Origin of the sequence: Burkholderia sp. 28_3 (assembly GCF_003253915.1) — a bacterium.
GTDB lineage: Bacteria > Pseudomonadota > Gammaproteobacteria > Burkholderiales > Burkholderiaceae > Burkholderia > Burkholderia cenocepacia.
In genome coordinates this window covers 224650-310790 of sequence record NZ_QKZF01000008.1, presented here as the reverse complement: position 1 = coordinate 310790, position 86141 = coordinate 224650, and the positions used below count along the sequence as shown (strand labels likewise).

Below are 86141 nucleotides of genomic sequence, written 5' to 3'. Positions count from 1 at the left end.
TCAAGCTGAAATTAAATGGGCTGAGTCCCGTGCAATACAGGACTCAGCCCTTGGCCGCTTAGCTTTTAACCGTCCAACTTCGTGGGGTCAGTTCAGCCCGCATCGAAGCGGACCGGGCCGTGGCGGGATGCGTGCTGTTTATTACAGCGCGCCGCCTTGCGCCGACGCCGAACCCTTCACGCCGACCGACGCGCCGCCCTGCACCGCGTTCGTCGCGCCTTCGAGCGCCTCGCCGGCCTTCGCCTTCGCGCCGCCCGCGACATCGCCCGCGGTCGACACCGCGCCTTGCGCATGGCTCTTCGTCGAACCTGCGACGTGCTTCACGTGCGACTTCGTCGCATGCACGGCCGATGCCGCCGCATCCTTCGTCGCGCCGGCCGCCGAACCGACCGCCTGCGTCGCGCCGCCCACTGCCGTGCCGGCTGCCGAGCCCACGCCGCCGACCGTCTTGCCGACGCCGTTCAGCGCGCCGCCGACGACGTTGCCCGCGCCCGAACCCGAGCCTGCCGCATTCGCGCCGGCGCCCGCCTGCACGCCCACGCCGCCGCCGAGCAGCGGCGTCTGGACCTGGGCGCCGACACCTGCGGAGCCCTGGGCGCCGGTCTGGGCGGTCTGTGCAAATGCAGCCGAAGTCGCCATCGCCGTCAGAGCGGCACCCAGCAGAATCGTACGAATCTTGTTCATGGTCATTCTCCCCAAAGACGTTGTTGCTGCGGGCCGCCTTCGTGCGGCTTGTCGCATGCCTCGCCGCGACATGCGGCAGGTGGAGCTAATGTAGCGGCGCCGACGCGCAAAACGATTGAATTGCGGGGACTGTTACTTCCGTTGCAAATGCTGACGATTGACTCACACTGTTTGACAATCGGGAGCTTGCGGCGGGTGAACGCCGTATTTGACGACGGGCGGGTGTGAACCGCGAGCCGGGACGACCGGCTGCGTCACGGCGACGACCTGCCCGATCGCCAGGTATCGGGAAAGCCGATCCACGCAACGGCCGGCTGACGAGCCGGCCGCTTTTATCTGCATCCCGAAGGACGAGTGACGCCCGGTCGTCGATGCAGCCTCGTCATGACGCACGGCCCCGGTCGCCGACAAGCGGACCGGGGCCGTGCGCATTCCACCCGGTTACGGCCGGAACGTATCGCCGAGCACGACGCCTTCGCGACGCGGATCGGTGCCGCCCTGCAACGCCGGCGACTGGCCGACCGTCACGCGCATCACGGTGTTGACGCCGCTCGCCTGCGCGGACGTCGACACCTTGTGCCCGAGCGCGAGCAGCCCCGTGATCAGCGGATCGTTCGCGCCGTTGTTCGCCGCGTTGACGTTCGGATGTTCGCCGCCGACCGTGGTCGTCGGGCTGTTGCTCGCGCCGAAGTCGACGAGGCCCGCCGACTGCTGCGCATCGAGCCCCCAGTCGAGCGCGCCGACCAGCGTCTTGACCACATATTGCGGAATCGTGCCGCCGCCCGGCGAACCGGTCGCCATCACGAAGTCGCCGCGCGAGCCGTCGGCGGCCTGCCCGAACACGATCGTCGGCGCCATCGAGCTGCGCGGCCGCTTGCCCGGCTGCAGGCGGTTGGCCACCGGATTGCCGGACGTGTCGAGCGGGTTCGCGGAGAAATCGGTCAACTGGTTGTTCAGCAGGAAGCCGTTGGTCATGTGGAACGAGCCCATGCTCGACTCGACCGTCGTCGTCGCGCTCAGCACGTTGCCGTCGCCGTCCACGATCGTGAACTGGTTCGTGCCGTGCTCGATCAGCGTCGTGTCGACGCCGAGCGGCACCGCACCGAGATTGCCGGGCTGCGCGGTGCCCATGCTCTTGGTCGTGTCGATCAGCGCCGCACGCGATTTCAGGTACGGCTTGTTCAGCAGCGTGTCCCACGTGCCGCCCGGCAGCGGCACGAAGTCGGTATCGGCCACGTACTTGTCGCGGTCCGCATAGGCGAGCCGTTCGGCCTCGGTGACGAGGTGGACGCCCGCGACGGTCGGCTTGCCGCCTTCGAGATCGATCGCCGTCGGCTTCAGCGACTTCAGGTCGAAGTTCTCGAGAATGCCGAGCGCCGACGCGACCGCGATGCCGCCCGACGACGGCGGCGGCATCCCGCACACCCAGTAGCTGCGATAGGTCGTGCACACCGGGTCGCGGCGCTTCGCCTGATAGGCGGCGAGATCCGCGACGGTCGTCTTGCCCGGCGTGAGCGTCGAGCCGTCCGCGCCCTTCGTCACCGCGATCTTCGCGACGATGTCCTGCGCGATCTGCCCCGTGTACAGCGCATTCGCGCCCGACTGCGCCATCAGCGACAGCGTGCGCGCATACGCGGGGTTCTTCAGTACGGTGCCGAGCGTCTTCGGCGACCCGTCGGCGTTCAGGAAATACGCGGCGGCTTCGGGATCGCGCTTCAGGTTCGCGGCGTTCGCCGCGATCGCGTCGGCCAGCCGGCCGCCGATCGGGAAACCGTTGGTCGCGAGCGTGATCGCGTCGCCGAACAGGCTCTGCCACGGCAGGCGGCCATGATCCTGTTGCAGCGCCTCGATGAGCCGCGGCACGCCGATCGTGCCGATCGAGCGGCCGCTCGCGCGCGCGTTCGGCAGCGGCGCCGAATGATCGGTGGCGTCGTCGACGTAGCGCAGGTAGTTCTCGGTCGCGGCGGCCGGCGCGGTTTCGCGGCCGTCGTACGCCTGCAGCGTCTTGCCGCGCGCATCGTAGTAGAGCAATACGCCGCCCGACCCGAGGCCCGTCGCCTCGGGCACCGTCAGGCCGAGCACGGCCTGCACGGCGACCGCCGCGTCGGCGGCCGTGCCGCCCTTCTTCAGCACCGCGCAACCGGCCGCGCTCGCGTACGCGTTCGACGTGGCGACCAGGTACGTTTTCGCATGGACGGGCTTCATCCCGGTGCGATAGCCCGACGACGCTTCCGGCAGCGACGGGTCGCCCGGCTGGTTCGAGCCCACCACGACCGTCGCGCCGCTGTTGTCGACCGCGAGGCAGCTCGCATCGGTGGAAGGTGCGGTCGTGCGGCCCGCCTCGTTCTCGACGTCGCCGCCGCAGGCGGTCAACAGGGCGGCCGCGAGCAACGCGGACGCATACGGAAAAATCGCTGTTCTGTTCATTGTCTGCCGATGTTCTCGTCGATCGTTGCGATGGACATCCTGTTGCCTGCAACCCCCTCGGTGCACGGGCAACGCGTTCGATGGTCCCATGAACAAAATTTTTTCCGCAATAAGGAAATGGCGTAGTGCAACCGGACGTTGTGTGCGCAACGTCACCGAACCGGCATGCGGGTTCACCTGTTGCACTGCATCGCGTTTCGATACGCCGATGCGGCTCGCCGCGCGACGTCGTTATCTTTTCGCCCGGCGACGCGTGCCGCTCGACGGGCCGCTGCGTGCGAAGCCGTGCTCCATCGCGTCGATCGCCTCGGAAAAGAACTCGAGAAACATCGTCATCGCGACGGTCGCGCTCATGTCCGCCCGCTGGTAGATGCAACTGAACGAGCGCGCGCCCGCATCGGCCAGCGGCGTCCAGGCGAGCCGGCCGGCGGCCACGTCGTCCGCGACGTTTTCCGCGATCAGGAAGCCGACGCCGGCGCCTTCGGCCGCGAGACGCCGCACCATCGACACCGACCCGGTTTCGACCAGCGGCCGTACGTTGCGCGGCTGCCGCGCATCGATCTGGTCGAACATCGCGCGCAGCTCCGTGTCGGGCGTCATCAGGATCAGCGGATGCGCGAAGCAGTCGCGCATGCGCACCTTGCCACCCGTCGACGCCAGTGGATGACCGGGCGCCGTGACGACACCCAGCGGCTGCGCAAACGCGCGCACCTCGACGACGCCCGGCGCGGTACGCCGGCGCAGCGCATAACCGATGTCGACCTCGCCCGTCTCGACCCAGCGCACGATGCTCTCGCCGTTTCCGGAGCGCACGCTGTACGTGACGCCCGGGTAACGCTGCATCGCGGCAAGGATCGCGTCGGGCACGAGCTTTTCCGCGGTCGACGCGGGCACCGCGAGATTCACGTGGCCGCGCCGCAACGCGCGCAGGTCCTCGACCTGCGTCAGCGCGTTGTCGAAATCGCGCTGGCCGCGCCGCACGGCCGCGATCACGATCTCGCCGGCGAGCGTCAGCTGCATGCCGCGCGGCAGCCGGTCGAACAGCGGCACGCCGACCTGCTCCTCGAGATTGCGGATCTGCTGGTGTACCGCCGCGGCGGTCAGGTGCAGCGCATCGGCTGCCTTGCGAAGCGAGCCGCGCCGCGCGACTTCGTCGAAACAGCGGAATGTCTGCGATATCGAACGCATGTGGAGTCCGTTAGATTTTTCCGAACAGGCCGTCAAGAATAATCCGATTTTACTGACCGGACGAATCGTCTAGATTCCGCTGCATCCCCGTATCCGATTCGAATGGAGACCGCAGTGACGACCGTCGACCAGATCACCCAGCGCCGCCGCGGCGTCGGCCTCATCGCCCACGATCCCGCGCTGTCCGCAGGCGGCTATACGCTCATCGCGCCGCAGACCGCCGACGGCAACGTCTATCTCGTCGGCATCGACGGCGAGGTCGTCCACCAGTGGAAGATGCCCGTGCGCCCCGGCCGCCATGCGGTCATCCTCCCGAACGGCAACCTCGGCTACAACGGCAATCATCCTCACTCCGAATCGCGCTACGCACCGTGGTCGATGTGGCACGGCGGCGACTTCTACGAGGTCACGCCGCAAGGCGAAACGGTGTGGCGCTACGAGGACCCCGCGCATCACCACGACGCGCAGTGGCTGCCGAACGGCAACCTGCTGTATGCGGCGTGCGAACCGGTCGACGCGGCCTTCGCGCGGCGCGTGCCGGGCGGCACCGCGCACGGCGACGACGAGGTGATGTTTGCGGACGTGATCCGGGAAGTGAACCGCGCCGGCCAGATCGTCTGGGAATGGCGCGCACGCGACCATCTGCGGCCGGAGGACTTTCCGATCGCGGCAGGCTTCGGCCGCTATCACTGGCCGCTCGTCAACGGTCTCGCGGTCGATGCGGACGGCCGCGTGCTGATGAGCCTGCGCACGACGTCGGGGATCATCGGCGTGAACCGCGCAACCGGTCGCGTCGACCTGCACATCGGTCCCGACGTCGTATCGCACCAGCATGCGCCGGTGCCGCTTCCGAACGGCAACATCCTCGCGTTCGACAACGGCAATTTCCGTCACGGTGCGCACGTCGTGTTCTCGCGCGTCGTGGAAATCGATCCGGCGACGCGGCGCGTCGTGTGGTCGTATGCGGACGACGTCGTGAACCTGTTCTACACGCCGTTCATGGGCAACGCGCAGCGCTTGCCGAACGGCAACACGCACGTCACCGAATCGTCCACGGGCCGGCTGTTCGAAGTGACGCCGGCCGGCGAGGTCGTCTGGGAATACGTGATCCCGTGGTTCGCCGAATACCCGGACGAAGCGGCGCGCAAGACCGGCCCCGGCCAGTTGAACAGCGTGTTCCAGACGTTCCGCTACAGCGCCGCGCAGTTGCCCTGGCTACGGACCTGAGCCTTCGTTCACCGCCGGTTTCCGGCGATCGTCGCCGTTCGTTTTCGAGGGGCCTGCCGTGTCGCACGATCCGATTTCCCCGCCCGTCGATGCCCGGCTGCCCGCGTGGCAGCTCGCGCTGTTCGGGCTGCAGCACGTGCTGTCGATGGCCGCATCGCCGATCACGGCCGTCTTCCTGATCGCGAAAGTACTCGCGCTGCCGGCCGACCTGACGGTCCAGCTGATCGGCGCGACGTTCTTCGCGTGCGGCATCGGCACGCTGCTGCAATCGCTCGGCGCCGGCCCGATCGGCGCGCGCATGCCGTTCGTGATGGTGCCCGGCGGCGCACCGACGATGCTGTTCGCGGGCATCGCCGCGCAATCGGGCCTGCCGACCGCGGCTGGCGCGGCGCTGCTCGCCAGCGCGTTCTACTGGGTGCTGTTGCCCGTCTTCACGCGCTGCCTGCGGCTCTTTCCGCGCATCGTCGTCGGCGCGATGCTGCTGCTCGTGTCGATCAACCTGATCCGGATCTACGCGACGATCGTCGTCGGGCAGCCCGGTTCGGCCGATTTCGCGCAGCCGCGCGCGCTCGGTCTCGCGCTCGCGACGATCGTTGCCACCGTCGTCGTCGCGGGCGCGTTCCGCGGCACGGCCGGGCGCCTCGCGGTGCTGATCGGGCTGATGGCCGGCGCGACGCTCGGCTGGGCGCTCGGCGCGATGCCCGCGCTCGCCGACGTGTGGCACGGGCCGCTCTTCACGCATCCGGTGTGGCTGCCGTTCGGCATGCCGCGTTTCGACGTGCTGGCCGCGCTGCCGCTGCTGATTTTCACCGCGATCTCGATGGCCGAGGCCACCGCGCAGACGGTCGCCGTCGGCGAAACGTGCGGCAAGCCGATTGCGCTCCGGCGCGACGTGCCGAAGACGATACGCGGCGATGCGCTCGCGTCGCTGGCCGGCGCGCTGTTCGGCACGCCGCTGATCGTGACCAGCGCCGAGAACATCGGCGTCGTGCAGACGACCGGCGTGCGCTCGCGCTACGTGACGGCCGCCGCCGGCGCGATGCTGATCGTCATCGCGCTGTTCGCGCCGCTCGCGCGGCTCGCGTATGCGATTCCGGCCGCCGTGGTCGGCGGCACCGCGCTGGTCGTATTCGCGATGATCGGCGTGATGGGCATCCGGCTGCTCGCGAGCGTCGACCTGCACGCGCGCGCAAACCAGTACACGCTCGCCGCCGCACTGGTGGTCGGCCTCGCACCGATCCTCGTGCCGAACCTGTATCGCCATTTCGGCGCACCCGTGCAGATCGTGCTCGGCAACGGCATGGCGGCCGGCACGCTCGCGGCGATCGCGACGCAACTGGCGTTCGCCGCGCTCGCGCGGCTGAACGGGCAGGCACACGCGGGTGCGGCTGCGGCGCCTTCGCACGACGCATAACGGCAGCGGCACGCACACGCGGCGCGCCGCTTGACGACGCCCGCGGATCGACCGACAATCGCCGCTCCCTCCTGGCGCGGGCACTCGATCCAGCCGGCGCGTGCGTCTCCTCGACGCCGCACCGGCTTCAGGTTTTCCAGTCCCGATCTCCGCGCCGCCGTGCACGCGCACGCTCTTCGACCGGCTTCGCCGGACACGCTTAACGCAGGTACCGCCCCTGAACGCCAGCACATAGCCGCGCGGTCACGCTCGTGCCTGCCCGTTCACTTCGGAGTCCATGATGATCATTCGTCTTTCCAAGGCAGCCATGGTGCTGGCCATGGCCTTTTTCGCGTCGCTCGTCGCATTCGGCAACATCACCGACTACGCGACGAATTTCGCGTTCGTGCACCACGTCTTCCTGATGGATACCACCTTCCCGGGCAACGGGATCATGTATCGCGCGATCGGCACGCCGTGGGTCCATCACGCCGGCTATATCGGCATCATTTCGATGGAAACGCTCACGGCCGTGCTGTGCTGGATCGGCGGCGCACGGCTGCTGCGCGCGCGACGCGCCGGCGATGCGGAATTCCGCGCGGCCAAGGGCCATGCGATCGCCGGCCTGACGCTCGGCTTCCTCACGTGGCAGGTCGCGTTCATGTCGGTCGGCGGCGAATGGTTCGGGATGTGGATGTCGAAGCAATGGAACGGCGTGCCGGACGCGTTCCGGTTCTTCATCACGCTGCTGCTCGTGCTCGTCTACCTGACGATGAACAACGACGGCATCGACGACACGCGTCACGCGCACTGACGCGCCCGTTGCGTCGCGTGCCGGCCGACCGGACATCGGGACGATTGCCGGCGTCACCGCGTCCGGCTATAAAGCGGAGATGGACACGAATCGCTGGATCCACGACCCCGTCGGCGCGTTTCGCGTCTGGCAGGAAACCGCCGCGACCGGCGCCGGCCGCCGGCCGTTCGCGCCGCGCTCGGTCGTGCAGCATGTCGCGATGTTCGAGCGATTCCTGCGCCACCTGAGTGCGCAGCGCGTGTCGCTCGCCACGTTCGGGCCCGACCACGTCGCGGCCTTCCTCGCGGAACTCGACCGTACCTGCGCGCCCGGCACGTCGACGCGCGTGCGCTATGCGAAGCTGATCGACCGGCTCGGCCGGCATCTGGTCGACACCGGCGTGCGGACGGTCCACCCGGCCGGCCGGTCGACGCGCGATCTCGCCTGGCCGGACGGCGAGCCCGAGCCGTGCTACCTGCCGCCCGATGCCGACGCGGCGCTGCAGCGCCATGTGCAGCCTCGAGCGGACGACACGCCGGCCGACTGCCGCAATCGCGCGATCGTCGCGCTGCTGCTAGCGAGCGGCATCACGTCGGCGGAAATTCGTGCGGCGACAGCCGACGCGCCCGAACTCGATGCGCAACCGCCGGTGTTGTCGGTGCCGCGCGATCGTGCGCGGCCGGCGCGCCGGATCGAACTCGCCGCGTTCGCGGTGGCGCCGCTCGCCGCATGGCGCGCGCGCTCGACCGACGCGCCGCCGTCGGTGCTGCTGTTTCCCGCGCCGCGCGGGGGGGCCATGAACGACATGTTCCTGCTGCTCGTCGTACGCGATGCGCTGAACGCGATCGCCTTTCGCGCAGCGGACATGAGCCCGCGCGTGCTGCGCAATACCTATGCGCGCCGCCAGTTGCTCGCCGGTCACGCACATGCCGACGTCACGGCGATGCTCGGCCTCGCCAGCATGCGAACGGTCACGCGTATCCGGCAGACGCTGCCGCCCGATGCGGCCGCGGATCGCGCTGCCCACGAACGCTGATCGCGCGCCGCCGGCGCGAACGTTGTTCCGCCGGCTCGCTATTCGCCCGGCTTCGACTGGACCAGCCGCAGAATTCGCGTGTCGTACGGTGATTGCATCACTTCCGCGATGCGGATGTCGGACGCGGCCGGATGCAGCGGATTCAACAGGAAGTTGTGGGCGTGCGGCACGACGACGCTCGGCACGCGCAGCAGCGCGCTCGGCTGCGTGTGCAGCCACTCAGTGCCGGCGCTACGCGTCCAGTCGACGTTCGTTCGCCAGTCGTCCGGCGCATCGCCTTCGGCGATTTCGGCGACGTCCACCGAATCGGGCACCTCGATACGCAGCAACTGGTACGCGCTCGGCAATTGCGCGACGGTGGCGATTTCGAAGTGAACGAGCGTCTCGAGCAACGCGAGCGCCGGATGCTCGGCGAGATACACGACGGGTTGCCCGGCGAAATGCCAGCGGCCGCCGGCCCGCAACCCGCCGATGCCTTTCAGATCGGCGTAATTGCTGATCCGCCACAGCGTCGTCAAGCGAAGTACCCCTCGTCGATCTGCGTGAGGGCCTCTTCGACGAGCCGCGCGCCATGCTCGGTGCTCGCCATGTCGAGCGACGTGCGGCCGCCGAAGCGCTGGAGCCCGTTGCGCAGCCACGCCATCGCCTTGTCCTGATCGCCGAACGTGGCCGTCGCCTGCGCGACGATGCGCGCGAGGCGGATCGCCTTGTCGGACTCTTCCGGCGACAGGCGTTCGTGCGCCTGGCGACGATGGCTCAGCGTGCGGCGCGGAATGATGAACGCCAGCTCGTCCGATTTCAGCCCGCGCTCGGACAGCCGGTCGATCACCGACACGTCGACGCGCGCGCTCGCCAGCTCGGCCAGATCGGCGCCCGAACGGACGCGGATCGCCAGCAGCTGCTCGAGAATCGTGAATTCGGCCTGCCGCGGATGAGCGACGCCCGAAGGATGAAAAGCGATGGTGCTCATGAGCTCTCTCCGGCAATTTGCCCAATCATTATAGGCGTTTTGCCGAATGCTTACGGATCGTCGAGTGGCGGAGCGGACGACTGCGCTGGCAGGCCGGTATTTCGGGGTATGCGAATCGAAGATTCGCCTCGGTGAGGCGGGGTTCATATTCAGTATATAAAGTCGTCGGTCCATGATGATCTGAAGTTGTCACGTAACAATTTCCCAACGGTGACCGAACGGAATGAAGGAAGCGCGCCGCTTCCCCGGCCGGTGCGTTGTCCTTCCTCGGTGTGACATAGCACTCGGCGAATTACACGTCGACCGCATGCTCCAGCAAGCCGACCGCGGCCCACCAGAGGTCGACGCGACCTAGCCAGATAGTGGCCAGCTATTGGCCGCCGCCGCGAAAGCGAATCACCCGCTGTATCGGTTCCTGTTCCCTCTCCCACCGATATCGATTCGACGCACTCGTGTCGCTGCGCTCTCTCGCCCGGTTCCGGGCAGACAGCACGACTCCCCCCAAACCACCGCCCATTACTTCGCATACCTGATCATAAAGACGGAAAGCAAACGGTAAGACAGCATCCACCACCGAAAGCCAGCTGTAACACACGCCCTCGCCCGAATCGATGCGCAAACCGCCTCATCGCCCCGCGTCGGGTCCCGTGCACTATCGGTGCATGATCGCTTCTCGTAGCGATCCCTGGACCGTTCGTCTCGCCCTCGTCGCACGCTACGAATCGCCCCCGTGCCTGCCCCAACCGCTTCCGTACACTCGAAATCGCGCCATGCGGCGCTGGCGGCGTGCACCCTGCGTACGGCCGCGCCTGACGGGAGCCTTGCATGTTGTCCATCGATGGAATGGGTTTGGGGTTGAACTGGCAGCGTTTCCTGTCGCAAACGCTGGATCCCGACCTCGCCCCGAAACCGCCGCGCAATACGGACGGTACGTCCAACGACGGCCCGAACAACGGCCCGGCCAACCCGGTGAACCCGACCACCGTGCCGCCGATTCCCGTGCAGGCCGACCTCGGCACCGATCCGTCCAAGCCGACCAATGCCGAAATCGCGTCGGCCACCGCGCTGCTCCGGAACATGGCCGACCAGTATCGCGTCGCGCCGCCCGAGATCACCGTCGACAACGACACGACGCAAGCCGTCCAGCGCGTGATCCAGGACGCGCAGACCAGGTACGACGACGCGCAACACACGCTGCAAGGCGCGCAGGGCGTGCTGCGGATGACGAACCGCGACCCCGAAGCGACACCCGACGAGCGCAAGGCCGCGCGCGACAACTACACGAAGGCGCACGACGCGGCCGCCACCGCGCAACGCGAACTCGACGTCACGACCGACGCCGGCTACCGGATCCTGTACGGCGAACAGGCGAAAGCCGACCAGTACAGCGCCGACCCGAGCAACGACAAAATCGAGGGGCCGGCGCAGCAGCAGGCCGATGCGAAGCTCGCCGCGCTGCAGAAACTGTTTCCCGACCAGACCAAGGCGAATCCGAACTTCATCCCGCAGCAGGGCGATTGCAAGACGCCCGCCCAGGTCCAGGCCTACGACGACTGGCAGTCGGCGACGTCGACCGCGGTCACGGCGCAGGCGAAGTACTGGGCGGACGTCAGCAACGCGAATCTCGCCTATACGCAATTCCAGTCGTACATGGCCGACCCTGCCTACAAGGATGCGATCGATACCGGCGTCGGCAAGCTGAACGATGCGCTCGAGCCGCTGCAATTGCAGGTCGACCTGCCCGATCCGCCGCCCGCCGACGCGAACGGCAACGTCGACATGAACGCGGTGCAGGCCAATATCGCGCAGGCCGCGAAGATCGCCAATTACTCGAACGCGGCCTATGCGGCATCGCTCGACGCGCAGCAGGTCACGACGTTGCAGCAGAAATACGACGCCGACAGCGCGTGCCTGATCGGCTCGACGCCCGGCGCGACGAAAGACGACAAGGCCGCGCTCGATCGCGCGACGACGCAGGCGAACACGAGCGGCAGCTACATGCAGATGCTCGGCGCGCAGTTGACCGTCGACGACTTGCAGACCAAGTACGACACCGCGAAATCGGCATCCGACGACTGGCATATCGCGAATCCGCGCTCGCTGGACCCGCATCCGACCGTCGACACCGACCTCGCCGCCGCGTCCGATGCGCTCGCACAGGCGAAGCAGAAGGCCAGCCTCGCGCACGACGGATTCGTCGTCGCGTACGGCCAGACGCTCGCGCAGCAGTATGACGACGCCGGCGCGCAGATCGATGCGCAGCTCAAGCCGAAGGTGCCGTTCGTGCTGCAGAACCCGACACCGACGCTGTCGACGAATCCACCGCCGTCCACGACGCCGCCGTCCCCGTCGGCGCAGCCGTCGCCGTCGCTCAGCACGTCGCTGCCGAGCCCATCGAGCACCGCGAGTTCCGCGGCGCCGTCGACGACCCAGACGCCGACACCGTCGTCGTCGTTGAGCACGTCGGCGCCGCCCGCCGCGCTATCGACGTCGCTCCCGCCCACGACGCTGTTCACGAATCCGTCGTTCGTGCTGCAGCCGCCCGGCTCGAACACGTCCGTGCCGACCACCGCGACCGGCCAGACCGCCCTCGACGCGAAAAAGCTCCATGTCGTCGCGGGCGCGCTGCGCGCGGCCGACGGCCGCCTGTCCAACACGTTCAACGACGCGGCCGCGAAATTCCAGCTGGCGAACGCGAAGACGCAGGAAGGCGTGCTGAAGGGCAAGCTCGCGGACATGCAGAAAACCTACGACGACTGGTACGCGAACCACCCGACGCCGGTGCGCGTGCGCGAGGTGAACGGCGACGAGATCCCGATGCCCACGCCGCGGCGGCCGAATCCGTACCAGGATCGGCTCGACGAGGCGCGCAACAACCTGCAGCAGGCCGACGCGACCATCAACAAGCTGCAGTTGCTGACCGAGATGTCGCGTCAGCAGGTGCTGCTCGACCAGTTCGATGCGAGCCTCGCCGAGAACCTGCGCAACCCGCAGAGCCAGGACGACAAGGATGCCTATTCGAAGGCGCTCGACGGCTTCTTCCGCGCGCACCAGGGCGAGCTGTCGCAATCGCTGCTCGACCAGGCGGGCGCGAGCACGAACAAGGCCGCGACGATCGATTTCGGCAAGCTGACCGACAACGAGCAGCGCAACCTGATCGGCACCGCGATCGGCCTCCCGCCCGACGTGCAGCCGTCGGCGGACACGGGCACGCCCACCGCGCCGGTCAACGACGACTCGGTGCGCTACACCGACAACGAAAAGCTCGACACGATCAACAAGGTGCGCGGCGAAATCCTCGAGCTCGGCGGCGGCAGCGGCACGCAGGTCAACATCCTGCCGCTGATCTACTCGGACAAGACGGCCGGGATGGTAACGAGCGCGCTCTTCAAGGTCACCGACAGCAAGGGCCACGTCCAGTACGTCGACGACACGTCGGCGAATTACGACAACATCGGCGACTACCTCGACAACAACCAGCTTGCGTCGAGCGGCACGCTCGATCTCGTGACCGGCTACGACGACAACGGGCACGCGCAGTTCCAGCAGAAGAGCGCGCATCACGATGACTGGTTCGACAGCGCGCTGAACACGCTGACCGGCGGCAAGGTGAACCTCGGGATGATGGGCCTCGGGCTGCTGATGGAAGGCGCCGGCGTGCTGCTCGACGCAACGGGCGTCGGCGTGTTCGCCGGCGGCGCGCTGAACTTCGCGGGCGGGCTGATGATGGATACGGCGATCGGCTCGAGCATGACGAAATCCGCGCTCGATATCGGCTCGCGCTGGGAACACAACCAGAGCATCAATCCGTTCACCGACGCCGGCGCGCGCGGCGACTGGCTCAACCTCGTACCGATGGGCGCGGCCGGCGCGGCGAAATTCGCGGGCTCGGAAGTCTTCGCCAGGACGGTCACCGCGCTGCGCTCGGCGAGGGCCGCGCGAATCAGCACCGCGATCGTGCGCGGCACCTCGCTCGCCACCGGCCTCGGCGCCGCCGGCGAAAGCTTCGTCGAAGCCGCTGTCGACTTCGCGCACGGGGACCGCGAGCACGGCTGGGACGCGCTCAAGTCCGGCTTCACGAACGTCGCGCTGATGGGCGCGGGCGGCGTGCGGGACCGCGTGGTCAACGCGACGGTGCGCGTCACCGGCCGGCCGGTGGTCGCCCGCTCGGCAGGCGGCGAGCGCATCTCGATCGACGGACAGCAACTGCAGAAGATCCTGAGCAGGAACGAGCCGTCGCAACTCGCGTTCGGCGCGACGCGCGCGTCGCTCGACGGCGTCGACATCAAGGTCGCGAAAGACGGCACGCTGATGGCGGGCGACAAGGTGCTCACCTACGACAACATGCCCGTGCGCGTGCTCGACTCGCTCAACAACAAGGACCTGAACCACCTGCCGCGCGGGACGTCGGTGATCCTCGGCGAGAACGGCGAACTGAGCATCGTCGAGCTGACCGGCAAGACCTGGACCGAAGGCACGAAGATCGATTCGGTCACGGAGACGGGCGACCGGCTGTCGTTCGGCAGCGACGGCGAAATCAACGCGCCGTCGAAGCTCGTCGCGAAAACGCCCGTCCCGTCGCGCAACGACCCGCGGCAACCGGCAAGCAACGACACGCCGCCGGCCGACAGCGCGCCGCGCACCACGCCCGCCAACGAAGCCGCGGCGCGCGCCACCGCAGCGAACGACACGGCCACCGCGACGACGGCCGCCAGCGCACGCAACGCGCAGCACACGAGCGAAGCGCAGGCCGCGCGCGACGAGAACCAGCAGGAAACGCGCGCGTCCGATTCGCATGTCGCCGCGCAGAATCGCCGCAGCAGCGACCTGCGCGCGGCGCACGATCCGGCCGTCGCGCGGACGCCCGGCGCACCCGGCGCGGGCGCGCTCGAGGAACCGGCCAGCGTCGCGCCGCGCACGCCGGTCCGCGTGATCGACCTGACCGACGCCGAACCGGCCTCCCGGCCCGCGACGCGCGACCCGGCCGGCGTGTCGGTACCGCGCGGCCCGTCGGTCGAGGCGCTCGACCATGGCGAGCACACGCTCTTGATCGTGCGCAACGGCGAGGACCCGGCGGCCGCCCGGCCCGACGCCGCGCGGCCGCGCGCGGCGGGCGAGCTGCCCGCCGACGTCGCGGAACCGATCGTCGTCATCGCCGATGCCGCGGACGCGCACGTCGCCCCCGAACTCGCGAACCGCTGGCAGCGGCCGGTATTCGCGGCCGCGCCGGATGCCCTGCACGCCGACGGCACGCTGCGCGCCGATGCGCCGCTGACGCGCTACCTGCCCGCCCCCGACGCCGCGGCGGCCGGCGGCCGCGTCGTCGGCACGAACGCGCAGGCGGCCCACGCCGACGCGGCGGGCGTCGTCGAAGCCGACGCGCCTGCGGCGGATCCGGACGCGCCCGCCGCGCGCCGCGCGCCACGCCCCGTGAACGACGACACCGTCGTCGTGCTCGCGTCGACCCGGCGCAACGTCGCCGACCCCGACACGCATGCCGCCGTGCCGCAGCCGCCCGCGCGCGCGGCGCGTGCGCTGGACGGCGCATTCAGCGCGCCCAACCGCATCCTCGTGCTCGTCAAGCCGGCCGAACGCGCCCCCACGCAAGCGGCGAACGATGCACGCGAGGCAGCCGCGCCCAAGCCGGCCCGGGACGCACGAACCCAGGACCACGCGCTCCCGGCCGCCGCCCACCCGGACACCACCGAAGCGCCGGCGGACCCGTCGCTTGCCGGCCCGGGCCTGTTCACGCGGCTGCAGATGCGCTTCGGCGGCGCGCCGCTGCCGGACGCGGTCCACGCGCTCGCGCAGCAATCGGGCACGCTCACGCAGCAGTTGCGGATGCTGAGCGACGCCGGCTGGCGCGTGAGCCTCGGCAAGCGCGGCGGCGGCAGCCGGATCGATCCGAAGCGGCGCCGCGTGACGATCGACGGCGCGCTGCACGATTCGGGCAGCATCACCTATACGCTCGCGCACGAGGCGAAGCATGCGGTCGAGGCGATCGACGGCACACTGGATTCGCTCGACTACAGCGGCCGCAGCCGCTTCACGCGCAAGGCGCTCGAAGCCGAAGCGCGCGCCCAGATCAACGCGTTCGAAGCGCGCTACGAGATCGATCTCGCGGGCGGCGGCGACATCGCGGCGAACACGACGCTGCCCGATGCGCTGCAGCACGAGGCCGACCGCTGGTCGCCATCGAGCGACTATGCGGGCACGGTCGAGCGGCTCGCCGACGCGTTCGCCGATGCGCCGGTGTCGGGCCGCCGCGGCGAGACGTACCAGGCGTTTTACGACGGCATCTGGGACAAGCAGAAGCGCCACGGCGGCGCCCCGCGCCGGATGCCGGCGCCGCACACGACCGAAGGGACCGGTGGCGCGCACCTGCCGCGCACGCTCGAGGAACAGGTGCGGTGGAGCGTCGCGCATGCGGAAACGATCTCGCCGTTCGCCGAACGCGGGCGTCACGAGCCGCGGCAGATGACACTGCGGATGCTGGACGAACGCACGTCGTCGGGAACCGAGGAACCGGTGACGATCATTCGCGGCCGAACCGACGCCACGGGCCAACTGCTCGACGCACACGGCCGCCCCGCGCAGCACGTGCCGTTTTCGATCGCGCACTTCCTCGCCGGCACGTCGACCAGCGCCGGCACCGGCCGCGCGCTGGTCCTCGCGGCCGACGACGGACACGCGGCCGCGGCATGGCTCACGAACACCTGGCAACGGCCGGTCTACGTGCCGGACGGCGGCACGATCCGCGCGTTCGACGCGGCCATGCGCAACCCGGGCAGCCAGCGGCCCGAGGCGCGATTCGACCACGCCCCCACGTGGACCCGCTATGCGCCGTCGCCGCGCGAGCGGATCGACTACGGCGAACTGGCCGTCGACGCGCACGGCCTCTACGTCGCGGGCGATCCGTCACGGCGACTGGACCCGCAAGCGCTGATCGGCCCGTTCCTCGGCGCCGGCATCGAAAAGAGCGTGTTCGAACTCGGCAAGCGCAACGCGATCGGCCTGTACGACGTCGATCCATCGAGGCCGCGCGACGGCCAGCTCGAGAATCATTACGACGCGCTCGACACCGAACGCACCGGGCTCGACCTGCTGCGCCGCTACGGCATGCGCACGCTGACCATCGACGGCCCGTTCTCGGTCGGCAACCGGATCGGGATCCTATACCATCCGCTCGCCGAACTCAGCAGCCGTGCCATCTCGCTCGGCGCGTTGCCGTCACGTATCACGCACGACTCGATGCAACAGCTTGCCGCGATGCGCGAAATCGTCGAGCGCGATGGCCTGGTGTTCGATTTTCAGGGGGTGGTCGACGCGCGCGGCGAGTTCTACTTCAGCGACCCGGCCACGATATTCCGCACCGATGACCGCGAGGAAATCGACGCCACGCTCGAGGAAATCGACACCGTGATCGCGCCGCTCGAACGCGGCATCCGCACCGGCAGCATCGCGCTCGCGCATCCGGCGATCAGCGAATCGCTGCCGGACGGCGCGTTCGTCCAGAAGCCGTCGCGCTTCACGCGGATCCGGATGTGGTTCGGCGGCGCGCCGCTGCCCGACGCCGCCTATGCGCTCGCCGGCCAATCGAGCCTGCTTGCCGACCAGTTGCGCCTGCTGAAATCGGATGGCTGGCAGGTCGTGTGGGGCCGCGCGGGACGCGGCAGCCGCACCGACGTCGAGCAGCGCCGGATCGTGGTCGACGGTGGCCTGCGCGGCACCGGCACGCTCGTCTACACGCTCGCGCACGAAGCCGGCCACGCGGCCGACGTGTCGAACGACCGGCTCGGCGTCGATACCAGCAGCCCGGAAGCGTACGTGCAAAGCACGCTGCTCGCCGAAGCGCGCGCGCAGGCCAACGCGTTCGCGGTGCGCAAGCAGATCCTCGAATCGACCGGCGTCGACATCGCCGAGCACGCGGTGCTGCCCGATGCGATCGCGCGCGAAGCCGATCACGTGATGCCGGGCGACGACGCCGGCCTCGCGCGCCTCGCCGACGCATTCGGCAATGCCCCCGTATCCGGCCGCGACGGCGAACACTACCGTGCGTTCTACGGCAGCACATGGGACCGCCAGCAGCAGCCGGGCAACGCAGCGCTGCGCATGCCCGCGCCGCACACGGCCGAATCGTCCGGCGGCAGCGGCGGCGCACGGCTGCCGCGCACGCTCGACGAACAGGCGCAGTGGAGCCACGCGCACGCGGACCGTGCATCGCCGTTTCCGCGCCGCTGGTTCGGCGGCGGCTCGCCGACACTGTCCTTCTCGCGCCACGGTCCGGTGTCCTATGCGAACGGCGAACCGCTGACGCTCGTCCATGCGCGAACCGACGCAGCCGGCGGCCTGCTGGACGCACGTGGCAACCCCGCCACGCCGGTCGACTATTCGATCGACCATCGCCATGCGTTCACGCCCGCCCGGGCCGGCGCCCCCATCGTGCTCGCGGGCGAAGGCGGGGCCGCACACGCCGCGTGGCTCGCGAACCTGTGGCAACGCACGATCTACGTGCCCGACAGCGGCACGGTCCGCACGCTCGGCGAACCGCGCGGCGAGGGGACGCAGCGCATGCGGTTCGGCGGCCCACGCGCATGGACGCGCTACACGCCGTCGCCGCGCGAACGGATCGACGCGGGCGCGCTCGCCGTCGACGAACACGGGCTGCACGTCGCCGGCGATCCGTCGCGGCGCGTCGATCCCGATGCGCTGCTCGGCCCGTTCCTCGGCGCGGGCACCGCGAAGGCGGTATTCGAACTCGGCAAGCGCAACGCGATCGGCGTGTTCGACGCCAGCGGCGACAAGGCCCGCACGATGCTCGCCCACGAAAAGCGCGGGCTCGAGCAGTTGACGCAGCTCGGCATGCGCACGGTCACGGTCGACGGGCCGTTCACGTACCACGGGCGCGTCGCGGTGCTGTACAGCCCGCTGGCCGAACTCGGCAGCCTCGACGTGATGCACGGCATCCTGCCGAAGCGCGTGACGCGCGAATCGATGCGCCAGCTCGTCGCGATGCGCGAGCTGGCCGCGCGGCACGGCCTGTCGTTCGATTTCGAGGGCCTGTTCGATGCGAACGGCGAGTTCCACTTCAGCGACCCGTCCGTCCTGATCCCGCATCCGGACCCGGCAACCAACCGCACGCCCGGGATGATCGACGCCGTCATCCAGCCGCTCGAACGCGGCATCGCCAGCGGCCACGTCGAACTCGCGCACCCGCTGATCAGCGAATCGCTGCCGGACGGCGCGTTCGTGCAGAAACCGTCGCGCTTCACGCGGATCCGGACGTGGTTCGGCGGCGCGCCGCTACCCGACGCCGCGTACGCGCTGGCCGACCAGTCGAGCCTGCTCGCCGCGCAACTGCGGCTGCTGAACCCCGGCCGCTGGCAGATCGTGCAGGGCCGCGCGGGCGCCGGCAGCAAGGTCGATGCCGAACAGCGCCGGATCGTGATCGACGGCGGCCTGCGCAACGCCGGCACGATCGTCTACGTGCTCGCCCACGAGCTCGGTCATGCGGTCGACGTGGCGACGAACCGGCTCGACCTCGACACCAGCAGCCCCGACGCATACGCGGAAAGCGCGCTGCGCGCCGAGGCGCGCGCGCAGGCCAACGCGTTCGCGGTGCGCAAGCAGATCCTCGAATCGACCGGCATCGACATCGCCGAGCACGCGGTACTGCCCGACGCGATCGCGCGCGAATCCGACCATGTGATGCCGGGCGACGCGGCCGGCCTCGCGCGCCTCGCCGACGCGTTCGGCAACGTGCAGACGTCGCTGCCCGGCAACCCCGTCTATCGGGCGCTGTACCGCACGCAGGCCGAGCAGGCGCTGCGCGACGGCGAGGCCGGGCGAGCCGGCGCCATGCCGCGGACGATGCCGTCGATGATGATGTGGCCGATGGACCCGTCGTCGTTCCTGCCGGCCGCCCCCGTGCTCGCGCCCGAGGCCCGCGCGGCCGACTGGCTCGACGCGCACGGCAAGCGCGATCTGAAGCGCATCGACGGCACGCAACTGGCCGACATCCGCGACCTCGCGCAATACGCGGGCCCCAACGCCCACGTGCTGATCGCGAAGCACGCCGACCGGCCGGCGGACGACGGCACGCATCCGCAACCCGAATTCGTCGCGAGCCTGACGACCGATGCGCATGGCCAGCCCGGTCAGGTCGAATCGACCGATCCGGGCGGCGCGCCGTCGCACGACTTGCGCGACGCGCTCTATCCGGGCACGCGTCCGCGCAAGCGCAGCGGCAGCGCGACGCCGCATGAAGCGCGTGCGCAATTCGACTTCTACCTGTCGCCGGTGTCGCTCGACGAGCTGCGGCAATTCGGCGGCGCGGCGAAGATCGAAGCCGTCGACTCGAAACGCGTATGGAATGCCGAGCCTTCCGGCGACGCGCCTGCGCAGGAGGTCGTCGAGCAGATCGGCAAACTCGCCGGCGCGCCGCAATTCAAGCGGCCCAAGGCGGCCGCGAAGGTCGCCGACGACAGCACGACGATCTTCGCGGTCGACCGGAAAACCGGCAAGGTGCTCGGCTACGCCGTGCCCAAGCAAGGCGGCAGCGGCTGGGCGTATCACGAGAAAACCTCGGTTGGCGATGCATCGATCGCCGAACAGGATCTTGGCGCCGCATTCCGCCGCCGCGCCCGCGGCCTGCCCGACGGACGGCGCGGCGTCGTGTTCGTCCCGTCGTCGCTGCCGGAATCGGCGGTGTCCCGCTATGGCGGCTTCGCTCCGGCCGAGCGGGCGTTGCCGATCGCCGAGCAAAAGCCGCCGTCGATGAAAACGAGCGACCGCGTGCAGCGCCGGCTCGGCAAGCTTCAGTCGAGAGGCAAGCCGCCGGCCGGCGCGACGTCGCTCGCCAACCCGTGGGTCGCGCCGAACCTGCTGCCGAAATCGGCTGACGACGTGCACGATTTCAACGGCGCGAACACGCTGCACCTGCGGCGCGTGATCGATCTCGGCCAGGTCGGCCCGGAATACTTCATCTACGTCTACGGCACGGAAGGCGCGCTGATCGACACGCTGCATCAGCCTGACGGCCTCCTCGCGACCCGCGACGGCACGTTGCAATGGTTCGACGATGCCGCGCATTTCGCCGACGAGCGCAAGCCCGGCATCGATCTCGACAGGACCAAGATCGGCGGCGGTCCGGACGGCTCGGACCGGCACTTTCTCGTGACGCGGCTCGACCCGGCGGAATTCGATGCACGCACGAAGCCAACGCAGGTCGCGGCCTATGCGCTGAAACAAGCGGAACTCGACAAGCAGTTGCAGAAGGCCGCCGCGGAATCGTCCGCGCCGTTCGGCGAACTGCGGCGCCGCATCGCGGCCGAACTGGCGGCCGCGAAGCACCAGCAGGCCACACTTGCCGGCGATCCCGCGTCCGGCACGGCGTCCGCCAATCCGCCAGCGAAACCGAACAAGGCTGCGCGCGGCAAGGGCAAGAAAGGCAGCCGGAACGCGCCGGCGGCGCCCGCACCGGCCGCGTCACCGGCGCCGCACGCCGCGCCGGCCGGCAAGCCGTTCAGCATCAAGACCTATCAGCCGGGCCTGACGAGCGCGACGGTCGCCGAATGGATCCTCCGCTTCGGCAAGGCGAAGCTCGACGACTGGTTCCCGGAGCACGAGCGCGTGAAGGCGTTCGCGGGCCGCACCGGCGAGCCGCTCGACCTCGGCGCGACACGCCAGGTCATGATGGCCGACAGCGTGATGATGAAGGCGCTCGGCATCCCGTTGCGGCTCGCGCGCGACGCGTCGAGCATGCCGTGGCGCGGCCCGCTGTCGCGACCCGACCATGCGGCGAACCTGGTGTCGCGCCATGCGAAGCGCGCGATCACCTATCTGTCGATCGCACGCGCCGCAGACCGGCACGCGTTGCAGGCCTATGCCCGCGCGAAGGCCGAGCTCCAGGATCGCCTCGCGCTGATGGCGCGCGGCTTCACGTTGCGCGACGACCCCGCCGAAATGCTCGCGCTCGTGAAGCGCTATGGCGGGGCGATGCCGGTCGTATCGGTCGCGGTCGATCCGTATTCGCTGGCCGCCGCGCTCGGCCGGAAACACGACCCCGCGTTCATCCGTCGCGTGCGCGAACTCGGCAAGCTCGACAACGCGCAGTTCGACGAAGCGAACGCGCGGATCGACATCGACGGCACAGGTCGCCATCTCGAACTCGACGACCTCGACCACCTGTTCAAATGGCTCGATGCGGCGTCCGAAGGCGGCTTCGTGCTGCGCCTCGAAACCGCGCCGTCGCGCGCGCTCGTGTCGGCCGAGGACCAGCGCACGCTGGCCGGCACCAACGATGCGTACCACGACTACGTGCGCACGTTCGACGCGCTCGAAACGTGGGCGCGGCAGCACACCGGCAAAACCGCGCCGCATGTGATGGTGACGTTCCACGGCTGGGACGCCGTGCTCGAACCGGCGCCCGGCGACGGCCACCTGAAGCTCGTCGAGGCCGTGCTCGACCGCAAGGAACTCGACTGGGTTCATCTCGGGCTGTCGTATGCGACGCATGGCTCGGACTTCGTCGCGAATCAGGATCTGACCGCCGCCCTCGCCCGCACGCTCGTCGACTACAAGCTGCATGCACCCGACAAACTCGCGCGCCTGCACGGCGCCGATGCGCTCACGCGCGTGTTCGAACGGGTCGGCGCGCAAACGCTCGCGAACCAGCATCAGGTGCTGTTCGCCGAAGTCGAACGCGTCGGCCTCGCGAACAAGATGACACCCGACGAGCTCGCGCAATTGCGCGCCGACCTGTACGAAGGCCATACGACCGCGCTGATGGACCGCGCACGGCAGGCGACGATCACTTATGCGCAGGAGAACTACTGGAACAGCACCGCACCCGCCAACCGGGCCGAGCTGCGCGCGCGCGATGCCGGCAAGCGCTGGCTGAACCAGTACGGCCGGCCCGCTACCGAACGCAAGATCGGTGCGCATGCGAACCCGAATGCATCGAGCACCGCGTTCTGGCGCGCGGTGGCCGCCGATCCGAAGCTCGCGATCGACGAGACCAAGCCCGTCCTCGTGAACCGCGACATCGCCGCACAGCCGAGCCACCAGCTCGGCAACCCGCAGGAAGCCGCGCTCGCGCAGCTCAATGCGCTGCGCGTCCACCGCCCGTCGTTCGGCAAGCGCGACTGGGCGTGGTCGCTGGGATTCGGCGGCACGGTGGCCGGCGCCAGCTCGCTCGTCGCGCTGAACGTGTTCAACGGCATGACCGTGATGAGTTCGGATGCGCTGACCCACGCGAACACCGCACTGTTCGTCGGCGCGCGTGCGGGCCGCGTGTTCGGCGCGATGCACCAGGGCGCGGTGCAGAGCCTGCAGAGCGGCGATCCGCGCGCGGTGCACGACGTGCTCGACCGCCTGCAGCGCTCGCTTGCGCAGCAGCTGACCGCGCCGGTACACGGCTACAACCCGGCGCGGCTCCAACAGCTCGACCTGCTGACGAACGAAACCCGCGTGAAGGCGACCCACCTGGTCGACATGCATCGCCAGGGGCTCATCGGCTTCGACGATGCGGCCGCGCAGATCAGGGAACTGTCGGTCGACCTGCTCGCGAACATGCAGGGCATGGTCGGCGGCACGTCGCTCGCGCAACTGCATCACGGCAATTCCCGCCGGCTGCTCGGCCTCGTCGGACGCGGCAGCGCGATCGTCGGCTATTCGGGGACGATCGCCGTCGGCGTGCACGGGCTGATGACCACGCCGACCGTCGCGGGCGCGCTGACGACCGCGAGCGCGGCGCTCGCCGCGACGTATTCAGGCCTCGTCTATGCGGTGAGCGCGCACCGCGTGAACGCGGACAAGCGCAGCCGCGTCGTGCGCCTGATCGACTCGACGTCGGATTTCGTCGGCGTCGCGAGCGGCGTCGCGGGCTCGATCGCGCAATACGACAAAGGTCACTACGGGCTCGCGGCAACGGCCGCGACGTCGACGTTGATGCTGCTCGGCGCGCGGCTGAACACGCATTTCCCGAACGCGACGCGCTGGGTCAGGAAATACCCGACCGCGCTGATCCTCGTGCCGATCGGAATCTGGGGCTTCACGCAATTGCAGAACCTGTTCTTCGGCCCGCCGTCGGGCGGCTCGGGCTCGTCGCCGCACAAGCCGCAGTCGACGCCGGCATCGCCGTCGCCATCACATCAGCCGCCGCAACCGACCGCCGGCGCGCCGACGGCCGGCCTCGCGCCGGGCACTACCGCAACGCAACCACCCGGGACCGGCACGACGGCGCCCGCTCAGCCCGCCGCGCCGCCGTCGTCGGCCGCGCAGCCGACCATCGTCGTGGCCGGCGATTCGCTGTGGGTGATCGCCGACGCGCATCGCCAGTCGCTGCTCGACGCCGCGCACGTGTCGCAGCACGACCGCAACGCGATGACGCGCGACCAGCAGGATGCGCGCGCGCTGAACGAGATCCTGCAGCTGAATCCGGGCCTGGCGTCGGCGCCGAACGTGCTGCATGTCGGGCAGTCGATCAACGTCGGCTGATGCGCAGTCGCCCGTGCGCGCTCAGCCGGCCCACGCGGACGAGCGGATCACGCTGCAGAAGTTGCCCGCACGGAAATGCGGATCCTTGTCCGCGAGCACGTCGGCCTTCACGTTGCCGAACGTCGTGCCGGGCTTGTGCTTGATGCCGTCGTAGAACGCCTGAATGATGTCCTCCTTGAAATGCGGCGTGCGCGGATGCGCGCGCACGACCTCCTCCCGCTCGGTATCGCTGTATTCCGGGTAAGTGAGGCCCAGTACGTCCATCTCGACGCCCGCCGTGACCAGCGCGACGACCGGATGCATGTGCTGCGGGATGCCGGGCGTGGTGTGCAGCGCGATTGAGGTCCACACGACATCGATGTCCTGTTGAGAAATCCCGTTGCCCTTCAGGAAATCGCGCGCGGCGTTCGCGCCGTCCACTTCGAAGCGCTCGCATGCACTGCTGTGCCGGTGCGTGAGTCCCATGTCATGAAACATGCAGCCGCAATAGAGCAGCTCGGGGTCGTACTCGAGCCCGCGCCGCCGGCCCGCCAGCGCCGCGAAATAGAACACGCGGCTCGAGTGGTGGAACAGCAGCTCGGATTCGGTATCGCGCACGAGCTCGGTGATCTCGCGCGTCAAACGCGTATCGGGAAGGGTGATGCCGGCGACGCTCACAGTCATGATCGACCTCCATGGAAGACACCTTCGATTTTCCGGAGTCCGACAGGTGTCTCCAATGGACGTATCACGCCGAATCCTGCCATTTCGCGCGACGAACGGACATGGTGCCTGCGCGGCGAAGAAAGCGCTCCTATACTGCTGCGCATCACGTTCGATACGACACGCAATCGATCATGCCGAAGGTCGTGGGTATTTTCGCCGTTCCGGGCGTTCAACTGCTCGACGTCTCCGCGCCGCTCGACGTGTTCGCGCAAGCGAACGCCGAGTGCGGCAAGCCGTTCTACACGTTGCGGATCATCGCGAGCGGGCCCGGGCCGATCCGCAGTGCGTCCGGCGCACGGCTGCTGCCCGACTGGATCGCGCCCGACATTCCGGAGCGCGTCGACACGCTGCTGGTCGCCGGCGCGCCGCGCGCCGGCCAGATCGTGCTGCGCACCGACGTCCTCGCGTGGCTGCGCTCGGCGGCCGTGCAAAGCAGGCGCTACGGCTCGATCTGCACCGGCGCGTTCATCCTCGCGGCCACCGGCCTGCTGAAAGGGCGCCACCTGACCACGCACTGGGCCGCCGCCGATGCATTCGCGCAGGCGTATCCGTCCGTCACCGTCGACGCCGACGCGCTGTACGTGCGCGACGGCAAGCTGCGCACCGGCGCCGGCGTCACGGCCGGGCTCGATCTCGCGCTCGCGCTGGTCGAGGAGGATCTGGGCCGCGAGATCGCGCGGCGCGTCGCCGCGCAGCTGGTGATGTTCTTCAAGCGCCCGGGCGGGCAGCTCCAGTTCAGCCGCACGGGCGAGGCGCGCCCCGCCGGGCGTTCGGTCCTGCAGGAAGTCCAGCGCTGGATCGCGGCCCATCCGGAACTCGAGCATTCGGTGGCCGGGATGGCGAAGCATGCGGGCATGAGCCCGCGCCATTTCGCGCGACTGTTCCGCGCGGAAGTCGGCATGACGCCGGCCGCATGGGTCGAGGCGACCCGCATCTCGGCCGCCCGTCGGCTACTCGAGAACGGCCACGACACGCCGAAGCAGGTCGCCGCGAAATGCGGCTTCGCAAACGTCGATACGCTGAGGCGAGCGTTCACCCGGCATGTCGGCATCACGCCGGCCGAATACCGAAAACGGCAGGCGACCCTCGCTGCGTGATGCGGAGCGCGCGACGCTGACGGCCTCGGCAAAATAATTCGGAATGCGATTCACCCGTTCATTCCGTTACTGCGCCCATCGACCCTATCGCGCTCCGCAGGCCAAGCCGCGCCTCGCCGACATGCCCTCAATCGTCAGACGAAATCGCATGCCGCGCGAATCGTTTACCCAGTTGCAATAATGATTCGCTGCAACACGTATTTCCGACCGGTAACGCGATCGTTACGATGCAATCAACCGCTGAACGCCACGAGCGAAGCGCGAAATCAACAGAACCGGAGGTCACCATGAAGTCGTTCATCACCGCTGTCGTCGCCGCAACTGCCCTGTCCGCATCGTACGGCGCATTCGCCCAATCGAACCCGTCGGGCCAGCTGACGCGGGCCCAGGTGCGTGCGGAACTCGTCCAGCTCGAACAGGCCGGCTACAAGCCCGAAGTGTCCGATCAGTATTACCCGCGGGCGCTGCAGACCGCCCAGGCTCGCGTGACGAACGCCGATGAAACCGGCTACGGCGCGCAAGCAGCCGCCGGTGCACGCGCCGGCCGCGCGATCGCGGTCAAGCAGGAAGGCCGCGACTCGATCTATTTCGGCCAGTAAGCCGTCTACGCGCCGGCGCATTCCGGTGTATTCCCGACGTATTTCGATACGCAGGTCGTACGCGCCACACCCCGCTCCCGTTCATCGGGGCGGGGTGTTCGCTTTTCGGTCTCCGCTCCCGCCGCCGGTCATGCGCCGCGCGGCGCCGTTCACGCAAGCGTCCGGTGTTTGCGCATAGAATGGCCGCGTGGTCGGCGTCGGCCAGAACGCATGCGAGCGGTGTCACGACGCCCGCTGGCCGGCCCGATGTCGCACTCGGCGCATTTTTCGAAAAGGAGCGGTTTCATGTCTCAAACATCCGGTTCCATGATCACGTTTCGCCGTCCGGACGGCCAGGAACTGCAGGGCTATCTCGCCACGCCGGCACAAACCGAAGGCGCGCCCGCGGTCGTCGTCATCCAGGAATGGTGGGGGCTGAACGACCAGATCCGCGGCGTCGCGGATCGCCTCGCGCGCTGCGGCTACTTCGCGCTCGTGCCCGACCTGTATCGCGGCAAGTCGACGGTCGAGGAAGAAGAAGCGCACCACCTGATGACCGGCCTCGATTTCGGCGACGCCGCGTCGCAGGACATTCCCGGCGCGGTCGCGCACCTGAAGACGCTGGCGCCGCGTGTCGCGGTGACGGGCTTCTGCATGGGCGGCGCCCTGACGCTGCTGTCGCTGCAGTACGCCGACGCGGACGCCGGCGTCATGTGGTACGGCCTTCCGCCGCTCGACTACATCGATCCGGCCAAGCTGAAGGTGCCGCTGATGGGGCACTGGGGGACGCAGGATGCGTTCTTTACGATCGACCAGGTCGACGCACTGGAAAAGAAGCTGACCGATGCGAAGGTCGGTTTCGAATTCCATCGCTATCTCGCGCACCATGCGTTCGCGAACGAAACGGCGGTCGGTCCCGGCCGCATCGCCGGCACGCAGTTCGATCCGGTGTGGTCGGAAATGGCGTGGGATCGCACGCTCACGTTCTTCGGCCGGACGCTGTGGACCAAGCAGGCGTAACGTAACGCTGCTCACCGCACGCACGACGGTATGAAGGAAAACGCCACGGACTTGCGTCCGTGGCGTTTTCGTTTTCACAACCGGTCGGGTCGGCGGACAGACTTGGCCTGGAAGCTCCCGCCGTGCCGTCGCGCCTATCCGTTCGTCGCTGGCTGGTAATCGACCGGGGCATCCGGCGCGCGCGGCGTCTCGCCGGCGCGCTGGATCCACCCGCCGCCCAGTGCGCGGTACAGGTCGACCAGATTCGTCCAGCGTGCCAGACGTGCGCTGATCAGCGACTGCTGCGCGGCGTACAGATCCGTCTGCGCGGTCAGCACCGACAGGTAGCTGTCGACACCGTTCTTGTAGCGCAGGTCCGACAGATCGAAGCGTCGCTGTTGCGCGTGCTCGTTGCGCTCGAGCGCCGCGATCTGCTGGTCGTACGTGCCGCGTGCGGCCAGACCATCCGACACTTCGCGGAACGCCGACTGGATCGCCTTCTCGTAGTTCGCGATCTCGATGCGCTTCTGCACGTTCGCGAGATCGAGGTTCGCGATGTTCTGCCCGCCTTCGAAGATCGGCAGCGCGATGCTCGGCGCGAACGACCACGCCGCCGTGCCGGCCTTGAACAGGCCGCCCAGCGTCGGGCTCGCGGTGCCGAACGCGCCCGTCAGCGAAATCTTCGGGAAGAACGCCGCGCGCGCCGCGCCGATATTGGCGTTCGCGGCCAGCAGCGTCTGCTCGGCCTGCATCACGTCAGGACGACGCGTCAGCAGGTCCGACGGCAACCCGGCCGGCACGTCCGTCAGCAGGTTCTGCGCATCGAGCGGCATGCCCGCCGGCAGATCGTCCGGCAGCGGCTCGCCGATCAGCAGCACCAGCGCATTCAGCGCCTGCGCGCGGGCTCGCGCCTGCGCCTGCTGGTTCGCGAGCGCCGTCTCGACCACCGTCTGCGCCTGACGCAGCTCGAGCTCGGAGCCCGTGCCGTTGTCGAACTGCAGCTTGGTCAGGTCGTACGATGCCTGCGCGGTCTTCAGCGTGTCCTCCGTGACCTTCAGCAGGTCATCGGTCGACAGCAGCGTCAGATATTGATCCGCGACCTGCGACACCAGCGAGATCTCGGACGCCTGCCGCGCGTACGACGTCGACAGATATTGCGCGAGCGCCTGGTTCTTCAGGCTCTGCACGCGGCCGAACAGGTCGAGTTCCCATGACGCGGACAGCCCGACGTTGTAGGTCGTCGTGATGTTCCGGCCCGGCACGGCCGTCAGCGAATTCGGCAAACGCTGACGGTTGCCCGTACCCGTACCGTCGAGCGTCGGGAACAGCCCCGCACGCGTGATCTGGTACTGCGCACGCGCGGCCTCGATATTGAGCACCGACACGCGCAGGTCGCGGTTGTTTTTCAGCGCGATCTCGATCAGCCGCTGCAGGCGCGGATCGACGAAGAACTCGCGCCAGCCGATGGCAGTCGCCGCCTGGCCATTCGCGCTGCGCGCGCCGGCCGCGCCCGGCTGCGTCGCGTAGACGCCGCCGGCCGGGTACGCCTGCGCGACGGGTGCGTCGGGCCGCTTGTAGTGCGGCGCCATCGTGCAGCCCGTGGCGAACAGCGCGGCAGCCAGTGCGACCGCGGCTGCAGTCAAAGCATGTTTTTGCATCGTTACTGCCCCTTCGAATCGTTTGCGTCGTCGTGACCGCGCTGCAGGTCGCCCTGCACGAGACGCCATGCGTCGTCGACGTTTTCCGTCTCGCCGCTGAAGATCGCGCGAACCCGCACGAAGAACATCGGGATCATGAAAATGGCGAGGAACGTCGCCGTGATCATCCCGCCGATCACGCCGGTGCCGATCGCGTGCTGGCTCGCCGACCCCGCGCCGTTGCTGATCGCGAGCGGCAGCACGCCCAGCATGAACGCGAGCGACGTCATCAGGATCGGACGCAGCCGCAGGCGCGCCGCCTCGATCGCCGCGCGCACCGGCCCCATGTTCCCGCCCGCCTGCAGCTCGCGCGCGAACTCGACGATCAGGATCGCGTTCTTCGCGGACAAGCCCACGGTGGTCAGCAGGCCGACCTGGAAGAACACGTCGTTCTCGAGGCCGCGCAGCATCGTCGCGAGCAGCGCGCCGACCACGCCGAGCGGCACGACCATGATCACCGAGAACGGGATCGACCAGCTTTCATACAGCGCCGCGAGACACAGGAACACGACGAGGATCGAGATCGCGTACAGGATCGGCGCCTGCGAGCCGGACTGGATTTCCTGGAACGACAGGCCCGTCCACGAGTAGCCGATGCCTTCCGGCAGCTTGCTCGCGAGCGCTTCCATCGCGGCCATCGCCTGGCCGGTCGATTTGCCTTCCGCGGCCTGCCCCTGGATTTCGATCGACGACACGCCGTTGTAACGCTCGAGCTTCGGCGAACCGTAGATCCAGTGGCCGGTCGAGAATGCGCTGAACGGCACCATCCCGCCCGCGCTGTTGCGCACGTACCAGATGTTCATGTCTTCCGGCGTCATCCGGAACGGCGCGTCCGACTGTACGTACACCTTCTTGATCCGGCCGTCGGTGTCGAGGAAGTTGTTCACGTACTGCGACGCCCATGCGATCGAGAACGTCTGGTCGATCGCCGCGGCCGTCACGCCGAGCGCATTCGCTTTCTCGCGGTCGATGTCGACCTTGTACTGCGGCGTATCGTTCAGGCCGTTCGGGCGCACCAGCGCGAGCGCCGGATCCTTCGCGGCCATCCCGAGCAACTGGCCGCGCGCGGCCATCAGCGCATCGTGGCCGAGACCGGCGTTGTCCGTCAGCTCGAAGTCGAAGCCGGCAGCCGTGCCGAGTTCCGGAATCGACGGCGGGTTGAACGGAATCACCATCGCGTCCTTGTACGTCGAATAGTGCGCGAAGGTCCGGCCGATCAGCGCCTGCACCTTCTGGTCCGAACGCTGGCGATGCTCGTACGGTTTCAGCTTCACGAACACGAGGCCCGCGTTCTGGCCGCGGCCCGCGAAGCTGAAGCCGTTGACCGTGAACACCGAGTCGACCACATCCTTCTCGGCGGTGGTCAGGTACGTGTTGATGTTGTCGAGCGTCTTGCCGGTCGTTTCCTGCGTGGAGCCGGACGGCGTCTGCACGATCATGAACATGTAGCCCTGATCCTCGTCGGGCAGGAACGACTTCGGCAGACGCGCGAACATCACGCCGACCGCGAGGAACACGGCGAGGTAGATCACGAGCCAGCGGCCCGAGCGCCGGATCACGTGATTCACGCCGCTCGTGTAGCGATCGCGGCTGCGATCGAAAGTCCGGTTGAACCAGCCGAAGAAACCCTTCTTCTCTTCGTGATGCCCCTGCGGGATCGGCTTGAGGATCGTCGCGCACAGCGCCGGCGTCAGGACCAATGCGACCAGCACGGACAGCACCATCGCCGACACGATCGTCAGCGAGAACTGCCGATAGATCGCGCCGACCGAGCCGCCTGAGAACGCCACCGGCACGAACACCGCCGACAGCACGAGCGCCACGCCGACGAGTGCGCCGGTGATCTGGCTCATCGCCTTGCGGGTCGCCTCCTTCGGTGACAGCCCTTCTTCCGCCATCACGCGCTCGACGTTCTCGACCACCACGATCGCATCGTCGACCAGCAGGCCGATCGCGAGCACGAGGCCGAACATCGACAGCGTGTTGATCGAGAAACCGGCGAGGCCCATGATCGCGAACGTACCGAGCAGCACGACCGGCACCGCGATCGTCGGGATGATCGTCGCGCGCAGGTTCTGCAGGAACAGGTACATCACGAGGAACACCAGCACGATGCCCTCGATCAGCGTCTTGACCACTTCCTCGATCGACAGGCGCACGAACGGCGTCGTGTCGTACGGGTAGTGCACGACGAGACCGTGCGGGAAGTACTTCGACAGCTCGTCGATCTTGGCCCGCAGCGCGTTCGCGGTCGCCAGCGCGTTCGCGCCGGTCGCGAGCTGGATGCCGAGGCCGGCCGTCGGCTGCCCCATGTACTTCGTGTCGAACGTGTAGTTCTCCGAACCCAGCGCCGCGCGGCCGACGTCCTTCAGGCGGACCTGCGAGCCATCCTGGTTGACCTTCAGCAGGATGTTGCCGAACTGCTCGGGCGTGCGCAGCAGCGTCGATTCGGTGATCGTCGCCTGCAGCACGGTGCCCGGCTTCGCCGGCGTGCCGCCGATCTGGCCGCCCGCGATCTGCACGTTCTGCTGCGTGATCGCGGCCGTCACGTCGGTCGGCGTGAGGCTGTAGTTGGTCAGCTTGACGGGGTCGAGCCAGATCCGCATCGAGAACTGCGAACCGAGCAGCAGCGTCTGGCCGACGCCGTTCACGCGGCTCAGCGGATCGAGCACGTGCGAAGCCACGTAGTTCGTCAGGTCCTCCTTCGACATCCGGCCGTCCTCGGAGTTGAACGCGAACCACATCAGCCAGTTGCTGCTCGACTTCGTGACCTGCATGCCGAGCTGCTGCACGACCTGCGGCAGGTTCGGCGTCGCGAGCGACAGCTTGTTCTGCACCTGCACCTGTGCGACGTCCGGATTCGTGCCCGGCGAGAACGTCAGCGTGATCGTCGCGTTGCCCGAATCGTCGCTCGTCGACGACATGTACAGGAAGTTGTCGAGCCCGCTCATCTGCTGCTCGATCACCTGCGTCACCGTGTCTTCCACCGTCTTCGCGGAAGCGCCCGGATAGTTCGCCTGGATCTGGATCGTCGGCGGTGCGATCGTCGGGTACTGCGCGATCGGCATCTTGAAGATCGATGCGACGCCGGCCAGCATCAGCACGATCGCGATCACCCACGCGAAGATCGGGCGATCGATAAAGAACTTGGCCATGAAACGGACTCCCTGTTATTGCGCGCTCGACGCGGCGGCCGAACCCGCTGCGGCGCTGGCCGCGGTAGTCGCCGGCGCGGCGCCGGCCGATGTGGCGGAGGCGGCGTCCGGCGCCGGGGCAAGCTGCGCGGGGACCGTCTTCACGGTCGCGCCCGGGCGCACCTTGTCGACGCCTTGCACGATCACGTGATCGCCCGCCTGCAGACCGCCTTCGACGATCCAGTTCTGGCCGTACGTGCCGGTCGTCGTCAACGGACGCATCTCGACCTTGTTGGCCGCGGTCACGACGAGTGCGATCGCCTGCCCCTTCTGGTCGTGCGTGACGCCGATCTGCGGCACGAGGAACGCGTTCTCGTTCACGCCTTCCTCGATCCGTGCACGCACGAACATGCCCGGCAGCAGCACGCGGCCCGGGTTCGGGAAGATCGCGCGGATCGTCACCGAGCCGGTGGTCGGGTCGACCGTCACGTCCGAGAACTGCAGCTTGCCCGGCTCCGAATAGGTCTTGCCGTCTTCGAGAATCAACGACACCTTCGCGGCGCCTGGGCCGGTCGTCTTCAGACGGCCGCTCTGCACGTCCTGACGCAGCTTCAGCCCTTCGAGGCTCGATTGCGTGAGGTCGACGTACACCGGATCGAGCTGCTGCACGGTCGACATCAGCGTCGCCTGGCTCGCCTGCACGTAGGCGCCCGGCGTCACTTGCGAGATGCCGACGCGGCCCGAAACGGGCGACACGACGTCCGTATAGCCGAGGTTGATCTGCGCGGTGTCGACCGCCGCCTTGCCGGCCGCGACGTCCGCCGCGGCCTGCCCTTGCGTGGCGACCGCGTTGTCGTAGTCCTGCTTGCTGACCGCGTTCGCGGCGACCAGCACCTTGTAGCGCGCGACCAGCGCGTTCTGCGTGACGAGGTTCGCCTGCGCCTTCGCGAGCGTCGCCTTCGCGCTGTTCAAGGCCGCGACGTACGGCGCCGGATCGATCTTGTAGAGACGCTGGCCGGCCTTGACGTCGGTGCCCTCGGTGAATTCACGACGCAGCACGATGCCGTCGACCCGCGCACGCACCTGCGCGACGAGGAACGCGCTGGTGCGGCCCGGCAGTTCGGTCACCGCCGGCACGGCTTGCGGCTGCACGGTGACGACGCCGACTTCCGGCGTTTGCGGCGGCGGCGCCGATTCTTTTTTCCCGCACGCGGCCAGGAAAACGGCAGCCGTTGCGGCAGTGATTAAGCGGTATGGAACCCGTTCGACGCGCATGGAGCGACCTCTCACAATTAGACGACCTTCAATGGGAATCACCAGATCTCCTCATGGCCCTGACACGCGGCGGACCTGCAGCTTCCGGCCCACCGCGGATGCGGACGCGTGTTGCGGGTGTGCGTTGCACCCTGCGGAGCGTTCGTGCGCCGAACTGCTTCCGAAAAAGAACGGCGAGCCCGCGGCCCCGGCGGGCTCGCGTTGCCGTGGGATCAGCCGGCCCGTTAGCGCGTGGGCCGGAATGCGGCGCCTGCGAATTCGATGAACGCGCGCGCGGCGGCCGGCAAACGCGCGGCACGCGCATGCGCGAGCTTCAGCGTGACGGGCGCGAGCGGGCGGACCGGGGCCACGCGCACGAGCGTGCCGGCCGCCAGATCCGCATCGACGAGATACGCGGGCAGCACCGCCGCGCCCATGCCGGCGACGGCCAGCCGCCGCGCCATCTCGAGATGGCCGACGCCCGTATTGCCGGACGCCGCACCGGATCGAATCGCGGCCGCCGGGTCGTCGTCGGCCGCGGGCAACTCCAGCCGCACGGCCGCGAGTTCCGGCCAGTCGCCCGACGCAGCGGCGCCGCCGTGCGCGGCGACGTAGCCCGGCGCCGCGACGCGCACGGTTTCGTATGCAGCCAGCGTATGCAACGCGTGCGCGCCGGACACCGGCATGCCATCCGTCAGAAACGCGACGTCGATGTCCTCGGCAGTCAGGTCGACGTGGGCATCGGTCAGCGTCACCGTCGGCCGCACGTCCGGAAACCGGTGCACGAAGCGATCGAGCAGCGCGCTCAACTGGCTGAGCCCGAACGCGACCGGCGCGGCCACGCGCAATACGCCTTCCGGCTTGCTGCCCATCGCGACGAAACGACCGTCGATCTCGTCGATCGCACCGAGAATCCGCTCGACGCGCGCAAGATACAGCTCGCCGATCTCCGTCAGCGACTGGTGGCTCGTGCTGCGTTGAAGCAGGCGCGCACCGAGGCGCGTCTCGAGCGCATCGACCAGCCGGCTCGCCATCGCCGTCGACACGCGCAGCCGCGTCGCGGCCCGGCGAAATCCGCCTTCCCTTGCCACCGTCACGAATGCCCGAATCGATTGAAGTTGGTCCATTTGTCCGGATTCCCCTGCGCGAACGACTGCCCGTCTGCCTGCACCCCGACGCCGCACCGCCACCCGCCCGCATCGGCCCGGCCAATGCGGCGGCGCCGACGCCGGCTCCGCCGGGTCGGTCGGCACGCTCGCGACGGGCGCAAACCAGCCTCGGCAAGCCCGATGCACGATCGTTCAGTAGCAGTCCTGAGTCTTTTCCCGCGATGCGCGGCGGCGACGCGCGCGGCAAGGCCGGCGGCGGCCGCGCATCACGCGGACGGTGTTGCCCGCATCATCCGGGCACGCTGAAACCGCATTTCCTTCAGCAGGTGCAATGGTAGGGAAACCGCCGGAAAATGGCTTGCCCGATCCTGCGATTGTTTTGCCTTAATTTCCGAATTTGTGCGCTGCACACGATGCCACGACGGGCGATGCGTCCGCCGCCATGCAGGTCCGGATGATCGGGCTAATTTCGGACAGGTTTAGGCAATCCGGCGCACGCAACTGGCCGTACGATGTGACCGCCGTGCGTGCAGCTCGACAGGGAATCGCCGCCGCGCGCATGACATCGCTCACTCCGCCAACCGCTCACGCAACATGGAAATCGACGCTCGAACGCCACCGCACCCGCGCACCCCGCCGGATCACGACGCACGATCGCGAGCCGGCGCACCCGCCGCGGCCCGGCTGGCGACGCTGATCGCCGCCTATGCACCGCACGACGGCATGTTCGACCTTCCGCTGCGCGGCATGCGCATCGCGCGCGCTTCCGTGCCGCCGCCGCAATGGAACCACGGCGTGCACCACGCGTGCCTGAGCATCGTCGGGCAAGGCGCGAAGTCGATGCGGGTCGGCGACGATACCTACACGATCGACGAATCGCGGATGCTGGTCGCAACGGCCGACCTGCCGGTGACCGGCCGCGTGACGCGTGCGCGCCCGGCCGAGCCGTTCCTGTACGCGCAACTCGAACTCGATCCTGCGCGCATCGCGGCGCTCACGCCGGTCGTCTTCCCGCGCGGACTGCCGAAAGCCGTCGACTGCCGCGCACTCGACACGCACGACGCGACGCCGGAAATCGTCGACGCCATCGCGCGACTGATGCAACTGATGGCGCAACCGGACGACCTCGACCTGATCGCGCCGCTGATCGTCGACGAAATCCTCATCCGGCTGCTGCGCGGCCCGTCGGGCGCGCGCGTCGCGCAGATCGGCGACGCCGGTTCGACGACCCAGCGCATCTCGCGCGCCGTCGCATGGATTCGCGATCACTACCTCGATCCGATGGTGGTCGACTCGCTCGCGCGGCAGGTGGAGATGAGCCCGTCGACGTTCCACCATCACTTCCGGGCGGTCACGTCGATGAGCCCGTTGCAATGCCAGAAGGTGCTGCGACTGCAGGAGGCGCGCCATCTGATGTGCCTGTCGGCGATGGATGCGCGGCAGGCGTGTCGCAGCGTCGGCTATGTGAGCGCGTCGCAGTTCAGCCGCGAATACGCACGGCTGTTCGGCGACGCGCCGGGCCGCGACGTCGCGAGGCTGCGCGGGGAAGCGGTGCCGCTGTCGCGCGTTGCACCATGAAGGAATATCGGGGGCGACAAAGCGACTCGTCACCCACCCGATCGCAGGGGCGGTTAGACCCTCACGCGAGCGACGGCGGCGCTGCCACGCTGACGTCGACGCGTTTCGGCAGGATGCCGGCCTGGTAGAACACATCCGCGATGCGCTGCTGGTACGCGAGCGTGTCGCGGGTGACGGGCTCGACACCGAAGCGTGCGCGGCGAAACGCGAGCGCCACGGCCGGCTCCGGAATCCCCCAGAGCTTCGAGAATTCGGCCGCGCCCTGCGCGCGGTTCGCATCGAGCCAGCGCTGGACCGTCGTCAGTTCCGACACGACCGCGTCGAGCACGTCGGCATTGCGCTGCGCGTACGTGCGCGACGCGAAGTAGTAGCTGCGGTTCTCGACGAGCCCCGTGCCATCCGCGACGATGCGCGCGCCGAATGCCTGCTGGACCACCGCGAGAAACGGATCCCAGATGATCCACGCATCGACCGAGCGGTTCTCGAATGCCGCCCGCGCATCGGACGGCGACAGCCACACCGGCGTGACGTCGGCATAGCCGAGCTTCGCGGCCTGCAGCAGCCGGACCAGCAGGAAGTGCGTATTCGATCCCTTCACCAGCGCGATGCGCTTGCCGCGCAGGTCGGCAAAGGTCTTGACCGGCGAGTCCTTCGCGACGACCACCGCTTCGGTTGTCGGACCGGCTGGCGTCTGCGCGTAGTAGACAAGCGGCGCACCGGCCGCGAGCGCGAAGATCGGCGGCGCTTCGCCGACATCGCCGAAATCGATCGATCCCGCGTTCAGCGCCTCGAGTTGCGGTGGCCCCGACGGGAACTCGGTCCACGTGACGTTCACGCCGAGTGTCGCGAGCTTGCCTTGCAGCGTGCCGCGTGCCTTCAGCAGGCTGAGCGGCCCTTTCTGATAACCGATGCGCAACGTACGCGTGCCGGCCGCGCCGGCCAGCGCAAGACCAGGGTGGGCGGCGGCACCTGCCGCGAGTGCCAGGCCGGCATGAAGCAGCCGGCGGCGGATACTGGAGTGTCGATCTGCCATGTCGTTTCGGGTTCGATGAAGGAGGCGCGGCCGGAGCGCGCGCATGCGATGAAGCAGGTCGCACCGATTCTAAAAGGGGGCCGCTGCGCGCCGAACCAACGATGTTCGATATCGAAAGCAAGCGTTTTCATAAGGGCAATGCCGATGGCACGGGCATCGTTGTCAGGAACGGTCCGCGCACGTGCGTTCGCCGCCCGCCTTTAATACAGGACTACCGATTATTTTCATCGAACAGAGAGACGGTGCGCGGTACTCACGTACCGACCATGCGTGAACCAGCTCAGGAATGACGGGCGGCGCAACAGGCGTTCAACGCGGCCTCGTCGGCGGCCAGCATCTCCGGCACGCATTCCCGCAGGAAATCGACGAACGTGCGGATCTTCGCATCGAGATACTGACGCGACGCATACAACGTATAGACCGTCAGCTTCTGCAACCGGTAATCGGGCAGCACGCGCACCAGCGCACCGCTCGCGAGCGCGGGCAGCGCAGCCGACATCGGCAGCGAGCCGATCCCGAGCCCCGCGCGCAGCGCGGCGCCGAGCGCATCGGCGATGTTGACCTGGAAATCCGGCAGCGGCAGCTCGAACGTTTCTCGACCGTTCGGACCGTCGAGATGCCAGCGGTCGCGCGGAAAGAGCGGCGTGACGATCTGCAGGCACGCGTGCCCGGCGAGGTCGCTCACCGTGCGCGGCGTGCCGCGCGCCTTCAGATACGCAGGCGACGCGCACAGCACGCTGCCCACGTCGCCGAGCCGCTGCGATACCAGCCCGGAATCGGGCAGCTCCGTCGTGCTCAATTGGAGCGATACGTCGTAGCCTTCGTCGATGATGTCGGGCACGTGCTGCGACAGCGTCAGCTCGACCGCGACCGACGGATAGCGTTCGCGGTAGCGCACGACCGCGGGCACCACGTAGGACTGGCCGAAACTCGTCGTCGCGTGCACGTGCAGCCGCCCGGACGGCTTTGCCTGTGCATCGGCCGCCTCGGCTTCCGCTTCGTCGATATAGCCGAGGATGCGCTGGCAGCGGTCGAGATAGCGCTGCCCGGCGTCGGTCAGCGCGATGCGGCGCGTGCTGCGGTTGAGCAGGCGCGTGCGTAGATGCGTTTCGAGTTGCGCGACCGAGCGCGATGCGTAGGCCGTCGTGATGTCCAGACGTTGGGCCGCGCTCGTGAAGCTGCCCTCCTCCGCGACCCGGACGAAAATGCGCATCATCTGTAACGTATCCATCGACCTGTCCCCGGGATTGTCACGTCGCACCGCCGTGCCGACAGGGTGCCGGCGGCGCCGGCACACGCCGGTCTGGCGCGAATTGTGCGGAACAGTACAGCAGCGTTGCAGACGTGTCCAGTTCGCCGTACGCGGCGTGATCCGGATGCCGAATCGTGCTGCCGAGCAGCCCGCCGCGCGGGATCCGGGCCGGGCGCACATACGTATCGAACGTACCGACAGGCCGACAGCATCGGCCGGCAAAAACTACCCGCGGACCGGCATGCCGCCGGCCCGTCGATCGACGCCCTTCGCGCCTCGCGCGTTACGCGGCGCCCGCCGCATCGAACGGATTGCGCAACACGATCGTGTCGTCGCGCTCCGCGCCGGTCGTGATCATCGAAACCGGCGCGCCCGCCACGGTTTCGATGCGCGCGATGAAATCTCGCGCCGCGCGCGGCAGCGCCGCACGCTCGCGTACGCCCTTCACGGAGCCTTGCCAGCCGTCGAATCGTTCATAGACCGGCTTCGCGCGCGACTGCGCGTCGAGGCTCGCGGGCAAATGGTCGACGCGCGCGCCGTCGAATTCGTATCCGACGCACAGCTCGATCGACTCGAAGCCGTCGAGCACGTCGAGCTTGGTGAGCGCGAACGAATCGATGCCCGAGATCCTGACGGCCTGGCGCAGTTGCGCGGCATCGAGCCATCCACAGCGCCGCGGCCGGCCGGTGTTGACGCCGAATTCCTGTCCACGCGCGCGCAGCGTTTCACCGGTGGCGTCGGTCAATTCGGTGAGGAACGGGCCACCGCCGACCCGCGTCGCATACGCCTTCGTGACACCCAGCACGTGGCCGAGCTTCGCCGCACCGAGCCCGGTGCCGGCCGCCGCGGCCGATGCCACGGTGCCAGACGACGTCACGAACGGGTACGTGCCCCAGTCGATGTCCAGCATCACGGCCTGCGAGCCTTCGAACAGAATGCGCTCGCCGCGATCGGTCGCGTCGTTGAGGTCGGCCCAGACCGGACGCACGAACGGCAGGATCTTCGGTGCGAGCGCAACCAGCGTCGCCAGCATCGCGTCGCGATCGTACGCGTCGAGCCCCAGGCCGCGGAACCATGCATTGTGATGGTCGACGAGCACGTCGAGCTTGGCCGCGAGCCCGCCCGGTTCCGCGAGATCGCCGACACGCAGCCCGCGACGGCCGACCTTGTCCTCGTAGGCCGGCCCGATGCCGCGCAGCGTGGTGCCGATGGGCTCGCGGCGCAACCGCTCCTGCGCCTCGTCGATCGCGCGGTGAATCGGCAGTACCAGCGTCGCGTTCTCCGCGATCGACAGGTTGGCCGGCGTCACCGACAACCCGAGCTCGGCCATCCGCCCGATTTCCGCGAGCAGCGCTTCGGGGTCGAGCGCCACGCCGTTGCCGATCACGCCGCGCTTGCCGCGCACGATGCCGCTCGGCAGCAGTGCGAGCTTGTACGTGTTGCCGCCGACGACCAGCGTGTGGCCCGCGTTGTGCCCGCCGTTGTAGCGTGCGACGAGATCGGCCTGTGCCGCCAGCCAGTCCACGACGCGCCCCTTGCCTTCGTCACCCCATTGGGCGCCCACGACCACCACGTTCGGCATGCTCCGTACTCCATGTGAGAAATTCAGACACTCGTTCGGCCGCATGGGCCGTTTGTATGCCATATTGACGGAGCCGGATCACCCGATCAAACGATTAAACCTGAACCATCGTGTGATGAAATCTCACACGAAACGATGCCATGGCCCGACGTCTCCCTCCGTTGAATTCGCTGCGCGCGTTCGAAGCCGCCGCGCGCCTCGGCAGCTTCACGCTGGCCGCCGACGAGCTGTGCGTGACGCACGGCGCGATCAGCCGGCACGTGCAGCAACTGGAAGCGTGGCTCGGGCGGTCGCTGTTCGAACGCCACAACCGGCGCGTGGAACTGACCGCGGCCGGGCGCGCGTACCTCGCCGAGGTCGGCGCCTCGTTCGACCGGATCGCGCTCGCCACCGCGCAGCACTTCGGCCACGCGCAGCAGCGCGTGTTGCGCGTCAGCGCGCCCGCGACGTTCTCGCTGCGCTGGCTCGTCCCGAAGCTGTCGTCGTTCCAGGTCGCGCATCCGGCCATCGAGGTGCGGCTGTCGACGTCGAACGAGCCGATCGAAAAGCTGCGCGACAAGGTCGACCTGATCGTGCGCGGCGGCCCGCAGGCCATCGACGGGTACGTCGCGGAGGAATTCCTGTCCGAAGTCCGGCTGCCGGTGTGTGCGCCGAAGTTGCTGGAGGGCCGGTCGTTGGATACGCCTGCCGATCTCGCCCGCTTCACGTTGCTGCACGCGGCAACCTATCCGGGCATGTGGCCGGAATGGCTCGCGGCGGCCGGGCATCCGAATCTCGTCCCGCGACACTCGCTCACGCTCGAGCATTTCTACCTGACGCTGCAAGGCGCGCTCGACGGGCTCGGCGTCGCGATGGGGCCGATCGCGCTCGTCGCCGACGACATCGCCGAAGGCCGGCTCGTGCAGCCGTTCAGCGAACCGGCGCTGCCGCCGTGGCGCTATTTCACGTATGTGGCATCCGCGCGGGCGGACGACGACGCCGTACGTGCGTTCAAGGACTGGTTGAAGGTGACGGGAAGCGCGACTGCGTCGGGCGGGCGGGATTGACGCTTCGGCATGCCGGCCACGCGCCTTCAAACCATGAAGGATTCCGAATCAAATGAGGTGAATGTCCGGAACGTGTTCGCCTGTGCGCATCGCTTGATCGCAATGCAAACGGCAAGCCGCGGATCGAACCGTGGCTTGCCGCCGGACCTCGCTTACTGGCTTGCTGCGGCGCCGGCCTTCTTCTCCGCGTTCTGCAGGTTCTGCGGATAGTTCGGATCATTGGCCGCCGGCTTGTAACCGGCGTCTTCGAGTTTCTTCAGCTCGGCGGTGTTCTTCGCACGCGCGGCCTTGCGTTCGGCTTTGCGTTTGGCCCGGGCCGCCTTGCGCGCTTCGCTCTTCGCGGCCTTTGCGTCCTGTGCAGCCGCCGCAGCCGGTGCGCTGGCGGCGTCGGTCTGCGCGAACGCCGGAACGGCCGAGCCGAACAGGAAAGCGGCTGCCGTAGCAGCCAGCGTGAGTTTTCTGATCTGGATTCGCATCGCTGAACTCTCTTTTTTGATGACCATCACGGTTTGAAAAACCATCGAGATACCGCCCCTGCCCTGACCGGTCGTCATGTCGCGATCAGGACCTGTGCATCATAACCGTGTCGCAAAAAATGTGGCGCCATCGTGCGACGGCATTGGGGATACACGTATGGGAGACGACGTGGCTCCTGCGTTCGATGACGGGCGCAGTCGTACCGGACACGACGCGAGGCGTCGATGGCTGTTTCATGGGTGGTGATATCGATACGCTCATGCGCGACGCGATGATCGTCGCGCTCGCACGATCACCGCAGCAACAGTCGGTCCGTGCGTTACGTCGTCGTTCGATGTAGCTCGAGCAACGGTTCCTCCCATAAACGACCACGATTCGGTTCTTCGGCGATCGAGACGGTTACGTTGCGCCGTTGCGGTGTTCGGTCATTGATTCGGCAGGTTTCGCGACACTGTGATGCCGAAGGTTACCCGTGGACGACCGGCAGGTCTGACGAAAAAGGTGAGTGCCGTGCGAGCGGTGAAAACGCCGGCCTGGTCGGTCTCACGGATGTGCTGAACCCGGCATGAACCCGGCATGAACCCGGCATGAGGGGCAACGCTCGTCTGATGGATGCGCACATCACCGTGAACACATGCTCGTCCCCGTGACGATACTTGCCGACGCACCAGGCATCACACATGGACGCCACCCGTTGTTGTTTGCTCCCATCGACGGTTCCCTATCTGAACGAAGCTGCTACCTGCACAGCTTGCTTATACCTGTGCTCCACCTGATCGGTGAGCTTTTACGGGATCCAGCGTTTTTGAAAAGGTGAGGATGTTCGGGAGCATCGGCAGAATCGGGTGCGGTGAGCGTCGGATCCGGCGACATCTTCACGTTGCCTCGCAGCGATGTCGATGAATGCCTGAATGCCGTCAAGATCGGCGCGGCGGTCCGGCCCTCTGTGCGGTGGCCTTTCGGCATGAGGTTGCTTTCGGGCCGTTGTACGAATTTCTCGTTGTCGGTGACGGGCACAGCATGACGACTCCCGATCGTGGCTACAAAGGTAGAAAAACGGACGGGACATGAGGATGGAAAACAGCCCGGCGCGGATACCTGCTTGCACAGTCCACAGGCTAAATTTGGCGAGCAGCGTCACCGGCGATCGGCAAAAACTTGTCCACAGACGAGGCAGCGCGAGTACAAAAAACCACTCGCCGGCAGCCCGGGATGATTTCGAACTGCTGTGGAGGAAACCGACGGGATCCGTTCCGCTGGTCAATCACAGGCATCGCAGGGGCCGCGAGCCACGTTTCTGCGTCCCATAAACGGGAACCTCTACGCCGAATCCGGGGATTTCCTCCCATAAGTTTCTACGTTTCGGTGTTTGTGAGTGGGCACTCACCTCTTCGGGATGCCTTGTCAGGTTTGGAGCCATCAGAAACCAGTGTGGGCAGACAGGGCGGAGTCGGCCTGAATCGAGAGATCCGGGGCTTCGTCTCCCACAGATGACTCCCATTGGTAGCGGTTTATGGGGTTCGTCTTTCTGTGCAAGCACACGTGTGTTTACATCTTTGGTAAACCACGTTTACTTCTTTAACTACTTTTAGACGGCTCACAGCCTTATCTGGCAAGGCTTTGAGCGGTGTTCGGTACCCATTTATGGGAGCACAGGTGGAAGGGCTTGGGGTTTCAGGTCTGTGGATTTGGGGTTTGGGGTACCGCGTTGTGGGGAATCAGGGTTGTGGATATGGGGCGAACGTATCCGGTTATGGGAAATCGGCCGGAAATTGCGTTAGGTAGTCGTCTATGGGAACGCATGAAGGTAGCCTTTTATGGGCGACTTTTCTCGATCGGAAGTTCGTTGCGTGCACAGTGATTTTCTTTGGGTAGCCGGTTATGGGGAATCAAGAAGGTAGCCGGTTATGGGAGCTGGACTGAATCGATTCGTTGTCCTTTCCCTCGCGCACCCCGTAGCGCTTTCCCATAGACAGGACCGGTGTCATCGACAGGTTACCTTTTATGGGGAAAGCGAATGGTTGCCGTTTATGGGAGCGATTTCTACGCTCGGGACGGCACGCAATACGTTTGACGGTGCTGACAGGTACCCTCCTATGGGAATCGACGAAGGTAGCAGGTTATGGGAGAAAACGGCGGTTGTGCTGCAAGGCACCACGAATCCTCCCGACCATCCCGATTCCGCGCGTTTGCCCCCATGGATGGGTACCTTCGTGGTGGCAAATCTTGTGCCGGGTTTGCGTGGTCGCCCAGGAAAGGTAGCGGCTTTTGGGAGGCCTTTTTGGCAAAAGGTAGACGGATATGGGGCCTCGCGCAAATCGATGAACTAGAATTTTTCCTTTCATATCTGATGGTTAGCTCAGATAGTGAAAGTGATGCTGGAGCACGGACGTTGCTCCGCCGCGCGAAAAGGTATAAAGTCCGCTCTCAATAAGGCAACCTTACCCGGACACCACGATGCCGCGCAAGCCCGCAAGCAAAGGCTCAGACAAACAGGTTTCGCTGTTTCAGACACCCGAGCCTCCCGACCTGTTGCGCAAGGCGGTCCAGGCGATTCATATCGCACCGAAGTCCGGAAAGATCGGTCTGCAGCAGCGCAAGATGTTCAGCTCGCTGATCAAGAACGCGCTTCGGCAGGAGGCGTTCGAACCCGGCCGGACGAGCTTCTCGATCTCGATCGCGTCGCTGTCGCACGAGAGCGGGTTGAACAGCAACAACACGAAGTACGTGAAGGACACGGTCAACTCGTTGATCAGTACCGTCGTCAACTGGGACTACCTGGCCGCGGACCGTTCGACGGTCTGGAAGGCGTCGGGCCTGCTCGCCGGCGCGGAGCTCGAACAATCGGTGCTGAAGTACAGCTTCTCCGACCAGATTCGCAGCGAACTGCTCAATCCCGAAATCTACGCGCTGATCGATATGCGGATCGCTCGCGAGTTCCGGCGATCGCATTCGCTCGCGCTGTGGGAAAACACGGTGCGCTACGAAGGAATCGGCATCACCGCGAAGATTCCGTTGCCGAAATTCCGTGACCTCATCCTCGGCCAGGACAAGGCGTCGCAGTCGTACAAGGAATACAAGCTGTTCAAGAGCAAGGTGCTGGTGCCGTGCATCCAGGAGGTGAACGAAGTATCGGACCACACGCTCGAGCTGATCGAACACAAATCCGGCCGCAGCGTGGAAGCCGTGCAGTTCAAGGTGACGCGCAAGCAGAGCACCGATACGGTCGAGGACGGCGACGTCAAGAACGAAGCGCTGGTCGAGGAAGTCGCGAAGTTCGGCATTCCGCGCTCGGAAGCGCGCCGGTTGATCACGCAATACGGCGTGCAGCGCATCAAGGCGGCGATTGCCTATACGCTCAATCGGACTACGAAGAAGAATGCGACGCCGGTCGACAACGTCGCCGCGTATTTCCGCAAGGCGCTGACGCACGGCTACACGCTGGCCGACGGTCAGGGCACCGAAACGGCCGCACCGGCGAAGGAATCCGCGCAGAGCAAGCAGGAGCAGATCCGCGACAAGTATCTGGCGGCGAAGGTCGAGGAAGCCGGCGCGTATTTCCGCGAGTTGGAGATCGACGACCAGACCAAGCTGATCGAGCGCTACAACGAGACGGTGGCGGGGTCGAAGGACCTGACGCTGTCGCCGAAGAAGAAGGCGAGCAAGCTGGCGCAGACGAGCTTCTTCCGATGGCTGGCGCTCGATACCTGGGGCGAGCCGACCTCGGACGACCTGCTGGAATTCCTACTGAAAAGCAGCCTCGCAGGCAACTGAACGCGGCCTCGCCGTCGTGCGCGCCGTGCGCCGAACCGTGTTGCGGTCCGGGTTGGCGGCGCAGTGCGAAGACGAGGCCTTTCGTCGGTGGCGCGTTACTTTGACGTGGCCGTCGCCAGATCCGCCACGTACGCGTCGATGACGGTCTTGAGCTTGTCGGCAAGCGCTTCCTGGTGGGATGCGTCGACGCCCTTGAGTTGCAGATCCAGACGCCCGTCCGGATACGTCTTCAACTGGCCGATCGCGCGCGATTCGAGCGCGAAGTCGTGACGAACGCTGTAGCGCGTGCGTCCGGCCTTCTTGGTGCCGTCGCTCTGCGCACGCAGGAAATTCTCGAGATCGCGGACGGATTTTTTCCGGTCGATCACGGCCGTCAGCAGCCGGTCGGCCGTCGGCTCGCCCAGGCGTTCATAGATCAGTTTGAGGAAGTACGCCGCCTGCAGACCGACGACGTCGTTCGCACTGGCCATCCGCTCCAGCAGCGTGTTCGGCAGCGCGTTGAGCGACAGCGTCTTGCTGATCGAGGCCTTGTCCTTGCCGATTTTTTCCGCCAGCGTGTTCTGGTCGGAAAAGACCTTCTCGTCGAGGAGACGTTTCCACGCAACCGCATCGTCGAAGATCGTCTGGCGTTCGTGGTCGTGGTTCGCGCGATACGCGATCGTATAGAGCTGCTCGGGCGTGTGATCCGTGCGGAACGTCGCATTGATCGTCTCGTCGCCGTTGATGCTCGTCGCACGCAGCCGGCGTTGCCCGTCGATCACGACGAGCTTGCCGGGAAACTCGGGGAGTCGCGTGACCTTGATCGGCTCGATCTGCCCTTCCCGTTTCAACGTCAGTGCGAGCTCGTGCAGGCTCGATTCCGAGTAAAACACGCGCGGATTGAACGGGTTCGGGATACAGTCCTTGACCAGCACCTTCTGCGGTGCGCCAAGATCGGCCGTACCGGCGGGCGTGGTGGCGGCGGGAGCACTGGCGGGCGTCGCTTCGACGACCGCAGCCGGTGCGGCCGTCGGCTCGGGCAGCCGCGTTTCGAGCGCCGCATTTTCCTGCGCGAGTCCGCGCAACAGGCCGGCCGCGAGATGCAGGTTGCCGGTCGGTTTCTTGTCTTTCGAGGTGTCCTTAGCCATGGGCGGCTCCGGTAGCGCGCGTCGACGCGATGTATTGGGCCATTTCCGTGACCAGCCTTTCGATTTCCGCGCGGGCTTCCTTCAGGCCCTTCAGGTATCGATTGTGGTGATGGATCGTGGTGCCGAGCGCGAACGTCTGACGATAGACCTCGCGTTGCGCGATCTGGCTGTCGAGCAGATGCTCCCCTATTTCTTCAGCCCTTAGAATTTTTAAAATTTCTTCACGCATTTTAGTTTTTCCATTGACGCTATTCAGCATCAATGCGGAAGAAAGTTGAGGATTTCGAACGGCGCGCATCGACTCGATCATGCGGATCATCGCGACGGTGCTGTACAAGTCGGCCGGCGAAGGCGAAAGCGGTACCAGGCAGAAGTCGGCCACTTCGAGGACGGATGCAATACGCGGATCTTCCAGGTTGCCGGGGCAGTCGACGACGATCACGTCGAAGTTCGCGTCCTGCTTCTTGATCTCACCGCCGATACCGCGGCCCGCGGGAGCCAGCGAAAGGACCGTCATCGGCAGCGTGTTCTCGCCGCTCGTGACCCAACGGACGGAAGTGCCTTGAGGGTCGGCATCGATCAACGCGACCTTGTTACCGCCGGCTTCGAAGGCAGCCGCGATGTTGACGGAGATGGTTGTCTTTCCAGTCCCACCTTTTTGATTACTGACGGCGATCTTGAAAGCCATTAAATTCCTCCACGGAGTTTTTCGTAATATATGCAGTTATTAACGGAATGTCCAGAAAAGCGTTCGAAGCAGAGGATATTTTGTTGATCGTTGTGGTTGTTACGTGACAAGTGGGCCGAATGGCTAAGGCGTTACTCGTACTTATTGATCCAAGAAAAACAAGTCAGTCGCTCATGTTTGTAAAATCGAACGACAAGCACGAGCCAGTTCGCCGTCTTCGGCAACGATCGCGAAACCTTTTCTCAGAGAGTTGATGTCTCGTCGTGCTTCAGTCTGAGACGAAATTCGATACAAATCCGGGGCGCTGAGACCCCGGTAACGAGGAAGAGCCGGTTGTCACGTGACAAGTCGCCGGACATCGATTCCTCCGAGTGCTACGTCGCGCGAAAGTTTTCGATTGCGACCTGGAGCGCGGGGGGATCGCTTCACTGTAATTACCGATGCACGCGCGCTGAATCGCGGACGCCTACCTGGCAAAATGAGTTGTCACGTGACAAACAATCCAAGGTGCTGTCTCGGATAGGGGATTTGTGGTCAGTTAAGAATAGTTGTTGCTGGTCGACGCTCGCGGCGTGGAGGCATATTGTGGGGAAACCGCGCGGAGCTGATTGTTTTCGCCGATGTGGTTTGTTCGTGTGTCCATCGGTGAGTTGTCACGTGACAACAGGACGCGATGCCGGGAAGTTCAAGCGATGGCGACTCTATGGCGAGGAGCGCCCCGATGCTGTCGCAAAGAAACGGCTTCGGGCTGCGAAGGCTTTGGCACGAGCGGTTGCGCGGCCAAATTCCTACCGGCGTGCGGACCCTCAAGGGCTGACGCGATGCTGCCGAGCTCTGTCGCAAAGGCTGCATGGGGTTGTCATGATATGTCCCCATTTATAGGGGCGCGACCCTGCGTTTCCACGCGTGCCGGCCGATAGGGTAGGTTGCTTCGTGGCCGCCAGCCGGTGCCTGCGCTGGCGGACTGCTGATGTCTGAGATAGCCGCAGGTATGAACTGCTACTGGCGCTGAATCCATACGTCAGAGGCATGTAACAACCCAAACGGGTCGGATCGTGAAACATTTCCCGAAAATAAGCACTCGCCGGAAATCCTTGTGGGGCAATGGTTTGCGCCATATTCTTCATGCTGTTTCACGCAAAATGGATGCTGTACCCTCTGGAAATAGGGGCGTATGAGTTTTCAACGACCGGGCATTGAAGATTGATACGGCTGCGGCCAGATTTGTTTTGATTGATATGTGATTTGTTGTTTTTGATACATTCCGGCTGATTCTTCGCGGATCTGCCGATGAGCTGGGAGGGATCGGTGCTCTACCATTGAATTCCTTTAAGCCTCCAATCGAGTACGGGGCGCATCGATATTTAGCGTCAGTTGTCACGTGACAACGCACACGTCGGTCGCGCGATTCATGGAATGGTGGGATTCGGAGTAGATAGAAGTTGACGCCGGGCATTCGTGGGCCCGTAATCGCAGCGCGACCGGTACAACGCAGTCTTCAGAAGAGAGCGCGGCTACAATCCGCTCAGAGAGCGTCGGTTCGGGGCGATTTGTCTGTAGCCGAATGTGAGATCCGAGCTGGGATGCGGCCGCTCGACACGCGTCGGCTGCGGTTTGACGTTCAACAGCGACTGAGACGCCGAGCATTCATCCGAGCTAGAAACATATCGGTGTCCAACGCTTCAACCCAAGCCCGTCGACGTCGCGTGTGCGAAGCCAATTTCAGCCCTTCGAATCCCGTCGAAACCGACACATCTCCGCCGCCGCACCGCAATCAATAACTCGCCACGATCGACAGCGCGACGTCCGCTCCGCCTCGCAGGCTATCGATATCCCGTCGCGGAGAATTACCAAACAGCCGGCTATATTCCCGGTTGAACTGCGTCGGGCTCGCATACCCGACCCTGAACGCCGCCGACGCAGCGTCGAGCCGCTCGGCCAGCATCAGCCGACGTGCCTCGTTGAGCCGTATCCATTTCTGGTATTGCAGCGGACTCATGCCGGTGAGCTGACGGAAGTGGTGATGGAACGTCGAACTGCTCATCTGAACCTGCGCCGCAAGGTCATCGACACGCAACGACTCGTCATAGTGAGCGCGCAGCCACCGGATCGCGCGCGACACACGGTTGCACTGGCTGCCGGTGGACGCAATCTGTCGCAGGCGGCCGCCCTGGTCGCTCGTCAGCAGCCGGTAGTAGATTTCCCGCTCGATGTACGGGCCGAGAACCGCAATGGCGTGCGGGTCGTCCAGCAGCGCGAGTAACCGATTCAGCGCGTCGTACAGCGGTTCGGTCATGTCGCCGACGACGAGTCCGCGGCCTGCTGGGGCATCGTCGTGATCCGGCGCGACTTGCATCATCAGTTCGGCCATGACGCGAAAATCGAGCTTGAGACCGAGCCCGAGAAACGGTTTGTCGGGGCTGGCCTCGATGATCTGCGTCGAACCGGGCAGGTCGAGAGACGTGATCAGAAAGCGATCGGCATCGTAGATGTAGGCATCCCCGCTCTGCATGACCCGCTTTGCACCTTGAACGACGAGGCCGAAGCTCGGCTCGACCATGCACTCCATCGGCTGCGTCGGCGCTTCCCGTCGGTGAAAGCTCAAGTTGGGAATGGCCGTGTCGAGGTGATCGACACCTTCGGTCCACCTCGCGACGCGTTCCGCGAGGGTCCGTCGCAGTTCGTTCTCGCGGCTGCGGCCGGTCGAACGGTGGGTTGCCTGGTCGAATGCCGCGATGGCGATGTCGTCGTCTTGTTGGCCGGATATGTATCGGGCGGATGCCGGGTGCATGACTTCTCACTCAGGTAATCGGGTCGACAGGCATCCCGTCGACGTGCAGGGGAGGCCGGCAACGCATGCACCGCCTGGAATCGCGGCACGGCCGTCTTCACGGAAGGCATGTGCGTGCCGCGACTGGCGGACTACTTCGTTGCCTGATATGCGCAAAACTGCCAGCGTCGCGATTTCGCCGCCGGTGCCGTCGCGCGCTCGTCGACCGTGCGCCACCAGCGTTCGCCGCGATGCGGTGTGTCGAGATCGAGGCGTTCGCCCATCCGCGGCGTCGACAGCTCGATGCCGCGCACGAGCGCCAGCGCCGTGACGCGCTCGAACGGCTCCTGCCAGCGATGCATCGCGAGGTCGAACGTGCCGTTGTGGATCGGGATCAGCCAGCGCCCGCGCAAATCGATGTGCGCCTGCACGGTTTCTTCCGGCTGCATGTGCACGTAAGGCCATTGCGTATCATAGGCGCCTGTTTCGATCAGCGTGACGTCGAACGGCCCGAGGCGCTCGCCGATCTCCCGGAAGCCGTCGAAATAGCCGGTGTCGCCGCTGAAGAACAGGCGCAGGTCGTCGTCGACGATCACCCACGACGCCCACAGCGTACTGTTGCCGTCGAACAGGCTGCGTCCGGAGAAGTGCTGGGCAGGCGTCGCCGTCAGCGTCACCCCGGCCACGTCCACGCTTTGCCACCAGTCGAGCTGGCGGACCTTGTTCGCGTCGATCCCCCATTCGATCAGCCGATCGCCGACGCCCAGCGTCGTCACGAACACGCCGGTGGTTGCGGCGAGCGCGAGCACCGTGTCGCGATCGAGGTGATCGTAATGGTCGTGCGACAGGATCACGCCGCGCAGCGGCGGAAGCTCTTCCAGCGCAATCGGCGGCGCATGGAAGCGCTTGGGCCCGATACGCCGAAACGGCGACGCGCGCTGGGCAAATACCGGATCGGTCAACCAGAATTCACCGCGCAGCTTCAGCAACAGCGTCGAATGGCCGAGCCGGTAGAGGCTGCGATCGGGCGCCGCCTCGAGCTCCGCGCGGGTCAGCGAATCGAGCGGCAACGTGCCGGCAGGCACCGTATGACGCGGCTTGTTGACCAGCATGTTCCACGCGATTCCCAGCGTCTTGCCCAGTCCTTCGGCCGGCCGCGGCGCGACATTGGCAAAGCGCTCGCCATCGTGCTGCGGCGAACTGCCGGACAGCGTCCGGCCACGTCGGGCGGCTGCGAAACCCAGAATGCGGTGAATCAAAACGAGAGGCGATGCCATGTCGGTTCATCCGGAGAATAAAGTACACTAAACAGTGTAGTTTATTTTTGGGATAAGTAAACTGCCCGGTGTAAAATTTCTCGATGGATACCAGCACTCCCCCTCAGCGTCTGACCGACCGAAAGCGCGCGGCCATCGTCGATGCGGCAATCGAGGAATTTCTCGCGGCCGGCTACGATGCGACGAGCATGGATCGCATCGCTGCGCGCGCGGACGTGTCGAAGCGCACCGTCTACAACCACTTCCCGGGCAAGGAGACGCTGTTCGCCGCGATCCTGAACAAGCTGTGGGAGGCGACCCGGAGCGGCAGTTCGCCGACCTATCGCGCCGACGTACCGCTGCGCGAGCAACTGCTCGCCTTGCTCGACCGCAAGTTGCGCTTGATGAATGATGAGGCCTTCCTCGCGCTGGCGCGTGTCGCGATCGGCGCGGCCATCCATTCGCCGGAACGGGCGCGCGACATGGTCGAGCGTCTCAGCGAGCGGGAGGAAGACCTCACGGTCTGGGTGCGTGCGGCAGCGGCGGCCGGCCGCCTGTCGGTCACCGATCCGGTGTTCGCCGCGCATCAGCTGCATGGCGCCGTGAAGGCCTTCGCGTTCTGGCCGCAGATCACGATGGGCCAGCCGCCGTTGACGGCGCAGGAGCAGCAGAAAGTTGCGGAATCGGCTGCCGACATGTTCCTCGCGTACTACGCGCGACCGGACGACGGCGTCGCACCGCATCGCCAGCAAGACTGAACGCGCCACCGGAAGCATCCAGATCGACGGACAGCTCGAAGCCACTGCGATGTGCGCGCGGCGTCGACGAGCGGGCAAACCGGCCGATCCCTGGAAGCACGAACGCCAACTGGCGCCTACCCGTGTCGATCGGCCATCTGGCCTAGACTGAACGATACCGCCGGCGCATCCGAAGCCGGACGCGAGCAACGACCCATGAAGACGCTGTTGATCGTCTATCACACGATGACCGGAGGCACGCAGCAGATGGCCGCAGCGGCTGCCGCAGCGGCGCGCGAGCAGCCTGGCGTCGACGTCAGGTTGCAGCGCGCGGACGCAACGAGTGCAGCGGACGTGCTGGCCGCCGACGCGTACCTGTTCGCGACGCCGGAGAATCTTGCGGCGATGTCCGGCCTGATGAAGGATTTCTTCGATCGCTGCTACTACGCGGCGCTCGATCGCGTGAACGGCCGGCCGTATGCGGCGATGATTTGCGCGGGAAGCGACGGACAGAACGCGTTGCGCCAGATCGACCGGATCGCGACCGGATGGCGGCTGAAGAACGTGGCGCCCGGGCTGATCGTCTGCACGCATGCGCAGACGCCAGAACGTATTCTCGCGACGAAGACGATCGACAGCGAAGCACTCGCGCGCTGCGCCGAACTGGGTGCGGGCCTTGCCGCGGGACTTGCGCTGGGCGTTTTCTGATGCCGGATGCGGCGGCGTCGATCTGCCGAATGAACATCGACAGGATTGGCGGCTGTTCGCGCAATACTCATTCCGCAAACGCCGAACCCGCCGGGTCCCGGCACTTCAGCTGTCTTTTACCGTGGTCGAAGGCTGGTGATATTCAGGCCAAAGACGCTTCACGAGATCGCGCGACGCGCCGTAGGCGTAGCAACTGTCGATCTTGAGCGGCTTTCCTTCGCCGTCGCGGTAATCGAGCGACGATCGCCGCATGCCGACCATCGTCTGATAGGCCGTCGTCGCGATCGGGCCGAGCAATTCCTTGAGGTGTGTGCACGTATCGCAGGACGGCAGGCGCTTGCGAACCTCGCTGTTCCAGCCGGCGCCGATGTTCAATCCGACGAGCGCCTGCAGCGAGTCGCCGCCGCCCGGACACTGCGCATACGGATGTGAACGAATGAACGTGGATACGGCGCGGACGACCATGTCGACGTCGAACACCAGCGTCACGCCGAGATCGTGGAGCGGCGTCCGCGCCACGACCGTCCGCGCGCCGCCGGGGGGTGTGAAATCGCTGGTCTTGCGGTCCGCGAGGCAGGCCGTCACTTCGAACAGGCCGTCGCTGCGCCGATAGCCGCGCATGTCGATCTGCCGATGGTGAATCTCCTCGCGCGTGATGCCGTCGTGTGGGGTGTCGTCTTGGGAAACCATGCATCCGCTCCATCTCGTGTAACCGGGGCTTTTCGCAGGCAACGGGATCGCGCCCGGCTGACCGGGCGCGTGGGGAAAAGCAGGCGAGACATGCTGCCAACGAAGTCGATGCGGCCATACTACGCACTTTCCGATATCTTCGTCCGCGCCGTGATCGATGCGGACGCAACGAGTCGTGTATCGATGCCGGTGCACATGAGCGTCAAGGACGCGTGTCGCGCGACGTCGCGGGTCCGCACAACGCGTCGCGGATGCGATACGACGCCGTTCGACTGTGGGTCGCGCGGAAGATCGCGTATCGGTCGGCCCGCCCCCGATTTCCGGCCGTGGCCGCGAATGGCGTGACATCCGGAAGCGTATCCATATAATGCGCAACACGACCGCGCGGACGCATTTCCGGTGCCCCGAATCGGGCGAATGCAGACCGGTGAGTCAACCGGCCGTCCCGCGTACCGGTATACTTCCACTCCTGCCTTGTCCGGCATCGAGGCCGGGTGCCTGAAAACAGAGTGGCGTGCGCGATGCGGCCCCGTAGTATTCCGCACCGGCGGCAGGCCGGCCGCGCGCATGGCGGCGAAGCTTTTGTGCCGCGCGGCATGGCCGCACGAACCACACCTTATATTCCTGGTGGATTGAATTTATGGGTTTTGAACAACTTGCCGAATTGCGGGCGCAGCTCGCAGCGAAGGCCAAGCAGGAGCGCAACGCGAAGCGGCCGGCAGCGCCGACGGACGCTGGTGTGAAGCCGAAGTCCGGCGACCAGCCGTCCCGCGGCGCCAAGCCGGGTGCCGGCGCGAAGGCGCAGCATCGGGCGAAGCCTGCCTCGGCAAAGCCGTCGGCGCCGGTCGATCCGGTCATCGTCGCAATCGGCAAACTGCAGCGGAAGTTTCCGCGCGCGTTCCCGAAGAATCCGGCCCCCAAAGTGCCGCTCAAGGTCGGCATTTGGGACGATCTCGCCCGCGAAGCGCAGGCCGTCGGCCTCAACGAAGCCGAACTGCGCGAAGCGATGTCGACATGGTGCCGTGGCAATCGCTACTGGTCCTGCCTCGTCGAAGACGCGGTGCGCGTCGACCTGCAGGGCAACGAAGCCGGGCGCGTGACGCACGACGATGCGGCGCGTGCGCGCCGCCTGAAGGCTCGCCGCCCGAACAAGGGCGCGGCGCAGTCGGCCAAGGGGGCGCCGCAGCAGCCGAAGGCCGAGCAGCAGGCCGAGGCAGCTGCCGCGCCGCAACCGGCGGAAGCCGAAGCGGAAACGAAGGTGCAGACCGACGTCGCGCCGCAGGTCGAGCAGCAAGCGGCCGGCAACGAGTAATCCGCACTGCGCTGCCGTCGACCGTACGGCGCGTGCTCGCATGCAGGTTGCATGCGATGAATCACACGACAGACCGACTTGCCTCGACAGAGGCAGGTCGGGACTGCCTTCACCGGCGCCGATCCGGCCGGTACATTCCCCTCTCTCGTCGAACAATCAACGCGACCGGACGGACAACGTTCGATCCTGGCGCGCACGATATTTCGACCGTGCTGATGGAACGTAAATAATACGCATCACCGATTAATCCGGTGCGTCGATCAGATAATTCGTTTTACGAAATGATGGCGTGGAAAACGTCGATCGACGCGCGCGTGGTCCCGTGTGCCCGTCCCGACAAAACGGCGCGCGATAATCACGGCTGGATCGTCGGACTGCGGGCAAGCCAATCGCCGCGATACAAGCAGCCTTTCGAAAAGTAAGGCAAGCCCGCGCCGGCCCCGAGTCACGCTCAGCTTCATCCACGTCGATACAACCCGGATCATGAACCCGAGACATTCCGCGATTCTCGTCGCGCTCGCCGCCGCTGCGCTGTTCGGCGCCGCGACGCCGCTTGCCAAGGCGCTGATCGGCGCGATGTCGCCGTTCATGGTTGCGGGCCTGTTCTATCTCGGCAGCGGCATCGGGCTCGGCATCGGGATCCTGCTGCGCGGCTGGCACAGCCGTCGCGCACCGGCCGCGGATGCGGCGCCGCTACGGCGTACCGATCTGCCGTGGCTGGCCGGTGCGATCGCGGCGGGCGGCGTGGCGGGCCCGGCTTTGCTGATGCTCGGGCTGTCGAGCACGCCGGCGGCGACGAGCGCGTTGCTGCTCAATCTCGAAGGTGTGCTGACGGCGGTGATCGCGTGGGTCGTGTTTCGCGAGAACGTCGATACGCAGATATTCGTCGGCATGGTGGCGATCGTCGCCGGCGGCACGCTGTTGTCGTGGACGCCGGACCGCGCCGGCGTGCCGGTCGGCGCGTGGCTGATCGTCGGTGCATGCCTGTGCTGGGCGATCGACAACAACCTGACCCGCAAGGTGGCCGCGAACGACGCGATGGTGATTGCGTGCCTGAAAGGGCTGATCGCGGGGCCGGTGAACATCGGCATCGCGCTGGCGACCGGCGCGACGCTGCCCGCGATACCGGTTACGGCCGCGGCGATGCTGACGGGGCTCGGCGGCTACGGGATCAGCCTCGTGCTGTTCGTCGTCGCGCTGCGTCATCTCGGCAGCGCGCGCACCGGCGCGTATTTTTCGATCGCGCCGCTGTTCGGGGTCGTGTTGTCGTTGCTGATCTGGCCCGCGCTGCCGCCCGCGACGTTCTGGATCGCAGCTGCGCTGATGGCGCTCGGCATCTGGCTGCATGTGCGCGAACGGCACGAGCACGCGCATGAGCACGAGCGGCTCGAGCATACGCACCGGCATCGGCACGACGACCATCACCAGCACTCGCACGATTTTCCGTACGACGGCGACGAACCGCACACGCATCCGCACGTGCATTTGCCGATCACGCACAGCCATGCGCATTTTCCGGATATTCATCACCGGCATCGGCATTGATCGTGTCGTGAGCAATGCGTGTCGCGCGTCGCAAGGTGACCGTTTATGGGAAACGCGGACAGCCGGTCGTCGACAGGTCGTCGACGCATGTGCCGGCGACCGCACATCGAAGGCCGCTCGTCACCGGGTCGCGTTGAGGGTGCGGAATGCGCTCCGTTAACCGGATCGCGCGTTCGACGATCATTCGGTCGATGTTGCGCGCGATGCCGGCTCGTGGAAGCGGAATGTGGCGTCGAAGTCGCGTAACGGCAGGTTCTCGCTAGCGACGCGGCGAAACAGACGACGGTACGTACGTTGCCGCGCCGACTATCGCGCGCGAGGAAAGCAGAAACCGAAATCCTCGCAGCCCGGGCATCCGGGGGCGGGCCCGGGTGCCACACCGAGCGATGCGGCCACTTCCTGCGCAAGGAATTTCTTCCAGCGCAGATGCGCGACGTTGCGTGCGGCAAGCGCGGGGAAAAAGTGCTCGAGCATCGCTGATACCGCGTCGCGCCCATCGAGCCCGAGGTCGCGCCACAGATGATCGGGGCGCAGACACGCATGCGCGATGATCGCGGCGAGGCAGTCGGCATCGTCGCGAGCGACCGCGGGATTCGCGTCGTCCATCAACCGCGCGTGCAGCGTCGCGACGAATGCCGCGTGCGTGGCCGGCAGCGCTGGCGGCGTGACCGTCGGCGCGAGTGCGGCGATATCGGCGGATCGCAGATGCGGAAACTGCCGGGCCAGCAGCCAGGCGAACCGGTCGGGAGACAAGCCCAGCAGCGTCAGTTCGTTACGCTCCGCGCGTGCCGCAACGAGTGTGCCGAACAACCGGGCATCGGGCACGTCGGCGTTGGCTGTCGCAGATTGCAGCGACTGCAACGCCTGTTCGTACGTGCGATCGGCCGAAGCGGTCATCGTCAGCCTCCGGACGGGAACCAGGCCGCACGCATGCGAGGTGCACGACGTATCACCATCGCGATCGTCACACGATCACTCGACGCCGACGATCACGCTCGACGCCTTGAAGATCGCGGACGCAGCGGTGCCGCTCGCGAGGCCAAGACGATCGACGCTGTCGTTGGTGACGATCGCGACGATCTCCGCGCCGCCCGCGGCCTTGATCACGACTTCCGAATTGACCGCGCCCTTCGCGACCGACGCGACGGTGCCCGTCACGCAGTTGCGCGCCGACACCTTGCTGCTGTCCACATCGACCATCACGATGACCGACGATGCCTTGACGAGCGCGAACGCCTTCGTGCCGGCCGCGAGGCCCAGCGACGCCGCGCTGCCGTGGGTGATCACGGCGACGATCTCGAGGCCGTCCTGCGTGCGCAGCGTGATTTCGTCGTTGACGGCACCGGGCTTGACGGCGCCGATCTGGCCGGCGAATTGGTTGCGGGCGCTGGTTCGCATGATGATTCTCCGAGGTGGATGCCGCGGCCGGCCCGGCTGCGGCAGCAGATGAATGGAAATGCATCGGCCAGTGTACCGGCAACGCGGGTGAGCGTCGCCCAGCGGATGCCATGACGCGCATCACGAAAACTCGCTGTCATCGCGCGTTTCGTGCCGGCGGCGATGACGCTACGGCGCTGACGGGCCGCTCGCGGGCGTCGCGGCGGCGGAGCCGGCAGCCGTCGCGCCGTCGCTCTCCCACCCGCCACCGAGCGCGAGGAAGAGCCGCACCTGGTCGGCCGCGACCTGGCCTTCGGCCGCCGCGACCTGCGCCTGCACGCTCGTCAACGTGCGCGTCGCATCGAGATCGGCGATGAACGATTCGCGGCCGGCCGCGTAGAGACGATGGGTTTCGGCGGCGGAATTGCGGGCCGACTCGTACGCGGTGCGCAGCGCGTCCGTACGCTGCACGTCGGCGGCATAGGTCGCGAGGCTCGACTGCGTTTCGCGCAGCGCGTTCAGCACGACGCCGTCGAAGTGCGCGAGTGCGCCACCCGTCGCGGCTTCGGCCTCGCGCACGCGCGCCCGCTGGCCGTTGACGGGGAACGACCAGCTGATCAGCGGACCGAACGACCAGCGATTCGTGGTGGACGAGAACAGATCGGCGGCGACGCCGACCGAGCCGGCCGACGCACCGATGCTGACCGACGGGTACAGCGCGGCGGTCGCCACGCCGATCCGCGCGGTCGCGGCGGCGAGCTGCCGCTCGGCTTCGCGCACGTCGGGGCGGCGGCGCAACAGCGCGGCGCCGTCGCCGATCGGAATCGGCTGACGCAGCTTCGGCAGGCGTTCGCATTCGGCGGCGGCCTTCGGCAGATCGGCCGGCGCGCGCGCGAGCAGCGCGGCAAGCTGATACTGCGCGACCTTGCGGCGGCCCTCGAAGCGCGGAATGTCGGCGGAGAGCGTGCGCACCTGCGTCACGCCGCGCGTCACGTCGGTCTGGTTGCCGCGTCCGGCATCGCGCAGCCGCTGCGACAGTTTCACGCGCTGCTGCTGCAACGCGAGCGACTGCTTCGCGATCGCCAGTTCGTCGCCGGCCGAGCACGCTTCGACGTACGCGCGCACGACGTCGGCCACGACCGTGATGCGCGCGAGGTCGCCGGCCGCCTTGACGGCCTCGCTGTCCGCGCGCGCGGCTTCGACGCCGCGCCGCAGCTTGCCGAACAGGTCGAGCTCGTACGACACGTTGATGCCGACCGTGCCTTCGTTGACGACCGGCAGCTTGCTTTCGAGCAGGTATTGCTCGGCCGATTCCTGCGCGCGCTGCACGGCCGCTTCCGCGCCGCCCGAGAATCCGCCCTGTTCGTTCGCGACCACCAGCGCCGCGCGCGAGCGGGCGAGGTTGGCCGCGGCGACGCGCAGGTCGGTGTTCGACTTCAACGCGTCGCGCACGAGCCCGTCGAGGACCGGGTCGTCGTACAGCTGCCACCAGTTGCCGGGCACCGCGTCGCGCGACACCAGCGCGCCGTTCGCGTCGTCGAGCGCATGATTCGCGAGCGGCGCATTGACGTACGCGTGCTGCGGCAGCGTGTAGTCGGGGCCGACCGACTTGCACGCACCGAGTGCGAGCGCCAGCGGGGCGAGCGTTGCCGCGACGCGCAGACCGTGCCGCTTCATTGCGAGGCTCCGGTGGCGCTCGCGGCCGTACCGGACGCAGCCGGAACCGGCGCGCTCGCCGATGCGGTGCTGGCGCCCACCGGCTTCGCGTTGTCGTTGCGGCGCGCGTCGGCGCCGCGCATCGACACGGTCGCGGTGCGGCCCGCGATCATCCGGAAGTCGTCGGGCACCTCGTCGAGCACGACGCGCACCGGCACGCGCTGCGCGAGCCGCACCCAGCTGAACGCCGGATTCACGTTCGGCAGCAGGTTCGCGCCCTGCGTGCGGTCGCGATCCTCGATCGCGGCGACGATGCTCTGCACGTGCCCGCGCAGCGCATGCGGCTCGCCCATCACGATGATGTCGACCGGCTGGCCGATATGGATGCCGCGCAGCTTGGTTTCCTCGAAGTAGCCGTCGACGCGGAACGAGTTGCGGTCGACGACCGACAGCACCGCGCGGCCGGCCGGCACGTACTCGCCGACGCGCGGGGCGCGGTCGTTCAGGTAGCCGTCCACGGGACTGACGATCGTCGTGCGCTGCAGGTTCAGCTTCGCGGTGTCGAGCGACACCTGCGCATCGGCGACGCTCGCTTCGCCCTGCTCGACGCGCGTGCGGCTTTCCTCGACCTGTTCGCTCGCGACCAGGTTGCCGAGCTGCAGGTTGCGCGCGTATTCGCGCTTCGCCTGCGCCAGCGTCGCGCGGCGCTGCGCGAGCGTCGCTTCGGCGAGCCGCTCCGCGAGCGCGTAGCGCGCCTGGTCGATCACGAACAGCACCTGGCCGCGCTTGACCTCCTGGTTGTCGGCGACCTGCACCGACGTGATGAGGCCCGACACGTCCGGCGCGACCTGGATCACGTCGGCGCGCACGTGCCCGTCGCGCGTCCACGGCGAGAACATGTAGTAGTTGATGATGCGCCACAGCACGAGGCCGGCCACGACGACGACGATCAGGGTGAGCAGGACTTGCCCTGCCGAGAGCCAGGTTTTTTTCACGTTAGGTAGCCACGAGTTGGTGGGACACGATCACGACGGCGGCCAGCACGAATACGTAGATGCCGAGGTCGAAGATCGAACGGTGCCAGACGAGGCGGTAGAAGCCGACGCGTTCGAGCACCGCGCGCACGACGATGTTGATCAGGTAGGCGATCAGCATCAGCACGAGCGGGGCCGGCACGAACACGCCGAAGATATCGATTTCGCCGATCATGGTCGCGGTCGGAAGGACAAGGTGGAAAGCCGGCTCATGCGCGCGCTCCGTCCGGCGGCTGCGGCGCTTGCGCGGCAGCGGCCGGATACAGCGACAGGCGCAGGCCGACGAGCGCATGCAGCGTGTCGCGCAGCCGGCGGTGCGTGGCGGGCACCGCGGGTGCGGCCGTGCCGTCGGTCGGCGCGGCGTCCGGCAGGGTGCGGCCGGCCACGCGCCGCAGCGCGTCGTCGATCGTCGCCAGCAGCGCGGGCGGCGCGGGCTGGCGCGCGTTCGCGGCCGCGCAGCGCGTGTAGTGATCGGTGACGCCGGCCAGCACGCGATCGATCGCATCGGGCACGTCGCCCGACAGCCGGCGTCGCGAGCGGCGCAGGTCGAGCGCGTTCAGCGCGATGCGCAGGTCGCGGAAGCTTTCGATCGACGGATGGCGGTGGTCGTCGGACGCGCCGAGGCGCGGCAGCAGTTGCGTGACGCGATCGAGCATCCGCGACGCGTGGTTGCGCTGGTCGTCGAGCGGCTGCGTCGACGCGGAGCGCGCGACGTCCTCCCAGCCCGAGCGCAGCAGGCGCCGCACCGCGAGCTCCGCGCCGAACGGCCGCGTCGCGCGCGTCCACACGTACGCGAACAGCAGCCCGGCGACGCCCGCGAGATTGCTGTTCAGGAACACGAAGAAGTCGGCTTCGTATGCGCTCTGGATGCTGATGAAGGTGGCCGTGTTCACCGCGACGAGCATCGTCACCATGTTGAACTGCGGGCGCGGCAGCAGCGTGCCGATCAGGATGAACGGGCCCGCGAACATCAGCACGAGCATCGCGAAATCGTGCACGTGCGGCAGCACGACGAACAGGTACAGGCCCGCGAACACGACGCTCGCGGTGGTCGACAGGAAAAACTTGAACACCAGCGGCGCCGGCTCGTCGAGCGCGGCGAAGAAGCTGCACGACACGGCCACGAGCGTGACGGCCGCCGCGCCGTCGTGCCAGCCGGACGAGATCCACAGCCAGCACGCGAACACGATCGCGAACACGACGGTCAGCGTCGAGAACAGCATCATCCCGCGATCGAAGAAGCGCTCGGTGCCGCCGAGCCGCCAGTGCCGGTAGCGCGGCTGCCATACGCCCGATTCGTTCGCGATCAGCGCGCGCAGCGAGCGGCAGTCCTGCCAGATGTCGATGACCTGGCGCAGCCGCCACAGTGCATTCGACATCAGCGCGCCGTCCCAGCTCGCCAGCGCGCTGTCGGGCGGCTGCAGCGCGGCGATGCGCGCGCGCAGGTCGTCCGCGACCGGATCGTGCGCCATGTCGCCGCCCGCGTCGGTCTGCACGGCCGGCAGCGGTGCGTCGAACCACTTCGCGGCGTCGGCCAGCAGTGCGTCGAGCGCGGGCGGGCGCACGTGCAGGTCGCGCATCAGCGCGATCAGCGGATCGGCGAGCGACGACATCAGCGGCAGGAACAGCTGCATCCGGCCCGCGAGCGCCTGCGCGCGCGCGAGGACGCGCGGATGCGCATGGTCGTAGCCCAACTGGCTCAGCAGGAACTCGAGGCCGGTGATGGTCGCGGCGAGCCGCTGCCGGCACGCGGACAGCGCCTTGCCCGCCAGGTGCCCGGACAGCGTTTCGCGGCCGTAGAACGCGGCGTCCTTGAACCACGCGTCGGTGCGCTCGATCAGCGTCGGCGCGAGCCGGTTCGGGAACACGGCGCTGCCGACCACGCTCGCGCACACGATGCCGAGCACGATTTCCTCGGTGCGCGCGATCGCGACGTCGAACACGGTGGACGGATCGGTGACGGTCGGCAGCGCGACCAGCGGCATCGTATAGCCGGCGAGCATGAAGACGTAGCTGCGGGCGGTGCGGTCGGAGATCGCGAGGTACAGCAGCGTGCCGCACCAGGTCGCGACGATGATGCTGAACAGGAGCGGCGTCTCGACGAACGGTGGCACGAAGAAGATCGCGGCGGCCGCGCCGAGCGCGGTGCCGAGCGCGCGGTACAGCGCTTTCGAGCGCGTCGCGCCGACGAACGGGTTCGACACGATGTAGACGCTCGCCATCGCCCAGTACGGGCGCGGCAGCTGGAAATACAGGCCGAGGTACAGCGCCAGCATCGACGCGGCGAACGTCTTGCCCGAGAACAGCCAGTCGCGAAGGCTCGGATAGGTCATGACGCGGAATCGTCGGAGTGGGGCGGGCGCGACGCCGGCGGATGCGGGTCGGCCGCGTTGAACGCGTTCAGCACGCGCAGCGTCGCCTCGAGATCGGCGCGCGACACGCCCTTGAGCACCTGGGCGCGCAGCGCGCGCAGGTCTTCCTCCATCTTCGCGGTGACCGCGCGGCCGGCGGCCGTCAGCGAGATCGTTTTCGCGCGGCGGTCGTGCGGATCCTCGTCGCGGCGCGCGAGGCCGGCCGCGCACAGCTGGTCGAGCAGGCGCACGAGCGACGGCCCTTCGATGCCGACGTGTTCGGCGAGCGTGCCTTGCCGCACGCCTTCGCCGAGGCGCCCGGCCATCAGGAGCGGCGTCGCGCAGGCCTCGGACACGTTGTACGCGGTCAGCACGCCGTCACTGGTGCGGCGCCACTTGCGCGCGGTGAGCACGAGCAGGCTGCTGACGGCGAGGCGGAGGTCGTGCAGATTGGTCATGGGCGAGATGATAGGGGCAAAAACATTCGATAGCAAACTATCGTTTTTTGTCACCCGGATGACACGTCGCATGCGGCCCGGCCGGCCCGTCTGAAGCAATGTAGGCGGCGTGCCGGCCGGGGTCAAGCCGTAAGGGGGCGACCCCGAACCGTCCACATCCGGCGCGGCGACTATATTGAATAGTCAGACGAGAACCGTCCGGCAGCCCGGCGCACCGCCGCGCGCGTTAAGCAAATTCGAAGCCCCGGTTCGGCAAAGCCGACTTCGCGGCCGCGCGCGCGGCGTGCATATTAGGGTCATTGCAAGCGCACCGGAGGCTCCACCCGTGTCGACCTCATCCTCGCAGCCCGCCACGCCCGCATCGCTCGATGCGTGGCTCGGCAAGACCGAAACGCTCGACGACGACATCACCGCGTTCCCGCTGAACGCGCTGGCCGCCACGCTCGACCGCCCGTCGCCCGGCGACGTCGTGCCGCCGATGTGGCACTGGCTCTACTTCCTGCCGATCGCGCCGCTGGCCGAGCTCGGCCCGGACGGTCACCCGAAGCGCGGCGGCTTCCTGCCGCCGGTGCCGCTGCCGCGCCGCATGTGGGCCGGCGGCCGCCTGACGTTCCATGCGCCGCTGCGTGCGGGGCGGCGCGCGACGCGCGAATCGACGATCGCGAACATCGAGGACAAGACGGGCCGCAGCGGCCGGCTCGTGTTCGTGACGGTGCAACACCGGATCGAATCCGGCGGCGCGCTGTGCGTCGAGGAGGAGCACGACATCGTCTATCGCGACGCGCCGCAGCCAGGTGCGCCGGCACCGAAGCCGGTCGCGCCGCCCGCGGGCGAGACGTGGTCGCGCACGGTCACGGCCGACGCGGTGATGCTGTTCCGCTATTCGGCGCTGACCTTCAACGGCCATCGCATCCACTACGACCGCCGCTACGTGACGCAGGAAGAAGGCTATCCGGGGCTCGTCGTGCATGGCCCGCTGATCGCGACGCTGCTCGTCGATCTCGTGCACCGCGAACGGCCGGACGCGACGCTCGCGAGCTTCGCGTTCCGCGCGGTGCGCCCGACCTTCGATTCGGAGCCGTTCACGCTGTGCGGCAAGCCGTCGGACGACGGCCGCACGATCGAGCTGTGGGCGAAGGATCGCGACGGCTGGCTGACGATGCAGGCCACCGCGACCCTCGCATGACGTGATTCCTTCCTTTCCCTCATTCATCGACGACGGACATGCAGACGACGCAACACGACCCGTACCAGGACATCCGCGAAGCGGTGCGCGACCTGTGCAGCCAGTTTCCCGGCGAGTATTTCCGCCAGATCGACGACGCGCGCGGCTATCCCGACGCGTTCGTCGACGCGCTGACGAAGGCCGGCTGGCTCGCCGCGCTGATTCCGCAGGAATACGGCGGCTCGGGGCTCGGCCTCACCGAGGCGTCGATCATCATGGAGGAGATCAACCGCGCGGGCGGCAACTCCGGCGCGTGCCACGGGCAGATGTACAACATGGGCACGCTGCTGCGCCACGGTTCGGCCGAACAGAAGCGCGCGTATCTGCCGAAGATCGCGAGTGGCGAGTTGCGCCTGCAATCGATGGGCGTGACCGAGCCGACCACCGGCACCGACACGACGAAGATCAAGACGACCGCCGAGCGGCGCGGCGATCGTTACGTGATCAACGGGCAGAAGGTGTGGATCTCGCGCGTGCAGCATTCGGACCTGATGATCCTGCTCGCGCGCACGACGCCGCTCGCCGACGTGAAGAAAAAATCCGAAGGGATGTCGATCTTCGTCGTCGATCTGCGCGGGGCCATCGGCCACGGGCTGACGGTGCGGCCGATCCCGAACATGGTCAATCACGAGACCAACGAGCTGTTCTTCGACAACCTCGAGATTCCGGCCGACAACCTGATCGGCGAGGAGGGGCAGGGCTTCAAGTACATCCTCGACGGGCTGAACGCCGAGCGCACGCTGATCGCGGCCGAATGCATCGGCGATGGCTACTGGTTCATCGACAAGGTGTCGCAGTACGTGAAGGAGCGCGTCGTGTTCGGCCGCCCGATCGGGCAGAACCAGGGCGTGCAGTTCCCGATCGCGCGCGCGTTCGTGAACGTCGAGGCCGCGAGCCTGATGCGCTTCGACGCCGCGCGCCGGTTCGATGCGCACGCGCCGTGCGGCGCACAGGCGAACATGGCGAAGCTGCTCGCGGCCGACGCGTCGTGGGAGGCCGCGAACGCGTGCCTGCAATTCCACGGCGGCTTCGGCTTCGCGTGCGAATACGACGTCGAGCGCAAGTTCCGCGAAACGCGCCTGTACCAGGTCGCGCCGATCTCGACCAACCTGATCCTGGCCTACGTCGCGGAGCACCTCCTCGACCTGCCGCGCTCGTTCTGACGGAGGCCGACGATGCGACCCCTCGACGGCATCAAGGTAATCACCCTCGAACATGCGATCGCGGCGCCGTTCTGCACGCGCCAGCTCGCCGATCTCGGCGCGCGCGTGATCAAGATCGAACGGCCGGGCAGCGGCGATTTCGCGCGCGGCTACGACGAACGCGTGCACGGGCTGTCGTCGCACTTCGTGTGGGTGAACCGCTCGAAGGAGAGCCTGACGCTCGACGTCAAGCAGCCCGCTGCGGCGGCCGTGCTCGACGCGCTGCTCGCGGATGCCGACGTGCTCGTGCAGAATCTCGCGCCCGGTGCGGCCGAGCGTCTCGGGCTCGGCTACGACGCGTTGAAGCACACGCATCCGCGCCTGATCGTCTGCGACATCTCGGGTTACGGCGACGACGGCCCGTATCGCGACCGCAAGGCGTACGACCTGCTGATCCAGAGCGAAGCCGGGTTCCTGTCGATCACGGGCTCGCCCGGGCAACCGGCGAAGGCCGGCTGCTCGATCGCGGACATCGCGGCCGGCATGTACGCGTACACGAACATCCTGAGCGCGCTGCTGATGCGCGGCCGCACCGGCGCAGGGTGCCGGATCGACGTATCGATGCTGGAGAGCATGGTCGAGTGGATGGGCTACCCGCTCTACTACGCGATCGACGGGCAAAGCCCGCCCGCGCCGTCGGGCGCGTCGCACGCGACGATCTGTCCGTACGGCCCGTTCCCGGCCGGCGACGGCAAGACCGTGATGCTCGGGCTGCAGAACGAGCGCGAATGGAAGCTGTTCTGCGAGCAGGTGCTGCGGCAGCCGGCGCTCGCCGACGATCCGCGTTTCAACGCGAATTCGAAACGGCATGCGGCGCGCGACGCGGTCGACGCGCTGATCGTCGATGCGTTCGCGACGCTGACGGCCGCCGAAGTGATGCAGCGGCTCGACGCGGCCGGCATCGCGAACGCGCAGATGAACACGCTCGACGACGTATGGCGGCACCCGCAATTGCAGGCGCGCGAGCGCTGGCGCAGCGTCGACACGGCCGCGGGCCCGGTGCCCGCGCTGTTGCCGCCGGGGCTGCCCGCCGGCGTCGAGCCGCGCATGGATGCGGTGCCGGCGCTCGGCCAGCATACCGATGCGATCCTCGCCGAACTCGGCTACGACCGCGCGCGGATCGCCGCGCTGCGCGCGAACGGCACGATCTGATTCCGCTTTCACGACGACGATGACCCATCCGATTCCCGCCATTGCCACCGCCCCCGGCCGCACGCTCGCGACGTTCGCGTCGCAGCTGCGCTTCGACGCGATTCCCGCCGACGTCGTCGCGCGCACCGTCAACCTCTACGTCGACTGGCTCGGCTCCGCGCTGGCCGGCAAGGGCGCGCGCCCGGTCGAGACGATCGCGGCGTTCGCGCGCCGCGCGGGCGGCTCGCCCGGCGGGCCCGGCACGGCCGACGTGCTGATCGACCGCACGCCCGCGACACCGTACTTCGCGGCGATGACGAACGGCGCGGCATCGCATTTCGCGGAACAGGACGACGTGCACAACGGCGCGGTGTTTCATCCGGCGACCGTCGTGTTTCCGGTCGCGCTCGCGCTGGCGCAGGCCCGCGGCGCGAGCGGGCGCGACTTCATCGCGGCGGCGGTCGCCGGCTATGAAGTCGGCATCCGCGTCGGCGAGTTTCTCGGGCGTTCGCACTACAAGGTGTTCCATACGACCGGCACCGCCGGCACGGTGGCGGCCGCCGCGACGGCCGGGCGGCTGCTCGGGTTGCCGCCGGAACGGATGCTCGATGCGTTCGGCTCGGCCGGCACGCAGGCGAGCGGATTGTGGGAATTCCTGCGCGATGCGGCCGATTCGAAGCAGCTGCATACGGCGATGGCCGCCGCGAACGGGCTGATGGCGGCCGAGCTCGCGCGCGACGGGTTTCGCGGCGCCACGCGGATTCTCGAAGGCGCGCAGGGGATGGCGGCCGGCATGTCGACCGATGCGGACCCGGCCCGCCTGACCGACCGGCTCGGCGCGCGCTGGGCGACCGCGGAAACGTCGTTCAAGTATCACGCGTCGTGCCGCCACACGCATCCGGCCGCCGACGCGCTGCTCGCGGTGATGGCGCGCGAGCGGCTGGCGGCGGCGGACATCGGGACGGTCGTCACGCACGTGCACCAGGGTGCGCTCGATGTGCTCGGCGCGGTCACGGTGCCGCGCACCGTGCATCAGGCGAAGTTCAACATGGGCACCGTGCTCGCGCTGGCCGCGTTGCACGGGCACGCGGGCGTCGACGAATTCGAGCGCGATTACGCGGCTGCCCACGTCGCCGCGTTCCGCGACCGCGTGTCGATGGCGTTCGACGACGAAGTCGATCGCGCGTATCCGGCGCGCTGGATCGGCAAGGTCACGGTCACGACGCGCGACGGCCGCACGTTCACGGGCCGCGTCGACGAGCCGAAGGGCGATCCGGGCAACACGCTGTCGCGCGACGAGATCGCGCGCAAGGTACGCACGCTCGCCGCGTTCTCGGGCGCGGCGTCCGGCGCCGAGGTCGAGCGGCTCCTTGCCGACGCGTGGCTGGTCGCATCGTGCGATGCGATCGGCACGCTGTTTCCGGAGGCCTCGGCATGACGTCCGCGTCCGCCCGTTCGTGGCTGTTCGTTCCCGGCAATCGTCCGGAGCGCTTCGAGAAGGCGCGCGCGGCCGGCGCCGACGCGGTGATCGTCGATCTCGAGGATGCCGTGCCGCCGGACGGCAAGCCGGCGGCGCGCGATGCGGTCGTCGCGCAGCTCGATGCCGCGCGGCCCGTGTGGGTGCGCGTGAACGCGGCCGACACCGCATGGTTCGCCGACGACCTCGCGGCGCTCGCCGCGCATCCGGGCGTGGCCGGCGTGATGCTGCCGAAGTGCGACACGCGTGCGCAGGTGGACGCGGTGCTCGCGCATGCGCATCGCGCACTCGAACTGCTGCCGATCGTCGAGACGGCGACCGGCATCGCGGGGCTCGACCAGGTGTGTGCGGCGCCGCGCGTCGTGCGCGTGGCGTTCGGCACGCTCGATTTCCAGGTCGATCTCGGGATCGACGGCGACGGCGAAGCGCTGAACGCGTTCCGCTCGCGGATCGTGCTCGCGTCGCGGCTGGCGGGGATCGCGCCGCCGGTCGACGGCGTGTCGACGGTCATCGACGATCCGGCCGCGATCGAACGGCATGCGCGCTACGCGCGGGGCTTCGGCTTCGGCGGGAAACTGTGCATTCATCCGAAGCAGATCGACGCGGTGCATCGCGCGTATGCATGGACCGACGCGGAACAGGCGTGGGCGCGGCGCGTGCTCGATGCCGTCGACGCGAGCGGCGGTGCGGCCGTGGCGCTCGACGGCAGGATGGTCGACATGCCGGTGATCCTGAAGGCGCGGCGGGTTCTGCGCGGGTAGGCGGCCCGCGACATGGGTCCGAACGATAAAGGTGCCGGATTCGTCTCCGTCCCGGGCACGCCGATTGCCTCGCTCGATTCGACCCGTAAGTCCTGCTTTCGCGCGCGATTGCACTAGGACAATATTTTCGGGGTGTCTTTCTGAGCGACCATGCGGAAGCCACGACGGAGACATCGAGATGGGACGGACGGAGGTATCGGCAGGCTGGCGCGACGCGATCGGCGCGGTGCACGGCATCGAGTCGAAATACAAGCGGCTCGTGAAGGCGATCGCCAGCGACATCGAGAACGGCGCGCTCGCGCCGGGCGCCCGGCTCGCGCCGCAGCGCGACGTCGCATCGAGCCTCGGCGTCAGCGTGCAGACCGTCACCAATGCGTACAAGGAGCTGGAGCGCCAGGGGCTGATCCGCTGCGAGGTCGGCCGCGGCAGCTTCGTGGCCGCGCGCGTGACCGAATCGATGTCGAACTACATCCTCGATACGACCGAGCGCGAACTGGTCGACTTCTCGATCGCCCGCATCGTGCACACGCCGGAGCACGATGCCGCGTGGCGCGGCGTGTGCGCCGCGCTGGCCGGCACCGACGACCAGCCGTGGATCCGCTCGTTCCGGCCGATCGCCGGGCTGGATGCGCATCGCGACGCCGGCGCCGCGTGGCTCGCGTCGCTGAACATGCCGGTGCACCGCGAATCGCTGCTGGTCACGAACGGCGCGGCGCACGGGATCTTTCTCGCGCTCGCGTCGATCGTCGGGCCGGGTGATACCGTGTTGTGCGAGAGCCTGACCGATCACGGCGTGATCGGCTCCGCGAACGTGCTCGGGTTTACGCTGAAGGGGCTCGAGATGGACGAGCACGGCATCCGTCCCGAACATTTCGAGGAGATGTGCGACGGCGAGCGGATCAGCGCGCTCGTCTGCACGCCGACCCTCAATAACCCTACCGTGTCGATGATGACCGAGTCGCGGCGGCGCTCGATCGCGCGCATCGCGACGCGCTACGGCGTGTACGTGATCGAGGACGACGTGTACGGTCCGCTGCCCGAGAAGACGGGCACGCCGATCGCGAGCCTGATTCCGGAGCTCGGCTTCTACTGCACGAGCATGACGAAATCGGTGCTGACCGGATTGCGCACCGGCTATCTCGCGATGCCGCGGCGGCTCGCGTTGCGCGTCGAGAGCGTGCTGCGCGTGAGCAGCTGGATGGCGACGTCGCCGATCGCGGAGATCGCGACGCGCTGGATCGCCGACGGCACCGCGCGGCGGCTCGTCGAACTGCAGCGCCAGCGGCTCGCCGTGCGTCAGGAGATGGTGAAGGCCGCGCTGGGGCCGTATGTGCTCGGTGCGCACCCGAACGCGCTGTCGGCCTGGCTGCGCGTGCCCGACTACTGGCAGGCCGAGCGGATCGTGCGCGAATTGCGCACCCGCAAGATCGCGGTGACGTCGCCCGATCCGTTTCTCGTCGGCGGCACGGAGCGGCCGAACGCGGTGCGCGTGTGCATCGGCGCCGAAACGTCCGATGCCGCGTGCAACGCGGCGCTCGAAACGATCGCCGGCGTGTTCGAACAGTATCCGCACCTGAACGATTTCCACTGAACCGGCGGCGCTGCCGCGATGTCGCGCGCAATGTATCAGGACATTCGAAAGCGAGATTTGGAACATTAGACTGGATCGCATCACATTCGTCGCGAGGCGTGCGTTCCATGTCTTTCCTGTCGCTGTCCGACGTCTACCGCGCGCGCCGCCGCCTCGCCGGGCGCGCCGACGGTACGCCGCTCGTCGCGTCCGCCGCGCTGTCCGCGCGGGTCGGCGCCCCCGTTCATCTGAAGCTCGAAACGCTGCAGCCGACCGGCAGCTTCAAGCTGCGCGGCGCGACCAACGCGCTCGCGGAACTTGCCGCGCAGCGCGTGACGCGCGTGGTCACCGCGTCCACCGGCAACCACGGCCGCGCGGTCGCGCATGCGGCACGCGCGCTCGGCATCGACGCGGCCGTCTGCATGTCGTCGCTCGTGCCGGCCAACAAGGTCGACGCGGTCGCGGCGCTCGGCGCGCGCGTGGTGATCGTCGGCGACAGCCAGGACGACGCGCAGGTCGAAGCGCGGCGGCTGGTGCGCGACGAAGGCTACGCGTACGTGCCGCCGTTCGACGATCCGCGCATCATCGCCGGCCAGGCGACGATCGGCGTCGAGATTCTGGAAGCGCTGCCCGATACCGCGACGCTCGTCGTGCCGCTGTCGGGCGGCGGCCTGTTTAGCGGCGTCGCGTTTGCCGCGAAGGCGATCCGGCCGCCGATCGAGGTGATCGGCGTCTCGATGGCGCGCGGCGCCGCGATGCATGCGAGCCTCGCGGCCGGCCGCCCGGTCGACGTCGACGAGCAGCCGACGCTGGCCGATTCGCTCGGCGGCGGCATTGGCCTCGACAACCGCTACACGTTCGACATGACGCGCGCGCTGGCCGACGACGTCGTGCTGCTCGACGAGCCGTCGATCGCGCGCGGCATCGCGCATGCGTATCGGGAAGAACGGCTCGTCGTCGAAGGCGCCGGCGCGGTCGGCCTCGCCGCATTGCTGGACGAGCGGATCGTGCGCCGCGATCGCGGCGGCCCGATCGTGGTCGTCGTGAGCGGCGCGAACATCGACATGGCCGCGCATCGCCGGCTCGTTTCGGAGCACTGACATGGCCCATCCCGTCACGTTGCTCGGCCAGGCGCAATTGCGTGCGCTGGTGTCGCTCGATCTCGCCGCGATCGACCAGGTCGAGGCCGCGTTCGCGTCGCTCGCGACCGACGCCGTCGTGATGCCGCCGATCCTGAATCTCGCGCTGCCGGCGCGCCACGCCGAAGTGGACGTGAAGACCGCGTACCTGCCGCGCTTCGACAGCTTCGCGATCAAGGTCAGCCCCGGCTTCTTCGACAATCCGTCGCTCGGGCTGCCGAGCCTGAACGGGCTGATGCTCGTGCTGTCGGCCCGCACCGGCCTGACCGAGGCCGTGCTGCTCGACAACGGCTACCTGACGGCCGTGCGCACCGCGGCGGCCGGCGCCGTGGCCGCGCGCCGGCTCGCGCGCGCCGATGCGCACCGCGCGGCGATCATCGGTGCGGGCGAGCAGGCGCGGTTGCAACTCGCCGCGCTGAGGTTGGTGCGCGACATCACCCACGTGACGGTGTGGGCGCGCGACACCGCGCGGGCCGCGCAGTTCGCGGCCGACGTGCGCGCGACGCACGGCATCGATGCGACGGTCGCGCGCTCGGTGCATGCGGCGCTGGCCGACGCGGACATCGCGGTGACGACCACGCCGAGCCGCGCGCCGCTCGTGCACGCGGAGGACTTGCATCCCGGGCTGCACGTGACGGCGATGGGTTCGGACGCCGATTACAAGACCGAACTCGCGCCGTCGGTGTTCGGCGCGGCACGCTATTTCTGCGACCGGCTGCAGCAGACCCGCGTGGCCGGCGAGCTCGCGCATGCGATCGCGGCTGGCGTGGTCGCGGCCGATGCGGTGTTTCCGGAGCTCGGCGAAATCATCGCCGGCCGGCGCGAAGGCCGCACGCATCGCGACGACATCACGATCTGCGACCTGACCGGCACCGGCGCGCAGGACACCGCGATCGCCGTGCTCGCGCTGCAGCGCGCCCGCGCGGCCGAAGCGGGCACGATTTTTCACAACGACCTCACGACTTGAGAGGAGACAGATGGCCGCAGTCATCGAAACCAACGAAGCCGCGCCGCGTCTCGCGTTCGCGCGCAGCGAATATGCTGCGCGGATCGCGAAGACGCGTGCGGCGATGGAGCGGGCCGGCATCGACCTGCTGATCGTCACCGACCCGACCAACATGGGCTGGCTGACCGGCTATGACGGCTGGTCGTTCTACGTGCACCAGTGCGTGCTGCTTGCACTGGACGGCGAACCCGTGTGGTTCGGCCGCAGCCAGGACGCGAACGGCGCGAAGCGCACCGCGTTCATGGCGCACGAAAACATCGTCGGCTACCCCGATCATTACGTGCAGTCGAGCGCGCGCCATCCGATGGATTACCTGTCGACCGAGGTGATCGCGGCGCGCGGCTGGAGCACGCTGCGCATCGGCGTCGAGCTCGACAACTACTACTTCAGCGCGGCGGCGTACGCGTCGCTGCAGCGGCATCTGCCGGGCGCGCGCTGGGTCGATGCGACCGCGCTCGTCAACTGGCAGCGCGCGGTGAAGTCCCCGCGCGAGATCGAGTACATGCGCGTGGCCGCCCGCATCGTCGAACGGATGCACGCGCACATCGTCGAGACGATCGAGCCGGGCATGAAGAAAAGCGACCTGGTCGCGCAGATCTATGCGACCGGGATCGGCGGCGCGGACGGCTTCGGCGGCGACTATCCGGCGATCGTGCCGCTGTTGCCCACCGGCGCGGATGCTGCCGCGCCGCACCTGACCTGGGACGACTCGACGTTCGCGCGCGGCGCCGGCACGTTCTTCGAGATCGCCGGCTGCTACCGCCGCTATCACTGCCCGCTGTCGCGCACCGTCTATCTCGGCAAGCCGCCCGCGCACTTCATCGAAGGCGAGCGCGCGGTGGTCGAGGGCATCGAGGCCGGGCTCGCGGCAGCGAAGCCGGGCAACGTGTGCGAGGACATCGCGAACGCGTTCTTCGCGGTGCTGCGCCGCGCGGGCATCGAGAAGGACAGCCGCTGCGGCTATCCGATCGGTGCAAGCTATCCGCCCGACTGGGGCGAGCGCACGATGAGCCTGCGTCCGGGCGACCGGACGGTGCTCGAACCCGGCATGACGTTCCATTTCATGCCGGGGCTGTGGCTCGACGACTGGGGGCTGGAGATCACGGAAAGCATCCTGATCACTGAGACCGGCGTCGAGACGTTCTGCAACGTGCCGCGCAAGCTGTTCGTGAAGGAGTAGGGCGATGCGTGCTTCCCCGATTACGCCGACCGTCGATTTCGACGCGGACGGCGAACAGCACGGCTTCCTGAAGCTGCCTTACTCGCGCGACGATTCCGCGTGGGGCGCGATCATGATTCCGGTGACCGTCGTGAAGCGCGGCGACGGGCCGACGGTGTTGCTGACCGGCGGCAACCACGGCGACGAATACGAGGGGCCGGTCGCGCTGTCGAAGCTCGCCGGTTCGCTGAAGGCGGCCGACGTGACCGGCCGCGTGATCGTCGTGCCGTTCATGAACTATCCGGCGTTCCGCGCCGGCTGCCGCACGTCGCCGATCGATGCCGGCAACCTGAACCGCAGCTTCCCGGGCCGGCCGGACGGCACCGTGACCGAGAAGATCGCCGATTACTTCCAGCGCCACCTGCTGCCGCTCGCGACGCACGTGCTCGACATTCACGCGGGCGGCCGCACGCTCGACTTCGTGCCGTTCGCGGCGATTCACGTGCTGGAGGATCGCGAGCAGGAAGCGCGCTGCGAGCGTGCGATGCGCGCGTTCGGCGCGCCGTATTCGATGCGCATGCTGGAACTCGACAGCGTCGGCCTCTACGACAGCGCGGCCGAGGAAGCCGGCAAGGTGTTCGTGTCGACCGAGCTGGGCGGCGGCGGCACGTCGACGGCGGCGAGCGTCGCGATCGCCGAGCGCGGCGTGTACGGATTTCTCGCGCATGCGGGCGTGATCGCGAAGGACGTCGTGGACGGCAACGCGCCACGTACGACGACGCTGCTCGACATGCCGGACGGTTCGTGCTTCACGACGAGCGAGCATCACGGGCTGCTCGAGATGTGCCGCGATCTCGGCACCGAGGTCGACGCCGGCGACGTGCTCGCGCGCGTGCACGCCGTCGACCGCACGGGCGTCGCGCCGGTCGAATACGTCGCGCGGCGGCGCGGGCTGCTCGCGGCCCGGCACTTCCCGGGCATCGTACAGCCCGGCGACACGGTCGCGGTGGTGGCCGACATCGTCGAGCGCAACATTCCGGTGGCCGTATGAGGACGCGCACGACGTGATCAAGCTCGACCGATACGACCTCGCGATCCTGCGCCTGCTCGAGCGCGACGGGCGCATCACGAAGTCGAAGCTCGCCGAGGCCGTGAACCTGTCGATTTCGCCGGCATGGGAGCGCGTGCGCAAGCTGGAGGAAAGCGGCGTGATTCGCGGCTATCGCGCGGACGTCGACTGGATCGGCGCGTTCTCGGGCAGCCGCATCGTCGTCGAGGTGACGCTGTCGCGGCACACCGCGCCCGACATGCGGCGCTTCGAGGATCGCGTGGCCGCGGCACCCGAGGTCGCGCAGTGCTACGCGACGGGTGGCGGCGTCGACTACGTGCTGCACGTGGTCGCGCGCGACATCGACCATTACCAGCGCTTCATCGATGCGCTGCTGATGGAAGACCTCGGCATCGAGCGCTACTTCACGTACATCGTGACGAAGGTCGTGAAGTGCGAATCCGGCGGCGCGCCGGACTGGCTGTAAAAGTTCGCGCCGACGCGCGGCAATACGGAAAAAACCGGCATTTCCGGCCGTGCAAACCGAAATTTCCGCATGCGCCGGCGCGACACAATGAAGTCCGTGCCCACCAACGAGGAGACGCAGCATGCTGCCCGGACACCCCGTTCTGTTCAAGTCGACCTGCTATGTCGACGGTCGCTGGATCCACAGCGACAGTGCCGCGACGGTCGCCGTCGTGAACCCCGCGGACCAGGCCGTGATCGGCCACGTGCCGATGCTCGAACGCGCACAGATCGTCGCGGCCGTCGACGCCGCGCAGCGCGCGTACGAGACCTGGCGCTGGACGCCGCAAGCGGTGCGCAGCGCGGCGTTGCTGCGCTGGCATGCGCTGATCCTGCGTCACGTCGACGATCTGGCCGCGCTGCTGTCGCTGGAACAGGGCAAGCCGCTGGCCGAAGCGCGCGGCGAGATCCGCTATGCGGCGAGCTTCGTCGAATGGTTCGCGAGCGAGGCGAAACGCGTCGCGGGTCGCACGATCCCGACGCATATCGACGGCGCGCATCTCGGCACCGTGATGGAGCCGGTCGGCGTCGCCGCGCTGATCACGCCGTGGAATTTCCCGGCCGCGATGATCACGCGCAAGGCGGCGGCCGCGATCGCGGTCGGGTGCGCCGTGGTCGTGAAGCCCGCGCACGAAACGCCGTTCTCGGCGCTCGCGCTCGCGCAACTCGCTGACGAGGCCGGCTTGCCGGCCGGCGTGTTCAACGTCGTGCTCGGCGAACCGCAGATGGCGATGGAAACGCTGGTCGGCGATGCGCGCGTGCGTGCGGTGAGCTTCACCGGCTCGACGCGCGTCGGCCGGCTCGTGACCGAAACCGCCGCGAAGGCCGGCATCCGCAAGATCGCGCTCGAACTGGGCGGCAATGCGCCGTTCATCGTGACCGAGGATGCGGACGTCGACCAGGCGGTACAGGTTGCCGTCGGCGCGAAGTTCCAGACGTCCGGCCAGGACTGCTGCGCGGCGAACCGGATGCTCGTCGCCCGACCGCTGTACGACACGTTCGTCGAACGGTATGCGCACGCGGTGCGGGCGCTGAAGACGGGCCCCGCGTTCGAGCCGGGCGTGGACATCGGTCCGTTGATGCACCAGGCCGCGTTCGACGCGACCGTGGCGCGGGTCGAGGATGCGCGGGCACGCGGCGCACGCATCGTCGCGGGCGGCCGGCCGCACGCGCTCGGCGGCTGGTTCTACGAGCCGACCGTGATCGCGGATGCCGCGCCCGGCATGCGCGTGGTCGACGAGGAAAACTTCGCGCCGATCTCGGCCGTCAGCGCGTTCGACACGCTCGACGAAGCGGTCGAAACGGCCAACGACACCGAGTACGGCCTCGCCGCGTACGTGTGCGCGACCCGCATCGACACGATCTTCCAGCTGGTGCGGCGGCTCGATTTCGCGATGGTGTCGGTCAACGGCGTGAAATTCACCGGTGCGCCGATCCCGTTCGGCGGGATGAAGGCGTCGGGCCTCGGGCGCGAAGGCGGCGCCGAAGGCTTCGAGCCGTTCACGGAAACCAAGTACTTCTGCCTCGGCAATCTCGGCCTGCCTGTTGCGGCGACGGCCTGACCCATTCAAAGGAGCTCATCATGACGAAATCGATCGACGCACTGCTGCGCGAGGACCGTGCCCACTTCATGCACCCGTCGACGCACGCATACGACCACGAGACCGGCGCGCTGCCGGGCAAGATCGTGCGCGGCGGCGAAGGCATCCGCATCGAGGATCACCAGGGCAAGCGCTACATCGACGCGTTCGCCGGCCTCTATTGCGTGAACATCGGCTATGGCCGCACCGAAGTGGCCGACGCGATGTACGAACAGGCGAAGCAGCTCGCGTACTACCACACGTACGTCGGCCACGCGTCGGACGCGATCATCGAGTTGTCGTCGCGGATCATCGACTGGTCGCCGGCGGGGATGAAGAAGGTCTATTACGGGATGTCGGGTTCCGACGCGAACGAGACGCAGGTCAAGATCGTCTGGTACTACAACAACGTGCTCGGCCGCCCGAACAAGAAGAAGATCATCTCGCGCGAGCGCGGCTATCACGGCTCGGGCATCGTGACGGGCAGCCTCACGGGCCTGCCGAGCTTTCACCAGCATTTCGACCTGCCGATCGACCGCGTGAAGCATACGGTGTGTCCGCACTGGTATCGCAAGGCGCCGGCCGGCATGAGCGAGGCGCAGTTCGTCGCGTACTGCGTCGACGAGCTCGAGAAGCTGATCGCCCGCGAGGGCGCCGATACGGTCGCCGCGTTCATCGCGGAGCCGGTGATGGGCACGGGCGGCATCATCGAACCGCCGGCCGGCTACTGGCCCGCGATCCAGGCCGTGCTGCGCAAGCACGACATCCTGCTGATCTCCGATGAAGTCGTGTGCGGGTTCGGGCGGCTCGGCTCGAAGATGGGCGCGCAGCACTTCGGGATCGAGCCCGACCTGATTACCGTCGCGAAAGGGCTGACGAGCGCGTATGCGCCGCTGTCGGGCGTGATCGTCGGCGAGAAGGTGTGGGACGTGATCGCGCGCGGCTCGCAGGAACACGGGCCGATGGGGCACGGCTGGACGTATTCCGGTCATCCGGTATGCGCGGCCGCCGCGCTCGCGAACCTCGCGATCCTCGAGCGCGAGAACCTGGTCGGCAACGCGGCCGACGTCGGCGGCTACTTCGGCGCGAAGCTGCGCGACGCATTCGGCGCGCATCCGCTCGTCGGCGAGGTGCGCAGCGTCGGCATGCTGGCCGCGCTCGAATTCATGGCCGACAAGGACGCGCGCACGCCGTTCGATCCCGCGCTGAAGATCGGTGCGCAGGTGTCGGCGGCCGCGTTGCAGCGCGGCGTGATCGCGCGGGCGATGCCGCACGGCGACATTCTCGGCTTTGCGCCGCCGCTCGTGATGACGCGTGCGGAGGCTGACGAGATCGTCGCGATCGTCAAGGATGCGGTGGACGAGGTCGCCGAGCGGAACCTGTCGGCCGTCGCGTGACGTTCGAGCGGTGCTGATGCGCGCCTCGGCGCGCGAGATGACGCCGCCGCATGCAAATGCGGCGGCGTTTTTTCTTGCCGGTACGGATACGGTTCGAGCAAACCGTCAGTGCATCGCCTGCGGTGCGCGTCGGCTACCGATCGTCACTCAGTAATCCCACACGACCGGCACGAAACGGAATCCGTCGCCGTTTCGCGCAACATGGCCGATGGACGGGAACGCGACATGGGCGGCGGCCAGCAGTGCGCCGGTGTCGGCCGCTTCGTTGAACAGCGCGAGACGCACGTCGACCGCCGCGTCCGGATCGTGTTCGAAGCCGTTTTGCCAGTCGGGGTGGTCGAAGTTCACTTCGAAAATCGCGTCGCCCGCGAACGTCAGCTTTTCCCCGTTCGATGCGACGTCGACCACGCAGTGCCCCGGCGTATGTCCGCCCGTCACCCGCGCCGACACGCCCGCGGCGACTTCCACGGTGCGATCGAATTGCACGATGTTTTCGCCGTAGAGTGCCATGAACCGCGCTGCCGCCTTGCGCAGCGCGGGCGGCACGGTTTCCGGCATCACCGTCTTGCTGAAGTCTGGATTCTCCCAGAACGCCACTTCCGCGGCCGATACGTGAATGCGGACGTCGGGGTTCAGCTTCGCCTTGACGCCGTCGACGTTCAGCCCGCCGACGTGATCCATGTGCATGTGCGTAATCACGATATCGGTGATCGCGGCCAGGTCGATGCCGGCCGATTCAAGGCGCATCACCGAGCGCCCGGCGCGCGTGAAGTATTCGAAACCGTCGCCCACGCCCGAGTCGATCAGGATCAGGCGATCGGCGCTGCGCACGAGCGCGATGTTGAGCGCCCAGTCGAACATGTCGCGTTGCAGGAAACGGCCGTCGAACCACGCATTGCGGTCTGTTTCGCTCACGTTGGTGGACATGGTGGAAGTCGGCAGCGGCAACACGCCGTCGCTGATCAGTACGACGTCGACTGCGCCGATGCGCACGGCGTAGCGGGACGAAACGAGCTCGCCCGAACCTTCGTGGCCCAGGCGGGCGATGACCGGCTGGACGTTGCGGATGGGTGCGTTCATGTTCAGTAATCCTGTTCTTCGAGTAAGGTAGTCCGCACTGCGCCGAGCAGAGCGGTTCGCGAGCGCGATCGTGAAGGTCGCGCTTCGGTGCGCCCGGATTCCGATCGAGCGTGTCAGCGATTGTAGTGACGGCCCGCACCCGCCGACAGCGCCGCACGGGGGCACATCGTGTTGTCCGGACGACAACAATCCGGCGGCGGTTTCGGCCGCCCGAAATGCACATCGCCCGCCGTCCGTGGCCGGACGGCGGGCGATGCGATGGATGCCGTTTATGGGAAGCCGGGCGCCGCCGGCGCGCGGGTCAGCCCGGCTGACCGGGAAGCGTGTCGCCGCGCAGCGAACACCCGCGCGTCTCGATCACCGCCAGCAGCGCGACCAGCCCGACCGCGCACGCAGCCATCATGTAGTACGCGGGAATCAGCGCGTTGCCGGTCTTGCCGATCAGCCAGTCGTTGACGATCGGCGCGGTGCCGCCGAACAGCGACGTCGACACGTTGTACGCGATCGCCATGCCCGCATAGCGGACGTGGGTCGGGAACATCGCCGGGAACATCGCGGAAATGGTGGCGAGCTGCGGCACGTACAGCACGCCGAGCACCGCGAAGCCGATGAACGCGCCGAGCGGACCGTGCGTCATCAGCGTGAACATCGGCACGGCCGCGACGAACAGCCCGACGAGCGAGATCCACCACATCGTCTTGCGGCCGACGCGATCGGACAGCCAGCCGGCGAACGGCAGCAGCACCATCATCGCGAGCATGCCGATCAGCGGAATCAGCAGCGACATGTTCTCGCTGACGCCGAGTTCCTTGTGCATGTAGGTCGGCATGTATGCAAGCAGCACGTAGTTGACGACGTTCAGCGCGACGACGAGCCCGCCGAGCAGCACCAGCGGCTTCGCATAGCGCACCAGCAGCAGCCGGATCGGCAGCGCGGCCGTCGCACTTTGCTCGCGGCGGTGCGCCTGTTCCTCGAGTTCGCGGAACACCGGCGTTTCCTCCAGGCGCGAGCGCAGGTAGAAGCCGATCAGGCCGAGCGGCGCGGCGACCAGGAACGGCAGGCGCCAGCCCCACGCATGCATCGCCGAATCGCCGAGCAGCAGCGCGAAGCCGAGCATCAGGAACGCACCGAGCGAGAAGCCGGCGAGCGTCGCGAATTCGAGGAAGCTGCCGCACAGGCCGCGCCGCGAATCGGGCGCGTATTCGGCGATGAAGGTTGCCGCACCGCCGTATTCGCCGCCGGTCGAGAAGCCCTGCACCATGCGCAGCACGATCAGCGCGGCCGGTGCGAGCCAGCCGGCCGTCGCATAGCTCGGCAGCACGCCGACGAGCAACGTCGCGCCCGACATCGTCAGCACCGTCAGCGCGAGCACGCGCTTGCGGCCGAGCCGGTCGCCGAGCGGGCCCCAGAACAGGCCGCCGAGCGGGCGGATCAGGAACGAGATCGCGAACGTGCCGAGTGCGAACAGCGTCGCGCTCGCGGTGTTGCCGGGAAACAGCGCGGCGGAAATGTACGCGAGGCCGTACGCGTAAATACCGTAATCGAACCATTCGGTCGCATTGCCGAGGGCGGCGGCCGCGATCGCGACCCGCGGCAGACTGTGCGGCTCCTCGCCGCGTTGGGTGGTCGCATCGTCGGGAATCGACGACGCGGCGGAAACGGAAGTCCACGATGGCACGTATCGCATGAGGGATCCTCGCTATCAGCATGCGCCCGGGCGGGCGCCGACGAGGATCAAAGTAATCCCGCCAATTCGCGATGCCCGATGTCATAGGACGATGTGGGGATCGGGGTTTTCCCGTGGCGGGGCGGCCCGTGTGGCGGCGGGCCGGATGCTCAGGACCGCGTATCGGCCGACGGCAGCAGCGCGGCGAAACGGTCGGCGAGCGTCGGGCGCGACCGTGCGGGCCAGATCGCGCTGAGTTCGAAATTCGGCAGCGCGGCGCCGTCGCGGATCGGGCTGTACGCGACCCCGTCGAACGCGAACGCGTGGATCGACGTCGGCAGCAGCGATACGCCGCAGCCGGCGGCCACGCATGCGACGACCGTCAGCGTGCGGTTCACGTCGAGCACGATGTCGACCGGATGCCCGGCCTGGCGGAACGCGCTGAGGATACCGGCGCGGATCAGCGGCAGTTGATCGTGCGGAAACCACACGAGGCCGGCCGCGGCCAGATCGGCCAGCGTCACCGTGCCGTCGGGTTGGCGCGGGAACGCCTTCGGCAGCACCGCGACGAGTGGATCGCGCCGGATCAGCTGCTCGCGCATCCGGCCGTTCACCGCGACCGGCGTATGCAGCAGCCCGATGTCGATTTCGCCGCGCTCGAGCGCGATCGCCTGCTCGGCATTGCTCATCTCGCGCATCACCAGCTCGACGTCGGGCGCGCTTTCGCGCAGCGCACGGATCGCGCGCGGCAGCGTGTCGAACAGCGCCGCGCTGACGAAGCCGATGGTCAGGCACCCGGCGCGCTGCGCGCCGATTTCGCCCGCCCGGTGCGCGGCCGCGTCGAGCCGCGCGACGCTCAGGCGCAGATCGTCGACCATCGCGAGCCCGGCCGGCGTGAGCGTCGCGCCGCGCCGCGACCGGTCGAACAGCCGGACCCCCAGCTCCTTTTCCATCCGGTTCAGCGCCTGGCTGAGCGCCGGCTGCGCAATGCCCAGCTCGCTGGCGGCGCGCGTAAAGCTGCCGGAATCCGCGATCGCGAGGAAGTAGCGGACGTGCCTGATTTCCATAAGCGTGTGTTATGAATAATTATTCGAAACATAGTAGCGAATTATCCAAATGATTCATAGGATGCACATCGGGCGTCGTCGAACCCGGCCGCGCCTCCGATAGCGGCGCGCTCAGGCGACGCACGGCGACGACACGAGGAGACCTCCGTTGACCTGGATGCGCGAACTCTCGACGACCGAACGGCGCACGTTGCGCGGCTGCTTTGCCGGCTGGGCGCTCGACGGGCTCGACACGCAGATGTTCAGCCTCGTGATCCCGGCGCTGCTCGCGACCTGGAGCATCGGCAAGGGGCAGGCCGGCCTGATCGGCGGCGCGACGCTCGTGTCGGGCGCGCTCGGCGGCCTGCTGGCCGGCGCGATCGCGGATCGCTACGGGCGCGTGCGGGCGCTGCAGATCACCGTGTGCTGGTTCTCCGCCTTCACGTTCCTCAGCGCGTTCGCGCAGAACTTCGAGCAGTTGCTGGTGCTGAAGGCGTTGCAAGGGCTCGGCTTCGGCGGCGAATGGACCGCGGGCGCGGTGCTGCTCGCGGAGACGGTCGGCGCACGCCATCGCGGCAAGGCGATGGGCGTCGTGCAGAGCGCGTGGGGATTCGGCTGGGGCGCGGCGGTGCTGCTGTACATGATCGTGTTCGCGTGGCTGCCGTCCGAGTGGGCGTGGCGCGTGCTGTTCGCGATCGGCGCGCTGCCTGCGCTGCTGGTGCTGTATATCCGCCGCGCGATTTCCGAGCCGCCGCGCGCGACGCCTGCGCCCGCGCACCGGGACGATGCGCCGACGGTGGGCATCTTCGACCGGTCGGTGCTGCGCACGACGGTGGTCGGCGGCCTGATCGGCGTCGGCGCGCACGGCGGCTATCACGCGATCACGATCTGGCTGCCGACCTACCTGAAGACCGAGCGGCACCTGTCGGTGCTCGGCACCGGCGCGTATCTCGCGGTCGTGATCGTCGCGTTCATCTGCGGCTGTTTCCTGAGCGCGTATTTGCAGGACCGGATTGGCCGGCGTCGCAACGTGATGCTGTTCGCCGCGTGTTGCGCGGTGATGGTGAACCTGTACGTGTTCCTGCCGCTGAACGACGTCGCGATGCTGCTGCTCGGGTTCCCGCTCGGGTTGTGCTCGGCCGGCATCCCGGCGACGCTCGGCACGCTGTTCAACGAGCTATATCCGCAAAACGTGCGCGGCCGCGGCGTCGGGTTCTGCTACAACTTCGGCCGCATCGTGTCGGCGGGCTTTCCGGTGCTGGTCGGGCGGATGGGCGAATCGCTGCCGCTCGGCACGGCGCTCGGCATCGACGCGGGCATCGCGTACGGGCTCGTCGTGATCGCGGTGTGGTTCCTGCCGGAAACGCGCGGGCGCCGTCTGCCCGACGCGGCTGCCGGGCCGGGCGCCGACGGCGACGCGCGCGCCGGCGCATCGCTGTAGTTTTCGTCCTTCGTTCATTCCGTCGCCTGTCGCCCGCTGCCGGGCCGGGCTCCTCTTGCAGGCAAGTCGTCATGGATCGAGCAGTCAATCCGCCGGTCGAACCGGTTTCAGCGGCGCCGGATACGGCCGCGTGGTACGCGTCATCGACGGCCGTCGCGGCGGTCGACGCCCATGCGCACGTGTTTGCGCGCGGCCTGCCGCTCGCGCCGGTCGTGCGCCATGCGCCCGACTACGATGCGTCGCTCGACGCGTACGTCGCGCATCTCGCCGCACACGGCATCACGCACGCGGTGCTGGTGCAGCCGAGCTTTCTCGGCACCGACAATACGTTCTTCGTCGACGTGCTGCGGCGCTACCCGAGCCGCTTTCGCGGCGTCGCGGTCGTCGATCCGGTGATCGACGACGACGCGCTCGCCGCGCTCGACCGCGCGGGCGTCGTGGGCATGCGGCTCAATCTGGTCGGCCTGCCGATTCCGGATTTCGGCACGCGGGTGTGGCGCGCGCTGTTCGCACGCATCAACGCGCTCGGCTGGCATGTCGAGATTCATCGCGACGCGGCCGACCTGCATGCGATCGCCGCGAGCCTGCTTGCGCAATCGTGCACGCTCGTGATCGACCATTTCGGCCGCCCGTCGCCGGCGCTCGGCGAACGCGATCCGGGCTTCCGTCATCTGCTGTCGCTTGCCGATACCGGGCGCGTGTGGGTCAAGCTGTCGGCCGCGTACCGGAACAGCCTGACCGGCGACGGCACCGACACCGCGCTCGGCGCGGCGCAGGCGCTGCGCGGCGCGTTCACGCCGGAGCGGCTCGTGTGGGGCAGCGACTGGCCGCATACGCAGCATCGCGAACGTGTCGATTTCGGCGCGACCTGCGCGGCGCTCGAACGCTGGCTGCCCGATGCCGGCGAACGCGCGCGCGTGTTGCGCGACTCGCCGCGCACCCTGTTTCGTTTCGACCAATGAGGCCTCGCATGACCGATTCCACCGCCCTTCGTCGCGCCGCTTTCCGGCGCAGCATCGCCGCCCGCCAGGGGCTGCTCGTCGCCGGCACGTTCAATGCGCTCAGCGCGCGGATCGCCGCCGATCTGGGCTTCGGCGCGCTGTACCTGAGCGGCGCCGGCGTCACCAACATGTCGCTCGGCTTGCCGGATCTCGGCTTCGTCGGGCTCGGCGAACTGGCCGAGCACACCGCGCGCGTGCGCGACGCCGTCGATTTGCCGCTGATGGTCGATGCCGATACCGGTTTCGGCAACGCGCTGAACGTGCTGCATACGGTGCGCACGCTCGAGCGCAGCGGCGCCGATGCGATCCAGCTCGAGGATCAGGTGCTGCCGAAGAAATGCGGCCACTTCGCGGGCAAGGAAGTGATTCCGGCCGCGGAAATGGTCGGCAAGCTGAAGGCGGCCGTCGACGCGCGCGTCGATCCGAACCTGCTGGTCGTCGCGCGCACCGATGCGGCCGCCGTGCACGGCATCGACGACGCGATCGAGCGCGCGCACCGCTATGCGCAAGCGGGCGCCGACGTGCTGTTCATCGAGGCGATGGACACGCCGGAGGACGTCGAACGGCTGCCCGCGCTGTTCGATACGCCGCAACTGATCAACATCGTGATCGGCGGCAAGACGCCGACCCGCTCGCGCGACGAACTGGCGCGCCTCGGTTACGGCGTCGTGCTGTACGCGAATGCGGCGTTGCAGGGCGCGGTGCACGGGATGCAGGCCGCGCTGACCGAATTGCGCGACACGGGCCGGCTCGACGAAAACCCCGCGCTCGTCGCGCCGTTCGCGGAACGGCAGCGGCTCGTCGACAAGGCGCGCTTCGACGCGCTCGACGCACGCTACGCGGCCGGGCAGCCGTAAGGCCGGCATGCGGCACGGGCGGCCGCCTGCCGGCCGCCCGAAACAGAACGAACAGGAGACAACCGTGACAACTTCCCCAACCGGGGCGGGCGACGCGCCGCCGCGCATCGGCTCGATCGTCGGCGGGCTCGCCGGCAACCTGATCGAGTGGTACGACTTCCTCGCATACAGCATCTTCTCGATCTATTTCGCGCCGTCGTTCTTTCCCGCCGACCGGCCGACCGTGCAACTGATGAATACCGCGGCGATCGCGGCGGTCGGCTACGTCGCGCGGCCGGCGGGAAGCTGGCTCGTCGGCCTGTACGCGGACCGGCACGGGCGCAAGGCCGCGCTGACGAAATCGGTGCTCGCGATGTGCGCGGGCTCGATGCTGATCGCCGTCACGCCCGGCTACGCGACGATCGGCATGCTCGCGCCGGCGCTGCTCGTCGCCGCGCGGCTCTTGCAGGGCCTCAGCATGGGCGGCGAGTACGGCACCAGCGCGACCTACCTGAGCGAGATCGCACCGCCGAACCGGCGCGGCTTCTACGTCGGCTTCCTGCAGGTGAGCGTGGTCGCGGGCCAGCTCGTCGCGCTCGGGCTGATGCTG

62 protein-coding genes (1 of these 62 running past the window's edge) are annotated in these 86141 nt (G+C 67.6%); 33 read left to right on the top strand and 29 right to left on the bottom strand.

Annotated features, from left to right (window positions below; genetic code table 11):
- Positions 1–141: 141 nt before the first annotated feature.
- The 3 genes from DFS13_RS19805 to DFS13_RS19795 all read right to left on the bottom strand — a co-directional run bounded on the left by DFS13_RS19805 (position 142) and on the right by DFS13_RS19795 (position 4299).
- Positions 142–684 (bottom strand): hypothetical protein, encoded by a 543-nt coding sequence (locus tag DFS13_RS19805; RefSeq protein WP_006497816.1) that lies wholly within the window; start codon positions 682–684, stop codon positions 142–144.
- Between the two features lie 441 nt (positions 685–1125).
- Positions 1126–3111, bottom strand: coding sequence for a gamma-glutamyltransferase family protein (locus tag DFS13_RS19800; RefSeq protein WP_034203784.1), 1986 nt, complete (start codon positions 3109–3111; stop codon positions 1126–1128).
- A 231-nt stretch (positions 3112–3342) separates the two neighbouring features.
- A complete protein-coding gene (locus DFS13_RS19795; protein ID WP_006497819.1) occupies positions 3343–4299 on the bottom strand; it encodes a LysR family transcriptional regulator in 957 nt (318 codons plus the stop codon).
- 102 nt (positions 4300–4401) lie between these two features.
- Here DFS13_RS19795 and DFS13_RS19790 point away from each other — a divergent pair, with 102 nt between their 5' ends.
- The 4 genes from DFS13_RS19790 to DFS13_RS19775 all read left to right on the top strand — a co-directional run bounded on the left by DFS13_RS19790 (position 4402) and on the right by DFS13_RS19775 (position 8748).
- Positions 4402–5526 (top strand): aryl-sulfate sulfotransferase, encoded by a 1125-nt coding sequence (locus tag DFS13_RS19790; protein ID WP_111442027.1) that lies wholly within the window; start codon positions 4402–4404, stop codon positions 5524–5526.
- Between the two features lie 58 nt (positions 5527–5584).
- Complete coding sequence (locus DFS13_RS19785) at positions 5585–6940, top strand: uracil-xanthine permease family protein (RefSeq protein WP_006483692.1); 1356 nt, start codon at positions 5585–5587, stop codon at positions 6938–6940.
- Positions 6941–7220: 280 nt separating this feature from the next.
- Positions 7221–7733, top strand: a complete 513-nt coding sequence (locus tag DFS13_RS19780) for a DUF2165 family protein (protein WP_058903976.1) — start codon at positions 7221–7223, stop codon at positions 7731–7733.
- A 79-nt stretch (positions 7734–7812) separates the two neighbouring features.
- On the top strand, positions 7813–8748 hold the full coding sequence (locus tag DFS13_RS19775) for a tyrosine-type recombinase/integrase (protein ID WP_111442026.1): 936 nt from the start codon (positions 7813–7815) through the stop codon (positions 8746–8748).
- Between the two features lie 38 nt (positions 8749–8786).
- On the opposite strand, the gene DFS13_RS19770 is transcribed toward DFS13_RS19775, so the two are convergent.
- The gene (locus DFS13_RS19770) at positions 8787–9266 is read right to left on the bottom strand and encodes an RES family NAD+ phosphorylase (RefSeq protein WP_006497823.1); all 480 of its coding nucleotides are present in this window, start codon (positions 9264–9266) and stop codon (positions 8787–8789) included.
- Positions 9263–9718 carry an antitoxin Xre/MbcA/ParS toxin-binding domain-containing protein gene (locus DFS13_RS19765; protein ID WP_006480981.1) on the bottom strand — a complete coding sequence of 152 codons (456 nt, stop codon included), beginning with the start codon at positions 9716–9718 and terminating at the stop codon, positions 9263–9265. The genes DFS13_RS19770 and DFS13_RS19765 overlap by 4 nt, the downstream gene beginning before the upstream one ends.
- 825 nt (positions 9719–10543) lie before the next feature.
- On the opposite strand from DFS13_RS19765, the gene DFS13_RS19755 reads away from it, so the two are divergent.
- Positions 10544–24217 carry an LWXIA domain-containing protein gene (locus DFS13_RS19755; RefSeq protein WP_111442024.1) on the top strand — a complete coding sequence of 4558 codons (13674 nt, stop codon included), beginning with the start codon at positions 10544–10546 and terminating at the stop codon, positions 24215–24217.
- Positions 24218–24238: 21 nt separating this feature from the next.
- Here the strand turns inward: DFS13_RS19755 and DFS13_RS19750 are convergent, their stop codons facing one another.
- Positions 24239–24880 carry an HD domain-containing protein gene (locus tag DFS13_RS19750; protein WP_006497826.1) on the bottom strand — a complete coding sequence of 214 codons (642 nt, stop codon included), beginning with the start codon at positions 24878–24880 and terminating at the stop codon, positions 24239–24241.
- 173 nt (positions 24881–25053) lie between these two features.
- Between DFS13_RS19750 and DFS13_RS19745 the strand changes: the two genes are divergently transcribed.
- The 3 genes from DFS13_RS19745 (at position 25054) to DFS13_RS19735 (ending at position 27617) form a co-directional block, all read left to right on the top strand.
- Positions 25054–26019 (top strand): GlxA family transcriptional regulator, encoded by a 966-nt coding sequence (locus tag DFS13_RS19745; protein WP_012493824.1) that lies wholly within the window; start codon positions 25054–25056, stop codon positions 26017–26019.
- 287 nt (positions 26020–26306) lie between these two features.
- Positions 26307–26618 (top strand): DUF4148 domain-containing protein, encoded by a 312-nt coding sequence (locus tag DFS13_RS19740; protein ID WP_006483511.1) that lies wholly within the window; start codon positions 26307–26309, stop codon positions 26616–26618.
- 285 nt (positions 26619–26903) lie between these two features.
- Complete coding sequence (locus DFS13_RS19735; protein WP_006483507.1) at positions 26904–27617, top strand: dienelactone hydrolase family protein; 714 nt, start codon at positions 26904–26906, stop codon at positions 27615–27617.
- A 134-nt stretch (positions 27618–27751) separates the two neighbouring features.
- Here DFS13_RS19735 and DFS13_RS19730 read toward each other — a convergent pair whose 3' ends face one another.
- From DFS13_RS19730 to DFS13_RS19715, 4 genes are all read right to left on the bottom strand, one after another.
- Complete coding sequence (locus DFS13_RS19730) at positions 27752–29254, bottom strand: efflux transporter outer membrane subunit (protein ID WP_111442023.1); 1503 nt, start codon at positions 29252–29254, stop codon at positions 27752–27754.
- 2 nt (positions 29255–29256) lie between these two features.
- Positions 29257–32448, bottom strand: coding sequence for an efflux RND transporter permease subunit (locus DFS13_RS19725; protein ID WP_069352120.1), 3192 nt, complete (start codon positions 32446–32448; stop codon positions 29257–29259).
- A gap of 15 nt (positions 32449–32463) precedes the next feature.
- Entirely contained in the window at positions 32464–33702 is a 1239-nt protein-coding gene (locus tag DFS13_RS19720; protein ID WP_111442022.1) for an efflux RND transporter periplasmic adaptor subunit, read from the bottom strand.
- 224 nt (positions 33703–33926) lie between these two features.
- Positions 33927–34808: a LysR family transcriptional regulator gene (locus DFS13_RS19715; protein WP_006497831.1), complete on the bottom strand. Its 882-nt coding sequence runs from the start codon at positions 34806–34808 to the stop codon at positions 33927–33929.
- A gap of 576 nt (positions 34809–35384) precedes the next feature.
- Here DFS13_RS19715 and DFS13_RS19705 point away from each other — a divergent pair.
- A complete protein-coding gene (locus tag DFS13_RS19705; RefSeq protein WP_034203795.1) occupies positions 35385–36368 on the top strand; it encodes an AraC family transcriptional regulator in 984 nt (327 codons plus the stop codon).
- Positions 36369–36429: 61 nt separating this feature from the next.
- Here DFS13_RS19705 and DFS13_RS19700 read toward each other — a convergent pair whose 3' ends face one another.
- Positions 36430–37401 carry a sulfonate ABC transporter substrate-binding protein gene (locus tag DFS13_RS19700; RefSeq protein WP_006489094.1) on the bottom strand — a complete coding sequence of 324 codons (972 nt, stop codon included), beginning with the start codon at positions 37399–37401 and terminating at the stop codon, positions 36430–36432.
- 101 nt (positions 37402–37502) lie between these two features.
- Here DFS13_RS19700 and DFS13_RS40345 point away from each other — a divergent pair, with 101 nt between their 5' ends.
- The gene (locus DFS13_RS40345) at positions 37503–37691 is read left to right on the top strand and encodes a hypothetical protein (protein ID WP_153260040.1); all 189 of its coding nucleotides are present in this window, start codon (positions 37503–37505) and stop codon (positions 37689–37691) included.
- Here the strand turns inward: DFS13_RS40345 and DFS13_RS19690 are convergent.
- Both DFS13_RS19690 and DFS13_RS19680 read right to left on the bottom strand, forming a co-directional pair.
- Positions 37682–38632, bottom strand: coding sequence for a LysR family transcriptional regulator (locus tag DFS13_RS19690; protein WP_012493826.1), 951 nt, complete (start codon positions 38630–38632; stop codon positions 37682–37684). The two genes, DFS13_RS40345 and DFS13_RS19690, sit on opposite strands and share 10 nt — an antisense overlap.
- A 304-nt stretch (positions 38633–38936) precedes the next feature.
- Positions 38937–40235 carry an adenylosuccinate synthase gene (locus DFS13_RS19680; RefSeq protein ID WP_111442021.1) on the bottom strand — a complete coding sequence of 433 codons (1299 nt, stop codon included), beginning with the start codon at positions 40233–40235 and terminating at the stop codon, positions 38937–38939.
- A 140-nt stretch (positions 40236–40375) separates the two neighbouring features.
- Between DFS13_RS19680 and gcvA the strand changes: the two genes are divergently transcribed.
- Entirely contained in the window at positions 40376–41281 is a 906-nt protein-coding gene (gene gcvA / locus DFS13_RS19675) for a transcriptional regulator GcvA (RefSeq protein WP_059721498.1), read from the top strand.
- 152 nt (positions 41282–41433) lie between these two features.
- Here the strand turns inward: gcvA and DFS13_RS19670 are convergent, their stop codons facing one another.
- On the bottom strand, positions 41434–41802 hold the full coding sequence (locus DFS13_RS19670; RefSeq protein WP_006489073.1) for a hypothetical protein: 369 nt from the start codon (positions 41800–41802) through the stop codon (positions 41434–41436).
- Between the two features lie 2413 nt (positions 41803–44215).
- Here DFS13_RS19670 and DFS13_RS19660 point away from each other — a divergent pair.
- Positions 44216–45532, top strand: coding sequence for a replication initiation protein (locus DFS13_RS19660; protein ID WP_006489076.1), 1317 nt, complete (start codon positions 44216–44218; stop codon positions 45530–45532).
- Positions 45533–45627: 95 nt separating this feature from the next.
- Here the strand turns inward: DFS13_RS19660 and DFS13_RS19655 are convergent, their stop codons facing one another.
- The 4 genes from DFS13_RS19655 to DFS13_RS19640 form a co-directional block, all read right to left on the bottom strand.
- On the bottom strand, positions 45628–46659 hold the full coding sequence (locus DFS13_RS19655; protein ID WP_060213374.1) for a ParB/RepB/Spo0J family partition protein: 1032 nt from the start codon (positions 46657–46659) through the stop codon (positions 45628–45630).
- Positions 46652–47347, bottom strand: coding sequence for a ParA family protein (locus tag DFS13_RS19650; RefSeq protein WP_006489070.1), 696 nt, complete (start codon positions 47345–47347; stop codon positions 46652–46654). The genes DFS13_RS19655 and DFS13_RS19650 overlap by 8 nt, the downstream gene beginning before the upstream one ends.
- 1774 nt (positions 47348–49121) lie before the next feature.
- Positions 49122–50138, bottom strand: coding sequence for an AraC family transcriptional regulator (locus DFS13_RS19645; RefSeq protein ID WP_058903786.1), 1017 nt, complete (start codon positions 50136–50138; stop codon positions 49122–49124).
- A gap of 131 nt (positions 50139–50269) precedes the next feature.
- On the bottom strand, positions 50270–51394 hold the full coding sequence (locus DFS13_RS19640; protein WP_111442020.1) for an MBL fold metallo-hydrolase: 1125 nt from the start codon (positions 51392–51394) through the stop codon (positions 50270–50272).
- 83 nt (positions 51395–51477) lie between these two features.
- Here DFS13_RS19640 and DFS13_RS19635 point away from each other — a divergent pair, with 83 nt between their 5' ends.
- Entirely contained in the window at positions 51478–52131 is a 654-nt protein-coding gene (locus DFS13_RS19635; RefSeq protein ID WP_111442019.1) for a TetR/AcrR family transcriptional regulator, read from the top strand.
- A gap of 195 nt (positions 52132–52326) precedes the next feature.
- On the top strand, positions 52327–52818 hold the full coding sequence (locus DFS13_RS19630; protein ID WP_006489078.1) for a flavodoxin family protein: 492 nt from the start codon (positions 52327–52329) through the stop codon (positions 52816–52818).
- Between the two features lie 105 nt (positions 52819–52923).
- Here DFS13_RS19630 and DFS13_RS19625 read toward each other — a convergent pair whose 3' ends face one another.
- Positions 52924–53508 carry a DUF2889 domain-containing protein gene (locus DFS13_RS19625; protein ID WP_006489083.1) on the bottom strand — a complete coding sequence of 195 codons (585 nt, stop codon included), beginning with the start codon at positions 53506–53508 and terminating at the stop codon, positions 52924–52926.
- A gap of 640 nt (positions 53509–54148) precedes the next feature.
- Between DFS13_RS19625 and DFS13_RS19620 the strand changes: the two genes are divergently transcribed.
- Complete coding sequence (locus DFS13_RS19620) at positions 54149–54820, top strand: ProQ/FinO family protein (RefSeq protein ID WP_006497845.1); 672 nt, start codon at positions 54149–54151, stop codon at positions 54818–54820.
- Between the two features lie 483 nt (positions 54821–55303).
- Positions 55304–56365 (top strand): DMT family transporter, encoded by a 1062-nt coding sequence (locus DFS13_RS19615; protein ID WP_111442018.1) that lies wholly within the window; start codon positions 55304–55306, stop codon positions 56363–56365.
- A gap of 306 nt (positions 56366–56671) precedes the next feature.
- Here the strand turns inward: DFS13_RS19615 and DFS13_RS19610 are convergent, their stop codons facing one another.
- The 7 genes from DFS13_RS19610 to DFS13_RS19580 all read right to left on the bottom strand — a co-directional run bounded on the left by DFS13_RS19610 (position 56672) and on the right by DFS13_RS19580 (position 63241).
- Entirely contained in the window at positions 56672–57262 is a 591-nt protein-coding gene (locus tag DFS13_RS19610) for a nitrogen fixation protein NifQ (protein WP_111442017.1), read from the bottom strand.
- Between the two features lie 75 nt (positions 57263–57337).
- Complete coding sequence (locus tag DFS13_RS19605; protein ID WP_006489093.1) at positions 57338–57763, bottom strand: molybdopterin-binding protein; 426 nt, start codon at positions 57761–57763, stop codon at positions 57338–57340.
- 168 nt (positions 57764–57931) lie between these two features.
- Positions 57932–59419, bottom strand: coding sequence for an efflux transporter outer membrane subunit (locus DFS13_RS19600; RefSeq protein WP_111442016.1), 1488 nt, complete (start codon positions 59417–59419; stop codon positions 57932–57934).
- A complete protein-coding gene (locus tag DFS13_RS19595) occupies positions 59416–60393 on the bottom strand; it encodes an HlyD family secretion protein (protein WP_006481647.1) in 978 nt (325 codons plus the stop codon). Before DFS13_RS19595 ends, DFS13_RS19600 begins: the two co-directional genes overlap by 4 nt.
- A gap of 1 nt (position 60394) precedes the next feature.
- Entirely contained in the window at positions 60395–60607 is a 213-nt protein-coding gene (locus DFS13_RS19590) for a DUF1656 domain-containing protein (protein WP_006481008.1), read from the bottom strand.
- 34 nt (positions 60608–60641) lie between these two features.
- Positions 60642–62765, bottom strand: a complete 2124-nt coding sequence (locus DFS13_RS19585) for an FUSC family protein (RefSeq protein WP_058903789.1) — start codon at positions 62763–62765, stop codon at positions 60642–60644.
- Positions 62762–63241, bottom strand: coding sequence for a MarR family winged helix-turn-helix transcriptional regulator (locus tag DFS13_RS19580; protein WP_006482157.1), 480 nt, complete (start codon positions 63239–63241; stop codon positions 62762–62764). The genes DFS13_RS19585 and DFS13_RS19580 overlap by 4 nt, the downstream gene beginning before the upstream one ends.
- A gap of 325 nt (positions 63242–63566) precedes the next feature.
- On the opposite strand from DFS13_RS19580, the gene DFS13_RS19575 reads away from it, so the two are divergent.
- The 13 genes from DFS13_RS19575 to DFS13_RS19515 all read left to right on the top strand — a co-directional run bounded on the left by DFS13_RS19575 (position 63567) and on the right by DFS13_RS19515 (position 78461).
- Positions 63567–64427: a MaoC family dehydratase N-terminal domain-containing protein gene (locus DFS13_RS19575; RefSeq protein ID WP_006497851.1), complete on the top strand. Its 861-nt coding sequence runs from the start codon at positions 63567–63569 to the stop codon at positions 64425–64427.
- A 38-nt stretch (positions 64428–64465) separates the two neighbouring features.
- Positions 64466–65629: an acyl-CoA dehydrogenase family protein gene (locus DFS13_RS19570; protein ID WP_111442015.1), complete on the top strand. Its 1164-nt coding sequence runs from the start codon at positions 64466–64468 to the stop codon at positions 65627–65629.
- Between the two features lie 12 nt (positions 65630–65641).
- Positions 65642–66820, top strand: a complete 1179-nt coding sequence (locus DFS13_RS19565) for a CaiB/BaiF CoA-transferase family protein (protein ID WP_006482159.1) — start codon at positions 65642–65644, stop codon at positions 66818–66820.
- A gap of 19 nt (positions 66821–66839) precedes the next feature.
- Complete coding sequence (locus DFS13_RS19560) at positions 66840–68237, top strand: MmgE/PrpD family protein (protein ID WP_111442014.1); 1398 nt, start codon at positions 66840–66842, stop codon at positions 68235–68237.
- Complete coding sequence (locus DFS13_RS19555; RefSeq protein WP_111442013.1) at positions 68234–69037, top strand: CoA ester lyase; 804 nt, start codon at positions 68234–68236, stop codon at positions 69035–69037. The genes DFS13_RS19560 and DFS13_RS19555 overlap by 4 nt, the downstream gene beginning before the upstream one ends.
- Positions 69038–69215: 178 nt before the next feature.
- Entirely contained in the window at positions 69216–70628 is a 1413-nt protein-coding gene (locus DFS13_RS19550; RefSeq protein ID WP_006482158.1) for a PLP-dependent aminotransferase family protein, read from the top strand.
- A 107-nt stretch (positions 70629–70735) separates the two neighbouring features.
- A complete protein-coding gene (gene eutB / locus DFS13_RS19545; protein WP_006482160.1) occupies positions 70736–71707 on the top strand; it encodes a hydroxyectoine utilization dehydratase EutB in 972 nt (323 codons plus the stop codon).
- A gap of 1 nt (position 71708) precedes the next feature.
- Positions 71709–72713 carry a cyclodeaminase gene (locus tag DFS13_RS19540; protein WP_111442012.1) on the top strand — a complete coding sequence of 335 codons (1005 nt, stop codon included), beginning with the start codon at positions 71709–71711 and terminating at the stop codon, positions 72711–72713.
- A gap of 10 nt (positions 72714–72723) precedes the next feature.
- On the top strand, positions 72724–73932 hold the full coding sequence (doeA, locus tag DFS13_RS19535; RefSeq protein ID WP_006489634.1) for an ectoine hydrolase DoeA: 1209 nt from the start codon (positions 72724–72726) through the stop codon (positions 73930–73932).
- 4 nt (positions 73933–73936) lie between these two features.
- On the top strand, positions 73937–74962 hold the full coding sequence (gene doeB / locus DFS13_RS19530; RefSeq protein WP_006489637.1) for a N(2)-acetyl-L-2,4-diaminobutanoate deacetylase DoeB: 1026 nt from the start codon (positions 73937–73939) through the stop codon (positions 74960–74962).
- Positions 74963–74975: 13 nt separating this feature from the next.
- Positions 74976–75446 carry an Lrp/AsnC family transcriptional regulator gene (locus tag DFS13_RS19525; protein ID WP_006497860.1) on the top strand — a complete coding sequence of 157 codons (471 nt, stop codon included), beginning with the start codon at positions 74976–74978 and terminating at the stop codon, positions 75444–75446.
- 121 nt (positions 75447–75567) lie between these two features.
- A complete protein-coding gene (locus tag DFS13_RS19520) occupies positions 75568–77046 on the top strand; it encodes an NAD-dependent succinate-semialdehyde dehydrogenase (protein WP_006497861.1) in 1479 nt (492 codons plus the stop codon).
- A gap of 20 nt (positions 77047–77066) precedes the next feature.
- Complete coding sequence (locus DFS13_RS19515) at positions 77067–78461, top strand: aspartate aminotransferase family protein (RefSeq protein WP_006489628.1); 1395 nt, start codon at positions 77067–77069, stop codon at positions 78459–78461.
- A 147-nt stretch (positions 78462–78608) separates the two neighbouring features.
- Here the strand turns inward: DFS13_RS19515 and DFS13_RS19510 are convergent, their stop codons facing one another.
- The 3 genes from DFS13_RS19510 to DFS13_RS19500 all read right to left on the bottom strand — a co-directional run bounded on the left by DFS13_RS19510 (position 78609) and on the right by DFS13_RS19500 (position 82274).
- Positions 78609–79541, bottom strand: a complete 933-nt coding sequence (locus DFS13_RS19510; RefSeq protein ID WP_111442011.1) for an MBL fold metallo-hydrolase — start codon at positions 79539–79541, stop codon at positions 78609–78611.
- A 301-nt stretch (positions 79542–79842) separates the two neighbouring features.
- Positions 79843–81228 carry an MFS transporter gene (locus DFS13_RS19505; RefSeq protein WP_006497865.1) on the bottom strand — a complete coding sequence of 462 codons (1386 nt, stop codon included), beginning with the start codon at positions 81226–81228 and terminating at the stop codon, positions 79843–79845.
- Positions 81229–81377: 149 nt separating this feature from the next.
- Positions 81378–82274 (bottom strand): LysR family transcriptional regulator, encoded by an 897-nt coding sequence (locus DFS13_RS19500; RefSeq protein ID WP_111442010.1) that lies wholly within the window; start codon positions 82272–82274, stop codon positions 81378–81380.
- A 157-nt stretch (positions 82275–82431) separates the two neighbouring features.
- Between DFS13_RS19500 and DFS13_RS19495 the strand changes: the two genes are divergently transcribed.
- From DFS13_RS19495 to DFS13_RS19480, 4 genes are all read left to right on the top strand, one after another.
- Positions 82432–83694: an MFS transporter gene (locus DFS13_RS19495; RefSeq protein WP_370539154.1), complete on the top strand. Its 1263-nt coding sequence runs from the start codon at positions 82432–82434 to the stop codon at positions 83692–83694.
- Positions 83695–83765: 71 nt separating this feature from the next.
- Entirely contained in the window at positions 83766–84656 is an 891-nt protein-coding gene (locus tag DFS13_RS19490) for an amidohydrolase (protein ID WP_006497867.1), read from the top strand.
- Positions 84657–84664: 8 nt separating this feature from the next.
- The gene (locus DFS13_RS19485) at positions 84665–85552 is read left to right on the top strand and encodes an oxaloacetate decarboxylase (protein WP_006489642.1); all 888 of its coding nucleotides are present in this window, start codon (positions 84665–84667) and stop codon (positions 85550–85552) included.
- 7 nt (positions 85553–85559) lie between these two features.
- Positions 85560–86141: the start of an MFS transporter gene (locus DFS13_RS19480; protein ID WP_006489636.1), read on the top strand. It continues 804 nt past the right edge of the window; only the first 582 of its 1386 coding nucleotides appear in the window; it begins with the start codon at positions 85560–85562; the stop codon falls past the right edge of the window.

What these genes read in the sequence shown, in the direction of transcription:
- DFS13_RS19805 (WP_006497816.1), bottom strand. Translation starts at nt 684, where the DNA reads ATGAACAAGATTCGTACGATTCTGCTGGGTGCCGCTCTGACGGCGATG.
- DFS13_RS19800 (WP_034203784.1), bottom strand. Translation starts at nt 3,111, where the DNA reads ATGAACAGAACAGCGATTTTTCCGTATGCGTCCGCGTTGCTCGCGGCC.
- DFS13_RS19795 (WP_006497819.1), bottom strand. Translation starts at nt 4,299, where the DNA reads ATGCGTTCGATATCGCAGACATTCCGCTGTTTCGACGAAGTCGCGCGG.
- DFS13_RS19790 (WP_111442027.1), top strand. Translation starts at nt 4,402, where the DNA reads ATGGAGACCGCAGTGACGACCGTCGACCAGATCACCCAGCGCCGCCGC.
- DFS13_RS19780 (WP_058903976.1), top strand. Translation starts at nt 7,221, where the DNA reads ATGATCATTCGTCTTTCCAAGGCAGCCATGGTGCTGGCCATGGCCTTT.
- DFS13_RS19775 (WP_111442026.1), top strand. Translation starts at nt 7,813, where the DNA reads ATGGACACGAATCGCTGGATCCACGACCCCGTCGGCGCGTTTCGCGTC.
- DFS13_RS19765 (WP_006480981.1), bottom strand. Translation starts at nt 9,718, where the DNA reads ATGAGCACCATCGCTTTTCATCCTTCGGGCGTCGCTCATCCGCGGCAG.
- DFS13_RS19755 (WP_111442024.1), top strand. Translation starts at nt 10,544, where the DNA reads ATGTTGTCCATCGATGGAATGGGTTTGGGGTTGAACTGGCAGCGTTTC.
- DFS13_RS19750 (WP_006497826.1), bottom strand. Translation starts at nt 24,880, where the DNA reads ATGACTGTGAGCGTCGCCGGCATCACCCTTCCCGATACGCGTTTGACG.
- DFS13_RS19745 (WP_012493824.1), top strand. Translation starts at nt 25,054, where the DNA reads ATGCCGAAGGTCGTGGGTATTTTCGCCGTTCCGGGCGTTCAACTGCTC.
- DFS13_RS19740 (WP_006483511.1), top strand. Translation starts at nt 26,307, where the DNA reads ATGAAGTCGTTCATCACCGCTGTCGTCGCCGCAACTGCCCTGTCCGCA.
- DFS13_RS19735 (WP_006483507.1), top strand. Translation starts at nt 26,904, where the DNA reads ATGTCTCAAACATCCGGTTCCATGATCACGTTTCGCCGTCCGGACGGC.
- DFS13_RS19730 (WP_111442023.1), bottom strand. Translation starts at nt 29,254, where the DNA reads ATGCAAAAACATGCTTTGACTGCAGCCGCGGTCGCACTGGCTGCCGCG.
- DFS13_RS19725 (WP_069352120.1), bottom strand. Translation starts at nt 32,448, where the DNA reads ATGGCCAAGTTCTTTATCGATCGCCCGATCTTCGCGTGGGTGATCGCG.
- DFS13_RS19720 (WP_111442022.1), bottom strand. Translation starts at nt 33,702, where the DNA reads ATGCGCGTCGAACGGGTTCCATACCGCTTAATCACTGCCGCAACGGCT.
- DFS13_RS19715 (WP_006497831.1), bottom strand. Translation starts at nt 34,808, where the DNA reads ATGGACCAACTTCAATCGATTCGGGCATTCGTGACGGTGGCAAGGGAA.
- DFS13_RS19705 (WP_034203795.1), top strand. Translation starts at nt 35,385, where the DNA reads ATGGAAATCGACGCTCGAACGCCACCGCACCCGCGCACCCCGCCGGAT.
- DFS13_RS19700 (WP_006489094.1), bottom strand. Translation starts at nt 37,401, where the DNA reads ATGGCAGATCGACACTCCAGTATCCGCCGCCGGCTGCTTCATGCCGGC.
- DFS13_RS40345 (WP_153260040.1), top strand. Translation starts at nt 37,503, where the DNA reads ATGTTCGATATCGAAAGCAAGCGTTTTCATAAGGGCAATGCCGATGGC.
- DFS13_RS19690 (WP_012493826.1), bottom strand. Translation starts at nt 38,632, where the DNA reads ATGGATACGTTACAGATGATGCGCATTTTCGTCCGGGTCGCGGAGGAG.
- DFS13_RS19680 (WP_111442021.1), bottom strand. Translation starts at nt 40,235, where the DNA reads ATGCCGAACGTGGTGGTCGTGGGCGCCCAATGGGGTGACGAAGGCAAG.
- gcvA (WP_059721498.1), top strand. Translation starts at nt 40,376, where the DNA reads ATGGCCCGACGTCTCCCTCCGTTGAATTCGCTGCGCGCGTTCGAAGCC.
- DFS13_RS19670 (WP_006489073.1), bottom strand. Translation starts at nt 41,802, where the DNA reads ATGGTTTTTCAAACCGTGATGGTCATCAAAAAAGAGAGTTCAGCGATG.
- DFS13_RS19660 (WP_006489076.1), top strand. Translation starts at nt 44,216, where the DNA reads ATGCCGCGCAAGCCCGCAAGCAAAGGCTCAGACAAACAGGTTTCGCTG.
- DFS13_RS19655 (WP_060213374.1), bottom strand. Translation starts at nt 46,659, where the DNA reads ATGGCTAAGGACACCTCGAAAGACAAGAAACCGACCGGCAACCTGCAT.
- DFS13_RS19650 (WP_006489070.1), bottom strand. Translation starts at nt 47,347, where the DNA reads ATGGCTTTCAAGATCGCCGTCAGTAATCAAAAAGGTGGGACTGGAAAG.
- DFS13_RS19645 (WP_058903786.1), bottom strand. Translation starts at nt 50,138, where the DNA reads ATGCACCCGGCATCCGCCCGATACATATCCGGCCAACAAGACGACGAC.
- DFS13_RS19640 (WP_111442020.1), bottom strand. Translation starts at nt 51,394, where the DNA reads ATGGCATCGCCTCTCGTTTTGATTCACCGCATTCTGGGTTTCGCAGCC.
- DFS13_RS19635 (WP_111442019.1), top strand. Translation starts at nt 51,478, where the DNA reads ATGGATACCAGCACTCCCCCTCAGCGTCTGACCGACCGAAAGCGCGCG.
- DFS13_RS19630 (WP_006489078.1), top strand. Translation starts at nt 52,327, where the DNA reads ATGAAGACGCTGTTGATCGTCTATCACACGATGACCGGAGGCACGCAG.
- DFS13_RS19625 (WP_006489083.1), bottom strand. Translation starts at nt 53,508, where the DNA reads ATGGTTTCCCAAGACGACACCCCACACGACGGCATCACGCGCGAGGAG.
- DFS13_RS19620 (WP_006497845.1), top strand. Translation starts at nt 54,149, where the DNA reads ATGGGTTTTGAACAACTTGCCGAATTGCGGGCGCAGCTCGCAGCGAAG.
- DFS13_RS19615 (WP_111442018.1), top strand. Translation starts at nt 55,304, where the DNA reads ATGAACCCGAGACATTCCGCGATTCTCGTCGCGCTCGCCGCCGCTGCG.
- DFS13_RS19610 (WP_111442017.1), bottom strand. Translation starts at nt 57,262, where the DNA reads ATGACCGCTTCGGCCGATCGCACGTACGAACAGGCGTTGCAGTCGCTG.
- DFS13_RS19605 (WP_006489093.1), bottom strand. Translation starts at nt 57,763, where the DNA reads ATGCGAACCAGCGCCCGCAACCAATTCGCCGGCCAGATCGGCGCCGTC.
- DFS13_RS19600 (WP_111442016.1), bottom strand. Translation starts at nt 59,419, where the DNA reads ATGAAGCGGCACGGTCTGCGCGTCGCGGCAACGCTCGCCCCGCTGGCG.
- DFS13_RS19590 (WP_006481008.1), bottom strand. Translation starts at nt 60,607, where the DNA reads ATGATCGGCGAAATCGATATCTTCGGCGTGTTCGTGCCGGCCCCGCTC.
- DFS13_RS19585 (WP_058903789.1), bottom strand. Translation starts at nt 62,765, where the DNA reads ATGACCTATCCGAGCCTTCGCGACTGGCTGTTCTCGGGCAAGACGTTC.
- DFS13_RS19580 (WP_006482157.1), bottom strand. Translation starts at nt 63,241, where the DNA reads ATGACCAATCTGCACGACCTCCGCCTCGCCGTCAGCAGCCTGCTCGTG.
- DFS13_RS19570 (WP_111442015.1), top strand. Translation starts at nt 64,466, where the DNA reads ATGCAGACGACGCAACACGACCCGTACCAGGACATCCGCGAAGCGGTG.
- DFS13_RS19565 (WP_006482159.1), top strand. Translation starts at nt 65,642, where the DNA reads ATGCGACCCCTCGACGGCATCAAGGTAATCACCCTCGAACATGCGATC.
- DFS13_RS19560 (WP_111442014.1), top strand. Translation starts at nt 66,840, where the DNA reads ATGACCCATCCGATTCCCGCCATTGCCACCGCCCCCGGCCGCACGCTC.
- DFS13_RS19555 (WP_111442013.1), top strand. Translation starts at nt 68,234, where the DNA reads ATGACGTCCGCGTCCGCCCGTTCGTGGCTGTTCGTTCCCGGCAATCGT.
- DFS13_RS19550 (WP_006482158.1), top strand. Translation starts at nt 69,216, where the DNA reads ATGGGACGGACGGAGGTATCGGCAGGCTGGCGCGACGCGATCGGCGCG.
- eutB (WP_006482160.1), top strand. Translation starts at nt 70,736, where the DNA reads ATGTCTTTCCTGTCGCTGTCCGACGTCTACCGCGCGCGCCGCCGCCTC.
- DFS13_RS19540 (WP_111442012.1), top strand. Translation starts at nt 71,709, where the DNA reads ATGGCCCATCCCGTCACGTTGCTCGGCCAGGCGCAATTGCGTGCGCTG.
- doeA (WP_006489634.1), top strand. Translation starts at nt 72,724, where the DNA reads ATGGCCGCAGTCATCGAAACCAACGAAGCCGCGCCGCGTCTCGCGTTC.
- doeB (WP_006489637.1), top strand. Translation starts at nt 73,937, where the DNA reads ATGCGTGCTTCCCCGATTACGCCGACCGTCGATTTCGACGCGGACGGC.
- DFS13_RS19520 (WP_006497861.1), top strand. Translation starts at nt 75,568, where the DNA reads ATGCTGCCCGGACACCCCGTTCTGTTCAAGTCGACCTGCTATGTCGAC.
- DFS13_RS19515 (WP_006489628.1), top strand. Translation starts at nt 77,067, where the DNA reads ATGACGAAATCGATCGACGCACTGCTGCGCGAGGACCGTGCCCACTTC.
- DFS13_RS19510 (WP_111442011.1), bottom strand. Translation starts at nt 79,541, where the DNA reads ATGAACGCACCCATCCGCAACGTCCAGCCGGTCATCGCCCGCCTGGGC.
- DFS13_RS19505 (WP_006497865.1), bottom strand. Translation starts at nt 81,228, where the DNA reads ATGCGATACGTGCCATCGTGGACTTCCGTTTCCGCCGCGTCGTCGATT.
- DFS13_RS19500 (WP_111442010.1), bottom strand. Translation starts at nt 82,274, where the DNA reads ATGGAAATCAGGCACGTCCGCTACTTCCTCGCGATCGCGGATTCCGGC.
- DFS13_RS19495 (WP_370539154.1), top strand. Translation starts at nt 82,432, where the DNA reads ATGCGCGAACTCTCGACGACCGAACGGCGCACGTTGCGCGGCTGCTTT.
- DFS13_RS19490 (WP_006497867.1), top strand. Translation starts at nt 83,766, where the DNA reads ATGGATCGAGCAGTCAATCCGCCGGTCGAACCGGTTTCAGCGGCGCCG.
- DFS13_RS19485 (WP_006489642.1), top strand. Translation starts at nt 84,665, where the DNA reads ATGACCGATTCCACCGCCCTTCGTCGCGCCGCTTTCCGGCGCAGCATC.